General features: G+C 36.8%; 111 protein-coding genes, 1 riboswitch and 1 other annotated feature (2 of these 113 cut by a window edge). Of the genes, 88 read left to right on the forward strand and 23 right to left on the reverse strand.

Going from position 1 to position 115343, the window contains the following annotated elements:
* The 29 genes from ACIQ1H_RS11670 to ACIQ1H_RS11810 form a co-directional block, all read left to right on the forward strand.
* Window positions 1-2042 carry the 3' portion of an FtsK/SpoIIIE family DNA translocase gene (locus tag ACIQ1H_RS11670; RefSeq protein ID WP_402888907.1) on the forward strand. 253 nt of this gene lie to the left of the window's left edge, so only the last 2042 of its 2295 coding nucleotides appear in the window; its start codon lies off the left edge, out of view; its stop codon occupies window positions 2040-2042.
* Window positions 2043-2240: 198 nt separating this feature from the next.
* Window positions 2241-2969 carry a GntR family transcriptional regulator gene (locus ACIQ1H_RS11675; protein ID WP_139860220.1) on the forward strand — a complete coding sequence of 243 codons (729 nt, stop codon included), beginning with the start codon at window positions 2241-2243 and terminating at the stop codon, window positions 2967-2969.
* Window positions 2970-3022: 53 nt separating this feature from the next.
* Window positions 3023-4102, forward strand: a complete 1080-nt coding sequence (locus ACIQ1H_RS11680; RefSeq protein ID WP_173477702.1) for a BMP family lipoprotein — start codon at window positions 3023-3025, stop codon at window positions 4100-4102.
* Window positions 4103-4506: 404 nt separating this feature from the next.
* Window positions 4507-6054 (forward strand): ABC transporter ATP-binding protein, encoded by a 1548-nt coding sequence (locus ACIQ1H_RS11685; protein WP_402888909.1) that lies wholly within the window; start codon window positions 4507-4509, stop codon window positions 6052-6054.
* The gene (locus tag ACIQ1H_RS11690) at window positions 6054-7100 is read left to right on the forward strand and encodes an ABC transporter permease (protein ID WP_173477700.1); all 1047 of its coding nucleotides are present in this window, start codon (window positions 6054-6056) and stop codon (window positions 7098-7100) included. The genes ACIQ1H_RS11685 and ACIQ1H_RS11690 overlap by 1 nt, the downstream gene beginning before the upstream one ends.
* A gap of 1 nt (window position 7101) precedes the next feature.
* Window positions 7102-8061, forward strand: coding sequence for an ABC transporter permease (locus tag ACIQ1H_RS11695; protein ID WP_173477699.1), 960 nt, complete (start codon window positions 7102-7104; stop codon window positions 8059-8061).
* 233 nt (window positions 8062-8294) lie between these two features.
* Window positions 8295-9566 carry an EF-P 5-aminopentanol modification-associated protein YfmF gene (gene yfmF / locus ACIQ1H_RS11700; RefSeq protein ID WP_402888912.1) on the forward strand — a complete coding sequence of 424 codons (1272 nt, stop codon included), beginning with the start codon at window positions 8295-8297 and terminating at the stop codon, window positions 9564-9566.
* A complete protein-coding gene (gene yfmH, locus ACIQ1H_RS11705) occupies window positions 9563-10861 on the forward strand; it encodes an EF-P 5-aminopentanol modification-associated protein YfmH (RefSeq protein WP_402888913.1) in 1299 nt (432 codons plus the stop codon). Before yfmF ends, yfmH begins: the two co-directional genes overlap by 4 nt.
* Window positions 10861-11589 carry an elongation factor P 5-aminopentanone reductase gene (gene ymfI / locus ACIQ1H_RS11710; protein ID WP_402888915.1) on the forward strand — a complete coding sequence of 243 codons (729 nt, stop codon included), beginning with the start codon at window positions 10861-10863 and terminating at the stop codon, window positions 11587-11589. The genes yfmH and ymfI overlap by 1 nt, the downstream gene beginning before the upstream one ends.
* Before the next feature lie 45 nt (window positions 11590-11634).
* Entirely contained in the window at window positions 11635-11892 is a 258-nt protein-coding gene (locus ACIQ1H_RS11715) for a DUF3243 domain-containing protein (RefSeq protein WP_173477695.1), read from the forward strand.
* Between the two features lie 226 nt (window positions 11893-12118).
* Complete coding sequence (locus tag ACIQ1H_RS11720; protein WP_173477694.1) at window positions 12119-12907, forward strand: DUF3388 domain-containing protein; 789 nt, start codon at window positions 12119-12121, stop codon at window positions 12905-12907.
* Window positions 12908-12932: 25 nt separating this feature from the next.
* Entirely contained in the window at window positions 12933-13844 is a 912-nt protein-coding gene (locus tag ACIQ1H_RS11725; protein ID WP_402888917.1) for a helix-turn-helix domain-containing protein, read from the forward strand.
* Window positions 13845-13892: 48 nt separating this feature from the next.
* The gene (gene pgsA / locus ACIQ1H_RS11730) at window positions 13893-14471 is read left to right on the forward strand and encodes a CDP-diacylglycerol--glycerol-3-phosphate 3-phosphatidyltransferase (protein WP_173477692.1); all 579 of its coding nucleotides are present in this window, start codon (window positions 13893-13895) and stop codon (window positions 14469-14471) included.
* A 17-nt stretch (window positions 14472-14488) separates the two neighbouring features.
* The gene (locus ACIQ1H_RS11735) at window positions 14489-15748 is read left to right on the forward strand and encodes a competence/damage-inducible protein A (protein ID WP_402888919.1); all 1260 of its coding nucleotides are present in this window, start codon (window positions 14489-14491) and stop codon (window positions 15746-15748) included.
* A gap of 276 nt (window positions 15749-16024) precedes the next feature.
* On the forward strand, window positions 16025-17089 hold the full coding sequence (gene recA, locus ACIQ1H_RS11740; protein WP_173477690.1) for a recombinase RecA: 1065 nt from the start codon (window positions 16025-16027) through the stop codon (window positions 17087-17089).
* A 681-nt stretch (window positions 17090-17770) separates the two neighbouring features.
* Complete coding sequence (gene rny / locus ACIQ1H_RS11745) at window positions 17771-19330, forward strand: ribonuclease Y (RefSeq protein WP_173477689.1); 1560 nt, start codon at window positions 17771-17773, stop codon at window positions 19328-19330.
* Window positions 19331-19708: 378 nt separating this feature from the next.
* The gene (locus tag ACIQ1H_RS11750; RefSeq protein ID WP_402888922.1) at window positions 19709-20404 is read left to right on the forward strand and encodes a YveK family protein; all 696 of its coding nucleotides are present in this window, start codon (window positions 19709-19711) and stop codon (window positions 20402-20404) included.
* 73 nt (window positions 20405-20477) lie between these two features.
* Window positions 20478-21140: a CpsD/CapB family tyrosine-protein kinase gene (locus ACIQ1H_RS11755; RefSeq protein WP_402889489.1), complete on the forward strand. Its 663-nt coding sequence runs from the start codon at window positions 20478-20480 to the stop codon at window positions 21138-21140.
* Window positions 21141-21179: 39 nt separating this feature from the next.
* Window positions 21180-21935 (forward strand): tyrosine-protein phosphatase, encoded by a 756-nt coding sequence (locus ACIQ1H_RS11760; protein WP_402889491.1) that lies wholly within the window; start codon window positions 21180-21182, stop codon window positions 21933-21935.
* A gap of 79 nt (window positions 21936-22014) precedes the next feature.
* On the forward strand, window positions 22015-23133 hold the full coding sequence (locus ACIQ1H_RS11765) for a glycosyltransferase family 4 protein (RefSeq protein WP_402888924.1): 1119 nt from the start codon (window positions 22015-22017) through the stop codon (window positions 23131-23133).
* 61 nt (window positions 23134-23194) lie between these two features.
* Entirely contained in the window at window positions 23195-24376 is a 1182-nt protein-coding gene (locus tag ACIQ1H_RS11770) for a glycosyltransferase (protein WP_402888926.1), read from the forward strand.
* Window positions 24373-25719, forward strand: a complete 1347-nt coding sequence (locus ACIQ1H_RS11775) for a hypothetical protein (RefSeq protein ID WP_402888928.1) — start codon at window positions 24373-24375, stop codon at window positions 25717-25719. The genes ACIQ1H_RS11770 and ACIQ1H_RS11775 overlap by 4 nt, the downstream gene beginning before the upstream one ends.
* A 4-nt stretch (window positions 25720-25723) precedes the next feature.
* Window positions 25724-26761 carry a glycosyltransferase family 2 protein gene (locus ACIQ1H_RS11780; RefSeq protein WP_402888930.1) on the forward strand — a complete coding sequence of 346 codons (1038 nt, stop codon included), beginning with the start codon at window positions 25724-25726 and terminating at the stop codon, window positions 26759-26761.
* Entirely contained in the window at window positions 26758-28266 is a 1509-nt protein-coding gene (locus tag ACIQ1H_RS11785; RefSeq protein WP_402888932.1) for a lipopolysaccharide biosynthesis protein, read from the forward strand. The genes ACIQ1H_RS11780 and ACIQ1H_RS11785 overlap by 4 nt, the downstream gene beginning before the upstream one ends.
* Before the next feature lie 88 nt (window positions 28267-28354).
* Window positions 28355-29473 (forward strand): acyltransferase family protein, encoded by a 1119-nt coding sequence (locus tag ACIQ1H_RS11790; protein ID WP_402888934.1) that lies wholly within the window; start codon window positions 28355-28357, stop codon window positions 29471-29473.
* A 141-nt stretch (window positions 29474-29614) separates the two neighbouring features.
* The gene (locus ACIQ1H_RS11795; protein WP_173477681.1) at window positions 29615-30412 is read left to right on the forward strand and encodes a TIGR00282 family metallophosphoesterase; all 798 of its coding nucleotides are present in this window, start codon (window positions 29615-29617) and stop codon (window positions 30410-30412) included.
* 274 nt (window positions 30413-30686) lie between these two features.
* Window positions 30687-30953, forward strand: coding sequence for a stage V sporulation protein S (locus tag ACIQ1H_RS11800; RefSeq protein ID WP_010858535.1), 267 nt, complete (start codon window positions 30687-30689; stop codon window positions 30951-30953).
* 725 nt (window positions 30954-31678) lie between these two features.
* Entirely contained in the window at window positions 31679-33418 is a 1740-nt protein-coding gene (locus ACIQ1H_RS11805; protein WP_402888936.1) for a 2-oxoacid:acceptor oxidoreductase subunit alpha, read from the forward strand.
* Window positions 33418-34284: a 2-oxoacid:ferredoxin oxidoreductase subunit beta gene (locus tag ACIQ1H_RS11810; RefSeq protein WP_402759461.1), complete on the forward strand. Its 867-nt coding sequence runs from the start codon at window positions 33418-33420 to the stop codon at window positions 34282-34284. The genes ACIQ1H_RS11805 and ACIQ1H_RS11810 overlap by 1 nt, the downstream gene beginning before the upstream one ends.
* 482 nt (window positions 34285-34766) lie before the next feature.
* Here ACIQ1H_RS11810 and ACIQ1H_RS11815 read toward each other — a convergent pair whose 3' ends face one another.
* Window positions 34767-35213, reverse strand: a complete 447-nt coding sequence (locus tag ACIQ1H_RS11815) for a response regulator transcription factor (protein ID WP_402888938.1) — start codon at window positions 35211-35213, stop codon at window positions 34767-34769.
* A 225-nt stretch (window positions 35214-35438) separates the two neighbouring features.
* On the opposite strand from ACIQ1H_RS11815, the gene ACIQ1H_RS11820 reads away from it, so the two are divergent.
* The 20 genes from ACIQ1H_RS11820 (at window position 35439) to cobT (ending at window position 57736) form a co-directional block, all read left to right on the forward strand.
* Window positions 35439-35813, forward strand: coding sequence for a 2-oxoglutarate ferredoxin oxidoreductase subunit beta (locus ACIQ1H_RS11820; RefSeq protein WP_228134390.1), 375 nt, complete (start codon window positions 35439-35441; stop codon window positions 35811-35813).
* 255 nt (window positions 35814-36068) lie between these two features.
* Window positions 36069-37157 carry an ABC transporter substrate-binding protein gene (locus ACIQ1H_RS11825; protein ID WP_402888940.1) on the forward strand — a complete coding sequence of 363 codons (1089 nt, stop codon included), beginning with the start codon at window positions 36069-36071 and terminating at the stop codon, window positions 37155-37157.
* Complete coding sequence (locus ACIQ1H_RS11830) at window positions 37147-37986, forward strand: alkaline phosphatase family protein (RefSeq protein ID WP_402888942.1); 840 nt, start codon at window positions 37147-37149, stop codon at window positions 37984-37986. The genes ACIQ1H_RS11825 and ACIQ1H_RS11830 overlap by 11 nt, the downstream gene beginning before the upstream one ends.
* A 38-nt stretch (window positions 37987-38024) precedes the next feature.
* On the forward strand, window positions 38025-38867 hold the full coding sequence (locus ACIQ1H_RS11835) for an ABC transporter permease (protein ID WP_402888944.1): 843 nt from the start codon (window positions 38025-38027) through the stop codon (window positions 38865-38867).
* Window positions 38867-39652: an ABC transporter permease gene (locus tag ACIQ1H_RS11840; RefSeq protein ID WP_402888946.1), complete on the forward strand. Its 786-nt coding sequence runs from the start codon at window positions 38867-38869 to the stop codon at window positions 39650-39652. The genes ACIQ1H_RS11835 and ACIQ1H_RS11840 overlap by 1 nt, the downstream gene beginning before the upstream one ends.
* On the forward strand, window positions 39649-40650 hold the full coding sequence (locus tag ACIQ1H_RS11845; protein ID WP_402888948.1) for an ABC transporter ATP-binding protein: 1002 nt from the start codon (window positions 39649-39651) through the stop codon (window positions 40648-40650). The genes ACIQ1H_RS11840 and ACIQ1H_RS11845 overlap by 4 nt, the downstream gene beginning before the upstream one ends.
* Window positions 40647-41432: a DeoR/GlpR family DNA-binding transcription regulator gene (locus ACIQ1H_RS11850; RefSeq protein WP_402888950.1), complete on the forward strand. Its 786-nt coding sequence runs from the start codon at window positions 40647-40649 to the stop codon at window positions 41430-41432. Before ACIQ1H_RS11845 ends, ACIQ1H_RS11850 begins: the two co-directional genes overlap by 4 nt.
* Window positions 41429-42442 (forward strand): histidinol phosphate phosphatase domain-containing protein, encoded by a 1014-nt coding sequence (locus ACIQ1H_RS11855; protein ID WP_402888952.1) that lies wholly within the window; start codon window positions 41429-41431, stop codon window positions 42440-42442. The genes ACIQ1H_RS11850 and ACIQ1H_RS11855 overlap by 4 nt, the downstream gene beginning before the upstream one ends.
* Window positions 42443-42888: 446 nt before the next feature.
* Window positions 42889-44433 carry a tRNA (N6-isopentenyl adenosine(37)-C2)-methylthiotransferase MiaB gene (gene miaB, locus ACIQ1H_RS11860; protein ID WP_402888953.1) on the forward strand — a complete coding sequence of 515 codons (1545 nt, stop codon included), beginning with the start codon at window positions 42889-42891 and terminating at the stop codon, window positions 44431-44433.
* The gene (locus ACIQ1H_RS11865; RefSeq protein ID WP_228134399.1) at window positions 44434-44871 is read left to right on the forward strand and encodes a YlbF/YmcA family competence regulator; all 438 of its coding nucleotides are present in this window, start codon (window positions 44434-44436) and stop codon (window positions 44869-44871) included.
* Between the two features lie 183 nt (window positions 44872-45054).
* A complete protein-coding gene (gene cotE, locus ACIQ1H_RS11870) occupies window positions 45055-45681 on the forward strand; it encodes an outer spore coat protein CotE (RefSeq protein WP_337981884.1) in 627 nt (208 codons plus the stop codon).
* 326 nt (window positions 45682-46007) lie between these two features.
* A complete protein-coding gene (gene mutS / locus ACIQ1H_RS11875; RefSeq protein ID WP_402888956.1) occupies window positions 46008-48575 on the forward strand; it encodes a DNA mismatch repair protein MutS in 2568 nt (855 codons plus the stop codon).
* A 14-nt stretch (window positions 48576-48589) separates the two neighbouring features.
* Window positions 48590-50482 carry a DNA mismatch repair endonuclease MutL gene (mutL, locus tag ACIQ1H_RS11880; RefSeq protein ID WP_402888958.1) on the forward strand — a complete coding sequence of 631 codons (1893 nt, stop codon included), beginning with the start codon at window positions 48590-48592 and terminating at the stop codon, window positions 50480-50482.
* Between the two features lie 85 nt (window positions 50483-50567).
* A complete protein-coding gene (gene glpK, locus ACIQ1H_RS11885) occupies window positions 50568-52061 on the forward strand; it encodes a glycerol kinase GlpK (protein WP_402888959.1) in 1494 nt (497 codons plus the stop codon).
* Between the two features lie 17 nt (window positions 52062-52078).
* The gene (locus ACIQ1H_RS11890) at window positions 52079-53725 is read left to right on the forward strand and encodes a glycerol-3-phosphate dehydrogenase/oxidase (protein ID WP_402888961.1); all 1647 of its coding nucleotides are present in this window, start codon (window positions 52079-52081) and stop codon (window positions 53723-53725) included.
* Between the two features lies 1 nt (window position 53726).
* Complete coding sequence (locus ACIQ1H_RS11895; protein ID WP_402888963.1) at window positions 53727-54647, forward strand: alpha/beta fold hydrolase; 921 nt, start codon at window positions 53727-53729, stop codon at window positions 54645-54647.
* Complete coding sequence (gene miaA / locus ACIQ1H_RS11900) at window positions 54634-55527, forward strand: tRNA (adenosine(37)-N6)-dimethylallyltransferase MiaA (RefSeq protein ID WP_402888965.1); 894 nt, start codon at window positions 54634-54636, stop codon at window positions 55525-55527. Before ACIQ1H_RS11895 ends, miaA begins: the two co-directional genes overlap by 14 nt.
* 98 nt (window positions 55528-55625) lie before the next feature.
* Window positions 55626-55856: an RNA chaperone Hfq gene (gene hfq / locus ACIQ1H_RS11905; protein ID WP_228134406.1), complete on the forward strand. Its 231-nt coding sequence runs from the start codon at window positions 55626-55628 to the stop codon at window positions 55854-55856.
* A 95-nt stretch (window positions 55857-55951) separates the two neighbouring features.
* Window positions 55952-56254: a rhodanese-like domain-containing protein gene (locus ACIQ1H_RS11910; protein ID WP_402888967.1), complete on the forward strand. Its 303-nt coding sequence runs from the start codon at window positions 55952-55954 to the stop codon at window positions 56252-56254.
* Between the two features lie 143 nt (window positions 56255-56397).
* A riboswitch (cobalamin riboswitch) is annotated at window positions 56398-56574 on the forward strand.
* Between the two features lie 103 nt (window positions 56575-56677).
* Window positions 56678-57736: a nicotinate-nucleotide--dimethylbenzimidazole phosphoribosyltransferase gene (cobT, locus tag ACIQ1H_RS11915; protein ID WP_402888969.1), complete on the forward strand. Its 1059-nt coding sequence runs from the start codon at window positions 56678-56680 to the stop codon at window positions 57734-57736.
* A gap of 468 nt (window positions 57737-58204) precedes the next feature.
* Here the strand turns inward: cobT and ACIQ1H_RS11920 are convergent, their stop codons facing one another.
* Window positions 58205-58810, reverse strand: a complete 606-nt coding sequence (locus ACIQ1H_RS11920) for a trimeric intracellular cation channel family protein (RefSeq protein ID WP_228134408.1) — start codon at window positions 58808-58810, stop codon at window positions 58205-58207.
* A gap of 147 nt (window positions 58811-58957) precedes the next feature.
* On the opposite strand from ACIQ1H_RS11920, the gene ACIQ1H_RS11925 reads away from it, so the two are divergent.
* From ACIQ1H_RS11925 to glnA, 3 genes are all read left to right on the forward strand, one after another.
* Window positions 58958-60208, forward strand: a complete 1251-nt coding sequence (locus ACIQ1H_RS11925; RefSeq protein ID WP_402888971.1) for a methionine gamma-lyase family protein — start codon at window positions 58958-58960, stop codon at window positions 60206-60208.
* A gap of 738 nt (window positions 60209-60946) precedes the next feature.
* A complete protein-coding gene (locus ACIQ1H_RS11930) occupies window positions 60947-61321 on the forward strand; it encodes a MerR family transcriptional regulator (protein WP_228134410.1) in 375 nt (124 codons plus the stop codon).
* An 81-nt stretch (window positions 61322-61402) separates the two neighbouring features.
* Complete coding sequence (gene glnA / locus ACIQ1H_RS11935; protein WP_402888974.1) at window positions 61403-62737, forward strand: type I glutamate--ammonia ligase; 1335 nt, start codon at window positions 61403-61405, stop codon at window positions 62735-62737.
* On the opposite strand, the gene ACIQ1H_RS11940 is transcribed toward glnA, so the two are convergent.
* On the reverse strand, window positions 62734-63033 hold the full coding sequence (locus ACIQ1H_RS11940; RefSeq protein ID WP_402888976.1) for a hypothetical protein: 300 nt from the start codon (window positions 63031-63033) through the stop codon (window positions 62734-62736). The genes glnA and ACIQ1H_RS11940 overlap by 4 nt on opposite strands.
* 16 nt (window positions 63034-63049) lie before the next feature.
* Window positions 63050-63901 carry a helix-turn-helix transcriptional regulator gene (locus ACIQ1H_RS11945; protein ID WP_402888977.1) on the reverse strand — a complete coding sequence of 284 codons (852 nt, stop codon included), beginning with the start codon at window positions 63899-63901 and terminating at the stop codon, window positions 63050-63052.
* A 118-nt stretch (window positions 63902-64019) separates the two neighbouring features.
* Between ACIQ1H_RS11945 and fabF the strand changes: the two genes are divergently transcribed.
* From fabF to ACIQ1H_RS11965, 4 genes are all read left to right on the forward strand, one after another.
* Entirely contained in the window at window positions 64020-65255 is a 1236-nt protein-coding gene (fabF, locus tag ACIQ1H_RS11950; protein ID WP_402888979.1) for a beta-ketoacyl-ACP synthase II, read from the forward strand.
* Between the two features lie 408 nt (window positions 65256-65663).
* Complete coding sequence (locus tag ACIQ1H_RS11955) at window positions 65664-66812, forward strand: YhgE/Pip domain-containing protein (protein ID WP_402888981.1); 1149 nt, start codon at window positions 65664-65666, stop codon at window positions 66810-66812.
* Window positions 66813-66904: 92 nt separating this feature from the next.
* Window positions 66905-67444, forward strand: coding sequence for a PadR family transcriptional regulator (locus tag ACIQ1H_RS11960; RefSeq protein WP_402888983.1), 540 nt, complete (start codon window positions 66905-66907; stop codon window positions 67442-67444).
* 613 nt (window positions 67445-68057) lie between these two features.
* Window positions 68058-69620 carry a sensor domain-containing diguanylate cyclase gene (locus ACIQ1H_RS11965; protein WP_402888985.1) on the forward strand — a complete coding sequence of 521 codons (1563 nt, stop codon included), beginning with the start codon at window positions 68058-68060 and terminating at the stop codon, window positions 69618-69620.
* 51 nt (window positions 69621-69671) lie between these two features.
* On the opposite strand, the gene ACIQ1H_RS11970 is transcribed toward ACIQ1H_RS11965, so the two are convergent.
* Together ACIQ1H_RS11970 and ACIQ1H_RS11975 are read right to left on the reverse strand one after the other, a co-directional pair.
* The gene (locus tag ACIQ1H_RS11970) at window positions 69672-70004 is read right to left on the reverse strand and encodes a CotD family spore coat protein (protein ID WP_173478152.1); all 333 of its coding nucleotides are present in this window, start codon (window positions 70002-70004) and stop codon (window positions 69672-69674) included.
* A 284-nt stretch (window positions 70005-70288) separates the two neighbouring features.
* Window positions 70289-70828 (reverse strand): DJ-1/PfpI family protein, encoded by a 540-nt coding sequence (locus tag ACIQ1H_RS11975; protein WP_402888987.1) that lies wholly within the window; start codon window positions 70826-70828, stop codon window positions 70289-70291.
* Between the two features lie 95 nt (window positions 70829-70923).
* Here ACIQ1H_RS11975 and ACIQ1H_RS11980 point away from each other — a divergent pair, with 95 nt between their 5' ends.
* Together ACIQ1H_RS11980 and ACIQ1H_RS11985 are read left to right on the forward strand one after the other, a co-directional pair.
* The gene (locus ACIQ1H_RS11980; protein ID WP_402888989.1) at window positions 70924-71364 is read left to right on the forward strand and encodes a DUF4362 domain-containing protein; all 441 of its coding nucleotides are present in this window, start codon (window positions 70924-70926) and stop codon (window positions 71362-71364) included.
* Between the two features lie 159 nt (window positions 71365-71523).
* Window positions 71524-71700, forward strand: coding sequence for a hypothetical protein (locus tag ACIQ1H_RS11985; protein WP_402888991.1), 177 nt, complete (start codon window positions 71524-71526; stop codon window positions 71698-71700).
* 74 nt (window positions 71701-71774) lie between these two features.
* Here ACIQ1H_RS11985 and ACIQ1H_RS11990 read toward each other — a convergent pair whose 3' ends face one another.
* On the reverse strand, window positions 71775-73880 hold the full coding sequence (locus ACIQ1H_RS11990) for a sialidase domain-containing protein (RefSeq protein ID WP_402888993.1): 2106 nt from the start codon (window positions 73878-73880) through the stop codon (window positions 71775-71777).
* Window positions 73881-74847: 967 nt separating this feature from the next.
* Here ACIQ1H_RS11990 and ACIQ1H_RS11995 point away from each other — a divergent pair.
* From ACIQ1H_RS11995 to ACIQ1H_RS12010, 4 genes are all read left to right on the forward strand, one after another.
* Window positions 74848-76185 carry an ABC transporter substrate-binding protein gene (locus tag ACIQ1H_RS11995; RefSeq protein ID WP_173478157.1) on the forward strand — a complete coding sequence of 446 codons (1338 nt, stop codon included), beginning with the start codon at window positions 74848-74850 and terminating at the stop codon, window positions 76183-76185.
* A gap of 182 nt (window positions 76186-76367) precedes the next feature.
* On the forward strand, window positions 76368-77258 hold the full coding sequence (locus ACIQ1H_RS12000; protein WP_402888996.1) for a carbohydrate ABC transporter permease: 891 nt from the start codon (window positions 76368-76370) through the stop codon (window positions 77256-77258).
* Window positions 77258-78088: a carbohydrate ABC transporter permease gene (locus tag ACIQ1H_RS12005; protein ID WP_217270247.1), complete on the forward strand. Its 831-nt coding sequence runs from the start codon at window positions 77258-77260 to the stop codon at window positions 78086-78088. Before ACIQ1H_RS12000 ends, ACIQ1H_RS12005 begins: the two co-directional genes overlap by 1 nt.
* 29 nt (window positions 78089-78117) lie before the next feature.
* Entirely contained in the window at window positions 78118-79242 is a 1125-nt protein-coding gene (locus tag ACIQ1H_RS12010; protein WP_402888998.1) for a Gfo/Idh/MocA family protein, read from the forward strand.
* A gap of 161 nt (window positions 79243-79403) precedes the next feature.
* Here the strand turns inward: ACIQ1H_RS12010 and ACIQ1H_RS12015 are convergent, their stop codons facing one another.
* The 4 genes from ACIQ1H_RS12015 to ACIQ1H_RS12030 form a co-directional block, all read right to left on the reverse strand.
* Complete coding sequence (locus ACIQ1H_RS12015) at window positions 79404-80123, reverse strand: CPBP family glutamic-type intramembrane protease (RefSeq protein ID WP_402889000.1); 720 nt, start codon at window positions 80121-80123, stop codon at window positions 79404-79406.
* Between the two features lie 64 nt (window positions 80124-80187).
* Window positions 80188-80883 carry a hypothetical protein gene (locus ACIQ1H_RS12020; protein WP_402889002.1) on the reverse strand — a complete coding sequence of 232 codons (696 nt, stop codon included), beginning with the start codon at window positions 80881-80883 and terminating at the stop codon, window positions 80188-80190.
* On the reverse strand, window positions 80880-81746 hold the full coding sequence (locus ACIQ1H_RS12025; protein WP_402889004.1) for an ABC transporter ATP-binding protein: 867 nt from the start codon (window positions 81744-81746) through the stop codon (window positions 80880-80882). The genes ACIQ1H_RS12020 and ACIQ1H_RS12025 overlap by 4 nt, the downstream gene beginning before the upstream one ends.
* A gap of 3 nt (window positions 81747-81749) precedes the next feature.
* Window positions 81750-82109 carry a GntR family transcriptional regulator gene (locus tag ACIQ1H_RS12030; protein ID WP_402889006.1) on the reverse strand — a complete coding sequence of 120 codons (360 nt, stop codon included), beginning with the start codon at window positions 82107-82109 and terminating at the stop codon, window positions 81750-81752.
* A gap of 401 nt (window positions 82110-82510) precedes the next feature.
* On the opposite strand from ACIQ1H_RS12030, the gene ACIQ1H_RS12035 reads away from it, so the two are divergent.
* Complete coding sequence (locus ACIQ1H_RS12035; RefSeq protein WP_402889008.1) at window positions 82511-82735, forward strand: hypothetical protein; 225 nt, start codon at window positions 82511-82513, stop codon at window positions 82733-82735.
* Window positions 82736-82864: 129 nt separating this feature from the next.
* Here ACIQ1H_RS12035 and ACIQ1H_RS12040 read toward each other — a convergent pair whose 3' ends face one another.
* A complete protein-coding gene (locus ACIQ1H_RS12040; protein WP_402889010.1) occupies window positions 82865-83185 on the reverse strand; it encodes a YflT domain-containing protein in 321 nt (106 codons plus the stop codon).
* Window positions 83186-83706: 521 nt separating this feature from the next.
* Between ACIQ1H_RS12040 and ACIQ1H_RS12045 the strand changes: the two genes are divergently transcribed.
* Window positions 83707-84036 (forward strand): four-helix bundle copper-binding protein, encoded by a 330-nt coding sequence (locus tag ACIQ1H_RS12045; protein WP_173478164.1) that lies wholly within the window; start codon window positions 83707-83709, stop codon window positions 84034-84036.
* 526 nt (window positions 84037-84562) lie between these two features.
* Here the strand turns inward: ACIQ1H_RS12045 and ACIQ1H_RS12050 are convergent.
* Window positions 84563-85657 (reverse strand): NADH-dependent flavin oxidoreductase, encoded by a 1095-nt coding sequence (locus ACIQ1H_RS12050; RefSeq protein WP_402889012.1) that lies wholly within the window; start codon window positions 85655-85657, stop codon window positions 84563-84565.
* A 353-nt stretch (window positions 85658-86010) separates the two neighbouring features.
* On the opposite strand from ACIQ1H_RS12050, the gene ACIQ1H_RS12055 reads away from it, so the two are divergent.
* A complete protein-coding gene (locus ACIQ1H_RS12055; protein WP_402889013.1) occupies window positions 86011-86586 on the forward strand; it encodes a dihydrofolate reductase family protein in 576 nt (191 codons plus the stop codon).
* Window positions 86587-86953: 367 nt separating this feature from the next.
* On the opposite strand, the gene ACIQ1H_RS12060 is transcribed toward ACIQ1H_RS12055, so the two are convergent.
* The 4 genes from ACIQ1H_RS12060 to ACIQ1H_RS12075 form a co-directional block, all read right to left on the reverse strand.
* Window positions 86954-87274 carry a YflT domain-containing protein gene (locus ACIQ1H_RS12060; protein ID WP_402889015.1) on the reverse strand — a complete coding sequence of 107 codons (321 nt, stop codon included), beginning with the start codon at window positions 87272-87274 and terminating at the stop codon, window positions 86954-86956.
* Window positions 87275-87668: 394 nt separating this feature from the next.
* Window positions 87669-88901, reverse strand: a complete 1233-nt coding sequence (locus ACIQ1H_RS12065) for an MFS transporter (RefSeq protein WP_402889017.1) — start codon at window positions 88899-88901, stop codon at window positions 87669-87671.
* Window positions 88902-88974: 73 nt separating this feature from the next.
* The gene (locus ACIQ1H_RS12070) at window positions 88975-89604 is read right to left on the reverse strand and encodes a LysE family translocator (RefSeq protein ID WP_173478169.1); all 630 of its coding nucleotides are present in this window, start codon (window positions 89602-89604) and stop codon (window positions 88975-88977) included.
* A 359-nt stretch (window positions 89605-89963) separates the two neighbouring features.
* Complete coding sequence (locus ACIQ1H_RS12075; RefSeq protein WP_173478170.1) at window positions 89964-90392, reverse strand: HEAT repeat domain-containing protein; 429 nt, start codon at window positions 90390-90392, stop codon at window positions 89964-89966.
* A 151-nt stretch (window positions 90393-90543) separates the two neighbouring features.
* On the opposite strand from ACIQ1H_RS12075, the gene ACIQ1H_RS12080 reads away from it, so the two are divergent.
* Entirely contained in the window at window positions 90544-90738 is a 195-nt protein-coding gene (locus ACIQ1H_RS12080; protein WP_402889493.1) for a DUF6241 domain-containing protein, read from the forward strand.
* Window positions 90739-90883: 145 nt separating this feature from the next.
* On the forward strand, window positions 90884-91501 hold the full coding sequence (locus ACIQ1H_RS12085; protein ID WP_402889020.1) for a hypothetical protein: 618 nt from the start codon (window positions 90884-90886) through the stop codon (window positions 91499-91501).
* Window positions 91502-91688: 187 nt separating this feature from the next.
* Here ACIQ1H_RS12085 and ACIQ1H_RS12090 read toward each other — a convergent pair whose 3' ends face one another.
* Window positions 91689-91943, reverse strand: a complete 255-nt coding sequence (locus ACIQ1H_RS12090) for a GlsB/YeaQ/YmgE family stress response membrane protein (protein WP_173478173.1) — start codon at window positions 91941-91943, stop codon at window positions 91689-91691.
* A gap of 418 nt (window positions 91944-92361) precedes the next feature.
* On the opposite strand from ACIQ1H_RS12090, the gene ACIQ1H_RS12095 reads away from it, so the two are divergent.
* The 8 genes from ACIQ1H_RS12095 to ACIQ1H_RS12130 all read left to right on the forward strand — a co-directional run bounded on the left by ACIQ1H_RS12095 (window position 92362) and on the right by ACIQ1H_RS12130 (window position 100333).
* Entirely contained in the window at window positions 92362-93267 is a 906-nt protein-coding gene (locus ACIQ1H_RS12095; RefSeq protein ID WP_402889022.1) for an NAD(P)/FAD-dependent oxidoreductase, read from the forward strand.
* 224 nt (window positions 93268-93491) lie between these two features.
* On the forward strand, window positions 93492-93989 hold the full coding sequence (locus ACIQ1H_RS12100) for a P-loop nucleotide/nucleoside kinase family protein (protein WP_402889024.1): 498 nt from the start codon (window positions 93492-93494) through the stop codon (window positions 93987-93989).
* 183 nt (window positions 93990-94172) lie between these two features.
* The gene (gene trhO / locus ACIQ1H_RS12105; protein WP_402889025.1) at window positions 94173-95114 is read left to right on the forward strand and encodes an oxygen-dependent tRNA uridine(34) hydroxylase TrhO; all 942 of its coding nucleotides are present in this window, start codon (window positions 94173-94175) and stop codon (window positions 95112-95114) included.
* 317 nt (window positions 95115-95431) lie between these two features.
* On the forward strand, window positions 95432-96325 hold the full coding sequence (locus ACIQ1H_RS12110) for an SDR family oxidoreductase (protein WP_337981853.1): 894 nt from the start codon (window positions 95432-95434) through the stop codon (window positions 96323-96325).
* 229 nt (window positions 96326-96554) lie between these two features.
* Complete coding sequence (locus ACIQ1H_RS12115) at window positions 96555-96974, forward strand: stage III sporulation protein AH (protein ID WP_402889495.1); 420 nt, start codon at window positions 96555-96557, stop codon at window positions 96972-96974.
* Between the two features lie 73 nt (window positions 96975-97047).
* Window positions 97048-97312: a binding site (T-box leader), on the forward strand.
* A gap of 64 nt (window positions 97313-97376) precedes the next feature.
* Window positions 97377-98594, forward strand: coding sequence for an MFS transporter (locus ACIQ1H_RS12120; RefSeq protein WP_402889028.1), 1218 nt, complete (start codon window positions 97377-97379; stop codon window positions 98592-98594).
* Window positions 98595-98627: 33 nt separating this feature from the next.
* Window positions 98628-99041 carry a GNAT family N-acetyltransferase gene (locus tag ACIQ1H_RS12125; protein ID WP_402889030.1) on the forward strand — a complete coding sequence of 138 codons (414 nt, stop codon included), beginning with the start codon at window positions 98628-98630 and terminating at the stop codon, window positions 99039-99041.
* A gap of 218 nt (window positions 99042-99259) precedes the next feature.
* The gene (locus ACIQ1H_RS12130) at window positions 99260-100333 is read left to right on the forward strand and encodes a phosphotransferase enzyme family protein (protein ID WP_402889032.1); all 1074 of its coding nucleotides are present in this window, start codon (window positions 99260-99262) and stop codon (window positions 100331-100333) included.
* A 93-nt stretch (window positions 100334-100426) separates the two neighbouring features.
* Here the strand turns inward: ACIQ1H_RS12130 and ACIQ1H_RS12135 are convergent, their stop codons facing one another.
* On the reverse strand, window positions 100427-100846 hold the full coding sequence (locus ACIQ1H_RS12135; protein WP_173478181.1) for a hypothetical protein: 420 nt from the start codon (window positions 100844-100846) through the stop codon (window positions 100427-100429).
* Window positions 100847-101185: 339 nt separating this feature from the next.
* Between ACIQ1H_RS12135 and ACIQ1H_RS12140 the strand changes: the two genes are divergently transcribed.
* Entirely contained in the window at window positions 101186-101623 is a 438-nt protein-coding gene (locus ACIQ1H_RS12140; protein WP_483869770.1) for a DUF5412 family protein, read from the forward strand.
* 121 nt (window positions 101624-101744) lie between these two features.
* On the opposite strand, the gene ACIQ1H_RS12145 is transcribed toward ACIQ1H_RS12140, so the two are convergent.
* Complete coding sequence (locus tag ACIQ1H_RS12145) at window positions 101745-102386, reverse strand: FMN-dependent NADH-azoreductase (RefSeq protein ID WP_402889036.1); 642 nt, start codon at window positions 102384-102386, stop codon at window positions 101745-101747.
* A gap of 177 nt (window positions 102387-102563) precedes the next feature.
* Between ACIQ1H_RS12145 and ACIQ1H_RS12150 the strand changes: the two genes are divergently transcribed.
* The 3 genes from ACIQ1H_RS12150 (at window position 102564) to ACIQ1H_RS12160 (ending at window position 105497) form a co-directional block, all read left to right on the forward strand.
* The gene (locus ACIQ1H_RS12150; RefSeq protein WP_402889038.1) at window positions 102564-103064 is read left to right on the forward strand and encodes an RrF2 family transcriptional regulator; all 501 of its coding nucleotides are present in this window, start codon (window positions 102564-102566) and stop codon (window positions 103062-103064) included.
* Between the two features lie 297 nt (window positions 103065-103361).
* Window positions 103362-104276 (forward strand): EamA family transporter, encoded by a 915-nt coding sequence (locus ACIQ1H_RS12155; RefSeq protein WP_173478184.1) that lies wholly within the window; start codon window positions 103362-103364, stop codon window positions 104274-104276.
* A gap of 228 nt (window positions 104277-104504) precedes the next feature.
* Entirely contained in the window at window positions 104505-105497 is a 993-nt protein-coding gene (locus tag ACIQ1H_RS12160; protein WP_402889040.1) for a zinc-dependent alcohol dehydrogenase family protein, read from the forward strand.
* A gap of 102 nt (window positions 105498-105599) precedes the next feature.
* Here ACIQ1H_RS12160 and ACIQ1H_RS12165 read toward each other — a convergent pair whose 3' ends face one another.
* On the reverse strand, window positions 105600-106520 hold the full coding sequence (locus ACIQ1H_RS12165) for a LysR family transcriptional regulator (protein WP_402889042.1): 921 nt from the start codon (window positions 106518-106520) through the stop codon (window positions 105600-105602).
* A 139-nt stretch (window positions 106521-106659) separates the two neighbouring features.
* Here ACIQ1H_RS12165 and ACIQ1H_RS12170 point away from each other — a divergent pair, with 139 nt between their 5' ends.
* Both ACIQ1H_RS12170 and ACIQ1H_RS12175 read left to right on the forward strand, forming a co-directional pair.
* Window positions 106660-107172 (forward strand): GNAT family N-acetyltransferase, encoded by a 513-nt coding sequence (locus ACIQ1H_RS12170; protein ID WP_402889043.1) that lies wholly within the window; start codon window positions 106660-106662, stop codon window positions 107170-107172.
* Between the two features lie 27 nt (window positions 107173-107199).
* The gene (locus ACIQ1H_RS12175; protein WP_402889044.1) at window positions 107200-108114 is read left to right on the forward strand and encodes a DMT family transporter; all 915 of its coding nucleotides are present in this window, start codon (window positions 107200-107202) and stop codon (window positions 108112-108114) included.
* Window positions 108115-108285: 171 nt separating this feature from the next.
* On the opposite strand, the gene ACIQ1H_RS12180 is transcribed toward ACIQ1H_RS12175, so the two are convergent.
* The gene (locus ACIQ1H_RS12180) at window positions 108286-108954 is read right to left on the reverse strand and encodes a YczE/YyaS/YitT family protein (RefSeq protein WP_402889045.1); all 669 of its coding nucleotides are present in this window, start codon (window positions 108952-108954) and stop codon (window positions 108286-108288) included.
* A gap of 123 nt (window positions 108955-109077) precedes the next feature.
* Between ACIQ1H_RS12180 and ACIQ1H_RS12185 the strand changes: the two genes are divergently transcribed.
* The 7 genes from ACIQ1H_RS12185 to ACIQ1H_RS12215 all read left to right on the forward strand — a co-directional run bounded on the left by ACIQ1H_RS12185 (window position 109078) and on the right by ACIQ1H_RS12215 (window position 114744).
* Complete coding sequence (locus ACIQ1H_RS12185) at window positions 109078-109953, forward strand: LysR family transcriptional regulator (RefSeq protein ID WP_402889046.1); 876 nt, start codon at window positions 109078-109080, stop codon at window positions 109951-109953.
* Between the two features lie 77 nt (window positions 109954-110030).
* A complete protein-coding gene (locus ACIQ1H_RS12190) occupies window positions 110031-110423 on the forward strand; it encodes a DUF5071 domain-containing protein (protein WP_402889048.1) in 393 nt (130 codons plus the stop codon).
* A gap of 100 nt (window positions 110424-110523) precedes the next feature.
* Window positions 110524-111072 (forward strand): GNAT family N-acetyltransferase, encoded by a 549-nt coding sequence (locus ACIQ1H_RS12195; protein WP_402889050.1) that lies wholly within the window; start codon window positions 110524-110526, stop codon window positions 111070-111072.
* A gap of 115 nt (window positions 111073-111187) precedes the next feature.
* Complete coding sequence (locus ACIQ1H_RS12200; RefSeq protein WP_402889052.1) at window positions 111188-112228, forward strand: threonine aldolase family protein; 1041 nt, start codon at window positions 111188-111190, stop codon at window positions 112226-112228.
* A 151-nt stretch (window positions 112229-112379) separates the two neighbouring features.
* On the forward strand, window positions 112380-112880 hold the full coding sequence (locus ACIQ1H_RS12205) for a sigma-70 family RNA polymerase sigma factor (RefSeq protein ID WP_402889054.1): 501 nt from the start codon (window positions 112380-112382) through the stop codon (window positions 112878-112880).
* Window positions 112877-114127, forward strand: a complete 1251-nt coding sequence (locus tag ACIQ1H_RS12210) for a DUF4179 domain-containing protein (protein WP_402889056.1) — start codon at window positions 112877-112879, stop codon at window positions 114125-114127. The genes ACIQ1H_RS12205 and ACIQ1H_RS12210 overlap by 4 nt, the downstream gene beginning before the upstream one ends.
* 143 nt (window positions 114128-114270) lie before the next feature.
* Window positions 114271-114744, forward strand: coding sequence for a DinB family protein (locus tag ACIQ1H_RS12215; RefSeq protein WP_402889057.1), 474 nt, complete (start codon window positions 114271-114273; stop codon window positions 114742-114744).
* A 206-nt stretch (window positions 114745-114950) separates the two neighbouring features.
* Here the strand turns inward: ACIQ1H_RS12215 and ACIQ1H_RS12220 are convergent, their stop codons facing one another.
* Window positions 114951-115343, reverse strand: the end of a protein-coding gene (locus tag ACIQ1H_RS12220) for a nucleoid-associated protein (RefSeq protein WP_402889059.1). 612 nt of this gene lie beyond the right edge of the window; 393 of the gene's 1005 nt are visible here — the last part of the coding sequence; its start codon lies beyond the right edge, outside the window; the stop codon is at window positions 114951-114953.

Raw genomic sequence — 115343 nt, forward strand, 5'->3', positions numbered from 1 at the left:
GCATGAAGGATCGACTAATTTTAGGGATGCTGTTAATTGTCATGAGCTTAACTATTTTTAGTCATGGGATTTTATTTGAGCAATTATCTAAATCAGGTGGGTTATTATCTGAGTCGGTTTTGAGAGAGTCGTGGCGAATATTAATTAATTCAGAGGGTGTGATTCATCGCAGTGATGCCCTTGGTGGCGGAATGGTAGGCGCCTTGTTATTTAGTGGCCTCCATGTATTATTTGAAGCGACAGGTGCGAAAGTAGTTGCTTGGGTTATTTTCTTTATCGGCTTAATTTTAGTGACGGGCAAGGCACTCGTTCCATATTTAGCTGAAAAAATGCCTGTACTTTTTGGGAAATGGCAAAAAAAACATAAAGAAAAGAAAAAAAATACGCCAAAGAAACCAAAACGTCGCCGTTCAAGAGCAGAAAGTACGGCCGACGAAGTTGCGGCTGTTGACCATGCCCATGATGTACATGAAGAAGAAGAGATTTCTCATGAGCCTATCATCTCAGCCTTTACACAAAATGTATCACATGAACGAGAAGAAACGCTGCCAATAGCTGAGAACGTGGAAGTGGAAGAGGGAGAAAGCATGGATGACGTCCATATTGGCAGTGCAGATGCTGTAGAAAATGCAGATTATCAGCTACCCTCATTCAATCTTTTGCAAATGCCTCCTCAGCATGACCAGAGTGGTGAATATTCCGTAATTCAAGCAAATGCGAAAAAGTTAGAGCAAACATTGCAAAGTTTCGGAGTGAAGGCAAAAGTGACGCAAGTCCATTTAGGACCTGCGGTTACGAAATATGAAATATTGCCAGATATCGGCGTAAAAGTAAGTAAAATAGTTAACCTTCAGGACGACCTAGCTTTAGCACTTGCAGCGAAGGATATTCGTATGGAGGCACCGATTCCTGGTAAATCGGCAATTGGTATTGAAGTACCAAATAGTGAGGTAGCAATTGTGACATTGCGAGAAGTGCTGGAATCAAAGGATGGAGCGAAACCAGATGCATTGTTACAAGTAGCGCTTGGCCGTGATATTACTGGACAAGCCGTGTTAGCAGAGCTTAATAAAATGCCGCACTTACTTGTAGCGGGTTCAACGGGCAGTGGGAAAAGTGTGTGTATAAATGGCATTGTGGTATCCATACTAATGCGAACAAAGCCACATGAAGTGAAACTGATGATGATTGACCCTAAAATGGTGGAATTGAATGTTTATAACGGGATTCCACATTTGTTAGCGCCAGTTGTAACCGATGCTCGAAAAGCGTCACAAGCACTTAAAAAAGTAGTATCGGAAATGGAACGACGCTATGATTTATTTTCACATACGGGTACTCGAAATATAGAAGGCTATAATGGCCATGTCCAAAAAGTAAATGAGCAAACAGAGGAAAAGCATCCGAAGTTGCCGTATATCGTTGTGATTGTCGATGAGTTAGCAGATTTAATGATGGTAGCCTCAAATGACGTCGAGGATTCCATTACACGTTTAGCGCAGATGGCTCGTGCAGCAGGTATTCATTTAATTTTAGCGACTCAAAGACCAAGCGTTGATGTTTTAACGGGTGTTATTAAGGCAAACATTCCTTCACGAATAGCATTTGCTGTGTCATCAGCGATTGATTCGAGAACAATTTTAGATATGGGTGGGGCAGAACGTTTGCTTGGCCGTGGCGATATGTTATTTTTACCTGCGGGTGCTTCTAAACCTAAACGAGTACAAGGGGCATTTTTATCTGATCAGGAAGTTGAAGCAGTTGTTGATTTTGTTATAGAACAACAAAAAGCGCAGTATCAAGAAGAGATGATTCCGAGTGAAGAAGAAACAATTTTAGAAGAAACAGATGAATTATTTGACGAGGCAGTCCAATTAGTTGTCAATATGCAGACAGCTTCGGTGTCCATGCTACAGCGTCGCTTCCGTATTGGCTATTCTCGCGCTGCTCGCATCGTCGATCAGATGGAACAACGCGGTATTGTCGGGCCTCCAGAGGGCAGTAAGCCTCGCCAAGTACTTATCCATCAGTACGATAACTAATTCCTGAAAAAGGAAAAGTAATCATTTTTTTCAGTATTTATGTCCAAATGTTTGCAACAAAAAGAAGGAAAAAATGATTTCTATAATTGATTTTGCTTAAAATAGTTTATTTCATTCTGCAAAAATGTTATATTTATGAACGATTAGTAGGAATGTTGTACATCAGATGTCTGATCTCTGATTTTGGTGGTGATTTATGTGACTATAAAAGCAGATCATCGTCATCTCTATCTTCAAGTAATTGATCGTTTAAAGTCTGACATTGAGACGGGCGTTTTTAAAGAAAATGAAAAACTTCCTTCAGAGTTTGAATTATCGAAATCACTAGGGGTAAGTCGAGCAACACTTAGGGAAGCGCTTCGACTGTTGGAAGAGGAAAATGTGATTGTGCGTCGACATGGGGTTGGTACTTTTGTAAATCCTAAGCCGTTGTTTACTTCAGGCATCGAGCATTTATCTAGTATTTCTTCTATGATCGAAACAGCAGGTATGGAACCAGGGTCTCGTTTTTTAAAGGCAACGGAGAATATCCCTTCTGATGAAGATTTAAAACGCTTCCAATGTGATGGCGAGGATAAAATACTCACGATTGAACGTGTCAGAACTGCGGATGGTGAGCCAGTAGTTTATTGTATAGACAAATTACCAGCCAGCTTCCTGCCTACTGACTTTGTTGACAAAAAAGAAGTTTCACTTTTCTCTGCACTTGAACAATCGGGTAAAATTCATGTTGCCTATGCTGTAACTTATATTGATCCAGTCGGGTATCATGAACAAGCATCACCGATATTAAATTGTGGTCGTGAAACTGCTCTTTTAGTATTGAAACAGCTCCATTATGATGATAATGATCAAGTAGTGCTGTATTCAAAAAATTATTTCCGAGCTGATAAATTCAGCTTCCATGTAGTACGTAAACGGGTGTAGAACATTTCTAAATTATTTTCCTGCTAATTACAATACCTCGGGGGGTTAACAAAATGAAAAAACGTAAATTTGGTTTAGTATTATCTTCAGTTTTAGCTGCAAGTGCAATTTTAGGTGCATGTGGTGCGAAAGACGAAGAAAAACCTGCAAAAGACAATGCGGCATCAGGAGACAAAAACACTGAGGAAACTTTCTCAGTAGGTATGGTTACTGACGTAGGTGGCGTTGATGACAAATCATTTAACCAATCTGCTTGGGAAGGTGTTCAAGCTTACGGTAAAGAACACAACCTAAAAAAAGGTGATGGATTCGACTACTTACAATCAGCTTCTGACGCTGACTATGAAACAAACTTAAACAACTTAATTCGTCGTGACTTTAACTTAGTATTCGGTATTGGTTTCATGATGGCTGATGCAATTGAAGCAGTAGCAACTGAAAACCCAGACAATCATTTTGCATTAATCGATGCTGAAGTAAAAGACGAAAACGTTGTATCTGTTCTTTTCAAAGAGCAAGAAGGCGCATTCTTAGCGGGTGTAGCTGCTGCTAAAATGTCTAAATCAGGTAAAATCGGTTTCGTAGGTGGCGTAGATATTCCAGTAATCAATCGTTTTGAAGCTGGTTTCGTTGAAGGTGCTAAAGCTGTTAACCCTGATATCGAAATTCAACGCAACTATACAGGTGCATTTGACAAAGCGGATCTTGGTAAAATCGCTGCAAACAGCATGTACTCTTCAGGCGTAGATATTATCTTCCACGCTGCTGGTGCAACTGGTAACGGTGTATTCTCTGAAGCTAAAGAACGTAAAGCAAAAGATCCTAATGCCAATGTTTGGGTAATCGGTGTAGACGCTGACCAATACGATGAAGGTAAAGTAGATGATAAAACAAACATTACTTTAACTTCTATGTTAAAAGGTGTTAACGAAGCAGTAGTAGATATTTCAAACAAAGCGAAAAATGGTGAATTCCCAGGTGGTACAACAGTTGTTTACGGTCTAGCTGAAGACGGCGTTAAACTTGCTGACTCTCGTGGTGCAATTCCAGCAGACGTACAAGCTGTTATTGACGAATATAAAGAAAAAATTGCTAGCGGTGAAATCGTAGTTCCAGAAAAAGTGGAAAAATAATTCATCTCTGAATCATCATAAGGGCTTTACAACTGCCCTTATGATGATTTTTCAATCTATCGTTATATTTAGACTATTTGTAATACTCTGTTGGATATATTTTATTTTTATATTATTTTTCCATATTAAAATAAGATTATTATATTATCGTAAGCTTAAGATAATGATGGTACCAAGTTAATAGAAGAAAGGTTTCTAACGATGACCTTTCCTGTATTAATTTATATTTCTGTTAGAAAATGCCTTACCTTTAGGTGGGGTTCAATACAGGTGTTTTTTTATTTTAAGAAATTGCAACGCTTTTGAACTATGCTAAACCTTAGGCTGTATTGCAATAGAGGCAGGTAGAAATACACTAGAGTACAATTGTTTTAGAGAAAATTGCCTATAAGGGAGTGACAATATTGGAATACGTGATTGAAATGCTTGGAATCCGCAAAGAATTTGGTGATTTCGTAGCAAATAATAACATCACCCTCCAACTAAAAAAAGGCGAAATCCATGCACTATTAGGAGAAAATGGTGCAGGTAAATCGACTTTAATGAACGTCCTTTTTGGTCTGTATCAGCCAGAAGGTGGAGAAATTCGTGTTCGTGGGAAAGCTGTTAAAATTACAAACCCGAATGTTGCCAATGATTTAGGGATTGGCATGGTGCATCAACACTTTATGTTGGTGGAAAACTTTACAGTAACAGAAAACATTATTTTAGGTTCAGAGCCTACTAAGATGGGCGTAGTCAATATTAAAGACGCGGCTAAAAAGGTGCAAGCGCTTTCTGAGAAATATGGTTTAGATGTAGATCCAAATGCTAAAATCGAAGATATTACAGTTGGTATGCAGCAACGTGTGGAGATTTTAAAAACACTATATCGTGGTGCAGAAATATTAATTTTCGATGAACCGACTGCTTCTTTAACGCCACAAGAAATTACAGAGCTAATTCAAATAAAGCGTCGACTAATCGCTGAAGGTAAATCGATTATATTAATTACGCATAAGCTGAAAGAAATTATGGATGTTTCTGACCGCGTAACAATTATTCGTAAAGGTGAAGGCATTGGGACGGTTGTTACAGAAGAGACAAACCCTAATCACTTAGCTGAGTTAATGGTTGGACGTCAAGTTGAGTTTAAAACAGAAAAAATCGATGCGAATCCAACTGATGAAGTACTGACAATTGAGAATTTAGTCGTAACTGACTATCGTAATATCGATAAAGTAAAAGGTCTTAACCTCAATGTACGTAAAGGTGAAATTGTTGGTATCGCTGGTATCGATGGCAATGGTCAATCGGAGTTAATCGAGGCTATTACAGGCTTGCGTAAAGTGAAAAGCGGTCTCGTGAAGTTTAACGGCAAAGATGTAACAAACATGAAACCACGTAAAATTACTGAACAGGGTGTTGGACATATCCCACAAGACCGTCATAAGCATGGTTTAGTATTAGATTTCCCAATTGGTCATAATATTGTACTTCAAACATATTACCAATCGCCAATTGCAAAAGGCATTGTTATGGATTATAAGAAAGTTTCAGAAAAAGCGAATCAAATTATTAAAGAATACGATGTACGTACAGGTAATGGCGAAATGACGCCTGCACGAGCGCTATCAGGTGGTAACCAGCAAAAAGCGATTATTGGTCGTGAAATTGACCGAGATCCTGACTTATTAATTGCTGCACTACCGACACGTGGACTTGACGTAGGGGCAATTGAATTTATTCACTCTCGACTAATTGAGCAACGTGATAAAGGAAAAGCCGTATTATTAATTTCATTTGAATTAGATGAAGTAATGAATGTTTCCGACCGTATCGCTGTTATTTATGATGGTCAAATTGTGGATGAATTAAATCCAAAAGAAACAACAGAGCAAGAGCTTGGTCTATTAATGGCGGGACAAAGTAAAAAAAATAGCACAAATATAGCGAAGGAGGGGAACGACTAATGTCAAATCGCGTCATTAATATACTCGTTCCTATCATCTCTATTATTATCGGTTTAATTGTAGGTGCTATCGTAATGGTAGTCAGCGGCTATGATCCTATATTAGGATATAGTGCACTTTGGACAGGTATTTTTGGAGATTCATATTCTATAGGGAACACGATCCGTCAAATCACACCATATATTTTGGCAGGTCTTGCGGTAGCATTTGCCTTCCGTACAGGGTTATTCAATATCGGTGTTGAAGGTCAATTAATTTTAGGTTGGCTTGCAGCAGCATGGGTAGGCTATGCTTTTGATTTACCAAAAATTATTCACTTACCATTAGCGTTGCTAGCAGCAGCGGCGGCGGGTGCATTTTGGGCCTTTATTGCAGGTTTCTTAAAAGCGAAATTTAAAGTTCATGAAGTAATTGCGACAATTATGTTAAACTATACAGCGCTTTATATTGCAAACGCTGTAATTAAAAAATTGTCAGATGGAAGCTTTAAAACAGAACGTGTCCTTGAATCCGCTTCATTACGTTCTCCGTTTTTAAGAGAGCTTACAGACAACTCAAGTCTTCACTATGGGATCCTAGTTGCACTTCTTATGGTAGTTGTAATGTGGTTCATTTTAGAAAAAACAACACGTGGTTATGAGCTAAAAGCAGTAGGCTTTAACCAAAATGCAGCAGATTATGCTGGTATGAGTGTCAATAAAAATGTCATTTTAGCTATGACAATTTCAGGTATGTTTGCAGGTCTTGGCGGTGCGATGGAGGCGCTTGGTACATTCCAAAATGCATCTATTAAAGCTGGCTTTACAGGTATTGGTTTTGACGGTATTGCCGTTGCCTTACTTGGTGCCAATACACCACTTGGCGTAGTATTTGGGGCTTCTTTATTTGGCTCACTAAAATACGGTGCTCTTAACATGCCGAATGCTGCAGGAATTCCTGAGGAAATTGTGTCTATCATTATTGCCTTAATTATCTTCTTTGTAGCATCAGGTTACGTCATTCGGGTTGGATTACAAAAGTTAAGTAAGAAAAAGGAGGGACAATAACATGAGCTTTTTAGAAATGTTATATTTCATCATCCCTTCTGCAATCCTTTATGCGACACCATTAATTTTCACTGCTATTGGTGGTGTATTCTCTGAGCGTTCAGGTGTTGTTAACATCGGGCTAGAAGGTTTAATGATTGTCGGCGCATTTGTTGGTATTTTTGTCAATTTAGAGTTTGCAGCACAATTAGGTTCTGCAACAGTATGGGTAGCTATGCTGGCGGCTGTTATTGTAGGTGGAATCTTCTCCTTGCTACATGCGGTGGCATCTATCTCTTTCCGTGCCGATCAAACGGTATCAGGGGTAGCAATCAACTTACTTGGTTTAGCTGTTACTGTATTCTTAGTAAAATTGATTTATGATAAAGGTCAAACAGATATGATTGACCAACCAATCCGTCGATTTGGCATTCCATATTTAGAGGATATTCCGTTCTTTGGACGTTTATTATTCCATGATGTCTATAGCACATCGATTTTAGCCTTTGCTGTGGCAATAGGTGCTTGGTTTGTTATTTATAAAACACCATTTGGACTACGCTTACGTGCAGTAGGGGAACATCCAATGGCTGCAGATACAATGGGTGTTAAAGTTAATAAAATGCGTTATATTGCCGTAGTGATTTCAGGAGCACTTGGTGGTCTTGGTGGTGCGGTTTATGCGCAAACAATTACACATGATTTTTCTCACGCAACAATTGCTGGTCAAGGGTTCATGTCACTTGCGGCCATGATCTTTGGTAAATGGCATCCAATTGGTGCACTTGGGGCAGCATTGTTCTTTGGTTTAGCGCAAACATTAAGTATTGCAGGGAACCAAATTCCATATGTGCAAGAAATCCCAGCAGTATATTTACAAATATTACCTTACGTGTTAACGATTTTTGCGTTAGCAGGATTTATTGGTAAAGCAAATGCACCAAAAGCAAGTGGTCAACCATATATTAAAGGCAAACGATAAGTCTAAGACAGCATGTTTATTCGTCGAATTACTAGACAAAGTCGAAAGAAATGAAGCGAGTAAACAAAAGACTGGGCAATCAAGCCCAGTCTTTTGCCTTATACAAATAACAATTGACAAGCTTATTTTCACTTTCCTCATACATACTTTGGATTCTTTTTGCAATTATAGACAATAGACATGTATAGTATTTGTAGTACATTGTTATATTAAGAAAGATAGGAGGGTTTCATATGTTTAAAACAATACCTTTTGCAAAAGGTGTCAATTTGCATATCCGACAAACGACCCAATTTAAAACAGTAAATTTCTCAATTAAATGGAGAAGAGCATTAACGGCCAAATGTGCGTCTGAGCGTACGGTGTTAACAAATGTATTGCAACACAGCAATGCAAAATATACAACAACTGCCGCATTTCGTAGTTTTTTAGATGACCTATACGGGACAGTATTGTATTTTGATACATCGAAGCGCGGTAACGAGCATACGGTATTGATGAATATGGAAACCGTAAATGATCAATATTTGGCTAATACAAGTGTCTTAAATGACGTGCTTGGTGTCATGCATGCGGCAATATTTGAGCCGAATTTAGAAAATGGTGTATTTAAAGAATCAATCGTAGAACGTGAAAAGAAAATGGTTATCCAACGTATTGAATCCATTTTTGACGACAAATCTCGTTATGCACAAATGCGTCTGCAAGAAATATTACGCCCAAATGAGCCAGCTTCTATTTCAGCAAACGGTACAGTAGAAGACATTCATCATATCACACCGTCCTCGCTGTTGGCAGCCTACGAATCAATGCTAACGACGGACAAAATTGATATTTATGTTGCAGGTGACATCAATGAGGATGAACTTGTGGCAAAATTAAAAGAGGCACTGCCTTTTAAGGACCGTATTCCTGAGGAAATCCCAGCTGTATCGCCACAACAACACCCACAAAATGATTATGTTCGTGAACAGCAAGAAATGAAACAAGGTAAGCTGCATATAGGGTTTAGTACTCCAGTACGATTTGGTGATGCAGATTTTGCGAAAATGCAGATTTTTAACGGTATTTTCGGTGGTTATCCGCATGCCAAGTTATTTATGAATGTTCGAGAAAAAGAAAGTCTTGCGTACTATGCTTCTAGCTCCTATGCATCACATTACGGCTTATTATTCGTTGTGTCAGGTATTGAGGCCAAAAATGAAGAAAAGGCATTCAATCTGATTAAAGAGCAACTGGCTGTGATGCAAGCAGGGCAAATTACAGATTTAGAGTTAGAACAAACAAAGGCGATGTTAACGAACCAGTTAAAAGAATCCCTTGATTCAGCGCGTGGTCAAATTGAAATTTTTGACCAATATAAAGATTTGCCTGAAGAGTTCTCTGTTGAAGCATGGGCAACTAAATGGCGTGCTGTCACGAAAGAAGATGTAATCGAAATGGCGAAGCAAGTGCAGTTAGAAGCGGTCTATTTCTTATCAGGAAAGGAGCAAGCTGCACAATGAAAACAATTGAATTCAAACAATTAGATGAAACACTTTACTATGAAAAATTAGAAAACGGACTAGATGTTTATATTCTGCCGAAAAAAGGATTTTCAAAAACATTTGTCACGTTCACAACGAAGTACGGCTCGGTCGACCGTACATTTGTCCCACTTGGTGAAACGGATAGCATTACTGTGCCAGATGGAATTGCACACTTTTTAGAGCATAAAATGTTTGAAAAGGAAGACGGAGATGTATTCCAAAAATTTAGTGAATACGGTGCATCAGCCAATGCATTTACTTCCTTCACTCGAACTGCCTATTTATTTTCATCCACAGATAATATCTATAAAAGCACCGAAACTTTATTAAATTTTGTCCAAGAACCTTACTTTACTGAAGCTACTGTAAATAAGGAAAAGGGCATTATTGGTCAGGAAATTACAATGTATGATGACCAACCTGATTGGCGACTATACTTTGGTACGATTGAAAATATGTATCATCATCACCCTGTAAAAATTGATATTGCGGGCACAATCGAATCTATTGACGGCATTACGGCTGATCATTTATACACGTGCTACAATACGTTTTATCATCCGTCTAATATGTTGTTATTTGCAATTGGTGCTGTTGATCCAGAAGAGATGATGGCGTTCATTCGCGAGAACCAAGGTAAAAAAGAGTTTCCAGAGCCAACACCTATACAACGCTTCTTTGATGAAGAGCCAACAGATGTTGCCATTAAAGACCGTACATTACACATGGATGTTCAAAAACCAAAGGTGTATATCGGTTTGAAGGCGAGAGAAACGAATTTATCTGGTCGTGAAATGTTAAAACATGAGCTATCAGTTCAAATTGCTTTAGAGCTTATTTTTGGGCGAACTTCTAATTTTTATGAGCGTGTATATGATGAAGGCTTGATTGATGAATCGTATGCATTTGATTTTACTTTAGAAAAAGGTTTTGGCTTTGCGTTAATTGGTTCAGATTCTACAGAACCAGATGTATTGGAAAAAGCGATTAAAGCCGAATTAGAAAAATACGAAAAAAGCGCACAATTTGCAAGTGAAGACTTAGAACGCATTAAGCGTAAAAAAATAGGCTTCTTCTTACGTGCATTAAATTCAATTGAATTTATTGCGAACCAATTTACGCGTTATTCGTTTAATGAAATGAATTTATTTGATGTAGTACCTGTTTTAGAAGAGTTAACAATTGAAGACTTAACGAAAGCGTTTGCGTCTATTCAAGGTGAGTCTCAACAAACTGTATTTAAAGTTTTACCAACAGAGAAGGGCGCCTAGTGAAAAAGTTTGCCCTTATATTAGGTGCATCAGGTGAGATCGGTCGTGCTATTTGCCACAGCTTGGCAGAGGACGGCTGGTCTCTCTATGTGCATTATTCAAACAATGAGCAAATGGCTCAAACATTATGTGATTCCCTTGTAAGCCATTTTCCTGCTCAGGAATTTATGCTTGTACAAAGTGATTTTACAAGTATAACAGCGGCGCAAGTGTTAGCTGCCCAAATATTTAGCGTACAGGCAATTGTTTTTGCTAATGGTCAAGCGCATTATTCCTTGCTGGAAGACACAACTGTAGAAGATATGGATGCATTATGGCGTGTTCATGTGCAAAATCCAATGCATTTAACGGCTTTATTATCTCCGAAACTACGTACTCATGATGTGAGCTATGTACTTTTTATCGGCTCTATTTGGGGCGAGGCAGGTTCTGCGGGTGAAGCACTATATGCAACGGTAAAAGGCGCACAGCATGCTTTTGTGAAGTCCTATGCTAAAGAGGCTGCATTGTCTCGCATTCGTGTGAATGCTATTGCGCCAGGTTTTATTAATACTTCAATGAATAGCCATTTAAGTGAAGAGGAAATGCAATATATTTTAGATGAGATTCCTTTAGGATTTGTCGGTCAAACAAAGGATGTAGCGGAGATGGTTCGGTTTTATCTATCAGGTAAAGCAGACTATGTGACAGGACAAATCATCCGATTAAATGGTGGCTGGTACATATAATTTTTCTTTTTGCACATACTACATGTGTAAAGGAGGAGGAAACATATGACCATTTTAGAAAACTGGCAAAAATGGACATCTTTTTTAGGACAAAACGTAATGCAAGCTGAATCAAGCGGTATGCCGAAGAAAATGATTCAACAGGCTGCTGTCCAAATCGGTGAGTATTTGGCGACTAATGTCGATCCTAAAAATGAACAAGAGCGAGTGCTGTCGGATTTATGGGGCGTTGCCTCTGATGATGAAAAACATGCATTGGCGAATTGTGTCGTAAAACTTGTGCAAAATAAACATGTGCAATAAAAAAAGAGGAGAGCTAATCTCCTCTTTTTTCTATTAAAAATCGATATTAGTACGGAAAAGGGAACGTATGTAAGTCTATTTCCAATACTACCAAAAAAAATTAGTAAGAATTTAAAAATAACGCTATAATTCCATGTATTCTAACTTTCCATTACATAAAAAATCAGCTATGATGGAACTTATAAAAGATTTTTTACGTTAACTAATAGGAAGGGAACGAGTGTGTTTGAGCGATTGGTACTTTGAATATGAAATTCAGGTGAATCGCCCTGGATTATTAGGAGATATTGCTTCACTTTTAGGGATGCTTCGAGTCAATATTATATCAATAAATGGTGTCGATGAAGATCGACGTGGTATGTTAGTGCATACAGACAATGATGAAGCAATTGAGCGTTTTCGTACAATTGTTTCGACAATGGAACATATCCACGTTACTAAATTTCGACAACCTAAACTCCGTGATCGTTTAGCTATCAGGCATGGTCATTATATTCCACGAGATGCAGACGAAAAAAATACTTTCCGCTTTGTACGAGATGAACTAGGGATTTTAGTGGACTTTATGGCAGAACTCTTTAAAAAGGAAGGTCATAAGCTCATTGGAATACGTGGGATGCCTCGGGTTGGTAAAACAGAATCTATTGTTGCGGCAAGTGTTTGTGCCAATAAAAAATGGATTTTCTTATCGTCTACAATGATTAAGCAAACTATTCGTAATAAACTCGCAGGCGATGAATTCAGTGACAATAATATTTTTATATTGGACGGTATTGTTACAAGGCGTTCGGAGGATGAGCGACATTTGCAACTAGTACGTGAAATGATGAATATGCCATCTATTAAAGTAGTAGAGCATCCTGATATGTTTGTTCAGCATTCTGAATATAAGATTGAGGATTTTGATTATATCATTGAACTACGTCATCACCCAGATGAAGAAATTACTTATGAAATAATGGAAAAAAATCATATGATGTCCGAATCCGATTCATTTGGAGGATTTAATTTTTAATTTGATATTAAAGTAGGTGTTATGAGTGGCAGAATTAGGTACTCGACTGAAAGAGGCGAGACTGTCTAAAGGCTACAGCTTAGACGATTTACAGGAAATAACAAAAATTCAAAAACGTTATTTAGTAGGTATTGAAGAAGGCAATTATTCCATTATGCCAGGTTCGTTTTATGTACGAGCATTTATTAAACAATATGCTGAAGCTGTTGGGTTAAATCCAGAGGAAATTTTAGAGACGTATAAAAGCGAATTACCAGGCACAAAGAACGACCAAGTAAGCCAATCGATGACTCAAACTTCAACTAGAAGAAAAGTTTCAAAAAGCCCTTCAAATAAAATGATGGAGGCTATGCCCAAAGTCATTGTCGGTTTATTTATTATCGTAATCATTGTTGCAATTTGGGTTCTTTTACAATCAAAAAGTAAAACAGGAACAAATGAATATGATGATACAACACCAGTAGTGGAGTACGATAAAAAACCAAAACCAATTGATAGTGAAAAAGATAAAGCCGAAGAAGATAAAAAGGCACAAGCAGATGCGACGAAAGAGCAAACAGATAAAACACCAGATGAAGATAAAACCGATAAAACTGAAGAAGATGTTAAGCAAACGATTTCAGCAGGAACAATCGAATCAGATGGTGCTACAACATCTTATACGTTAACAGGTGCTGATACATTTAAAATTCGCATTGAAGTATCAGGTCCTACTTTTATTGGTATTCGCGACCAACAACAACAAGAATTACTAGCAGATACGCGTGTTTATAACGCAGGTGAAGTTGTTGAGTTTGATGCAACAGCACAAAACTATGCGCGTATTCGTTTAGGCAATTCAACTCAAGCTAAGGTTTATATTAATGACGAACTTTTAACGTACGCACAGCAAATCGTAACGCAAAATATTGTCGTCAATTTCAATAAAGAACAGTAGTCATCCTATCGATGACTACTTTCTTTCATCATGAAAGGTGTTAGAAAAATGAACATTCCAAATAAAATTACCATTTCACGTATCTTACTTATTCCGTTCTTTGTCATTGTTATGATGTTTGATTTCGGCTGGGGAACAATGAACTTATTTAGTGCAGAAATGCCAGTCCATCATTTTGTAGGAGCTCTTATTTTTATCATTGCATCAACGACGGATTGGGTAGATGGTTACTATGCGAGAAAGTATAATCTTGTAACGACATTTGGTAAATTTTTAGATCCTTTAGCGGATAAATTACTTGTCTCTGCAGCGTTTATTTTAATGGTAGAGCTTGGTATGGCACCAGCTTGGGTGATTATTGTTATTATTAGCCGTGAATTTGCGGTAACAGGTTTACGTTTAATTCTTGCAGGTGGCGGAGAAGTCGTAGCGGCGAATCAGCTTGGTAAGATTAAAACATGGGCACAAATTGTAGCTATTGCAGCTGCTCTTTTACACAATACAATTTTTGTGATTTTCGGTATCCCATTTGATACAATAATGCTATATATTGCATTGTTCTTTACACTTTGGTCTGGATGGGATTATTTCTATCTAAATCGACGTGTATTACTTGAGTCTAAATAAGAAAGGTCTTGTGAATCATGAATGCTGAAATCCTGGCAGTTGGCTCAGAGTTATTACTTGGACAAATTTCAAATACAAATGCGAAATTTATTTCTAATCAGCTTTCTGAATTAGGCATCAATGTCTATTATCATACGGTTGTTGGGGATAATTCAAAACGTTTAGAGGAAGCAATCACTATAGCGGAATCGCGCGCTGATCTTATCATTTTTTCAGGTGGTTTAGGTCCTACAAAGGATGATTTAACGAAGGAGACCATTGCTCGTCATCTTGGGCTAGATCTTGTTATCGATCAAGTTGCATTGTCATACATTGAGCAATTTTTTGCAAAACGAGGCATCGCAATGACAGAAAATAATCGTAAGCAGGCGCTAGTATTAGCAGGTAGTGAGGTGCTAGCTAATCATCATGGTATGGCTCCAGGGATGATATTGACAAAGGATAAACGTACCTACATTTTACTTCCTGGGCCTCCAAAAGAGCTGGAGCCAATGTTCCAATTCGAAGCGAAGCCAAAGCTTGGCACAATGTTAAATGATGGCGGTGTCATCGTGTCTCATGTAATGCGCTTTTATGGCATTGGAGAAGCCGAGCTAGAAGTGCGTGTGCAGGATATATTAGATTCACAAACAAATCCGACAGTTGCTCCACTAGCTGCTGACGGAGAAGTAACTTTACGTGTCACAGCTAAGGCGCCATCACAACAGGAAGCTCAACAGCTGATTGCTGGTAAAGTGTCGGAGATTCGTGCTATTGTAGGAGACTTCCAATATGGCATTAATGATGATTCACTTGCCTCAAAAACGGTAGAAATGTTGCAAGATAATAATTTAACGATTTCTGCAGCCGAAAGCTTAACAGCAGGCTTATTTCAATCAGAGCTAGCTGAGATTCCAGGTGTTGGCAATTCACTTATCGGAGGCGTAGTTACCTATACAGAAGATGCTAAAGTAAAGCAGCTCGGTATCGACCAACAACTATTAGATACTTATGGTATTGTTAGCAGTGAATGTGCTGCGGCAATGGCTAGCGCCGTGCGGGAAAGATTCGGCACGAATATTGGTATTGGGTTAACAGGAGCGGCTGGTCCTACAGCACATGACCATCAGCCAGTTGGCACTGTCTGGATTGGGATTGCTATCGGTGATGAAGAGCCAATAACATATTTACTGCATTTATCAGGTATGCGCAATACCAATCGTTTACGTGCAGTTAAATTTACATTCCATTATTTAATGCAGCAATTAGAAGAACGAGGTTATAGAAAACGCTTTTAATTTGCCGCAGCAAGAATGATATAAAAAATGCATGTAGTTCAGGACTAAGGTGCAACTATTGCTGAGCAGTATGTATGATTGAAAACATGTAGCGCAATTATGATTAGCATAATTGTTTATAGTTGAAAATGGGAATTTGGGTAGGAAAAACTTATCCAAATTTTTATTTTTGATTAAAATCGAATAAATGTTCGCTTTTTTCTTGCGTGTTCTCAAAAAAACAAGTATAGTAGAGATAGACAATAACAGTGAACAGTTTTCGAAGGAGGAAAATAAATGAGTGATCGTAAAGCAGCCTTAGAACAGGCGTTAAAACAAATTGAGAAGAATTTCGGTAAAGGCTCTATCATGAAGCTAGGCGAAAAAACAGATTTAGAAATTGCTACTTCTTCTAGTGGTTCGCTAGCGCTTGATGCAGCATTAGGTGTTGGTGGATATCCACGTGGACGTATTATTGAAGTATATGGTCCAGAATCATCAGGTAAAACAACAGTTGCGCTACATGCTATTGCGGAAGTACAAGCTAAAGGTGGACAAGCAGCATTTATCGATGCTGAGCATGCATTAGATCCGATTTATGCTCAAAAATTAGGCGTTAATATTGATGAGCTTTTATTATCACAACCAGATACGGGTGAGCAAGCGCTTGAAATTGCAGAAGCTTTAGTACGTAGTGGTGCTATTGATATTATCGTTATTGACTCTGTTGCAGCACTAGTACCAAAAGCTGAAATTGAAGGTGACATGGGTGACTCTCACGTTGGTTTACAAGCTCGTTTAATGTCTCAAGCATTACGTAAGCTTTCAGGTGCTATCAATAAATCAAAAACAATCGCTATTTTCATTAACCAAATTCGTGAAAAAATTGGTGTTATGTTCGGTAATCCAGAAACAACACCTGGTGGTCGTGCGCTGAAATTCTACAGCTCTGTCCGTTTAGAAGTTCGTCGTGCAGAAGCGATAAAACAAGGTAATGACATTATGGGTAACCGTACAAAAATTAAAATTGTAAAAAACAAAGTAGCCCCACCATTCCGTACAGCAGAAGTAGATATTATGTACGGTGAAGGTATCTCAAAAGAAGGCGAAACTGTCGACTTAGGTGTTGAATTAGACATCGTTCAAAAAAGTGGCTCTTGGTACGCTTACGGTGATGAACGCCTTGGCCAAGGTCGAGAAAATGCAAAACAATATTTAAAAGAAAACCCTGCAGTTTTAGAAGAAATTGCAAATAAAATTCGCTCTTCTTATGGCATTGCGGCACAATCGTATACAATTGCTGCACATGATGATGAAGAAATGGATGAAGAATTAATGCTTCTTCTTGAAGATGAAAAATAATAGACATCGTTCTTTCTTCTAACAAGCGTTAGAATGATTGTGAGAGCGGCAACTTCTAAGGGAACGAACGCACGTAAGACGCAATATACTACCGATAAGAGAAGGTTGTGGCTTACGATGTGCCCGCGGAAAGCGTCCGTACGCAGTAAAAATGAATGATGGACGTTCCCTATAAGCTAAATCGTTCTTACTCTTTTAGAGTGAGAACGATTTTTTTGTCCTTATTACTAGATAAATAGAATGAAGTGAGCGTTGAATTATTAGTTAGCGAACGTCATTATAAAATTTTATATGTAGAATTTTGTAAAAAAGTGACTGATTACTAGCTTAGAAATAAACTATATGTTCATTTGTCAAAGAAAGTTAAAATAATTGTATTAAGATGACAGTGATTGTGGTAATAATTGTATTGTAACCTTCGTCTTGATAAAAAGAATTTTCATCTAAGAAGGTATTTTTTCTAGCTCAAAAGTAACAGTTAATATATACATCTAATGGATATGACTTACTTTTTTTCTTGCCGATAGGCGAACAGATGCCCGTCTATCCTTGACAGAGCTTGAGGCTAGCTATACAATTAAATATGTATAATTTCTGAATTATGACTTTAAAATAGGCAGTACAATTTTTGTATGCGCCGACTGAACCTGTATTACCCAAATAGCAAGAGGAGGTGTTCATATGGATGGAATTACTATCATCTCCGCTTTGCTTGGACTCATCGTTGGTGCCGCTGTTAGCTATATCTACATGAAAAAAGTGAATGACTCAAAAATCACTGGTGCTAAGCATGTCGCTGAAACAATCGTTGAAGAAGGAAAACGAGAAGCGGAGGCATTAAAGAAAGAAGCACTACTTGAAGCCAAAGATGAAACTCACAAATTTCGCACTGAAGCAGAAAATGACATTCGTGATCGTCGTTTAGAACTTCAAAAACAAGAGAACCGTTTATTGCAAAGAGAAGAGAATCTTGATCGCAAGGATGATGCTCTGAATAAGAGAGAAGCCGGCTTAGAGCGTAAGGAACAAGCTCTAGCTGAAAGACAACAGCATATTGAACAGATGGAAAGCAAAGTGGACGAGCTCGTTGCAGCGCAAAAAACAGAACTAGAGCGCATTTCTGCATTAACAAGAGATGAAGCTAAAACTATTATCTTAAGTGAAGTAGAGAAAGAGCTAGCAACTGATATTGCTGTAATGACGAAGGAATCTGAAATGCGTGTGAAAGAGGAATCTGATAAAAAGGCACGTGAAATTCTATCATTGGCACTGCAACGCTTTGCTGCAGACCACGTTGCAGAAACAACAGTCTCTGTTGTGAACTTGCCAAATGATGAAATGAAAGGTCGTATTATTGGTAGAGAGGGTCGTAATATCCGTACACTCGAAACGTTAACAGGTATTGATTTAATTATCGATGATACGCCAGAAGCAGTAATTTTATCTGGTTTTGATCCAATTCGTCGTGAAACGGCTCGACTTGCACTTGAAAAGCTAGTACAGGATGGTCGTATTCACCCTGCTCGCATCGAAGAAATGGTTGAAAAATCTCGTCGTGAGGTGGATGAACAAATTCGTGAAACAGGGGAACAAACGACATTTGAAATCGGCATTCACAATCTACATCCAGACTTAATGAAGATTTTGGGCCGCATGAAATACCGTACTAGCTACGGGCAAAACGTCCTAAAACATTCTGTGGAGGTTGCACATTTGGCAGGCTTACTAGCTGCTGAGCTTGGTGAAGATGTAGCATTAGCTCGTCGTGCAGGCTTATTGCATGATATAGGAAAAGCAATCGACCATGAAGTTGAAGGAAGCCATGTTGAAATCGGCGTGGAATTAGCTACGAAATATAAAGAACATCCTGTTGTTATTAATAGTATTGCTTCTCACCATGGTGATACAGAAGCGACATCTGTTATTGCAGTATTAGTAGCTGCAGCAGACGCATTATCAGCAGCGCGTCCAGGTGCTCGTAGTGAAACACTGGAAAACTATATTCGCAGACTAGAAAAATTAGAAGAGATTTCTGAAAGCTATGATGGTGTTGAAAAATCTTATGCCATCCAAGCAGGACGTGAAATTCGTATTATTGTACAACCAGAAAAAATTGACGATTTAGCATCTCATCGTCTTGCACGTGATATTCGTAAGCGTATTGAAGAAGAACTAGATTATCCAGGTCATATTAAAGTAACTGTTATCCGCGAAACACGTGCAGTGGAGTATGCAAAATAATAAAATAAGAGGCTCCTCTTGATTTTTATCAAGGGGAGTCTTTTTATATTTGTCGACATACAAGATTATACTAGGGACGTATGCACATAAAAAATATGTCATTCCAATTGTGGTCTTATACTATTAGTCATTTAAGTAAAATTTATAGTTCATTTATGAAGCGTATCCCCTGAAAAATGGATACGCTTTTTTTTTTTTGAAACCCTCCTATTACGCACAGAAGTAATAAGCTTAAATAACAACTATGTCACTTTATTGACCATGAATAAAAGAGCGATATCGATAATATAATAGGCCATAAAACTTTTTGAATAAATTTTTACTGTAACTAGGGAATATAAATTAGCTAGCCTATGTTATGTCGAGGGGTGAAAGTCGTTGCAAGAAACTATCACATTACAGGATGTATTGAAAATAGTGCGAAAGCAACTGCTCTATATTATCAGTTTTGCACTTTTCTTAGCATTAGTCACGGCGTTTCTCAGTTACTTTATTATAAAGCCAACCTATGAGGCGCAGACACAGCTTTTAGTCAATCAAAAAAATACCGATCAAGCTCTATTAGGGGTACAGCAAGTAGAAACAAACTTACGCTTAATTAATACGTATAATGTTATTATTCAAAGCCCTGCTATATTATCTAAAGTGATTAGCCAACTTCATTTAGATAGTACGCCTGAAAAACTTAAGGAACAAATTACTGTATCGAACGCCAGTAATTCTCAAGTTGTCAATATTGCTGTCCGCGATAAAAAGCCAGAAACGGCAGTTGAAATTGCCAATACAGTAGCAGGCGTATTTCAAGAGGAAATACAAGTGTTAATGACAATTGACAATATTAATATTTTGTCCGTCGCGAAATTAGATGACAAGCCTGAGCCAGTAGCTCCAAATAAAAATTTATATATCGTAGCGGCTGCAATAATTGGGTTCATACTAAGCGTTGGTGTTGCTTTATTGTTAGAGTGCTTAGATACAACGGTTAAGACAGAGCAGGATATTGAAGAAATCATCGGATTACCTATTATAGGCATAATCAGCAAAATTAATAGTACGAACTATAAAAACATATAATGAAATCCCGTAACAGAAGGAGGGAGTCACCGTGTTTCAACATAAAAGAACTAAAAAAAAAAAACTAGTAAAAATGGGTAGAAAGCTTGTGACCATTGGCAATAGTAATTCAATTGTTTCTGAGCAATTTCGTACAATACGAACAAACATTACTTTCGCGATGCCAGACCAAGATATAAAAACCATCTTAGTTACTTCAGCGACGCCAGGTGAAGGGAAGTCTACAAATGTCGCCAATTTAGGCGTGGTATTTGCACAAGAAGGGAAAAAAATTTTAATTGTCGATGCCGATTTACGTAAGCCAACGATGCACTATACCTTTCGATTACAAAATATAAAGGGTCTATCAAATTTACTGACAAGACAATATGAGATGTCAGAGGTTTTAAATAGTACAGATATTCCTAATCTTTTTGTTCTGACGAGTGGGCCCATTCCACCTAACCCAGCGGAATTACTTTCTTCTAAAACGATGGATAGTGTCATGGTGCAACTGATAGCAGACTTTGACATCATAATTTTTGACGCACCACCATTGTTATCTGTAACTGATGCGCAAGTTTTATCAAATAAATGCCAAGGAACACTACTCATTGTGAATAGTGGTGTAGTAGAAAATGCAAGTGTGCTTAAAGCGAAAGTAAGCCTTGAAGCATCAAAGGCGAATATTTTAGGAGTCGTTTTGAATAATTATAAATTACCACTTGGCGAATATTATGATCAATATTACCGATAATGATTGGCGTAGATAGGGAAGTGAAACATTGTGATAGATATGCATAGTCATATTTTAGTAAATGCAGACGATGGTCCCGAAACAGTAGAAGAGACATTCCATTTATTTGAACAAGCTGTTAGGGAAGGGATTACAGCAATTATTTCTACTTCACATGCGCTACATCCTCAATATAATGTTCATACACATGTAATACATGAACAAATTGCACAATTGCAGCAAGAAATTGACAACCGTAACATGCCGCTAACACTATATCCAGGACAAGAGGTACGTTTAGCGGGGAATATTTTAGAGCTTTATCAAAAAGATCAGCTTCTTACATTAGCACATTCTAATTACTTGTTACTAGAGCTTCCCTCTAGTTTTATTCCTCCCTATACACAAACAATTATTTACAACTTATTAACAGCTGGTATAACGCCAATTATTGCGCATCCCGAACGAAATAAAGTGATAGCAGCAAATCCAAGCCACTTAGAGAAGCTCATACGTGACGGTGCACTTGCACAAATAACAGCGGGAAGTTTAGCTGGTTTGTTTGGCAAGGACATTCAACAGCTTTCTTTAAAGTTAGTTCGATCGAACCTTGTTCATACATATGGTTCGGATGTGCATAATTTACAAGCTCGACCATTCCTATTTGAAAGAGGGCTTAGTTTTTTAGAAAAGCAAAAAGAATTACATGCGATAGATACCTTTTTAGAAAATAATAAACGAATCATTAATAATCAGCCTTTCATCATATATGAGCCAGAAAATAACTTCACAAAAAAACGGTGGAAGTTATTTTAATTGTGACGTCAAGCGTGCAAGTAGTAGGAAAGATGCTAGAACGACAGTAGGTATTAAACATATAAGGGGACAGTTTGGGATGAGAGTCGTTTTTATGAGAAGTAATCCAATTTCTCCAGATCCGAGAGTTGAAAAAGAAGTGGACAGCCTTAGAAAAAACAACTGGGATGTTCAAATTTTAGCATGGGATAGAGACAGTAAATATAAAGCAAAAGTGGAATTTCTAAAGCGAGCTCACACTATTAAAATTACAAGGTTTGGCATCCCTGCTACATTTGGTGGAGGATTTAAAAAAAATTTCTTTCCATTACTACGGTTTCAGCTAAAGCTATTCAAATGGCTACTTCAACATAAAAATTCGTATGATATTATTCATGCTTGTGATTTTGATACAGCGTTTGTAGGTACAGTCTGTGCGAAAATACTTCGTAAAAAAGTCATTTACGATATGTTTGATTCCGTTACGGCGCCCTTCCATGGCCCCGCCATTATAGGGAAGATAGTCGAAAAAATAGATATAGCACTATTGAATAATGTGGATGCGGTCATTATTTGTACAGAAAAGCGAAGAGGACAAATAGCTAAAGCCTCACCTAAAAAAATTGAAGTCATTTATAATACGCCACTACATGTTGATTTAAATAGTGATTTACAGTTGAATCGAGATAAAGTGAAAATCGTCTATGTCGGTATACTTGCACCTGAAAGGCTTATTAAGGAACTGGTAGATATCGTCAAACATAATCCTCTCTACGAATTGCATATTGGCGGGTTTGGGGAGTATGCAGACGAATTGGCACAAATAGCACTGCAATATGACAACATACTTTTTTACGGAAAAATCCCTTATGAAAAAACTTTAGCATTAGAAAAGAGTTGTGATATTATGACTGCCATTTATGATCCTGTAGTGTCCAACCATTATTACGCTGCGCCCAATAAATTTTATGAGGCACTTATGCTAGGGAAGCCTTTAATTATGGTGAAAGACACAGGTATGTCGGAAGTAGTGGCAGAGCATGACCTGGGGGAGCTAATTGATTTTAATCAAGAGAGCCTACAAAAAGGTATTGAAAAGCTAATCGAGCGTAAAAAAGAATGGCCAGAAATTTCTAGAAAAATGAAGTTATTATATGACACACATTATAGTTGGAATGAGATGGAAAATCGGATTGTGACATTGTACAGCCATTTATAGCTGTAGAAGCTTTTTGAAAATTTCACAGTAATATTGGATTTCTATGGGGGGCTTGAAAGAGATGAAGATATTATTTGTTGCACAAAATTTTCAAATGGGTGGTATTCAAAAAGCATTAATTAATACGTTGAAAGAAATTAGTGTGGATAAGCAATATGAAATAGATGTTTTTACGTTCGGTCAAGGCGAACTCTTTACGGACATCCCCCCTAATGTACATGTCAATGTTGGAGGCTTATTATTACAGCTCATTGCTACTCCATTTTTTGTTGTAAGACAAAGTAAAAATTGGTGGCATATCATCTTACGAATATTTTGTATGTTGATTGTACGATTAATAGGATCAACGAACTTTTATACATTACTTTTTAAAATGCATTCCCATCCAAAACAATATGATATAGCCATTTCTTATTTTAATGATGCACCAACTAGTTACTTTAACCAAGGCACAAATTTGTTTGTAGATAAATTTGTAAGAGCGGATAAAAAATTTGCATGGATACATACAGATCCATTAAGAGCAAACTTTAATTATGAAGTATGTGTCAAAACCTATCAAAATTTCGATAGATTAATATGTGTTTCTGAAGCATGTAAGCAAAATTTGCTTACATTTCTTCCGCAATATCAACAAAAAATGCAAGTAGTCTATAATTTCTTTCCACTAGCCGAAATAACTGAACTAGCAATGCAATACATACCATTTGAAAAAGGACCAATGGATTTAATATCTGTTGGGCGAATGGATAATGCAACTAAAAGGTTCGATCTGATTTTGCACATATGTAAACTGTTAAAAGAGTCATCATTTAATTCTTTTCATTGGCGAATTATAGGCGATGGGCCAGATTTACTTCATAATAAACGATTAGCGCTTGAATTAGGTGTAGAAGATGTAGTTGAATTTGTCGGTGAATGTAATAATCCGTATCCGTTTATGAAACAGAGCGATGTACTCATCGTAACTTCAGCATATGAAGGATATCCGATGGTCGTAGGGGAGGCATTAATACTAGAGACGCCTGTTGTTACTACAAATTTCGCGGCAGCGAATGAACAAATACACGATGGTTGCAACGGTTTGATAACGAGTGGAGAAGTAGAAGATATGTATGTAGCCATTGCCAATGTAATCAATAATGCGGATTGCCTCCAGCAGATGAAAAAATATATTGAAGAAAATCGCTATACAAATCGTAAAGCACAAGAGCAATTAGTATTGGAGTTTGATCGTATATGAAATTAACAAACAAAAATTTCAGTATGTTGATCTGTATTATTTCCAGTATTTTTGTCGTATTAAAAATGTATACAGGTAGTAATCTATTTCTTTTGATCTTTAGTAGTCTAGTAATTGTGGCGATGTTGTTAGATAAACAACAACATCGAATTGATTATTTATTGTTTTTTATTTCATGGGTGTACGTCATTAAGTTTGATTTAACAAGTTATTCCCTTTTTGTTGTACTAAGTTTTGTTTATATTGTGTTAAGTGTCCTGACGCTTTTTATGCACAATAAAGGTATTTCAACACAGCTTGTCATCACCTATGTGCTTTTTGTATGCTTTGCTGTCATGGGAACGCTTCTTAATAGCGGTAATGTAATCGAAGTGTTGGGCTTTGTATTAAATTATAGCGTTATCCTTTTTGCAGTTTTGTTCATCGATGACAATACTTATTTTAGAAGGTATACGTATGTTTATGCGTTAGGCTTATTAACTGCTGCAATCGTTCGCTGGATTAGTTTTTCTGTTCCAGCGATTGATAGCTTTATTGAGTCCATGACAATTGTCAATACCGTGAAGACGACAAGTGCCATTAATACAAGATTTACTGGTTTAGATTTAGATCCGAATTATTTCAGTTTGCAAATTCTGATAGCAATTGCTTGTTTATTAGTACTTTGTTATTACGATAAAAAAATGGAAGTTAAGCCGATTATGTTCATCATTGTATTAGCGGTATTTGGGGTATTTACTTATTCCAAAATGTTTATCATCACTTTTATAGCATTCATTTTATTAACGTTTATCATGTTTGTTAAAACCAACATAAAAACAGCATTCAAGTTCGCTTCGTTTATGCTAGCGATTTGTAGTGTACTCCTATTTTTTTTTTACGAGAAGTTATTCGAAATTTATTGGATTCGATTTTTTGGAGCAGGAACATCAACAGATGCTATTACGACGGGGCGATTAAGTAGCTGGAATATGTTTGCGGCGGAAATTTTGCAAAGTACGAAAATATTTGTTATAGGGGCAGGGTTTGGCACAAGTTTTTCCAATGCAAAAATGGCCCATACGATGTATTTATCAACGCCTTATTATCTTGGCTTAGTAGGAATCGTTCTTGCACTACTTTATATTCTAAGCTTACATAAAGTTCTCCGCCAAAACATTCGTAACAGTGGAAAAACACATTTGCAAATATTAACGGTCAACGCTATTCCGCTCTATATCATGCTAATTGCCAATACAGTCCTTGACTCTTTCATAATGGATTATTTCCCTTTTCATATTATGTTAATAATGTTTGCGTTAACGCTTCAGAAAAATCAGGAGTTAAGTAAGGTTGGGGGGTGAGGCAATGCCATTTTTAAGCATTATTGTGCCAATTTATAATGTCGAGCACTATTTAAAAGAATGTCTAGATAGCATTTTGAATCAAAAATATGAAGATTTTGAGCTCATATTGGTGAATGATGGTTCAACGGATAATAGTGCCAAAATATGTGACGACTATGCCAAATACGATGCAAGAATTGTTGTTATTCATAAAGAAAACGGAGGGCTTGTCAGTGCGCGAAAAGCAGGTCTAAAAGTCGCACATGGCAAGTATATTGGCTATGTGGATAGTGATGATTGGATTGAAGCGGATATGTACCAATCATTGTGTGGCGCAGCACATAAATATGATGTAGACATCGTTATTTGTGATATTGTAGAAAATTATCCAAATCAAGAAGTAAGACGCACACAAATGGTTGCACCTGGGTTGTATGAGAAAAACGGGATGGAACAAGAAGTCTATCCGATTATGCTATATGCAGGTGAATATTATCAGTTTGGATTATTTCCTTCTGTCTCGAATAAAATTTTCAAAAAAACGCTTATCCAAAAATTTCAATTGAATGTGGATGATACAATTCGCATGGGCGAAGATGTAGCTTGTACATATCCTAGCCTACTTGATGCGAACAGTATTTATATATTAGACAAACAATATTTGTATCATTATCGCCAAAATCCCTCTTCTATGACAGCAAGCTATGATCAGAATTTTTTTGAAAAAATCCTCATTTTATATGGACATTTAAAACATTTTACACGTAGTCATGAAAAAACAGCCCCCAATTTTGCATATCAACTACAGTATTATTTTACCTATTTAGTTATTGCTGGAGTCAATAATGAATTTAATGCGAAAAATGAGAAGAGCATGCGTGAGAAAAGAGCCTTTATTAAAAAAATGATGAAACAAAAAGATATTAACGAGGTATTACAGACAATTCGTATAAATGATTTACCATACAAAGTGAAATGTTATATTTGGTTACTGAAGAAGCAACACATTTTATTACTCTATACATTGATTGAGATGAAACGAAGTAGAAGTGGCGAATGAGAACAAAGAAAATCATGTTAAATTTATTCTCTAATGTTATGTTGCAAATCGTTTCAGCGGTCATTAATTTTATTTTACCTCGATTATTTATGTCAACGTATGGATCCGCGACGAATGGACTTGTGACGTCTATTAAGCAATTTTTAAGTTATTTAAAAATTGTAGAAGCGGGAGTAGGTAGTGCCTCCATTGCAGCGCTGTACAAACCTTTGGCGATGAAGGATAAAGAACAAATAAATGGCATTCTATCAGCAACCCATTATTTTTACAGACGGTCAGGTATTGTGTTTGTTGTATTAGTAGCCTTCTTAGCTATTTTCTATCCGCTAATTGTTGGCAAAGAGGTGAGTCCACTTACAGCGTTTTATTTGGTACTCATTTTAGGAATTAGTGGTGTATGGGAGTATTTTTTAATCGGAAAATATTTAGTGCTATTAACTGCAGATCAAAAAAGTTACATTATTTTTCGTATACAAACATGCTTATTAATCGCTAGTACCATTTTATCTTTAGTTTTATTAACGCTCGGTTTTTCAATTGTTGTTGTGGTGGGTAGTTCCAGTATGCTGTTACTACTAGATATTCTTTTTTTAAAAGTATATGTCCAAAAAAAATATCCGTATTTCAATAGTAACGTAAAGCCAAATACACCAGCAATTAAAAAAAAGTGGGATGCGTTAATTCATCAAATTGCTTCATTAGTTGTATTTAATACGCCGTTTATTTTAATTACTATTTTTCTTGGTCTTGCAGAAGTTAGTGTATTTACGGTGTACAATATGGTATTTAATGCTGTTACATTGTTTATTTCAGCTTTTTCAGGTGCGATGTTAGCAGCCTTTGGAGACATACTTGTAAAAGAAGATCGAGATACATTGCAAAAACATTTTCATCATTTCGAATACGTTTTTTTCGCAGTCGTTGCATTTGGCTATACGTGTACAGCTATTCTAATTTTGCCATTTATAACAATTTATACAGCGGGGATTGAGGATGCAAACTATATAAGACCGTGGTTAGCAGCCCTCTTTGTCGTTGTAGGCATTGCCAATGCTATTCGAATTCCTGCAAATACATTAGTCAATTCGGCGGGGCATTTTAAAGAGACGAAAATTCGTGCGATTATTGAAGCGGCCATAAACTTTAGTGTCTCTTTCGTTCTAGTACAATTTATCGGTGTTGAAGGCATTTTAATTGGTGCACTTTGTTCTTATGCCTATCGTACATGCGACTTACTGATGTATACATCTAAAGAAATATTAAAAACTTCAGTATACGTTTCCATTAAAAAGATTTTACTTAATAGTGTTTTGGCATTCATCGCAGCATCCCCATTTCTATTTTTTATAAAACTACCTATCGTCAGTATCAGTACATGGTTTTTAGCAGCTATCTGTATTGCTATATGGACAATGACTGTTGTTTTTGTTGGAAATTTTATTTTCCAACCTACAACGATGCGAGAAATTTTGCTGCACGTAAAGCGTGTCATTTCCAACGACTAAAAGCTTTTCCTTCGTTTTAAATAAGTGAGATAAGCTAAATTACCAAATAGAAAATAAGTTGAATTGCTTAGAAATGGCAGGTGGGAAAATGAAGCCAGTAGTTAAGGAAATATTTTTACTAAGGTTTGTAGCCTGTTTGGGAATTGTTTTAATGCATAGTGTCACTTTAGTATTGGACATATACGATATAGAAGAAAATACTTTATTTTTTGTACTGACATCCCTTCAATTAGCTTTAATGTTTGGGACACCTGTCTTTATATTTATTTCAGAATTTGTAATGGCGTATTCCTATTCTGATGAATTGCCAAAAAGATTTTATAAAAAACGTTTTTCTTATATTTTTCTTCCTTTTATTTTTATTGGCGTTGTAGATGCGGCCCTTCATTCCATTCATATAAATAGTGTTGATTTTGAAAAAAAGCTTTTATTAAATTTTTTTGAAGGGGATTTTCACGGCTATTTTATTATCATCATTTTTCAGTTTTATTTTTTGCATCCGTTATTTGTAAAATTTATTGCTACGAAATATTCAGCCTTCCAAGTTATCGTCACAGCATGTCTCATTAATCTTATTTACCTTGCTGTTTTCAATTTTTTTGACCCATTTAAGTATTTATATTTTCTACCTTATATAGAAGTGGAATGGACTGTATTGAATAAGATGCCATTTCCTGCTTGGATCGCCTATTTTGTCGTTGCCTATTACTGTGGGAAAAATTATGAACAGTTTCTTTCGTTACTCCATCGACTTCGTTATGTATTACCAACTGTTTGTTTACTCATGCTAGCGATGTTACTTACTAGCCAATGGTCTGGCTTAATTACAGAAGTTCACTCAAAGAGGCTTGATGTTATTTTTTACACATTGAGTGTAGCTTTTCTATTGTTTTTCATTGCCAGTAAAATAAAAACAATGCCTAAATTAATTATTTTCATTAGTCGTTACTCTTTCGGCATTTATTTACTACACCCCATTTTTAACATCATGTTAAAAAGTTTTTTTGCGAAATATATCGATATATTAAATCCTTTTACTGTAATCGTCAGCACATTTTTACTCAGCACGATATGCTCCATTTGTGTCGTATTTTTGCTCAATAAATGGAAATTCGGGCCATATTTAGTTGGTCAAGTGTATGCAAAAGAAAAATCAGATAATAAAATGAAACTGAGCCAAACAAAGCATTTGGTCAATCATCGTTAAGGACGTATTAGCTTTGTTGTTAAAAACAAATCAATAGAACATAAACCTTGAAACGAATTTTTCTTGTTATTTTTGCGATTGTCGAAGAAAAAATGGTAAACTCTAATGAGTGTTATTGATAGAAAGAGTGGTTTTGTAAAAATGAAAGTACTATTTATTGGAGACATCGTCGGATCAATTGGCCGAGATGCGGTAGAAAAATATTTACCACGATTGAAAAGGAAATATAATCCAAATGTAGTTATTGCAAATGGTGAAAACGCTGCAGCAGGTCGTGGGATTACACGCAATATTTATAATGATTTGTTACAAATGGGTGTAGACGTTATTACAATGGGTAACCACACTTGGGACAATAAAGATATTTTTGATTTTATTGATGATGCAGATTACTTAATTCGACCAGCAAACTTTTCAACAGAGGCACCAGGTAAGGGTATGGTACAAATTTCGAAAAATGGTGTAACGTTATCGGTTATTAACTTACACGGTCGTGTATTTTTACCACCGCATGAAGATCCGTTTGCAATGGCAGAGAAATTAATCGAAGAAGCGCATAAAACGTCACCACTAGTATTCGTGGATTTCCACGCAGAAGCGACAAGTGAAAAAATCGCACTTGGATGGCACTTAGATGGCAAGGCATCGGCAGTTGTTGGCACACATACGCATGTGCAAACAGCTGATGCACGTATTTATCCGAATGGTACTGCTTATATTACGGACGTCGGCATGACAGGACCGTATGATGAGATCTTAGGGATGACAAAGGAAAGTGTTATTTACAAATTCCAAACTAATATGCCATCACGTTTTGAAGTACCAAAAAAGGGTCGCGATGTGTTAAGTGGCTTTTATGTTGATATTGATGACAAGACAGGGAAAGCTGTTCATTGTGAAAGAATATATATTAATGAGGACTATCCGTTCCAAGCTTAATGAAAAATACTGTGCATAATTCATGCACAGTATTTTTTTTATTTGCTGTTTTGGTAAATAGTCCGCTTTAAATATGAGTTTATTAGTATTCAAAATGTATTTAAACGAATAAAAACATCAAGTATTTTATCAGTTTACAATATATCAGAAATGAAAATAGTCTATTTTCATTTTACTGAGCATAAAATGACCTACGGACAATAACTTGAAGTCCAAAAAGGGGGACATAAGTTGTTGAGCGTAAACACTATTCGCGAAACGGGGAGGAATAATTGTGGATTCATTAAAAGTATCATCACGCTCTAATCCAAATTCAGTTGCAGGTGCATTAGTCGCGGTAATCAGAGAAAAAGGGCAAGCAGAAATGCAGGCAGTTGGGGCAGGTGCACTTAACCAAGCCGTGAAAGCAGTGGCCATCGCACGCGGATTTGTAGCGCCAAGTGGCACAGATTTAATTTGCGCACCGGCGTTTGCCGATATTTTAATTGCTGGTGAAGAACGTACAGCCTTAAAGCTGCTAGTAGAAAAACGTGTTCGATAATAAAGTAGAACTTTAATCGGTGGGGGGTGACCCCACCGATTATTAGTTAGACAGTGGTGATTTTTATTCCACTATAAAGAAAGTTAAAAAGTACAAGCCCTATCACTACACTTCTGTCCTCTAGGAGTTAATGTGATAGGGCTTCTTTGTGTCAGGCACCCAAACAATTCTGAAATTTCATATCAAAGCCAGTAGTGTTAACTAAGTAAAAATCCACGCAGACTCCTGCGGGAATGCACGCAACGTAAGACGCAACAGACGGCGGGACAGCGACGGTTACGGCTTACGTCGTGCCCGCGGAAAGCGGAGTGGATTTTTACGAAATAGGAGCAGACCATATGCCAGTTGCCCACGGTATAGTGACAGGCACGCAAACAATTCTCACTTTGCCAATTAAAACTATCTAAGTAAAAATCCACGAAGACTCCTGCGGCTTACATCGTGCCTGCGGAAAGCGAAGTGGAATTTTACGCTATAAGAAGCCGTTATTATGCAATTAGCATTGCCTAAATCCAAAAATAAATGTCCATTCATGCACTTGAAATCAGCAAGTTAATTTTTTATACTTAATTGATTTGAAAATTACAACTTTTTGAACAACATTTTCAGTCAAAGGTCTGAATTTCGCCCAATTCATTGAATAACAATAGTGCAGACCGTTTCTTCGTGTTAAACTTATGAAGGAAAAAAATAATAGTATACATTGGATTTAAGGAGTTGTTGAGATGTTACATCAGCTTTCGTGGAAAGTCGGTGGGCAGCAAGGTGAAGGGATTGAGAGTACAGGTGAGATTTTCTCGATGGCAATGAATCGTTTAGGTTATTTCCTTTACGGTTATCGTCACTTCTCTTCTCGTATAAAAGGTGGCCACACTAATAATAAAATTACAGTTCGTCCAACAGAAGTACGTTCCATTGCGGATGATTTAGATATTTTAGTGGCGTTCGATCAAGAAACAATCGACGTCAATTATAAAGAACTAACAGAAAAGGGCATTATTTTAGCCGATGCAAAATTTGATCCTGTAAAACCAGAGGATTCAAAAGCACCACTATTTGCTGTACCTTTTACAGAAGTAGCGGCAGAGCTTGGAACAACGTTAATGAAAAACATGGTAGCTATCGGGGCTACTGCCTCTCTTCTAAACTTAGAAGATGCTGTGTTCCAAAATGTTGTTGATGACATCTTCGGCAAAAAAGGTGAAGAAGTTGTTCAGAAAAACATGGAGGCAATTGCGCGCGGCCATGAAATGATGAATGAACTATTAGGCGATCGTATTGGTGAATGGGCATTAGCTCCAGCTGATGGCAAACGCCGTATGTTCATGATTGGCAATGATGCAATAGCACTTGGTGCACTAGCTGCTGGGACACGCTTTATGGCGGCATACCCGATTACACCTGCGTCTGAAATTATGGAATACCTTATTAAAAAATTACCTAAATTTGGTGGCGCGGTTATTCAAACAGAAGACGAGATTGCTGCAGCAACTATGGCAATTGGTGCAAACTTTGGTGGTGTACGTTCATTTACAGCGTCCGCAGGGCCTGGTCTTTCTCTTATGATGGAAGCAATCGGTCTTTCGGGTATGACAGAGCAGCCACTAGTTGTTGTGGATACACAACGTGGCGGTCCATCTACTGGTTTACCAACAAAACAAGAACAATCAGATTTAATGGCGATGCTTTATGGTACGCATGGTGAAATTCCAAAAGTGGTCATTGCGCCTTCAACAATGGATGAAGCGTTCTTTGACACAATCCAAGCGTTTAATATTGCAGAGGAATTACAGTTGCCTGTTATACTAATGACTGACTTACAGTTATCTCTTGGTAAACAAACTGCTGAACCATTCGATTACAAAAAAATTGAAATTCGTCGTGGGAAAATTGTTACAGACGATATTGAAGCATCAGCAGATAAGGCTTACTTCAAGCGCTATGAAGATACAGAAGACGGTATATCGCCACGCGTACTACCAGGTCATTTAAACGGTATCCATCATGTGACAGGGGTTGAGCATGATGAAACAGGGAAGCCATCTGAAGCAACTGGCAACCGTCGTACACAAATGGATAAACGTTTCCGTAAGCTAGAAGCATTGAAGTTTGATACACCTGTTTATAAAAATGCACCGCATGAAGAAGCGGACGTTTTATTAGTAGGCTTTAACTCAACACGTGGAGCGATTGAAGAAGTACAAGAGCGCTTAAACGCCCAAGGCATGAAGGTGAACCATGCGCATATTCGCTTAATTCACCCATTCCCATCTGCAGAAATGGCACCTCTTGTGGCGAACGCGAAAAAAGTAATCGTTGTAGAAAACAACTACACAGGTCAATTAGCGAATATCATGAAAATGAATATTGGTGGTCACGGTAAGATTGAGATGATTACAAAATATAACGGAACACCGTTCTTACCAGGTGAATTAGAAAATAGAGTGAAGGAGTTGACTCGCTAATGGCAACATTTAAGGATTTTCGTAATACAGTGAAACCAAACTGGTGCCCAGGTTGTGGCGACTTCTCTGTACAGGCTGCAATTCAACGTGCAGCAGCCAATGTAGGTATAGAGCCGAACGAACTAGCGGTTATTTCTGGGATTGGCTGTTCAGGTCGTATTTCAGGCTATATTAACTCATACGGTTTCCATGGTATTCATGGTCGTGCATTACCGATTGCACAAGGCTTAAAAATGGCGAACCGTGATTTAAATGTTATCGCTTCTGGTGGTGACGGAGATGGCTTTGCGATTGGTATGGGGCATACGATTCATGCCATCCGTCGTAACATCGATATCACATATGTTGTAATGGATAACCAAATTTACGGTTTAACAAAAGGCCAAACATCTCCACGCTCGGCTGCTGGATTTATTACAAAATCTACGCCAGGTGGTGCTATTGAGCCATCGTTAAAACCATTGGAAGTAGCATTAACAAGCGGTGCTACATTTGTGGCACAAGGCTTCTCAACTGATATTAAAGAATTAACAGCTTTAATTGAAGCAGGCATTAACCATAAAGGCTTCTCATTTATCAATGTATTTTCACCTTGTGTTACGTACAACAAAGTAAATACGTACGATTGGTTTAAAGAAAACTTAACAAAGCTTGCTGATATTGAAGGCTATGATAATGCTGACCGTGGTATGGCAATGCGCACTGTAATGGAGAATGAAGGCTTAGTTACAGGGATTATTTATCAGGATAAAGAAACTACTTCTTATCAAGAAAAAGTTCCTGGTTACGCTGAGCTACCTTTAACAGATATCGATATTCAAATGAGTGAAAATCAATTCAATGCACTTGTGCAAGAATTTATGTAAGTAAAACTTCTTAAAAGAAGCTGGGACAAAGAGAAAAAGTGTTAGATTGATGGCAGTCAATCTAACACTTTTTTGTTATGTCGTTTATGTCCGCTACAGGGATTGCTCTCCCCAATCCCCAACCGTTAAGCTGTTGATTTCACTAGTACATCGTCATTCATTAATATTGTTTCATGGATGGGTGAAGTTCTTGCCCTCTTACATAATTATTTAGCATAGTCGTTTTTTAAACCTTACAAAACAACACTAGCTATAAAAATTAAAAATAAAATCAGCATCACTATGAATCGCACCAAAGCATGCCTAATTTCTGCATTACTTTCTGCTATTTTCACTTCATTTCTATATTTGAACCAACTAAATAATAATGCAATTGTCATAAGAATAAATATGTAAATCTTCATAAATTATAATCATTCCTCTCATTAAATTATTTAGTTATAAAAAATATTAAGTATACAACAAGTTAATCAATTACAGCTTTAAATTTCATATTTTAATAAGATATCTCTAATTTCTTTAATAATATAACTATAGTGTTTATCAATCAATTCCAATCTAGATTTAACCTTTAGTTTTTCGAAAATATTACCTATATGTGCTCTTACAGTAGATTTACTAATAAATAACTTCTCTTCTATTTGATAATCTTTTAATCCTTTGATTAGTAAATCTACGATTTCAAGTTCTCTATTACTTAATAATTCCTCCCATTTTGATATTCCCTTATCATTTAAAATATCATTCAAATTTTTCATAGTGACTATTCTCGAAAGTTCTATATTTATGCACTTAACAAACATTTCTAGGCAGATTTTAATGTTTTCATTTATATTTTCAGCTTTAAAAATTCCTACAAAACCTAATATTGTATCTTGTAAAAATAATGGTATTGAGGCTGAGTATTGGCCCTGCATATGAGTATTCATATGCAAGGTCTTTTTGAATATTATAGGAGTAGTTTCATAACCATTACCAAAATGGAGCTTTGTAAAAAAGAAAAGCTTGCAACGGAAATCAACGGATACTTGCATGTTCCATCAAGTATCTGTAACAAAATTTTTAATAGTAGAAATCCATCAAATGATTAATAGGGGGCGTGCGCGGGTAAAATTATATGAAAGAATGATACAATAAAAGAAAAAAAAGAGGCGATGTTCGTGAATAATATCATTGATTTTATTGCGAAAAAAAAGGAACGTGAAGAACGGCAGCGTGCACAAGATTTAGAACGTTATGTTGCGACTCAATGTAAATTTCATCAGCCAGAAAACATAGACGCTCTTGTTGATGGTAAAGTAATTGAAGTGAAAGATCATACACTTTTTTTAGGTTTCTTATCAATTTTAAAAGATGAACAAATAGAACCGCTTCATATCTTTCAGGACGTTTTTTCATTAGAACCAAGCCGTTTTGAAATAGCCTACAACATGAAATGGTGGTCGGTTGTTCAGCTTGCTTTTACATTTTTAACAATTTTAAAGGAAAATGAACCGCATACATATGCAGATTTTCTAGGACTATCTTGATTTATCTGGGGTGTGTGCACGTCTGAAGAACTAAACAAACGTGCGCATACACAACTAGATTCCTCTTTTTACATCAAAAGAATACCATCATCTTTACAATTCCTCTAATACTTCAAAAACTTCACATATATTTATAATCTCTCAATAATGTTTACGAAATATTTTTAAGCAATCCATACTTGCTTAATGTTTGTTTTATAAGATTACTGTTGTAAGCAAATAAAAATAAACACAAACAAATGGAGGGTCCAACTCATGGCAATTCAAAAGTTATGGAAGAAAGGCTTAATCGGTGCATTAGCAATTTCAATGTTGGCGGCTTGTTCAGACAGTTCTTCTACTTCAAATGAGGTAAATAGTGATGCAACACTTGAAGAAATTACGGAACAAGCGAAACAAGAAGGAACTGTTCATTCAGTCGGAATGCCAGATACATGGGCAAACTGGGTAGAGACTTGGCAAGAGCTTGATAGTGAATATGCCATCAAGCATCAGGATACAGATATGTCGAGTGCGGAAGAACTAGCAAAATTTGAAGCTGAAAAAGATGATGCTACTGCTGATATTGGGGACGTAGGGATTGCCTTTGGACCAATTGCCAAAGATAAAGGCTTAACATTGCCATACAAAACATCGTATTGGGATGATATACCTGAATGGGCGAAAGATGATGAAGGCCATTGGATTGTTGGCTATACAGGGACCATTTCATTTTTAACAGATACAAACAATGTGAAAAATGCACCAACCTCTTGGGAAGATCTTAAAAACGGAGATTATCATGTCAGCATAGGGGATGCCTTAACAGCAAACCAAGCGCAATTCGCAATATTAGCTGCAGCAATGGCTTTCGGAGGCGATGAATCGAATATTCAACCAGGTATTGATTTCTTTGCGGAATTAGCCCAACAAGGACGTTTACAAGGTGATCCATCCGTCGCTAATTTAGAAAAAGGCGAAATTGATGTAGCAATCTTATGGGACTTTAATGCATTAGGCTATCGTCATCAAATTGATGAACAGCGTTTTGATGTAGTAATTCCATCAGAAGGCTCTGTAACATCAGGCTATGCGACGGTAATTAATAAGTATGCGAAAAACCCTTATGCGGCCATGTTAACACGAGAATATATTTTATCGGATGCTGGACAAGAAAATTTAGCAAAAGGTTACGCACGACCAATTCGTGAGAATGTGAAGTTATCAAAGGAAGTACAGGATTTATTACTACCAGCGGAAATGTATAAAAATGCACAACCAGTTAATGATCAAAAACAATGGGAAGAAACGACAAAACAAATTCCACAAATGTATCAAGAGCAGGTATTAATTCATGCCAAATAAAAAAGTCGCTCTCATTGTCATTGATGCCCTTCGGTTTGATACAGCATGTACACATATGGGATTTATGCAACATTTAGTAGAACGTAAGTTGGCTTCACGTTTCGAGGTTCGTTCTGAAGTACCGTCTTTATCGAGACCATTATATGAAACTATTTTAACGGGAACACCACCAATCGTTCATGGTGTAACAAGTAATATATCGGTGCGCTTATCGACACAAACTAGTTTATTTCATTTGGCGAAGTCCAATGGTTTATCTACAGCAGCAGCTGCTTACTATTGGGTAAGTGAGCTATACAATCGAGCGCCATTCCAGCATATGGAGGACCGTTTACAGTTCGATACGAAGCTCCCGATTGAAAATGGCTTGTTCTATTTTGAAGACCATTACCCAGATAGTCATTTGTTTGCAGAGGCAGCGTGGTTAATGGATCAAAAGCAACCTGATTTCTTATATATTCACCCGATGAATGTAGATGATGATGGGCATAAGTTTACAGCGGACTCAGCGCCATATCGAAATCGCGTATTGGCTGTCGATGCACTATTATCGCTGTTTATACCAAAATGTATGGCACAGGGGTACGAAGTGATTGTGACGGCAGATCATGGGATGACAAGTGATGGCAATCATGGCGGGACAACGACTGAGGATCGGCATGTACCTATGTTTGTCATTTCCAACGCTGTTAAAGCTGGTGTGAAAGATGGCGTAGTGTCTCAGCTACAAGTAGCACCACTCTGTTGTCATTTATTGAATATAGAACCGTCTGAGGAGATGGTACCTCTATTATTAGAGGGTGTACAAACATTACAACAAACGAATTAATAAATAAGCAATTGTACATTTAACGTTTATAGAAAGAAGTGGTTGTTTTGATATCTAAGAGGCAATCTTTTGCCTGGCTTACACCTTTCCTGTTACTTGTATTGTTATTTTTCCTAGTGCCATTACTGTACATGCTTGTAACGAGCTTTAGTAATAACGAAGGTTTTACGTTGGCGCAATATAAATCTGTATTAACAAATAATTATATTTTACAAGGGTTTAAAAATAGTGTGACGTTATCGGTCATTTCTGCTGTAGTAGCGCTAGTAGTTACGTTGTTTGCAGTTTTTGCGATGACTAATTTTTCACAGCCAGTACGCGAGAAAATATTAATAGTAACAAATTTAACTTCAAATTTTTCAGGTATTCCTTTAGCTTTTGCGTTTATTGTCTTGCTTGGCAATAGTGGGCTATTTACATTGCTATTTGAAAAATGGGAAATAGGCGCTTTATCGTCCTTTTCCCTTTATAGCTGGAGTGGTTTATTGCTCATTTATATTTATTTTCAACTGCCGTTAGCACTAATGCTACTGTATCCGATTTATGATGGCATACAGCAGCAATGGAAGGAAGCGGCTGCGCTTCTAGGTGCTTCGACTTTTCAGTTTTGGATGAAAATAGGTATACCCGTTATGTTACCAGGTATTGTGGGAACCTTTAGCGTGTTATTTGCCAATGCAATGGGAGCCTATGCATCTGCATACGCCCTAACTAGTAGTAATTATAATTTAGTTGCTATCCGTATTGGTGCACTGATTAAGGGAGATATTTTTGCACAACCCGAGTTAGCGAGTGCTATTGCCGTCTTGTTGGCGGTAACGATGGTGACCGCAATGCTAATAAGTGAATGGAGCATAAAGAAAACAAGGGGGAAATTGTGATGAAAAAAAGAGGCTTTGCTAATATCGTTTTCCTCCTTTTAATGTTGTATTTGCTATTACCAATTGTAGCGACAATGCTTTATGCCTTTTCATCAAAATGGCATAAAACGATTTTCCCAGAGGGACTGACATTCAAGTGGCTTGCTACACTATTCCAGGATGCAGCCTTTATGCAGGCATTTGGACGTTCTGTCTTCCTTGCAGGTAGTGCAGTCGCCATTGCATTATTCGTTATTGTCCCTGCGATATTTGTCATAGTTTTATATTTTCCAAAGTATGAGAAATGGATTCAAGTGGCAGTCGTTATGGTGTATTCATTTCCAGGCATTATATTAGCCGTTGGATTAATCCGCGTGTATTCAACAGTAGGCGTACCGATGATAGTGGTCGTATTGGGTGCCTATGTAATTGGTATTTTGCCTTATATTTATCAAGGGACTCGCAATAGCTTGCGTAATGTAGATGCAAGGCAACTGTTGGACGCCGCCCAATTATTAGGTGCAACGAAAACGCAGGCATTTACGAAAATACTGTTACCTACCGTTTATCCAGGCTTGTTCGTTGGCGCATTATTATCATTTTCAGTGCTATTTGGCGAATTTGTACTTATTAATTTAGTAGTAGGCTCGCGCTTTGAAACTGTACAAATTTATTTAATGAAAAAGCTAAGTACGAGTGGTCATATTGCTAGTGCGGTCGTCTTTATTTATATCGTACTTATGGGCTTATTAACGTTCGCGATTGCGATATTAACGAAACGTTCGAAAGGTGCGACAAATGTATGAGCTATATTGTTATTGAAGGACTTCATAAAAAATATGAAAAAACAACTGTCTTATCAAATATCGATATGACGATTGAAAAAGGTCAATTTATTACGCTTTTAGGGCCAAGTGGTTGTGGGAAAAGTACTATTTTGCGAATTATTGCGGGCTTAACGGATGCTACAGCAGGAAAAATACAAATTGAAGGAAAAAATATGGGCGGCATCCAACCGAAAGAGCGCCAGGTTGGAATGGTATTTCAATCCTATGCATTATTTCCGAACATGACCGTCAAAGAAAATATTGCCTTTGGCTTACGAATGCACAAAATAAATAATGCTGAAGTGGAGCACCGTGTGCAGGAAATTCTAGCGATCGTACATTTGACAGAAAAGGCGAATGCATTTCCAAAGGAATTGTCTGGGGGTCAACAGCAACGTGTAGCGCTTGCACGTGCGCTCGTTGTACGACCTAAAGTGTTACTTTTAGATGAACCATTAAGTGCGCTTGATGCGCAAATACGAAAAAAATTACAGAGTGATTTACGAGCAATCCAACGACAGCTTGGGATGACAATGATTTTAGTAACCCATGATCAGGATGAAGCGATGGCTGTATCAGATAAAATATTTGTTATGAGTAATGGCGAAATTGCACAATGCGGCACACCGACAGAAATTTATATGAATCCAAAAAGTGAGTTTATTGCAAACTTCATTGGTCATTATAATGTTTTTCCACGCCAAGTGTTAGAGACGATGGTTGGAATAAAATTGCCTGGAGATAGTGGGAAGTTTGCCATTCGACCAGAAGCTGTTCATGTCGAGAAGAAAGATGGAGACCTTTGTCTTTTAGGTGTTGCGACACAGTCGTTAATGAGTGGCAATATCATTCGTACAACTTTGGAAGGTAACTGTGTATTTACAATGGAGCAATTACATCAACGTGGACAAACGCTTGAACTCGGTAGAAACTATGCGTGTTACGTGGCGCAGGAAGATGTGATTGCACTATCATGACGTATGCAAAAATTGAACGCTTCGAATTTATTTTAAAACAATTAGAGCTTGATGGAAAAATCATTGTCACCAATATCGCAGAAGCACTATTCGTCGCACCTGAAACGGTTCGTCGGGATTTGGATGAGCTGGAGCAGCAGCATCTATTGACGAGAGTGCATGGCGGAGCAATTAAGTATACAAATGTGCGAACGGAACCTGCATTTTTGCGGAAATTGCAAATGCAAAAAGAGGCAAAGTGTACAATTGCTCGGCAGGCTGCGATGCGAATATGTGATGGCGATACGATAGCAGTTGATACAGGGACAACAACAGTACACATGGCAGATTACTTAATGGCAATTGATGATATTACTGTTGTTACGCATTCCATAGCAGCTGCTGCACAATTTAATCTTGCCATTGAAGAAAGACGGATGACAGGGAAAGTTATATTACTGGGTGGAACAACAAACCCTAGACAAGCTTCGGTTGCTGGTGCAATGACATTAGAATGGTTAGGCAATATGAATTTTGACAAAGCATTTTTATCTTGCGGCGGCATGAAGAATGGCATTGTATATGATTATGATTTAGATGAATCACTGATTTCCAAAAAGATGCTACAGCAAAGTAAGAAATCAATACTTTTAGCTGATGCCTCAAAAATTAATGGTCAATCATTTTATCAAATCTGTCATTTAACTCAATGTACGGAAATCATGTGTGATATTGCTTGCCCAGAAGACTGGCACGAATACGAAGAACAATGGACTGTATGTAGTGGAGGGAAAAGTGGATGACAATTGATTACCATGTACATTTAGAGGAGGGGCCATATTCTTTCCGTTGGCTGGAGCGAACTACTCGTGCGATATCGTACTTTCATGAGGTTAGCAGTGCTGCTAAAGGTTCTAAAGCGCTGGTCGAATGGCAAGTATCAGCGTTGGCTAGTCGATTACACAATGGCTGTTATAGTGAAGAATGGCTTGACCTATATTTACAAAAGGCAAAACAACTTGGTTTACAAGAGGTTGGGATTGTCGATCATTTGTATCGTTTTCAGGAAGCACGTGCCTATTTTGAACGATATATGCAATTAGATGATTCACATGAAATCGGTCAACTGCAACGATACTGGCTAGATAGTGTGATGACTGAAAATATGGACGATTTCGTATTAGCGATAGCAAAAGCAAAAAAAAGATGGCGTCAGCATGGTGTCGAGTTAAAGCTAGGTATTGAAGCGGATTACTTTGTAGGTGGCGAGAAAGAATTGACGTCACTACTACAAGGACAACATTGGGATTATGTAATTGGTTCTGTTCATTTTGTAGATGGCTGGGGCTTTGATAATCCACAAACGGAGCATCTGTTTGCTAATATGGCACCCACAACACTGCAGATGAAATATGCGCAGTTTTTTACAACGGTCTTGCAAATGATTCAGTCTAATATGTTCGATTTTGTAGCTCACCTGGATAACTTTAAAGTCTTTAATTATCATGTGGAGGATGAGGCATTTAATCTTCAATGGTATGAACAAATTGCACAAGCGCTCGTCCATACACAAACAGCTACAGAAATTAATGCAGGGTTATATTATCGCTATCCCGTCCAAGAAATGTGCCCTGGGCCATTGTTTTTGCAAGTTTTAGTGCAACATGGTGTAGAGTTTACCGTTTCTTCGGACGCCCACTTCCCTGATGATTTAGGGAAATATACATTTGACAATGCCGATTTACTAAAAAGCTTAGGTGTTCAACACCTTGTAGGGTTCAATCAACGTACAAAAAAATATATAGCGTTATAACAACAATCACCGTTGATAATGTCATCGGTGATTTTTTCTAGGTATCTATGCTAAGTGTCATGCATTTAAACAGTTATACTTGTTGTTGGCGCTGACTCCTGCGGGAATGCACGCAGCGTAAGACGCAACAGACCACGCGATAGCGGGGGTTGCAGCTTACGTGTGTGCCCGCGGAAAGCACCGCCGTAGTGGACAACAACGACATTGCAAAAAAGTGTTAGTTTGATTACTGTCAATCTAACACTTTTTCTCTTTTGTCCCAGCCTCCTTGTTTATTATGAAGCAATAGACAAGAACGACGCAATATTTTTAATAAGAAGTGTATTTAAGTCGAAACCACGACATTTAGTACACAAACCTTGTAGGAAGTAGTAATCATTCAGTATAATAGTAAAATGGGAATTCGAATGCACGGATTTCGTTTGAAAGGAGTTACCTGACCTGCAATGAATGAGGAACAACGATTAACTAGTCAACAAGTCAATCAACCAAAAAAAGAAGACAAGCCTGAAAAGGATTATAGTAAATATTTTGAGAAGATCTTTACAGCACCTTCATTAAAAGATGCAAAAAAACGTGGCAAAGAAGAAGTAAAATACCATAAAGACTTCCAAATTGCAGAACAATTTGCTGGCATGGGTGAGGGACGGACATTCTATATCCGTACATATGGCTGCCAAATGAATGAGCATGATACAGAAGTGATGGCTGGGATCTTTATGCAGCTTGGCTATACTTCAACAGAGATTATCGAGGAAGCAGATGTGGTGTTACTGAATACATGTGCAATCCGTGAAAATGCAGAAAACAAAGTATTTGGAGAGCTTGGTTTCCTGCTAAAATATAAACGTAAAAATCCAGAAATGTTAATTGGTGTTTGTGGCTGTATGTCACAAGAAGAATCCGTAGTAAATAAAATATTAAAAACATACCCACATGTCGATATGGTATTTGGAACGCACAATATTCATCGATTGCCAAATATTTTAAAAGAAGCTTACATGTCGAAGGAAATGGTTGTAGAAGTTTGGTCTAAAGAGGGCGACGTTATTGAAAACTTGCCGAAGAAACGTTTAGGTTCCATTAAAGCTTGGGTCAATATTATGTACGGCTGTGACAAGTTTTGTACATATTGTATCGTGCCATATACGCGAGGAAAAGAACGTAGTCGACGTCCAGAGGAAATTATTGCTGAAGTTCGGGAGCTAGCTGCGGCGGGCTATAAAGAGATAATGCTCCTCGGTCAAAATGTCAACGCTTACGGCAAAGACTTTGAGGACCTTGATTACCGATTAGGTGATTTAATGGATGAATTGCGAAAAATCGATATTCCGCGTATTCGCTTTACAACAAGTCACCCACGTGATTTTGATGATTATTTAATTGAAGTACTAGCAAAAGGTGGCAACTTGGTCGAACACATTCATTTACCAGTACAATCAGGCTCAAATGAAGTGTTGAAAATTATGGCACGCAAATATAGTCGTGAGCATTTCCTAAGCTTAGTAGATAAGATTAAAGCAGCAATCCCAGGTGTAACGTTAACAACTGATATTATTGTTGGTTATCCAAACGAAACAGAGGAGCAATTCGAAGAGACTATTTCGTTATACCGTGAAGTAGGCTTTGAAATGGCCTTTACGTATATTTACTCTCCTCGAGAAGGTACGCCAGCTGCGAAGATGGTTGATAATGTACCAGAAGAGGTGAAAAAAGAGCGTTTGCATCGTTTAAATGCGGTCGTACAAGAATATTCTAGAAAAGCGTTAGAAGGCTTGAAAGGCGAAATTGTGGAAGTATTAGTGGAAGGCACAAGTAAACGTCGTGATGATGTGCTTGCAGGCTATACACGAAAAAATCGCCTAGTGAATTTCAAAGCACCAACAGAGTTGATTGGACAGTTAGTGAAAGTGAAAATAACGGAAGCTACTTCTTATTCATTAACTGGAGAATTTGTGGAAGTAGTAAAAAATGAAAAGGTGGAAGCGTAAATGACACAAGTATTGTATACAAAAGAAGATTTAATTAAAAAATCCCATGAAATTGCGCATATGATTGCGAATACACCAGAAGTCGATTTTTTTAAAAAAGCTGAAGCACAAATTAATGAAAACCAACTTGTTCGTGAACGTATTGCTAGCTTAAAAAGCTTACAAAAACAAGCAGTTAACTTTCAACACTTAGGTAAAGAAAAAGCATTAAAAATGATCGAAGACAAAATTGAAAAAATCGAAGAAGAAATTAATGCCATTCCTGTTGTGCAGCAATTTAAAGAATCACAAGGTGATGTAAATGACTTATTACAATTAGTGTCGAATACAATTGCCAATAACGTTACAAATGAAATTGTGCGTTCAACAGGTGGCGATGTATTGCGTGGTGAAACTGGATCTTCTGTACAAAATTCTCAACCAGGTAGCTGTTCATAATTAAATAATAGAAGAAATAGCCCGAATAACTGCATTCGGGCTATTTTTATGCCGAACTTTAGGTAAGGATTTATACATAAAAAAAGCCTATATAAAAGCTGTTGAATGAAAAGATGTAGAAAGGAAGTTGATTCGATTCTATGAAATACGTTCACCCAATGGGCGCCCCCTGCATATGATGGAGTGAAAAGAGTCGAAGGAGGAATTGCGCTGAAACGTTTACGACAAATCGTGACGAAAGCAGTAGTTGCCAAAGGGAAGAAGAGAACGGAAGAACGTGTAACGTTATGTCCAACAAATAAACCGACAAGTATTCTCGGTTGCTGGGTAATCAACCATACTTGTTCAGCAAAAAAAGTCGGTAAATTTGTAGAAGTGTCAGGAAAGTTTGATGTGAATGTATGGTATGCTTATAGTAATCATTCGAAAACAGCAGTGTTTTCAGAAACGGTTCACTATAAAGACAAGGTAAAACTTAATTTTAGAGATGGCGAAGTTACAGTTGGCGATGATGTGCGTGTGCGTGTAATACAAGAACCAAATTGCATGGAAGCGGTAATTTCTCCATGTGGAACAAAATTTGAAATTGTAGTAGAACGTGAAACTGTTGTTGAAGTAATGGGTGAAATGACAATTTGTATTAGTGTACATCCGCTAGATTTCGAAGAGGAATGGAATTTTAATGATGAAAGCTCATCTTCATCTTCCTCATCAAGTTCTAGTTCAAGCTCCAGTTCTTCTAGCAGCTCAAGCAGTGAAGGAAGATTTGTTTTAGAGTCCTCGTCGTTTCCTGATGAACGTCCTAGATAAAAACCAAGATAATATTTTTTGATACATGCGAAATGCTAGCATCTTTACAAAGGTGAAATAAGCGTTTCGCATGTATCTTTTGTTATAATAAATATAACGATCAATGGATGAAGACTTATGTAGCAAAAAATAATAGTAGGTTAGCATTTTGGTTGAAAGAAAACAAAGCACACATAATGGATATTGCAGCTTTTACAAGCTGTATGTATTTAGTGCAATTGTTAACGTAACTACAAATTGCATATTTAAGCACAAAATATAAAATATCTAAACGCAAATATACTATGCGTATTTGATTTAAATGGCAAGAGCGAGGGAATTTTTAAATGACAACTTATACACCAATGATGCAACAATATTTGCAAGTAAAAGAAGATTATAAGGATGCCTTTTTATTTTTTAGATTAGGTGATTTTTACGAAATGTTTTTTGAAGATGCGGTTAATGCATCACAAATTTTAGAAATTACATTAACAAGCCGAGATGCAGGTGCTAAGGAGCGTATTCCGATGTGTGGCGTACCGCATCACTCAGCAAAAAATTATATTGAAACACTTGTGCAAAAAGGCTATAAGGTTGCAATTTGTGAGCAAACGGAAGATCCCAAGCAAGCAAAAGGTGTAGTCAAACGTGAAGTAGTCCAACTTATTACGCCAGGTACTATTATGGAGGGTAAGGCGCTTGATGGTAAAACCAATCATTTTATAGGGGCAGCAGAACAGTTGGATGCCATGACATTTGGCTATGCCTACTTGGATTTATCTACAGGTGAGGCTATTGCGTCAACAATTGAAGGGGACGGCAAGGCACTACTGATGCAGATGCAGGCTTATGGTATTCGAGAATTAATCGTGACAGAAAGTTTACAGCTTTTATTAGCAGAACATGCAATGAATGTTGGTATTGTTCTATCTGTTGAAGAAGATGAAATGGCAATGGACAAAGCGGCCAATTATTTAGAAGCGGTGCCAGTGACTATACAGGTAGCTTGCCTTCGTTTACTTCATTATATTGATAAAACGCAAATGCGTTCACTCTCTCATATTCAAGCGTTTAGCTTTAATGAAATGAAAAACTATTTACGTATCGATTCGAGCTCCAAGCGTAATTTAGAACTTATCCAATCAATTCGTGGCGGTGATCAAAAGGGTACATTGCTATGGCTATTAGATGACACCGTGACAGCGATGGGTGGACGTAAGCTGAAGCAGTGGCTCCATCAACCGTTAGCATCACGCGCAGCGATTGAAGATAGACTTGCAATGGTTAGTGATTTGTTAGAAGAATATTTTGTAAGATCAGAATTACAAATTTCGCTAAAACAAGTATATGATTTAGAACGTTTAGCTGGCCGTGTGGCATTTGGTAATGTAGGCGGGCGCGATTTAGCGCAGCTTCGTGATTCATTGCGACAAGTTCCCGTTATCCAACAGCAGTTACTTGGAGCAAATAAAGAAACATTGCATAAGTTAGGTGCTGCACTCGATACATGTGCTGACGTTGAGAAATTATTAGCAAGTGCTATTACAGATAACCCACCAATCACTATTAAAGAAGGTGATGTTATCCGAGATGGCTATCATGAACGATTAGATGAACTACGCTATGCATCTCGCAATGGCAAGGATTGGATTGCCCAATTAGAACAAGCAGAACGTACGAAAACGGGTATTAAAAACTTAAAAATAGGCTATAACCGTATTTTTGGCTATTATATAGAAATTACAAAATCTAATATTCATTTAGCAGATTTAACACGCTATGAACGGAAGCAAACGCTCGCAAATGCAGAACGTTATATTACGCAAGAACTGAAAGAGAAAGAGTCGCTTATTTTGAATGCTGAAGAAGAAAGCTTGGCATTGGAGTACAAGTTATTCGTTGAAATACGTGAACAATTAAAAACATTTATTCCACGTGTACAAGCATTAGCAGCAAGTATTAGTGAGTTAGATGTATTGCTTAGCTTTGCAAGTGTTTCTGAAAAATATCGTTTTACGAAGCCAGAGTTTCATGAGGGGCGTGCGCTTGAAATTATTGAAGGACGTCACCCAGTTGTGGAGAAAATGCTCAATAAGCAAATGTATGTACCAAATGATTGTGTGCTTGAGGAAAAACACAATATGATGCTCATTACAGGGCCTAATATGTCTGGTAAAAGTACGTATATGCGCCAAGTTGCCTTAATTGTAGTAATGGCACAAATGGGATGCTATGTACCTGCGGAAAAGGCAAGATTACCAATTACAGATCAAATTTTCACACGCATTGGTGCAGCAGATGATTTAGCAGCAGGTCAATCCACATTTATGGTGGAAATGCTAGAATCACAGCATGCGATTGTGCATGCTACTAAAAATAGCTTAATGCTGTTTGATGAAATTGGTCGTGGAACATCTACCTATGATGGGATGAGTCTGGCGCAATCTATGATGGAATATATTCATGACAAAATAGGCGCAAATACACTTTTTTCAACCCATTATCATGAATTGACAGCATTAGAAAAAGAGCTACCACGCTTACAAAATGTGCATGTATCTGCCACTGAAAAAAATGGCACAGTCGTCTTTTTACACAAGGTGAAAAAGGGAGCGGCAGATAAATCGTATGGTATTCATGTGGCGCAGCTAGCCCAATTACCTGAGGAAATTTTAGAGAGAGCTCGTATATTGCTCGAAAACTTTGAGGCGGGTAATGAACTGCCTGTTTCTCAACAGGTCGTGGAGCAACCAGTACAAATGTCGCTCTTTACAGAAGAAGCGGCGTTGCCTTCAGCTGAGGCTGATGTGTTAAAAAGCTTGGAGAAGGTGAATATTTTAGGCACTTCACCAATGCAGGCTATGAATATTTTATATGAATTACAACAGCAATTAGTTAACGCTAAAAAATAAAGGAGTGAAGCGCCATGGGGAAAATTCAAATTATGGACGCGTGGCTATCCAATAGAATTGCCGCGGGGGAAGTAGTAGAACGACCAGCGTCTGTAGTGAAAGAATTAGTCGAAAATGCGATTGATGCTGGTAGTACGTCCATTGATGTCTTTTTACTAGAAGCGGGCCTCACTTCAATTCAAGTAATTGATAATGGTAGTGGGATGGATGAGGAAGACGCACTGATCTCTTTCTCACGCCATGCAACAAGTAAGATTCATCAGGAGCATGATTTATTTCGTATTCGTACATTAGGATTTCGTGGGGAGGCATTAGCATCCATTGCATCTGTATCTAAAATGACGATGATAACTTCAACTGGTGAATCAGGGACGTATGTGGAACTAGAGGGAGGCCATGTAAAAACGCAAAAGCCTGGACCTTTACGTAAAGGAACAGATATTACAGTGGCACAGCTATTTTTCAATACACCTGCACGTTTAAAATATATGAAAACGATACAAACCGAGCTTGGACATACAATTGATCTTATGAACCGTCTAGCGCTTGGTAATCCTCAAATTGCGTTTCGATTGCTACATAATGGTCAGCAGTTATTACAAACAAATGGACGAGGCGATGTACAGCAAGTACTGGCCGCAATTTATGGCGTGCATAATGCGAAAAAAATGGTGCCGTTTCAAGGGGAATCCCATGACTATAAGGTGTCGGGCTTTGTATCTTTACCAGAGGTGACACGTGCTTCTAAAAATTATATGTCGCTGTTTGTCAATGGTCGTTGGGTGAAGCATTATTTGGTGCAAAAGGCAATTATCGATGCGTATCATACGTATTTACCGATTGAACGTTTTCCAATTGTAGCACTTTATATTGAAGGCGATCCTTATTTAACAGACGTAAATGTCCATCCAGCGAAACATCAAATCCGTTTAAGTAAAGAACCAGAGCTACTAAAATTAATCGAAGAAACGATTCGTGGCAAAATTCGAGAAGTGATGCGTGTACCTCTAATGGAAAAGAAAGAAAAAATTCCGAAACCTGCAACAGAACAGCTAAATATATGGAAGCCTACCCCGAAGCTGGACGTCGAAAAAATGAATGCTATCGTTGAAAAGCTTTATGATGTGCAAACTGTTCAGGAGTCTAGCATATTGCCCGACGAAGAGCCTTTAGCCCCATCTTCTGTTACAAAAGAGAGCTGGCAACCAATGCAACAACTAGAAACTAATCAGGTTGAAGTAGAGGCGCCAATAGCGCATAGCGAAATTTTTAATGAGGAGCCTCACATTGAAGAATCTCAAATAGAAGAGCCTAAAAAAGAACCATTCCCTGCTCTTGAGGTTGTCGGACAAATTCATGGGACATATATTGTGGCGCAAATGGAGGACGGCTTTTATTTAATCGACCAACATGCCGCACAGGAGCGTATAAAATACGAATTTTTCCGTGAAAAGGTTGGGCAAGTTAATCCGAACGAACGACAGACATTATTACTTCCCTTGACCTTCCATTACGCAGCAGATGAGGCGCTTATACTGCGTGAAAATAAACAGCAGCTAGAGGCAGTTGGCGTGTTTTTAGAGGATTTTGGACAGTCATCATTTGTGATTCGTGAGCACCCTAGTTGGTTCCCAAATGGCGAGGAGCAAGACATTATTGAGGATTTAATTGAGCAAGTGTTGACGACAAAAAAAGCGGATGTTAAAAAAATGCGTGAGGCGGCAGCTATTATGATGAGCTGTAAAAAGTCTATTAAGGCTAATCATTATTTAACGAAAGAGCAAATGGTTGCATTGTTAGATGATTTACGTGAAGCAGACAATCCATTTACTTGTCCGCATGGTCGGCCAGTACTAATTCATTTTACAACCTATGAAGTGGAAAAAATGTTCAAACGGGTAATGTAGTAATAGCTAAGCAATGTGGTCGCAGTAAATAAAGAAAAGCTACAGCGATCAAGAGCCTGGTGTGAAAACCTAAGGGGGAGAATGAATGGGTGAATTTATTTTAGCAATTGATCAAGGGACGACAAGCTCAAGAGCGATTTTATTCAATCATAAAGGTGAAATTGTCCATGTTGCCCAAAAGGAATTTCAGCAGTATTTTCCGAAGGCAGGCTGGGTGGAGCATAACGCCAATGAAATTTGGGGATCAGTGCTCGCTGTTATCGCAGCTGTGTTAACTGAAAGTGGTCATGAAGCAAGTGAGGTCCATGCAATTGGCATTACAAATCAGCGGGAAACTACGGTAGTTTGGGATAAACATACTGGTCAGCCTGTTTACAATGCTATCGTTTGGCAATCAAGACAAACGCAGGATATTGTTTCAGAGCTAAAGGAACAAGGCCATGAAAAAATGTTTCAGCAAAGGACAGGGTTACGTCTCGATTCTTATTTCTCTGCAACAAAAATTAAATGGATTTTAGACAATGTTGAAGGGGCGCGTCATAAGGCAGAAAATGGCGATTTACTATTTGGCACGATTGATTCTTGGATTGTTTGGCGATTATCAAAAGGGAAGGCACATATTACGGATTATTCAAATGCGGCGCGGACATTACTTTATAATATCCATGAACTAAAATGGGACGAAGAGCTTTGTGAACTATTAAATATTCCAATGACGATGTTACCAGAAGTAAGAAATTCGTCAGAAATTTATACGAAAACAGCACCAAGTATATTTTTTGGTGAGGAAACGCCAATTGCAGGCATTGCTGGTGACCAGCAGGCAGCACTCTTTGGTCAAACATGCTTTGCGAAAGGCATGGCTAAAAATACGTATGGCACTGGCTGTTTTATGTTGTTAAACACGGGCGAACAGGCAATCCATTCTGAAAATGGCTTGCTTACAACGATTGCTTGGGGCATTGATGGCACAGTGACTTATGCGTTAGAGGGCAGTGTCTTTGTGGCAGGTTCAGCAATTCAATGGTTGCGCGATGGTCTTCGAATGATTCGCACGGCTAAGGAATCTGAAAAATATGCAACAAAGGTAGCTGATACAGATGGTGTATACGTAGTACCTGCATTTGTAGGGTTAGGAACACCATACTGGGATACGGATGCCCGTGGCGCTATTTTTGGTTTGACGCGGGGGACTTCCAAAGAGCATTTTATCCGCGCAACGCTTGAATCATTGGCTTACCAGACGAAAGATGTATTGGATGCAATGAAGGAAGCTGCGAGCATGCCAATTGAAGTATTGCGGGTAGATGGTGGAGCTGTAAGTAACGGCTTCTTAATGCAATTTCAAAGTGATATTTTACAGTTAGAGGTGGAGTTAGCAAAGCTTAATGAATCGACTGCACTCGGGGCAGCCTATTTAGCAGGACTTGCAACAGGATTTTGGGAAAATAAAGAGGCGTTAGCTGCATTATGGGCAAATGGGCAAACCTATCAACCTAAAATGACCACAGAGCAAAGAGCAAATTTATATGCGGGCTGGCAAAGAGCTGTGGAGGCTACACGTATATTCAAATCATAGCTAATGGGGGAGAAAGTATGTTTTCATTTGAGCATCGACCTAAAATTATGGATTATTTAGAGCAATATAGCTTTGACGTTTTAGTAATTGGGGGTGGTATTACAGGTGCTGGAATTGCACTTGATGCCGCGTCAAGAGGATTATCAGTCGCACTAATTGAGATGCAGGACTTTGCTGCTGGTACATCAAGCCGTTCGACAAAGCTTATCCACGGAGGACTTCGCTATTTAAAACAATTTGATATGGGGGTAGTGGCTGAAGTTGGACGTGAACGCGAAATCGTTTATGATAATGCTGTTCATGTAACGACACCTGAAAAAATGCTGTTGCCTTTATATAAGCATGGTTCACTTGGTCCTTTAACGACTTCAATTGCATTAAAAGTATATGACCGATTAGCAGGTGTCAAAAAGAAAGAACGCCGCACAATGCTAAGTGCACAAGAAACAGCAGCGCTTGAGCCTCTATTAAAGCGAGATGAGCTCGTTGGAGGTGGCTATTATGTCGAATATCGTACAGATGATGCACGGTTAACGATTGAAGTGCTAAAAAAAGCGGTTGAATATGGCGCACTTTGTGTAAACTATGCGGAAATGACAGGATTTTTATATAACAAGAAAAAGCTAATTGGCGCAAAAGTAAAAGATCATGTAACAGGAAAAGTAGTGGAAGTTCATGCTGCGCAAATTGTCAATGCTACTGGCCCTTGGGTAGATGAAGTACGACAAAAGGATAAAGCGATGGACAAAAAGCAATTACGCCTGACAAAAGGTGTCCATATCGTCCTCAATCAAAAGCATTTCCCATTACAACAGGCCGTCTATTTTGATATTCCAGATGGTCGGATGGCTTTTGCTATTCCACGTGATGGTAAAACTTATATAGGGACAACGGATACAGTTTATGAAGGAAATCCTATACACCCTACTGCAACACAACAAGATGTAGATTATTTAATCGAGGCTGCTAAAAATGTTTTTCCAACAGCCGAAATTACAAGAGAAACAGTTGAATCTTCTTGGGCAGGTGTACGTCCACTTATTTTCGAAAAAGGTAAAGACCCTTCTGAAATTTCGCGTAAAGATGAGATTTGGACAGCATCAAGTGGTTTGATGACGATTGCAGGTGGCAAGTTAACAGGCTACCGCCAAATGGCTGAAACAATCGTTGATAAAATCGTCAAAACTCATAAATTTAAGCATGCTAGTCCATGTATGACACGTGAACTATCTCTATCTGGTGCAAAGGGCATTAATGCCATTAATTTCCCAGATTACACTGCGTATAAAGCAAGAGAAGGTGTGCAGTATGGCCTGAACTATGATGAAGCGAAGCATCTTGTACAAAAGTATGGAACGAATGTGGACGCTTTATTTGATCAGGTGAAGTATTTACATGAGCATGGCAGTACAATGCCTCTCGTGTTACATGCGATGCTGCTCTATGGTATAGAAGCGGAAATGGTGTACACACCTTGTGATTTCTTTATTCGTCGCACGGGATTATTATACTTTGATATTGATGCAGTGAAACGATATAAGGAGCAAGTAATTCAAGTAATGCAACAGCGTTTTCACTATTCCGAATCTCAAAGAAATACCTATGTTGCGCAATTAGAACAAGCTATAATCGATGCGACAAGTTTTGCGGATGTGGAGGTGTAATATGGAAGAGCGTTATATGAAAATGTCAGATGGACATTTTGTGTTTACGCGAACATTGACGCCATCTATTCCATGCATAGGTCATATTCATATTTTACATGGCATGGCAGAGCATAGTGGTCGCTATCTAAAATTTGCTCAAAAATTATGTGGAGCAGGCTATGCAGTGACGATGCATGATCATCGTGGACATGGAGAAACGGCATCTTACAACGGCACATTAGGCTTTTTCGCTGAAAAAAATGGTTTCGATCGTGTTGTAGAAGATGCTCATGAAGTGATTGTAGCAATGCATGCTCAATTTGCAGATGTGCCATTCATCTTGTTCGGACATAGTATGGGTTCTTTCATTGCTAGAAGGTATATTCAACTTTACAGCAATGACGTGGCTAACGTTATACTTTGTGGAACAGGTAATGTCTCAACACTGCATAAGATTGGGCATTATGTAGCACAAGTATTGGCAATGCAACGAGGCAAAGAGATGGAGAGCCCTTTACTAAACAAATTGAGCTTTGGGAGCTTCAATAAGCAAGTTCCGAATGCCAAAACAGCGTATGATTGGTTATGTTCTGTAGAGCACGAGGTGCAAAAATATATTGATGATCCATATTGTGGCTTTATACCAACCAATCAATTTTTTGTTGATTTAACGGCGGGTCTTATGGTACTGAATCGAAAAAATGAGATTGAAAAAATAAACAAAAACTTACCGATCCTTTTGATAAGTGGTAGCAAGGACCCTGTTGGAGATGGTGGTCACGGTGTGTATAATGTGGCAGAGCGGTTTGCAGCAGCAGGTGTACAGGATGTTACAGTCTATTTATTTGAAGATAAGCGACATGAAATTTTAAATGAAGACAATCATCAGGCGGTTCATCAAGTTTTATTACGGTGGTTAGAAAAGTATGATACAAAATAAAATACAGCAAGCAGAGGTTGTAGCAATCGTTGGACCAACAGCCTCTGGTAAAACAGCACTGAGCATTGAGTTAGCAAAAAAGTATAATGGTGAAATTATTAACGGCGATTCCATGCAAATTTATAAAGGCCTAGATATTGGTACTGCGAAAATTACTGCGGAAGAGATGCAAGGTGTCCCACATCATTTATTAAGCTTCAAGGAGCCTACAGAATCCTTTTCGGTAGCAGATTATCAAAAATTGGTACGTGCCAAAATTAGTGAAATACAAGCACGAGGAAAGCTACCAATTATTGTTGGAGGCTCTGGGTTATATGTACAAGCCGTGCTCTATGATTTCCAATTTACCGAGGAGCAAGTAGATGAGGTAGCACGTAAGGCTTATTATGAGGAGCTAGAAAAGTTAGGTCCTGAAGCAATGCATGCAAAACTATTAGCATTGGATCCGAAAACAGCGGAAACAATTCACCCTAACAATACGCGTCGCGTCATTCGAGCGTTAGAAATGATTGAATTAAGTGGTGTTTCAAAAGCCTCTGAAGAACACAATCGAGGAGAAATCCCCCTTTATCGCCATTTGATTATAGGGCTAGGTGAAAATATGTCACGCGATGCGTTATATGATCGCATAAATCGCAGAGTAGATTTGATGATGGACAAAGGGCTGTTACAAGAAGTAAAAGGGTTGTGGCAGCAAAATATTCGAGGCGTACAGTCAATTCAGGCAATTGGCTATAAGGAAATATATGATTACTTAGATGGTCGATGCACTTTAGAAGAAGCAATTGAAAATTTAAAACAAAATTCTCGTCGCTATGCGAAAAGACAACTTACTTATTTCCGCAATAAGATGGATATTCATTTTATTGAAAAAGACTAAAAACTTTAATAATTTCTAAAAATTACTAATTGATAAATTGGGATAACATGCTACTATAGGAATGAAGAGGTAGAAAGAGAGTAGGGGAGGCGCATTCTATGAAATCAATCAATTTGCAAGATACGTTTTTGAACCATCTACGTAAAAACAGTGTTTTTGTAACTGTGTTTCTGTTAAACGGGTTCCAGCTAAAAGGAACAGTGAAATCCTATGATAACTTTACAGTATTACTAGTCGATGCTGAAAGTAAACAGCATCTCATTTACAAACACGCAATTTCTACTTTCGTTCCAGCAAAGCAAGTCGAATTTTTAGAGACAGAAGAATAGAGTCATTTTTAGGCAGCTAGTGTTACATCACTAGCTGTTTTTTTTCGTTCACGCTATAATGTAATAGGAAATTGATATATTGGAGGACTGTAAAGATGAAATCGATGGATACAACGCAATTATTAGAACAACTAGATTCGAATGAGGACTTATACATTATCGATGTGCGAGAAGATGACGAGGTAGCACAAGGTGTCATTCCAGGCGCTAAGCATATTGCACTTGGAACAATTCCTGAGCGCTTAGAAGAAATAGATAGATCTAAACCTTACATTATCGTCTGTAAAGCTGGCGGACGCTCAGCAAATGCATGTGCATATTTAGAAGCACAAGGCTTTGATGTAACAAACCTAGAAGGCGGCATGCTTGCTTATGATGGGGAATTAGAATTTAAATAATGTAGGACACAGGTATTTAACAATTCAGTTGTTAAATACCTTATTTTATTTAGTTTATACTTAATGTTGGCGGTGCAAAAAGTGCTGTCACGCAAACTTTATCCAATATTGACACGAAAAAAACTTTATCGTAAATTTAAAGTAATTACATAAAAGCATTAGGTGCCCACTATGGGAGAATAGGGAATAAAGTGAAATGCTTTAGCGGTCCCGCCACTGTAAAATGGAGTTTTATAGAAAATACCACTAGCGTTATGCTGGGAAGGTTCTATAAAATGTTGAAATTGAGCCAGGAGACCTGCCTAATTGCTTTGAATGATATAGACGATGGAAAAGTCTGTAGTTTATTTGTTATGAAATAAACTACAGGCTTTTCCATTTTTTCATTCTAAATGTAAATGATTAAAAAAAGGAGAGATGATGATGCAATTATTACAACAAACGATTCAACGCATTCAACCTACTAATAATACAATGAAGGAAACAGCTAAGGAACGTATTGATTCACTTAGCAAGCCTCCTAGCAGTTTAGGGAAACTGGAGTCGCTAGCTATACAATTAGCTGGCATTACGGGAGAACTATATCCAAAACTTGATAACAAAGTAATCATTGTTTGTGCAGCAGATCATGGTGTTTGTGAAGAAGGGGTAACATCAAATCCGCAAAATGTCACGTTTTTGCAAACATTAAATTTCCCTAAAGGGGTAACAGGCGTTTGTGCAATTGCCAAAATAACAAATGCAAAAATAGTAACGGTAGATGTTGGTGTCAAAGAGGATATACCGCTTGATGCAAAGGTGTTAATGAAAAAAATTAAGTATGGTACAGACAATATGGCAATAGGTCCGGCAATGACAAGGGAAGAAGCAATCCAGTCAATTGAAGTAGGTATTGAAATTGCAACAGCAGAAATAGCAAAAGGGGCAAATGTTCTTGGTACAGGTGAAATGGGCATCGGCAATACAACACCAAGTGCGGCTATATTATCAGTACTTCGTGGTTGTCATCCACAGGAAGTGACGGGATTCGGTGCAGGGCTTGGGGCAGGAGGAATTGAACATAAAGTAGCGGTTATTCAAATGGCAATTGAAATAAACAAACCTAATCGTCATGATGCGCTGGATATACTTGCAAAAGTGGGGGGGTTAGAAATAGGTGCGATGGCGGGTATTATCCTAGCTGCAGCTGCAAATCGTAAACCAGTTGTGATTGATGGCTTTATTTCTACAATAGCAGCACTAATAGCATATGAACTTGAACCAAAAGTACAAGACTATATTATACCTTCTCATGCCTCTGAAGAACCAGGTGCCAAAATAGCAGCCGAATTGCTAGGAGTTGAGCCGATGCTTCATATGAATATGCGATTGGGAGAGGGCTCTGGTGCAGCACTAGCCTTTCCAATTCTAGATGCAGCTTGTTCGATGATGAGCAATATGGCTACATTAGCAGAAACTATGGCGCTAGTTGAAGAGAAGTGATGGGGTATTTGAGAGGTCAAAGGTTCGAACGAGGACAAAAGAGAAAAAGTGTTAGATTGACTGGAATCAATCTAACACTTTTTTACTGCGCCGTAGATGTCCGCTGCGGCGGTGCTTTCCGCGGGCACACCGTAAGCCGCAACCGTCGCTGTCGCGTCGTTTGTTGCGTCTTACTATGCGTGCAGTTCCCGCAGGAGTCACCGCCTTCGCTCCCATCAACTCATGTTCACTTCTAATTTTTTATTTACTGCAAAAGAATGAAACTAGCCCTTTTTTTACTGCGCCGTAGATGTCCGCTGCGGCGGTTCTTTCCGCGGGCACACTGTAAGCCGCAACCGTCGCTGTCGCGTCGTTTGTTGCGTCTTACTAAGCGTGCAGTTCCCGCAGGAGTCACCGCCTTCGCTCCCATCAACTCATGTTCACTTCTAATTTTTTATTTACTGCAAAAGAATGAATAGAAGGTATTGCTTATGCTCGATTCAATTTCCGTAATGGCAAACGCCATTTCTTCATATAAGAAAGAACTCGTAATATCGTTATGACTCCGAATAATGCATATAAGAAGATGTCTCCTGGCAGTAATTCCAGTCCAATAAGTAGACCAGCTAGTGCTGCCCATACACCGTAAATTTCATCGCGGAGAACAAGTGGTTTACGTCCTGCCAATAAATCACGAACAATACCACCGCCTGAACCAGTTAAAACAGCAGCAACAATTACTGCACTAATAGGCATATTGAGTTTGACAGCGTACAATGCACCTTGTATCGCAAAAGCCGATAAACCAATAGCATCTGTGAAATTGCCCCAACGGTGCCAATGCTGTATAAGATGATGTGGAAAAATAAAAAATATTGTAATAGCAGCAATCGCAATTTGGAACATCATATCTTGCCCCCATAATGTTGTCACAGGTAGACCAATCAATAAATTACGAATGGCCCCTCCACCAAAAGCAGTTACAATGCCGAGTATATATACACCGAATAAATCGTATTCTTCTTCCATTGCTATTATTGCTCCGGAAATAGCGAAGGCAATTGTCCCAATGATGCTAAAAACTTCCCAAGCCATCACTTTCCCTCCTTAAACGAGAATAAATTGTAGTAAGTCCGCCCCTTAGCTTAGCGCATTTAACAGCTAGACACAATAGCAATTTTTGCAGGGTTGCAAACAAATTGATAAGATAGGAAAGAACAATTTGAAACGGAGACGAAAACAATGACATTTACAACCCATTTAACAGCAGAGACGTTAACATTAGCGGAAAAAATAGAAGAAAAGGTGCGACCTTATCACAAGAAAGTAGAGGATATGGCGTTCTTCAATCAGCAAAAAGTACTTTCCGCCTTCAGAGCACATCAAGTAAGTGATTATCATTTACACCCTTCTAATGGCTATGGCTATGATGACGAAGGACGTGACAATCTTGAGCGTGTATATGCACAAGTTTTCGGAGCAGAGGCAGCGATAGTCCGTCCGCAAATTATATCCGGCACACATGCGATTACGCTTAGTCTATTCGGTGTGCTACGACCAGGTGATGAATTACTTTATATTTCAGGTCAACCATATGACACGCTACAATCAATTGTCGATGGTGGTGACAAAGATACAGGTTCACTGAAAGATTATAAAATTGGCTATCGCCATGTAGATTTAATCGATAACGAAACGATTGATTGGACGGCAGTCGCTGCAGCCATAACGCCTAATACAAAAATGATAGCGATTCAACGTTCAAAGGGCTATGCAACGCGTCCATCCTTTACGATCTCACAAATTGCAGAAATGTGTGAGAAAGTACGAGAATTGGCCCCACATGCCGTTATTTTTGTTGATAACTGCTACGGTGAATTTGTAGAGGCACAGGAGCCTACAGAAGTAGGTGCAGACTTAATGGCAGGTTCTCTTATTAAAAATCCAGGTGGTGGCTTAGCAAAAATAGGAGGCTATATTGCAGGTCGAGCTGATTTAGTTGAAAAATGTGCTTATCGAATGACATCACCAGGTATTGGAGCAGAAGCAGGTGCAACATTAAATACACTTGGTGATTTCTATCAAGGGTTTTTCCTAGCACCGCATGTGGTTAGTCAAGCGTTAAAGGGCGCCATTTTCACAGCAGCTATGCTAGAGCAAGCGGGCATGAATACATTCCCGAGCTATCATGCTGAGCGTACAGATTTAATTCAATCAGTATCGTTTAAAACAGCCGAGCAAATGGTTGCATTCTGTCGTGAAATTCAAGCAAACTCACCGATAAATGCGCATTATGCCCCTGAGCCTGCATACATGCCTGGCTATGAAGACGATGTCATCATGGCAGCGGGGACATTTATTCAAGGCTCAAGCATTGAACTAACAGCAGATGGTCCAATTCGTCCGCCATATACAGCATTTATTCAAGGTGGATTGACATACGAGCACGTGAAATTTGCCATTTGTAGCGCTGTCCAAAGCTTACGAAAATAAGCTATAAATAGATGTTAGACAACCCCCATCACAGATTTGTGGTGGGGGTTTTTTCGCAATATGAATGGAGCTAGCTGTTTTGCTTTCACACTAAAGCTAGTGGATTAAAGCAATATCTCAATAGGTCAGCAGGAGCAGAACGAGTGGAAACGCAATTTTATTGTAGTGACATACATTAAGAGCTGTTGAAGTTACGCATGCTCAAAAGGAGCATATGCAGCATTCTACGTTTTCTTATGATTGAATCTAAAAGATTGTATTCAAAGTGTCCATAAAATGCTGTTTGCGGCTTACGATGTGCCCGCGGAAAGTGCCCGCCCGTAGCGGAAATCAACAACAGCAGTAGTCATCACTTCTATATTAATTTTTTTAAAAAGGAGTTCTCACTATCGTCTTGACCATACTGTTCTGACTCGATTTATATTGGCGTTACCCTTCCAGCGTTTATAGTAGACTGGTAGCAATACAATTAAAGTTGATTGGAGCGGAGGGCTTACGATGTGCCCGCGGAAAGCGTCCGCCCGTAGCGGAAATCAACCGCAGAAATCTTATATTGAAGACCAAAGATAAACTGTAAAATATTTCGAGTTTGGCTAAAGCTTGGACTATATTTTTATAGTTTTTAACAATTTTTCATCAATTCAAAAAAAAATTAAAAATCCATGTTAGGAAACCTTACATCCTTGTTGACAGTGAAAATTTTTCGTTATATGATAAGCGGGTATTGGGGGGACTTAAATGAGTCGTGAAATTAGACGAACGATGCCGTTATTATCTATGAGTATCGTGATGCAACTGACCGAGCTTTCGGCACGCCAAATTCGTTATTATGAAGAACACCATTTAATTGAGCCACACCGAACAGAAGGTAATCGTCGAATGTTTTCATTAAATGACGTCGATACGCTTCTTGAAATAAAAGATTACTTGGAGCAGGGTATGAATATGGCGAAAATTAAAAAATTATTTGCTAAAAAGTTAGATCCTGCTGCAGCTGAAGAACCTGATTTAACTGACACAGAATTACGTCAAATTATGCGCGAAGAAATGCGTCAAGCACAGCGCATGCAAAAATCATCTATCCGACGTGGGGATTTATCCCGATTCTATTAAAATAACTACTATTAGATGGTTATTATTTAATAGGGTAGGGTAAAGATATAAGCTAGACAATTTATAGGAGTGTGGAAAACTGTGGGTAAATACACAAAAGAGGACATCAAGAGTTTAATCGAGGAAAAAAATGTAAGTTTCATACGTTTACAATTTACAGATATTCTAGGTACAATTAAAAACGTTGAAATTCCTGTTAGTCAACTAGATAAAGCACTAGAAAACAAAATGATGTTCGATGGCTCATCAATTGAAGGCTTCGTGCGTATCGAGGAATCAGATATGTATTTATATCCTGATTTAGATTCTTTCGTAGTGTTCCCTTGGACTTCAGAAAAAGGGAAAGTAGCACGTTTCATCTGTGACGTATACACTGCTAAAGGCGAACCATTCGCTGGTGACCCACGTAACAATTTAAAACGCATCCTTAAAAAAATGGAAGAAATGGGCTTTTCAAGCTTCAACTTAGGGCCTGAGCCAGAATTCTTCTTATTTAAATTAGATGCAAAAGGTGAACCTACGTTAGAAGTAAACGACCACGGTGGTTATTTCGACTTAGCACCAACTGATTTAGGTGAAAACTGCCGTCGTGATATCGTGTTAGAGCTAGAAGAAATGGGCTTTGAAATCGAAGCTTCTCACCACGAAGTAGCACCTGGGCAACATGAAATTGACTTTAAATATGCAGATGCCATTACAGCATGTGACAACATCCAAACGTTCAAGCTAGTTGTTAAAACAATTGCACGTAAACACGGCCTACATGCAACATTCATGCCAAAACCGTTATTTGGTGAAGCAGGCTCTGGTATGCACTTTAACGTGTCATTATTTAAAGGGAAAGAAAATGCATTCTATGATGAATCTACTGAGTTAGGTCTTTCTGAAACAGCAATGCAATTCATGGCAGGTGTTCTTGCACACGTACAAGGATTCACAGCAGTAACAAACCCAACTGTTAACTCTTATAAACGATTAGTTCCTGGTTATGAAGCGCCATGTTACGTTGCATGGTCTGCACAAAACCGTTCACCACTTATTCGTATCCCATCTGCACGCGGACTTTCAACTCGTGTAGAAGTACGTTCAGTGGACCCATCAGCTAACCCATATTTAGCGATGGCTGTTATTTTAGAAGCGGGTCTAGAAGGTATTCGCCAACAATTAACACCACCAGCTGCAATTAACCGCAATATTTATGTAATGACAGAAGAAGAGCGCAAAGCAAACGGTATTGCTAACTTACCACCAGCGCTTGATGATGCGTTAACATTACTTGCGCAAGATAAAGTAGCTCAAGCTGCTTTAGGTGAGCACATTTACGCAAACTTCAAAGAAGCAAAAGAAATCGAGTTCGACATGTACCGTACAACAGTACACCAATGGGAACGCGATCAATATTTAAAAATGTATTAATCAAAAAAGCGTTGGGGCTTAAGGGCTCCAACGCTTTTTTTATGCCATGAAAGTATAATGGCATCCTGACCTATTGTTACATTAATCGGAAATCTAGTTGTTTGCATCAAAAACTTCAATGCTATAGTCATAACATGAATTTTCTTTAATTCTTTTTCAAAATGCTTTTCTATTTCTGATTTAAGCTCTAAATTAAGATTAGAAACTCCTAAGTATAAAGTCTTTTTCGAACTATCTGAGGATATATTTTGAAGTCTATATTTAAGAGATGCTTCTAGAAAAACATCTTCAGACACGCAAAGTCTTCACGTTTTATTTTTCAGCAGATACCTTCTTCATTAACCGCTTTAACTTATCCTCTGTTTTTGTTTCCTCTGCAGGTGTATAAATGCTGCATCGTAAATCCATATCTCCTTGAACTTGGAGAGAAGTTAGATTAAACAACATTTTGCCTGCTTTGGCATGTCTGAACTCGATTATCATTTCTGGCGCCTTACTCACCTGACTTTCTTGCCATAAATCTCGGAATTCTTGATGGGATTGACTCATTTCCTCAATAAATTGGTTGTACCATTCATCCCCTAAATAGTGACCATAGTAGGTACGGAAAATAGCAAGAAAACCTTTCGCGAAATGCTCCCAATTGACGGCTAACGCTTTAAATTCTTTTCTAGTGAACACTAAACGAATCAAATTTCTTTCATTATACGGCACCTGTTCAAAATCTAAAAAAACATGCGCAGCAGCAGCATTCCAACCGACAATATGACAATGGCGATCCGTAATAATGGTTGGGCAATATGTTAATTCAGCTAATATTCGTTTTAATGCAGGACTAAGCTCTGATGATTCTTTTTTTATCGTTGTCATTTCAGATTTTACATCTAATGCAAGGTTGTATAAGTAGTCTATTTCATCATTACTTAATTGCAAAGCAGTAGCAATACAATCAAGCACACTTGCAGATACTTTAATATCTCTTCCTTGCTCTAGCCATGTATACCAAGTGGTACTTACACCTGCTAATTGGGCAACTTCTTCTCTACGTAATCCTGGTGTCCTTCTACGCGTTCCAGCTGGCAAGCCAATAGACTCGGGCTTTATTTGGGCACGTTTCGATTTTAAAAATGACGATAACGCTTCAAGCCTATTTTTATCATTCAAATTAAAAACCCCTTCATTTCATTTTACCTAGTAGTTATTATACCAGGATAAACAGTGTCTTGTAATAGGATATAAACGATGTAAAATACAACTATCATATTGATTTGGGGGATGAAAAATGGAGAGAGTAGTGATTACTGGAATGGGAGTAGTTTCGCCTCTAGGAAACGACGTTCAAACATTTTGGAACAATTTAATGAATGGACAATCTGGCATTTCAACGATTGATACATTTGATACTACAAACCAAAAGACAAAAATTGCGGGACTCATCAAAAACTTCAATGCAGAGGAAGCGTTAGGTAAGAAAGAAGCAAGAAGTTTAGATCGTTTTGCTCAATTTGCCTTAGTTGCGGCAGAACAGGCATGGCAAGATGCCGATTTAGACCTCAACCAAATAGATGCTGAAAGATTAGGCGTATACGTCGGCTCAGGTATTGGTGGAATTGAAACTTTTATTGAAAATATAGATGCGCTTAGACAGAAAGGGCCCCGAAGAGTTAGCCCAACGTTAGTACCTGCCATGATGGCTAATGCTGCTGCAGCTCAAATTAGTATTAAGTGGAAAGCAATGGGCCCATCCATGTCACCTGTTTCAGCTTGTGCAATCGGAAATACAGCTATCGGAGAAGCCTTTAGATTAATTCGTTACGGTGAAGTTGATGTTATGTTTGCAGGGGGAACAGAGGCTGCAATAACAGACTTATCGATAGCTAGCTTTGGGAATGCTACAGCGTTATCTACGAGAAATGATGAACCCGCTAAGGCTAGTCGGCCATTTGATGATAGCCGAGATGGGTTTGTTATGTCAGAAGGGGCAGGCATTTTAATATTAGAGTCTTTATCCCATGCGTTACAACGAGGGGCAAATATTTATGCAGAGGTCATTGGCTATGGTGCTAGTTCAGATGCACATCATATCGTGGCAACACATCCAGAAGGTAAAGGTGCCTATCTTGCAATGAAGTCTGCATTAAAAAATGCCAATTTATCACCTGAAGATATTGATGTCATTAGTGCACATGCGACAAGTACAAAAGTAGGGGATATTTCTGAAACGATGGCTATTAAGCAGTTGTTTGGCCAACAAGCTTATCAAATCCCAGTAACAGCAAATAAATCAATGCTTGGTCATATGCTAGGGGCGGCTGGTGGAGCGGAGGCAATTGCATTAGCAATGAGCTTAAAGGAAGGAATCATTCCGCCTACTGTCAACTTAGAGCATCCCGATCCATTATGCGATCTGGATTATGTACCAGCTGTTGCTCGTCATGTGAATATTACTACAGGATTATCGAACTCATTTGGCTTTGGCGGTCATAACGCAGCGATCGTTTTAAAAAAATATGAGTGAATGGATATAACGCATTAGTAAAATTATTTTTAAAAAATGAGATAGGAATCGAATAAATCTAATAAACAAAAAGCGTTGGAGCTATATGGCCAACGCTTTTTATTGTGTAAATTTACAGGACATTCTTTCAGATTGAAAAACAAAATGTAATTGGCCCAATTCATGCTGATTTGTTACAAATAATACCTAATTTTCTAGGTCTGAACTTGTAAACGTTATCAAAGAGATTCTATTTCACACTTTGGACAAATTATAAAAATTAATATTAGTAGGCTATATGTATTGATTGCAAAGTAAATCGTATTTTTGTAGAATTACACTCACGGTTTAATTAAACTACTTAAATTAAACTATTTTGTTTAGATTATAAATTTGGAAAAAGGTTTGTAGAAGGGGAGTACTAATTTAATGAAGTTTAAAGAGTTTATGAAAACGAAGGGTGCAAAAGGCTCTATTTTTATGGGGATCTTATATGCCGTCTGTATGTTGGGTATCTTTTTACCAGGGTATACAGCAATACCAGGCAATATTGATCAATTACCGATTGCCATTATTAATGATGATAAAGGGGAATATGGCGCTCAAATAGCGGATAGTTTAACAGAACAGCTACCATTCGAGGATATTCAAACAGACATCTCAAATAAAGAAGCAATAAAAGATTTAGAAAAAAACGACTTAGCATTAGTTGTTCACATTCCAGAAACGTTTTCAGCGGATTTACAAAAAGGAGATGTATCATCAAGCATTGATTTCTCAATCAATGAAGCTAGTGCAACGGCAGTGTCATCTTCTATGCAACAAATCGTCATGCAAATTAATGCACAACTAAGTGCTCAATTTTCACAACAAACAGCTCAAGGAATTTTAATGAACTTACACGTTCCGCAAGAGCAAGCAGCTGAATTAGCGGCACAAATTGAAAATAGTTATGCAGGAAATATTGTTATAAAGAACGATGTGCCCGATGGTATGCATAACAATATGCTGCCAATGTTCTTAACAATGGCGATTTATGTTGGGGCTATGATTGGTGCGATGCAATTAGTAGGTGCATTTAAAGCGAGTCGTGGGAAAGCAACGAAAACACGTTTATTTATCTACATGCAATTCACAGCGATTATTATCGGTATGTTAGCTGGTTTAGTATCAACAGTCATGTCATTTGCCATCAATGATTTATCTGGAGTAGATTCATTCTTCCAAATTTGGGGTCAACAAATTCTAAACTATTGGGCATGCTTTAACTTCACTGCAGTTTTCGTTTTATTAGTTGGTGAAGCAGGTATGATTTTAAATATTCCAATTCTATTAATCCAAACAATCGCGAATGGTGCAACAATCAATCGTGATATGATGTATTTACCGTATAAATGGATGAGTCATATTTCACCAATGTATTATTCTGTTCAAGCATACTTTAACAGTATTTTTGGTAGTGTGAGTGCGGCTCCGTTCGTTTTAGGATTAACAACAGTGGGCTTTGTAGCAATGGTCATTAATGTTCTTATTGTTTGGGTACTTCATAAACCACTACCAGTTGCAGTAGAGAAGTAGTTTGAAGAATTTATTAAAGGCTTAAAATTCTGATGAAGTAAATCGTTAGTTTTGATAAAATAGAACTAATATTTGCCTAAGGAGCTGAAACAATGGCAATTCAAATTTTCATTCTTAGCAAGCTTATGGACGGAGATAATTATCCTTATAATTTAAAAAAACAAATCTCAGAATTACAATCCCTCGATTCGATAAATGGTTTGACGGAAAGTAAGCTATATTATCATATTGAATCATTAGCGAAGCAAGGTTTAATTGAGACGAAAGAAGTTATTAAAGAAGATAATCGACCAGATAAGCATGTATTTTCCATCACGGAAAAAGGGCGCGAAGCCTTGCCAAAAAAGATTTATAAATCCCTTGAAAGTGCTAATACAATAGGTGATATGGTAATCGGTTTAGCAAATATGAAATATGTTGATCGTGATAAAATCATTCATATTTTAGAAAAAAAGTTAAACGGAATGCATTCAAAATGGGATTTGCTTTTTAAATCAGAAAGAAAACATTTGGTTAAACCAGGTGTAGAAGTACTGGCGGATTTTGTTAGTGACTATGCGAATTTTAGAATACAAGGTTCTATCCAGTATTTAGAAAGATTAATTGAGCATGTTCGAAAAGAAGAAATATAAGAAAATAACTATTTGCAATTTATAAATAGTCTCAGGCTGTAGACAAACTGGAAGATTTTCGAGTTTGTCTATAGTCCTTTTTTATTTAGAATTAATATAAGTGAAGACTACTGCCGTTGATTTCCGTTACGGGCGGTCGCTTTCCACGGCACATCGTAAGCCGCACCCCTCGCTAACGCGAGGAATGCCCGCGTCTTACGTATTGTGCGTTCTGAGCAGGAGTTGCCCGCTCTTCACTCCAATGTAATGGAATAATCATCTCGTACATAAATTCCCGTTGCTATATAATAGAATAGTTGAGTTCCAAATAACGTATTAAATTGTAAAAGCGATATCAATAATCGTAAATATATACATTAAGTTAGAGAAATATATTAAAAATCATAAAATATTGAGTTTATAGTTGTATATTTAAACCAGAAAAATGATTGAAAGTTTAGTTTTACAAATAAAGTATAGGTCTTTAACAACACATCTTTTACAAATACTTTTAATATATACAAGAAATTTGTAAAATCAAATGAAATTTGTGTTTTAATAGATAGTGGAAAGTGAGTCTTTAAACTTAAGTTATAAGATGGGCAAAATACATAAATAGGAGTAATAAAAAACAATGAAATCAACACAATTAAGGCTAAAGCATTTAATAATGGGTTTAGCTATGGCAGCATTTTTCCTGACAAGTATCGGTAGCTTATGGAGTGGCTATGGCATGAATGTTGATTCGATAAAGGAAAATTCGCTTGAAACCAATCGTGTATATGCACAAAAATTGGCTACTACCGCAACTGCATACTTAGAAGAAGCCTTTCAAATTTTAGGTTATAGTGCGAGCAATATAGAATCAATAATGGATGATGAGGCTGCCTTAGATCGGGAAACAGACCGATTAAAAATGCAAAATAATATGTTTAACTCAGTTATTGTGTCCAACGCGGAAGGTTTAGTATTGTCAGTATCACCGCCTTCTGTTGATGTTAAAGGAAAGTATTTAACCTCTGAAGGTGGGAAAGAGGCATTATCTAAAAAAATGCCCCTTGTATCCAAACCGTATGAAGGTATTACTGGAAGACTAATTATCTTTATTTCATATCCTATATTTTCAGCGGAAAATGAATACTTAGGAATGGTAGCTGGCACAATTTATTTGAAGGAAAAAAATGTATTTAATTTGCTGTTAGGAGAGCATTATTATCACGACGGTTCGTATGTTTTTGTGGTGGATTCGGACGGACGTATTATCTACCATCAAGACCCATCTCGCGTTAATGATGTTGTAATAAAAAATAAAGCTGTACAAGAAGTGGTTTCTGGAAAAAATGGCGCGAAGCTAATTACGAATACAAAAGGGGTAGAGATGCTGGCAGGCTATAGTGCAGTGCCGCTAGCAGGTTGGGGAGTCGTTTCTCAAAGACCGTTAGATGTAGCGTTAGAGCCTTCATTCGATCGTGTACAAAGTGTTGCAATTAAGGCTATTCCACTTATGCTTTTATCTATCATCATTTTACTATGGACAGCGGCGAGGATTGCTCGTCCATTGCAACAATTAGCAACATTAACAGAAGAAAGTTTAGATTCAAGAAATGTAGAAGGGTTAAAATCCGTACGCAGTTGGTACTTTGAAGCGTATTATTTAAAAAGTGCACTAATCCGTAGTTTATCCTTTTTACAAGGGCAAGTTTCCTATTTTAAAGACCAATCAACAACAGATCCTTTAACTGGAGTAACAAACCGACGAACAATGGATGCCATGCTATCTGAATGGCACAAAAAACATATGATGCATTCGATTATTTTACTTGATTTGGATCACTTCAAGAGCGTTAATGATACGTATGGTCATGCAGTAGGAGACAAAGTACTGCAATTTTTAGCAAAAAATATGAAAGCTGTTGCCCGTGAACACGATATTTGCTGTCGATATGGTGGTGAGGAATTTATTATCTTATTGCCTAATACGTCTGCTGAAGAAGCGACAATTGTAGCAGAACATTTAAGACAACAATTAGCAAACTCGCATAGTCCATGTGGACGTCCAGTCACGTTATCAGCTGGGGTTGCGGAGTATCCCAAAATGGCTAGTACGACAGAAGCACTAATGGAAGCGGCAGATGGTGCACTGTATCTTGCTAAGCAGGCGGGGCGAAACCAAGTGAAGATTGCGGGAAAAGAATAGGGTAATGTATGAGAAAAGCGATGAGACAAAAGTGTCTCATCGCACAAAAAATTAATACCCCATACCCATGCCCATATGTTTATGGTGACCCATATGGTGCTGTGGCATATGGCAGTGATTGTGTGGCATACCGCATAGTGTGTGGTTTTCACAGCATTCATTTACTACGTTTTCAGTGCATGGGAAGTAGTATTGATGATCAATGATATGTTTGTTAACTGTTGTAATATGTGCTGGCTGAACGTGTGGTACAACTGTATGGATATAATTTGTGCGAACATATTGCTCTGGTGGTAAAAATTGTGGCGGGTCAAATTGTGTTGGCATTGTTTGTGGTGGGCAGCATTGTGGTCCTCTTCCATGGTGACGCTTACGATTAAACATGTTATTACCTCCTGTTTTGATAAGTTGTGGTTCATAATTAACATATGAGATGTAAGACTAAGTGGTCTATTTGTATGCCTATTAAGGGCTAGTTAAATCTCTTAACTGCCACAAAGTAATGAAATTTCGTGCCATACAATGTTTAATTGTCATAATGAAAGGCTAAATCATTTTTGATGCATCCAGCCAAAAAGTGAAAAATCCTTTTTCATTGTAGATATGGAAATGCCTAGAGAAAAAGGATAGTTCTCGTCAATAGCTTGGCGAAAGAACTATCCTTTATTTTATGGTCGATACCAATTTTCATCAAAATTAAGCTGTAACGCTTTCCCAAAAGCGATTCCAAACTGAATAAAACCTCTTCCTCTTGCAGTAATAATCGGACCATCTTGGACAATTAAATCATCAGAGTAATAGGTAAGATCAAAAACCCCTAATTGCTTCATACCATCAAGTGATAAGCCAACCGTATAGTTTCTGTCCTTCAAGACACCAGCTTTAGCTAAAAGGTAAGGAGAACTTGAAATACTAGCTATGATTGCCCCGTTAGCACTCATTTTTCGAATAAAATCAATTAGCTCTTGCACATCTACTAATGTCATAATGTCCAAACAGCCAGGTAATAACAGACTATCAAACTCTTCTAATTTGACTTCGCTCAATTGTATATCCGTTAAACAAGATAAACCTGATTCTCCTTTAATACTATTATTATTTAAACCAACCGTTACAATTGGTTTATTACCTTGCATTAATATTGATAATGCTACACTTAATTCATATTCACTAAACAAGGGGTATAACAATACGGCAGTTTTTTTCACGATTATCACATCTCCAATATACTTAAGGATACTGTATTTATTTTACAATATATTGAAAATTAGTTGTATAATATAAAAAAAGAAGAAGGGAATCGATGATGAAAAAGGGTGTATTTTTAACGTTTGTTTTTATAAGTATACTTGTTTTAACTGGCTGTTCAAAAAGTAGTGCTTATCGTACAGCAGATGCCATCGAAAAAGGGGATATTACCGTTACGCCGAGTGATGTTCACAACTTGGAGCGTTTTGAGCAATTTTTGCAGAGTATATCAAAGCAGCAAGAAGATACTATTCGGGTGACATCTTATACACTCGAAGGTGATCCTATTTTTATGGATCTACATTATGATGGAGAGAACATTCAATATGCATATGATAATACAAATGATGCTTTTGGTGGACAAGATAAAGGAATTAAAACTGAAATTTGTACAGGGATAACGAGCAAAGGTAAAGTAAATGGGGAAATAGAATACTATATTGCAGGTTGTTCAGACAATATGGACTATTCCTTATTCCAGGTAGATGATCGCTGAGAGGGGCGAAGAAATCACCATAAAAATCGGGGAAACGGCAATTATATATGAGAACAAGGGAGATAGATTTTAGATACTAAAGATGCCGTTTTAAAGGCAGAAATGTATTTAAATAATCCTCCTCAACAGACATATACTGCGCAATTGAATGTGAATGTAATGGAACTGACTGCTGAACAAATAAATACTCAATTACATCATCAAACGGGCATGTTAAATCGAATGTTTAATCGTAAAGAATGGGTGATTATGCTGCAATTTGATAATAGAAATCCAACAGTCGTGATAAATGCACATAATGGCAAACTGATTCAAATAATAGGAGCTACCAATTAGTTAAAACATGTCAAGGGCTTTAAAAGCGCCTTGACATGCTTATACTCCGTCTCGATGAATCAAGAATAGTTGAGTTAATTCATAATATCATCAATAGTTAAAGTAGTGTATTTTAATACATTTTTTAAATGTAACTCATTTCGAGACCACGCATCGTATTTTTCATACAATAAGCCAATTTTATGATTTGGTAACTCGGTAAGTGCGGAATACGAATAGCCATATTGTGGATAATCGACATCATACTTGTGATTCCAGTCGATTGTGTTTGTAGCTTTATCAATAAAACCTACCCATAACTGTCCATTTCTTCGGCCATTTGTGGAATTCGGCGTACTTAATATTACTGCTTCTTTGCCATTTATGAGCTGAGAATATTTAATAATTGACAGTTGTGTACCATAAGAGGTATTTTGCACGATGTCGAGATATTTCACTTCACTCCAACTATCTCCACTATCTAAACTCGTCATATAGCCGATTTTACCTGTTGTTGTTCTTAAATACGTTTGAATAACACCTGGTTGAATTTCCACCATTTGTGCTTCAGCCGTGGCATTAGTAAACGGCAGTGGAGCGGTTTTATGTGTCCAAGTTTGTCCATTGTCGTCGCTAATAATATATACCATTTGCTTACTTGCATATGAGGAAAAAATTATACGATTCGTATCTGTTAAGACCAAACCTTGTCCAGGGCTTAAGTACGAAGCGTTAGAATTTACTCCAAGGAATGGCGGTAATAATACAGGTGCATTCCAAGTTTCCCCTGTATTATCACTTGTCGTATATCCAATATAATTTGTAGGTGTAATTTTCAAGATGGAATCTTTATAAAAGATATTCATTTTCACTTGATTGCCATTTTTGTACTCAATGAGATTACCATTTTCAAATTTAACAGAGTACTGCTCCACATTTAAATATTCATTGTTCTTTTTTAAATTGTAGTAATTATCCACACTATATTCAGTTGGTGTATTTGAAGTATCATTATAAATTACACCGTTTTCACGAATCGAATAATTATAGGCAGTTTCAGAGCCATACTTTAATTTTAGGTAGAATTGTCCATTGATAGATTTGTAGCCTGAATCCGTTTTTAATGCATTCTGATTTCCTATTCCTGCTGGCATAAAATCAGACATTAAAATGACCTTATTATTCTGTTTATCTTGTACTAATGCGGAATCTATAAAAGAAGCACTACCACTTATCTGAATATTTTTTCCTACATCATCCCTAGGCCAATCAATTGTTTGTTCTGCATAGTCATCAAATTTTAAGGCTAGTTTGGGATTGGACCAAGTTACCCCATTATCATCACTATAAGAGGTAGCAATATTTATTTTACTTTTAGAATCATGTGTCCCTCCATATCTAGCATCCACACTTGCCAGAACTCTGCCATTACTTAGCGTATATATAGCAGGAATTCTGAAATAATTTGCTTTTGTTGCATCCCCAGCCTTGAAAATCAAATTGTCCGTAGTCGCATTGGTTGTGTCATTTAGTAGTTGGGCATCAGGTAGTGCTTCATTATAGATTTTGAGTGACTCTATTTCGCCATTAAATTTAAAGTCTAGTGCCCCTGCTCGATTAACGCCACCTAAAACAATGGAATTTGCGCCAGTAATGTTGTTAATCGCTTTAAACAATGAAACCTTACTCTCTACAACTTTTTCACCATTTGCATACAACGCGTAACTACCTTGTTGTGCGTTAGAAACAAATGCTATCGTGTTAGACACTTCTCCATTCTCGTCCTTGCCCCATAGCGATGCAGGCCTTGCAATCAAATAATTTATATTTGCATTAGCGTCTCTAACTTCAACACCCAATTCACCGTTATTTCGTAAAAAAATATCAAAATAATTATTTTTATAACCAGTATTTTTATTTGATATGCCAAACAAAGCTTGTAATGCATTTTGATTATTAGACTTAAACTTAATAATTATTGTAGAACTATCAGATGTCAGAGCTTGTTGTAGGTCATTCGTCACATCTAAACCTTGGTTATTTAACACTATATTATTTCTTTCAAAAATGGGTGTACTAACAGATTGCACTTGATTACTAATAACATTAGATTCTGCACTTACATAAGTTGGACTTATTTGGCTAAAGCCTAGCCCTAAAAGCAGTGTAGAGATACCGATTACTTTAAAAGGATATTTCATATTAAGCCTCCTCATAATTTTTAGATTGTCCAAGATTTACGCTATACTCGTACAGGCTAAATTTGTAAAGCGAAAGTTAGAACATTTTAGCTGTAAGTTACTAGATTTGTTTTGTGTTTTTACAGTAAAAACACAAAAATGAATAGTACCACCTCCATATAAAATTAACGCATGAAACATATTGAGTAATAAGTGTTTAGACCTACATAATGCGAAATAGGAGTATATTTTTCTCAAATGAAATGCGTACACAAGTGAATTATACATATATTCCGAAAATTCTCAACATTAACATTTTTAATAAATACTTAATAAAAGCACCTAATTATTCATACAAAAAACGCTATGAAACCATACATTGCTTACAATTTTCCTTAAAAGCAATGGATGAAAAGATGCTGAACTTTGGTGGATTTTTTTTTCAAAAATTTAAAATATAAAGAAAATTATTTACAATTAAATTTTAATTTGGTATATTTCAGTTGAAAGCGGTAACAGATAAATTTGAATATTGGGAGGGTGAAAAATGACATTAGAGAGATTAAAATGAATTTTTCCAGCTTTTTATGCTTGTTATGACGATGGGGTATGCATGTCTTCTACTGTCAGAGAAATGGGAACGATAGTTTAGTGGAGTTTGGATCTTAAATAAAAACTTACATGATTTGCATACCTAGGAACATCGTTAACAAAGGAATGTATGGCGTTACACGTTTTCCTTTAACTGGATATTTCTGAAAGTTCAGTCTTATGGCATACCTAATCTATCTAGTAAGAAGTTGATAGAAATTAAAACGGGTATTGGTGCATTCTATTTTCTCGTGGGAAGTGTAAGTGCTCCATTGAAGAAATTCCAGCAAGGAATTACATACTAATTGAATCGATGGAGCAATTGCTAATCGTAATACAAGCATTGTTATAAATTTGTTCTTTTCATACTTAAAAATATTTAATGGGAGGTATTTGAATGAAAAAGAAATTGTTAGTGCTTTTTGCCGTATTAGCTATGATGATTATTACTGCTTGTAGCAGTGGAGAAAAAGAAGCTACAACCAGCCAAAGTTCTTCAGGGGAATTTGAAGGAGAAATTACAGTTTGGCATTCCTTTACACAAGGGCCGAGACTTGAATTTATGCAAGCAGCTGCAGATTCATTTGTGAAAGAACACCCGAAAGTAAAAATAAAAATTGAAACGTTTGCATGGCCTGAATTTTATACGAAATGGACGACAGGTTTGCAATCTGGACAAGTTCCAGATGTGAGTACAGCATTACCAAACCATGTCGTTGAATTAATCGATGTTGATGCGCTTGTACCATTGAATGATGTCATTGATAACATCGGTAGAGATCGTTTTTATGAAGCTCCATTACAAGAAGGAACAGTGGATGAAAATAATTACTCGATACCATTGTATTCTCATGCCCAAGTTATGTGGTATAGAAAAGATTTATTAGAAGCAGCAGGATTGGAAGTTCCAAAAACATGGGACGAGCTATATGAAACTGCTAAAAAGTTAAATAATGCGCCTGATGTGTATGGATTATCAGTGCCGATGGGATCTGGCGACATGATGGCAACACGATTCCTCAATTTTTATGTGCGTTCTGCTGGTGAAACGTTAATAACGAAAGATGGAAAAGCAAACTTAACAAGTAAAGCTGCAATTGATGGTATCAATTATTGGATCAATATGTATAAAACGACATCGCCTGAAGGCTCAGTCAATTACAAAGTATTAGATCAGGCTAATTTATACTATCAAGGAAAAACTGCATTTGACTTTAATAGCGGTTTCCAAATCGGCGGAGTAGAAACGAATTCTCCACAGTTGCTGGATAAAATTGATGCTGCACCTATGCCAAAAATAAATGCGAATGATCCAGAAAACGGAATTGAAACATCAAACATTCCAGTTGTAGTGTGGAAAAATAGTAAGCATCCTGAAATTGCTAAGGCATTTGTAGAAAGCTTATATGAAAAAGAAGAATACATTAAGTTTTTACATTCAGTACCAGCGGGTATGTTACCTGCTTTAAAAGACATTGCGGAGGACCCAGCATTCTTAAATAATCCGACAATCCAGAAATTTGATCATGCCGTTAAAGTAATTAGCGCAGCCGTGGATAAAGGGACTGCAATCGGTATGGAGAATGGTCCAACCTTACAATCAGGTATTATCGTGAGCCAAGGCGTTATTGAGAAAATGTTCCAAGATATTGTGCTAAAAGATGTACCTGTAAACGAAGCTGCGGAAAAGGCCGAAAAGGAATTAAATGACTTATTTAAGATGTTAGGTAAATAAGCAGAGCTCGGACTACACAACTTACGACGCTCTCATAAATGATGAGAGCGTTTGTTTTTTTACTTGTTTCGCAGTAGTTCTCCACTTATTAAATGTGTGATGTCTTGAAATAAAGTGGAAGCAATTTAGCTAAAGTGTAACTGCAGTAACAGGTCTTTACATAACAGGAAAGGAGACGTGACATGGAAAAAAAGCTAAAGTCTTTTAATTGGACAGGTATGCTGTTCGTTTTACCTTCTGTCCTAATCGTTATTTTACTATTAATCTATCCGATTTTTTCGAGTATCTATTTTAGTTTTACTTCGAAAAATTTAATCCGTCCATTTTATGATTTTGTATGGTTAGATAACTTCAAATTTGTTTTAACTAATCCAGATTTTTATAGGGCTTTTCTCAATTCAATCAAATGGACTGTTTTGTCGTTAGCAGGGCAATTATTTGTTGGTTTCACTGCTGCGTTAGCCTTAAATAGAATTCCAAAATTCACGGGACTTTACCGAACTTTATTGATTATTCCTTGGGCATTTCCAGCAATCGTCATTGCCTTTTCATGGAAGTATATTCTAAACGATGTATACGGTTTTATACCTAATTTACTTACGAAGCTCGGAATAACAGAGGCAAATATTAACTTTCTGGCTAATCCAGATTTAGCTTTTATCGTTGTAGTATTAATCAATATTTGGTTTGGTGCACCACTGTTTATGGTAAATATTTTATCAGCTTTAAAAACGGTTCCATCAGAACAGTATGAAGCAGCCCAAATGGATGGGGCATCCTCCTTCCAAGTATTTTGGCATATTACGCTTCGACATATTCGTGTCGTTATAGGGTTACTGTTAGTTTTAAGAACGATTTGGGTCTTTAATAACTTTGATATCCTATACTTAATTACTGGTGGGGGACCTTCAGATATTACGACAACACTGCCAATCTTTGCATTTAAAGCTGGGTGGGGAATGAAGCAGCTTGGTGTCGCTTCTGCCATTACTGTCATTCTATTATTGTTTTTACTTGGTATTTGTTTCTTGTACTTTAAATTACTCGATAAATGGGAAAGGGAGGATCGATAATGGTAGGGAAAAGCAAACTATCTACAACATTGAATTATATTTATTTGACTTTATTAGCCATCGTGTCGGTCTTCCCGTTACTGTGGATTATTTTATCGTCAGTAAAGTCCTCAGGGGAAATGGCTAATAATCCACTTTCATTCTTTCCTGAAAATATAACATTTGATTACTATTTCAGAGTATTAAATGACTTATCGTTTACTACCAATATAAAAAATAGTTTATTAGTATCATTTTCAGCGACTTTCATTACCATCGTAGTGTCCGCATTAGGGGCATACGGCATTGTTCGTTTCTTTCCAAAGGCTGGAAAGAAAATGACAAAAATTTTAATTACTACTTATATGTTCCCGCCTATCCTTTTGGCTGTTCCATATTCGATTATTATCGTATCTGTAGGTTTAGTAAATACATGGACAGGACTAGTTATCACATATCTTTCCTTTTCCATTCCTTATGCGATATGGATGCTTATTGGATTCTTTCAAACTGTGCCGCTAGAAATAGAGGAAGCGGCAAAGGTAGATGGAGCTGGAATAGTGCGCACCTTTTTGCAAGTCGTGCTGCCAATTGTAGCACCAGGTGTGGTGGCAACTGCTATTTATACTTTTATCAATACGTGGAATGAGTTTTTATTTGCCTTGCTTCTTATAAATAGTTCTGAAAAGATGCCTATATCAGTGGCATTGTATTCCTTAACAGGCTCAGAAGTTTTGGACTGGGGAGAAATGATGGCCGCATCGGTAATTGTCATTTTACCTTCTATTATATTCTTCATGATTATCCAAAATAAGATTGCAGGCGGTTTATCGGATGGAGCAGGAAAATAATAATTGTTTAAATTGAGAGGAGATTAATTATGAGTCAAATCAACTATGGAGTAGTAGGGACTGGCTATTTTGGCGCTGGTCTTGCAAGAATACTAAACCGTTTAGAAGATGCAAAAATTGTAGCGGTATATGATCCAAGTAATGCAGAAGTGGTAGCTGCAGAGCTACAGTGTGAAGTTGAACCTGATGTTGAGGCATTGTGTCAACGTTCAGATATAGATGCGATTATTATCGCTTCCCCTAATGGATTTCATAAGCATCCCGTGTTAAGTGCTGCTCAAAATAACAAACATGTATTTTGTGAAAAGCCAATTGCTTTATCCTATGAAGATTGTAATGAGATGATTGAAGCTACGAAGCGAAACGACGTGACGTTTATGGCAGGGCATGTTATGAATTTTATGAACGGGGTACGTACAGCGAAAAGATTGATTAATGAAGGTGAAATTGGCGAAATTCTTTTCTGCCATGCAGAACGAAATGGCTGGGAAGAAGCACAAAAAGAAGTAAGCTGGAAAAAGCAAAGAGAACTTTCAGGCGGTCATTTATATCATCATATTCATGAACTTGATTTTATTCAGTTTTTAATGGGTCCAGCTAAACGTGTATCTATGGTTGGCGGAAATGTTGCGCATCAAGGGGAACAATTTGGTGATGAAGATGATATGCTGCTAATCACGCTTGAATTTGAAAATAAACGATTTGCAACATTACAATATGGATCTGCCTTTAGATGGAGCGATCATTTTGTAAAAATCCAAGGAACGAAAGGTGCCATTTTAATTGATTTGCAAGATGTGAAAGTCATTTTAAAAACGCCAGAAAAAGAAGAAAGATATTTACTGCATGAATCGAAAGAAGAAGATGAGGATCGTACAAGAATCTATAGTGGGTTAAAGTCTGATCAAGCGATTGCCTATGGTAAACCAAATCAAACACCACCAATGTGGCTGAATTCGATTATGGAAAAAGAAATGAAGTATTTCCATAGCATTATGCAAGGTGCAGAGGTAGAAGAAGAATTTATTCCTCTATTGGACGGTACTGCAGCGAGAGCCTCTATTGCGACAGCAGATGCCCTTACATTGTCATTGAATGAAGATCGAAAAGTTAGTGTTGACGAGATTACATCTAAAGGTGTTTATCAAAAGTAATTTTTAATGTTGAATAAAATGATTTGATTCGGGCATTAGTAGCGGGCATCCTTTACAGGACATGCCCTTAGTAATGCCCTTTTCCTTTTTCCTTTCACAACAACAATCTGTATCTTTTTAATCAAAAAACACCTCCTCATCGAAGGTGCTATTTTATAAGATTATAAAGTTGGCAACGGTTGGATGGCTGCCTTTTTCTTAACACGTCGCCATAAAACCAACATATAAACAAATAGGACAAAAATGATAATATACGCAGTTAGCATAGAACTTTCTGCATTTCCCATAAAGTTAAAGAAATTATTCAAACCATGGAAGAGAATCGTCAAAATAATGGATTGGCCATCAATAATTAGTAACGAAAGAACGAGACCTACTAGGAGTGCATAAATAATTTGAATGATTGTATCCTCAATAGATTGCCCCCCAATTAGCTGCAATGCATGGGTGATGCCAAACAGTATGCTCGAAATCCATACCGCAACAAAGGTTCCCTTAGGTAGCAACATACGAAGTAGGATGCCTCTAAAAATAGTTTCTTCAATAAACGCAACAATCAACATTTGCATCAAAAACATAAGTAGTAAATCGCTAAATGATGCAAAACTCAAACCTTTTGTCCCAATTAAAATAACACATAACACGATAAGGAGCGGTGAGTATACGATAATATTTTCTTTATTGATGCCAATAAAGAAGTAATGGCGCCATTTCTTTTTGATAGCAATATAAAGAAAGAGGCCAATTGCCAACGGAATCAACAAAGCAAATTGTAAAAAAGGGCTTGATGGCTGTTGAATGGATACGAATGCCCCATTTACAACATAAAAAATTATGAGAAGCATTTCTAAAGCAATAATTTTCAAAATGATTTTTTTCATTTCGTCGATTCCCTTCAAAGTTAATGATTTTACTTTTCTTTATTTAATGTTTGAATGTACCGTTTTATGATGAGATTGCAGAAGCTTTTCGTAACGCACTAGAGATTAAGATATAGATGAAAATGATAATAACTAGTAAGCTAGCGATGATAGAAAAAGCAGAAGTGTTCGAAACTAATTCAAATAGCGGTGTATACCATTCGAAAATAACCATCATGATCGGAATCAACGCAAGTAATCCAATAAAGCTATAGCCACCTAATATTCCGAATCGGTAAAATATGACATTTAAAAGCAAGCTTGAAGTTAAACAGAATAGAAGTAACACGGTATCCATCGACATAGTTAATAAAAATGAATAAGAATTACTGAAAAATAAAATAGGGTGGACAATAATCATATTGTCATAATTTAATAGGTTAGAAATGAGGGTTATGATTTTATGTGTACAAGAAATTATAAATGCACCAGCAAGGCTCCAGACGATGAAAAACAAGCCAACGTTGCACATATACTGCATACGACTTAAGCCAAGCTTCAAAAAATATGGCAATGTGTTATTTAAAATTTTCGCTCCCTTAACACTATAAAAAATATAGACAGGTATTGAAATCGTCATAGCAAAGGATACATACTGTCCAAAAAAGGCGTCGATGAAAAATGATAGACTGACGATAGAAAACACAATCATCCAAAAAATAATATTACTTTTTTTATAGCTTTGAAATAGAACGTATAAGCTCCCTTGTACTGTTTTCATTTCGCTAGCCTCGCTTTCTGCTGCTTACTTAAATACACTAATAGGTCTTGTAAAGATACATTTTCTAGCGTGATGTTATCTCCTTCAATAACATGACCTTCAGCATATACAATGGCGGTCATCTCCTGCATAAAAGTGTGCATGTAAATTACTTCTAATTCTTGGATTGCGAGCTCGACATCTTGTGTGCTTCCTTTAACTGCAACGATATATTTTTCCCATTCTTCTACGGTTTTTTGAAGCAATATTTCACCTTCGTGCAGGATAAGAATTTCCTCAAACAATTCACTAGCTTCATCTATTAAATGTGTCGATAAAAGAAATAGTCTTGGATTTTCTATTTGTTGTTCTATTAATAAATCATAAAATGTATTTCTTGCGGCAACATCTAATCCAATATAGGGCTCATCAAATATCGTGATTGTTGCATTACTAGCAAACCCTGTTATAATACCGAGTGCAGAGACCATCCCTTTCGAAAGATTGCGCACCTTATATTTTGGATGAAGAGCAAACACTTGCAGCAGCTCATTTGCAAGCTGACTATCCCACTTTGGATAGAAAAAACTATTGGCCTTTAAACTTTGCGCAACTGTCATATCTTCTTGAAAATTCCTACTCTCAGCGACATAACAAATGTCTCGCAATATCACGGGAGCATTAAAAACATTCTCGCCATTGATACAAATTTGTCCTTCAGTTGTTGCAATAAGCCCTGCTAATAGATTGAGAAATGTTGTTTTACCAGCGCCGTTATGACCTAACAAACCGATAATTTTAGGCCCTTCTAGAGTAAATGATACATTTTTTAAAGCATACTTTTGCTTATACAACTTACTTACATTACTCACATCGATCTTCATACGTTATCCCCTCTGTAACATATTTTGTAATTCTTCATCTGAGATACCTAAACGGATTGCTTCTTTTTTTAATGGTTCAATATGTTGAGTAAAGAAAATTTCCTTCCGTTCGGCTATTAAAATTTTCCGTGCGTCAGGACTAACAAACATACCTACACCTCGTTTTTTATAAATGACACCCTTTTCCACTAATTCGTTCACGCCCTTTCCTGCAGTTGCAGGATTAATTTGATATTCTTTTGCAAATTCATTTGTCGATGGAATGCGATCTTCAGATTGTAGTTGCCCATCAAGTATTGCATCTTCAATCCGTTCACGAATTTGTTGGAAAATTGGTTTTTCATTGCTTAAAGAATAAATCACAATCCACCTCCTAGTTAATCGGTTCATTACTTATGTAACTAACCATACAACGTAATAATAAAATTGTCAATTTATAGTTGGTAAATTATTCTTTAAATGTGCGGAGCAAATAAAGTTGGAATCAGTAAATAAGGTTTACTGTTATGGAAAAGAAAATGGACAGGACTACCAAGATTATGGCATTGCAAATATTCTTTTTTAGAATAAATTATCCTTTTTCAAAAAAATAAATATAATCCCGTTCTACTATTTAGTAAGGGATTATATTACGCTTTAAATCTGCAACAATCGTGCCAGATTGTGGTGTAACAATATACTTCATAATTACGGATTAATGTTAAAATATATAAAGTTATAAATTGAACTAAAACTAAAGTCTGTCCTCAATGGGGGGAACTAAGTTGAAAATTATCAAAGTAATGCTAGCTTTAATTGTAGTAGCGATTTCAATGTACGGATTAATGACAAAGGATTTTTCATATGCTCCAATATCATCTTTATTGCTTGGAATTCTCTTTGCAATTATGGGAATTGAAGAATATAAAATGAAAGGAAAAAATGGTTGGGGACTGGTTCTTATAATAGGATCTTTGTTAATTATTGCGATGGCTCTTTTTAGTTTTTAAGTATGTTAGTGTGTCATTAACACTTAATAGAATACGAATGAACAACTCGAAAACATTATAAGTCCAAGCAATACGAGGAGGACTTGTAAAATGAAAAACAAACCCGGGATGGGATTCCCGGGTTTGTTTTTACTTATTGGCAACTAAGACTAATTTACCTGTATCCAGTACCTCTTCGTATTGAGCAGCTTCCGATTTACTTAATCCGACAGAAGCTAACTTATTGCGGAGCTCATCTCCACGGGAATTTACCAGGTTCTTCATAGAAGTCAGGAACCCTTGCTCGCTAATACCAGCTTCTTCAGTTCCCAGTGCTTCGTTAATATCATCTTCACGTTCTTCATAGTGTGCAAAGATGTAAATGTTATCTCGAAGATAACCTTGCGCTTCTAATTTCTCCACTTCTTGTTTCGCCTGTACGACGTTTTCTACTGTTAATTTGACTGTCATTATATATCCCTCCTATTTATGTTCACATTTAATCTATTCCACTAAATTGCATAAATAAAACATGGAAAAAGTCACCTTCTATAGGTGGTGAGGCTTTATGCTTTTAAAAAACTAATAGGTAGTAAACGCAATGATCCCTTGTTCATCATCAAGCTTTACTTCAACCACTGCTGCGAACGGATCCATGTTCAAAAATTTCTCAAGCGATAGTCGTAGTGTGTATGCAGCTTATTTAAAGGATACGGATGTATTTGTTGTTGTGCCTTTTTTAGTGATAGGGTCCAATATTTACAATAGTACTTTTCAAGATTATGCAGAGTGAATTAGCTAGCGCTCGTTTTCATTAAAGGACCAGATTATAGAATAAGGGGTATAGCCAAATTTATACGGATTTACAACGTAAGCAAAGAACTATCCCCAAAAGGTCCTCTTCTTCATCCGTTATTTAATTTTATGTTTAGAGATACACTGTAGGGGTATACGTATAGAGAGTACCATTTAAAATTTAGGAGGAATAGAATATGTCACATGAACAACACCAAGAATTAATCCAGGCTTTACACCAATGTATGGCTGCCTGCAATCACTGCTTTGATGCTTGTCTAAAGGAAGACGATGTAAAGATGATGGCTGAATGCATCAGATTAGACCGAGAATGTGCAGATATCTGTAACTTTTTAGAGCAGGCGTTAGCACGAAATACACTATTTGCTTCAGAGCTTGCATCAGTATGTGCGACAGTATGCGAGGCGTGTGGCAATGAGTGTAAGAAACATGATCATGAACATTGCCAGCAGTGTGCAGAAGCTTGTTTCAAATGTGCAGAGGCTTGCAGAAAGCTAGCTGCTTAATTTCTTTTCTTACTTGAAAGATACTTTATCCAAGCATTAAGTATTTTTTCACGAGCGGGAGCGGGGACGTCCAATTATTGGGCGTCTTTTTGTTTTTTTGCATATTAAGCATATGTGGACAGTTTCGGCTTCGTTCTCAAGATTTAAAGCAAACGGCATTTACAGCACCTTTGAATGTAAAATGATAATCCACAATCTGGCGCTTTCCTGAAATAATAGGGGAAGGCCCCCCTTAGGATTTAATACAGAAAAATTAAAAGAGTACTTCATACAGATACAGTCAGGAGAACATTTAAAGCCATCGACCAGGTTATTGAATAACAATATTTTATTGAATTTTACCTGATTTTGATTTGGTAGCCTATATAAAATCTCGTTGATAAAATAATAAAAAACAGATAGGACAGTATCAATAAATAATACTAGTTCTACCTGTTTCAATGATCAAACCCCTAACTATACCAATATTAAGCTACTGTTTTTTGCATGTTAGGTCAGTTCGTCTTAGATGTTCCTTTTTTTACAATTATTTTACGCCTGGCACCCAACCAACATTACGTTTCATCATGTTCATTAGCGGCTCTGGAATGTTATTATCACGACTCATATCCATTTCAGTAATTACTGGTTCACCAGCTGCTACCTTTTCTACCCAGTGTGGTTCAATTAATAGCTCGCGACCTAGTGCAAGTAAATCAGCACCTGTTTCCATCGCTTCTTTCGCATCTTCTGGTGAATAAATAGAACCAACGCCTATCAACGGTACACGACCGTCAATCACGCGTTTTAAAATTTTAATACGGTTTTCTTTTTCACCGCTATAACGACGCGCTTCTGCACGGAAATCACCTAATGAAATGTGTAAGTAATCGAGCTTTTCATCTGCTAAACGATCTACAAGTTGAATCGTTTCATCTAGAGTGATACCGTCATCTTCAGGCTCTTCTGGGCTAAAACGATAACCAATGATAAATTGGTCATCAGCATATTGCACTTTTGCACGGTTTATACTATCGATGATTTTTAATAAAAATGTCATACGTTTTTCAACAGAGCCACCGTAACTGTCTGTACGTTTATTTGTAAAGCCTGAGAAGAATTGTTGCAATAAATACGTATTGGCACCGTGAATTTCCACACCGTCAAATCCTGCTTCAATAGCACGACGTGTCGTTTCACCAAATGCAAAGACTATTTCCTCAATTTCTTCTACCGTTAATGCACGAGCCACACCGCCATCTGCTGCAACGGTTTCACTTGCGCTTACGACATCGCCATTTGGCACAAGGTCACGTACTGCTTGGCGTCCACCATGATAAATTTGTAAAATTGCTTTTGCTCCACCATCGTGAATCGCATCAGCAATACGTTTTAAGCTCGGAATATATTCATCGCTATGCGCAGATATTTGACCTGGGAAGCCTTTCCCATTAGGAATCACGTACGCACATGCTGTAATCACCATACCGACGCCATATGAGCGCTCACGGTAATATGTAATCTCCGCATCTGATACTGTATCATCAGCATTTGCTGAGTAAGTTGTCATTGGCGCCATCATGTAACGATTACGAATTGTGACGCCGTTTTTAAAAGTAAATGGTGTTAAATAAGTTGTCATGTTATTCACTCCTTCTAAAACAAGAGTAAATTTATCGGATTTAAAAGTCAAAGATTGCGCTTGACTACTATATTTTATTTCCTGAATCATAGTAAAAAGCAGTAGAACATAAGGGTCGTTGTGTTAAATCACTATTTAGATGGTCACATGAAGTAAAGAACTTTCATTCAATTAAGACACTCATGTAGAAATGGGTGTTTTTTTATTTTAGGACCAAATTGTTTAATAAAGAGATTTTGCAATCTAGAAGAAATTATTGATTGTTATGTGTGCTATACTTGACTTTGCACATGACATTAATGAAAACTGCAAAGTATAATGTGACATCCCTCATGAACAAAGGAGAACTGAAAATGAGAAAACTTGTTCTATTTCTGCACACATCGCTTGACGGTTTTGTAGAAGGGCCAAACGGTGAAATGGACATTGGTTGGGTTTCCTACGATTCTGATTTGGAGAAACATGCGAAAGAAATTCTGAGTACTGCCGACACTGTCATTTGGGGACGCGGGACTTATCAGATGATGCACAGTTACTGGCCATCTGTGCCTTCGAACCCATCAGCTTCGCAGTACGAACGGAATCATGCCGAGTGGATCGAAAAGACAGACAAAATCGTTTTTTCCACGACGCTGGAGAAAGTCGAATGGAACAATTCCAGTCTGGTGAAAGAAAATGTCGAGGAAGAGATCAAGAACCTCAAACAGCAGCCAGGCAAGGATATGGTCATCCTCGGAAGTCCTAGATTCGCACACTACCTTATGCAGTTTGATTTAATTGATGAGTATAAAATTACGGTTTCTCCCGTCCTGGTCGGCAGCGGGTTGCCGTTATTCCAAGGTCTCAAGGAGAAGGTCAATCTTAAACTTATCGAAAACAAGACATTTGATTCTGGAGCCATAGGTCTCGTTTACCAGACGGTTAGATGACCTTGTCACCTAAAATAGATTACGCTAACAGGATTACGTTAGCACAATAAAGGCAGTGGCAGTCTAGGTCTTTCGAGTTCCTAGTCTGTCACTGCTTTTTTTACGAGTTAGTCTAATTCAGTTTGTCGGGTGATAGACAAACTTTGAAATTGTAATTGTATTATCTTGAAATCAAGTCTTGCATATAAGGACGCGATTTTGTAGCAAGAATCAGCGCTCGTTTTCATTAAAGGGCCATATTCCAATAAAGAAGGATGGGTTTTTATTCTGATTGGTTGCAAGGCCATCTGGAATACAGAGTCCAAGCAATATGAGGAGGGCTTGTAAAATGAAAAACAAACCCAGGATTGGATTCCTGGGTTTGTTTTTACTTATTGGCAATTAGGACTAATTTTCCTGTATCCAGTTCCTCTTCGTATTGAGCAGCTTCCGATTTACTTAATCCGACAGAAGCTAACTTATTGCGGAGTTCATCTCCACGGGAATTCACCAAGTTCTTCATAGAAGTCAGGAACCCTTGCTCGCTAATACCAGCTTCTTCTGTCCCTAGTGCTTCGTTAATGTCATCTTCACGATCTTCATAGTGTGCAAAGATGTAAATGTTATCTCGAAGATATCCTTGCGCTTCTAATTTCTCCACTTCTTGTTTCGCCTGTACGACGTTTTCTACTGTTAATTTGACTGTCATAATATATCCCTCCTATTTATGTTCACATTTAATCTATTCCACAAAATTGAATAAATAAAACATGGAAAAAGTCACCTTCTATATGTGGTGAGGCTTATGCTTTTAAAAACTAATAGGTAGTAAATGCAATAATCAGTAGTAAACAGTTTCATGATTGTCAAAAGGAAGAACAGCTTGAGGCAAATGAATGCCAACAAGCTGTACTTATTAGGAACTATACGCAATAATTCCTTGTTCATCATCAAGCTTTCTCAATCGCTGCTGCGAACAGATTCATTGAATTTACTGACAAATAATATCTCTATTACCCATAATCGAAGTTGATAAACAATCATCCACTTTTCTGGAATTCAAAAAAAGACCTTCGGCTGCAATAGCTGTTAGGTCCTTATTTTTATGCCATTTTATTGGTTTTTTCAATATCTTCTACTTTGATATACTTCAAGACAACAAACAGGAGAATAAATCCCAATACACTTGCCGTAATATAGCTTGCATTGAGATAGTTTTTCATGACTAATGACATAATTGGAGGGCCAGCTGCAACGCCAATAAATCGTGCCGAACTGTAAAAAGAGGATACTGTTCCCCTTAACTCTTTTCTAATATTGTCAGTAATAATTGTGTCAAGTGCAGGTAATAGGGCACCGATAGCAATCCCCACTATACTCGTGACGACTAATAAAAGAATCAGCTTTTTGCTTGTAAACCCAACAAAGATAATACCGACAGACATTGCGATTAAGGAGGTAATGATTATTTTTTTAATTCTTCCAACGTTTCCTTTAATTTTCCGCCCAGATATAAATGAAGCTATACAAAGTAATAATAGCGGGATGGCCAAGACAAACCCTTTTTTAATACCTTTTATATCATGAACTTTTTCGAGGTTTTCGGACAAGAAAAATAGCATACTAAATAATATGAGCATCACAAGGATCCCGTTAAGGAATACGGTATACAACCATTTTCCTTCCTCCTTGAAAACTTTTTTAGTATTTTGTAAAAACTCTTTGAACTTCAATGGTTCATCATCATCTTTCGGAGCTTTAACGAAGAAAAAAATAAGTACAATCGAAATCAGACTAAGCGCTGAAATGGAGAAGAAGGGAAGGAACCATAAAAAAGCTGCAAATATTGAACCAAGAATGGGGCTTAACACTTTCCCAAACGTGTTAGACGTTTCAATTATCCCTAATGTAGAGCTTATTTTTTCGTCATCATCCTGATAAAGATCACCTACAAGAGGCAATACAATCGGCATGGCACCAGCAGCGCCTATTCCTTGAATAATTCTGCCCACAATAATCATTGTATAAGGGTCATCCATTTTCCATGAAGCAAATCCAGCAATTAGACCACCGATTAAAGCTAAAATTAAGCTTGGTAATATTACTATTTTTCTGCCGAAGCGGTCCGATAAATAGCCAGCTACGGGGATAAGAAAAATCGCTGCGACTGAATAGCTTGTAATGATCATACTCGACTGAAATGAAGTAATTCCGACCTTATCTTCCAGTTTTGGGAGCACGGGAATAAGCATCGAATTTCCCAATGTCATGATAAGTGGAATGGAAGTCAAACTTACAATACACCAGACACTAACATTAACCTTCTCTTTGTCCATTACCACACCTCGTCTAATATTCTTTTTAAGGTATGGTTTCCTTTCGTGTTCATTTTATGCGCTGTGGTTGACTTTATTGGAATAATGCTTGGTAAGCTTGCTTGCCAAAGTAGATTCCAAAACCAATCATTAATAAGGCTGAGATAAAAGAAACTGTTTTCAAAAGCTTTATGGATAGTAATTTTCGAGCGACACTGGATAAAAAGGAATAAATAAAATCTATAAAAATAATGCCAATTAAAATAGACGTACTGACTAAAATGATTTCATACCCTGTTGAAATATCAGACGTTTTTGCAAGTATGGAGCCGTAAATTCCCAGCCAAAAAAGGATGGTTAACGGATTCAAAAAAGACATGAAAAAACCAGACATAATCGAGTGTCTCAGTCTTGTTCTTTTACCCGTTTTCGAATCTATTTCAATTTTATGTAACGACAGTAAACTTTCGATTCCTGTATACAAAAGAACAAAACAGCCGAAAGACCAAAGAATTGTTTTTAGCCAGATGGAATTAATAAATTGTCCAATTCCATAATATACGATAAACATATAGATAATATCGGTCGTTATGGCACCTAGACTAAAAAACCATGCATGAAAAAAGCCATTTTTTAAACCTGTATTTATTAGAATAGATTTAACAGGTCCAATCGTTGCAGCCATTGATATACCTAAAAAGATATAGGTAACTATAGAATCCATAAAATAGCCTCCAATTATCAGATGTATTTGCATTTTATTCGAAGGCAATGACTTTTAGGACAATTTCAAAGTGCAATTCTAATAGCCTTATTGGCTATAGTGTCTCTGTTTTAGAGGTATATTTTTAAGATAATTATTTCAGATGTATTTGAAGAGAGTAACGAAGTGATTTGATGAAACATCTTATACAGGTGATAAAAAAATTAGCTGAAAAAGCTTGAAAGACTCAAATCTATCTATTTTTTGAACGAACGGAAAAGGTAAGTTTATTAAGATTAACCGCAGCGAAAAATAAGAAAAAGTCATTCCCTCCACAAACGGAGAGAATGACTTTCCTTCATAAATCGTAATACTATTGATTACAGTTTTGCCCAACGTTCCTCTAACCAACTCATAAATTGAACACCTTTGTCGCCTTCATACGCATCAAAGACATCTAAACGCATACGTTTTAGTTTATCCGCAAAGTCTGCCACTGTATGGTCCTTCGGCAAGCTCTTTTTAACTCGAAGGAAAATTTTGTCTGTTCCTTTGATAATATCAAAACGTGCAGGTGATGGCTTCTCTACATCCTCACCAAGCGCAACAAGTGCTTCATAGGCTGCTAATTGCACTTTGTGGACAGTATCATGCTGCATACGATTTTTTAATAAATCTATGATTTTGTCATGATGATAAGCCGATAATATTTCGACTGCTTCTAAACGCTCTCGCCAGCTAGATGTATAATTGGCCTGTTTTTTTAACGTTTCATAATGCTCAGGTAATGTTGCTTCAAACTGTTTCAAGTAATTGCACCTCTTTTTTTAACTAGAGGAAAAATGAATTCTTCTTCTGCTTCTCTTATTATACGTTGTCTTACTGAAAAAAGCGAAGAATCGAGGGTAAGCATATAGAAATAGCAAAGCTCAATATGAAAAATTACGACAATCGGGATGCATATGTAAAAATACTGGAGAGAGATGGTCGGTAGGCAATTTTTCAAATGCTGTTGATGACCATAATTCTATTTGGGAAATGCAAAATGGAGAGGGTGGAAAGGCGATTCGTTTATTAACGCCCGAAGAAGAAAAATCGCACATCAAATTTTATTTTACAAAACCATTAAAACCAGAGAATAGTGGTCAATTATAAGCACTTTTCAAACTGTAGACAAACCCAATGAATTTTGAGTTTTCACAATTAAAACGCGAGAACGTGATGGTTTATACATAAATTAAAGAGGCAGGATAATTGAAAAAGGTTTGGAAAGAATACTTCTAAAAAGGAGGTTAAGAAAATGAAAAAAATAGTTATTTCTGTCTTAATATTATTAACTTTAATAGGTACTATTGAGAAAGCATCAGCTCGTACATCTCAATCAACTGGAAAAACTTTAGAAGTCAGTGAACACCAAGAATTATCAATCAAACAAGCTATTGAATTAGCATATCCTTCAGCAATAAAATGGAATGAAAATGCGCAATTATTAGATGCAATCAATATAGATTTAGATAAGCCTGGTAAGGGAATTGGTGCAAACGGTCAAAGGAAAAATTGGAATATATCGTTTGGAGTGCCAGACACTAATAAATATTTTTTAGTAACTATCCATAATGGAGAAATAGATGGACTAAATGATTTAACAACAGAAGGTACTTCCCCCTATCCTAAAAAGGAGTTTATAGGTTTTAATGATATTAAATATGATTCACCTGAATTACTAAAAAAAGCATTAAAAATGGGCAATATTTATCCAGGTAAGGATTGGGCAAAAGGTTACAATTTCATGCTGAGAAAAGATACAGAGACAAATATTCCCTTAATGTTAGTAATCGGTTGGAATCGCGATCAAACAGAAATGACAGCAGTAGGATTTAATGTAACAACAGGAGAATATATTCCGCCAAAAAATTGATTCAATTTTCATTAATTGTGCTTGATTATTGAAGAGACAGTGCTATTCACCTTAAATCAGAGAGCCGAGGATTGTTAAGTTAAAGTATAAAAAAGCGGTCCTCCACAGATTTGTTTGTGGAAGATCGCCTTTTTTATTATAAACACAATCACTCTTCACCGTATAGCAACTAAAAAATCTTTTTAGATTACGATGCTTTACGCATTGATTTCAAAATTACGCTCACAATGAAAACTAGTATAATTGCTCCAATAAGTGCTGGGAAGATATAGAAATCAGAAATTTTAGGACCCCAACTACCAAGAAGCATACCACCAATCCATGCACCGATAATACCTGCGATAATATTACCAATAATTCCACCAGGGATATCTCGTCCTAAAATTATACCTGCAAGCCAACCGATAATCCCGCCAATTATTAAAAACCAAATGAAACTCATACTGTCCATCTCCTATTTTGTATTTTAAATATTTCGCTATAGTGTTTAATAACCTTTATTAAACCTCTTCAAACTTAAAAGAGAAAAAAAGATAAAAATTAGTGGAAGTATGGTGGACATTCTTAGATCTCAAGGTAGCATTTATGGCTAATTTTAAAATTCAAGATTGGTCTTATTCATAAAGTAGCACTTGTGCCCCACAATCGGTGCATCTCTTTCTGTAAAACGAAGAGGATGTGCACAAATAGACGTCAGCTGACGGGTCAGAATAGTTGAATAAACAAAACTTCTTCATTATAAAAACAAGAAAACCTATAGTAGTGGTGTAAAGAATGGAAATCTATAATGTGGGAAATAATGTAGTTCTATTATGCAAATAACAATTCACAATAAAACCAATTCAGTATGGAGGTAAAAAATGAATATCCTCGATTGTATCATTATAGGTGGGGGTCCTTCTGGGTTAAGTGCTAGCTTAACTTTAGGAAGGGCTAGAAGAAACATTGCATTATTTGACAATAGCACGAATAGGAATAGTGTGACACAAGCGTCACATGGATTTATTACTCGTGATGGGATAAAACCAAAAGCGTTTAAAGAAACAGCGTTAAAAGAGTTGGCGAATTATCCGTCCGTATCATATTTTCCTGCAACAGTGAATGAAATTATTAAGGATTTAGGTAATGAGCGATTTACAGTCAAAACATCTAATAGTGAGGAATTTGTTTCTGAAAAAATAATACTCGCCACAGGCATTCAAGAAATATTTACTATTCCAAGTATAAGAAGGTTTTATGGGAAAAGTCTATTCAGTTGTCCGTATTGTGATGGCTGGGAGCAGAAAGATAAGCCATTAGTAGTTATTGCAGAAAAAGAAGAGCATGTACTGCATTTGACTAAGTTAGTTTATAATTGGTCGCAAGATTTGGTTGTCTTAACGAATGGAGCTCAATTATCTAAAGAAGGTACAATGGAGTTGCAAAAACACAATATCAAAATTATATCGGAAAAGATAAAAGACTTAATAGGAAATGACGGTTACTTACAAAAAATAGAGTTTGAAACAGGATCAACAATTAGGAGAACGGGTGGATTTGTAGCCCCATCTTATTATCGTCCAAATCATTTTGCTGAGAGGCTTGGCTGTGATATTCATGAAGATGGAAAAGTTATAACTGATGGTGTTGGTAGGACAACTCAAAAAAACGTATATATTGCAGGGGAAACCGAAAGATCTAAACCATCTTCTTTAATGATTTCAGCTGCTAAAGGAAATAAAGCTGGAGTTTCAGTAAATACTGATTTAACGATGGAGCGCTTTTGATAACGTCTTAACAGCTTAAACACTTCTGTACCAATGTGTTGTCACATATAAACATTATGTTAGAGTTAATATAAGAATGTATGAAGAACGAATTTTGATTTTAGAATTCGTTTTTTCTTGTTGCTTAAAAAGGAATGAAGTTTTTGAACTATCGGCTCATTTGTAAATTATAGTTTTACATGGTGGGGCAACAACAAATAAAATAAGCTCGGAGGAATAAAAATATGAAAAAATTAGGGACTCTATACTTTTTCTGTGGAAAAATGGGGGCAGGAAAAACAACTAAATCAAAACAATTGGCGATAGAAAAACATGCGGTACTGTTATCTGAGGACGAATGGCTGTCATCTCTTTATCCCAATCAGATCACATCATTTGAGGACTATCTAAAATTTTCAGCACAGCTCAAGCCGATATTGAAAAAGCATGTCCAAAATATATTAAGTGTTGGTACGGATGTAGTGATGGATTTTCCAGGTAACACGCAAAAACAGCGAAAGTGGTTTTGGGATATCGCGTCAGAGGTCAATGCAAACCATCAACTAATTTTCCTTAACTTAAATAACGAGCAATGCTTACGTCAAATTGCGCAAAGGCGTAACGAACAGCCTGAAAGAGCAGCTTTTGATACGGAAGCGACGTTTATACAAGTGACGAAATTTTTTGAAGCGCCAGACGCATCCGAGGGTTTAAATATTTTAGAATTTAGTGAAAAAGAATAACATCGACTTTAAAATCGAGTATCTTATCCATATATAAAGAAATTCTGAATTCTTAAAATATAATTACATGCATTTCAGCCTAATTACCGATAGCATATTAAGTGATTATCATTTATGGTTAATAGGTCGTAAAAGAGACTATCAGGTATATCCTGCAAATATATGAAATGATAGGTGAAAAGTATGAATTATCAAGTTTTATTGTATTACCATTACACGAAGATTGAAGATCCAGCTGAATTTTCTGCAACACATTTAGCAATGTGTAATGAAATCGGTTTAAAAGGTCGTATTTTAGTAGCAAATGAAGGCATTAACGGTACTGTTTCAGGTACGATTGAGCAAACAGAACAATACATGGCAAATATGCAAGCTGATGCTTTATTTGAGGGTATAGTCTTCAAAATTGATGCGGCAGATGGCCATGCATTCAAAAAAATGCACGTACGCCCACGTCCTGAGTTAGTAAACTTAGGCTTAGAGGAAGACGTTAACCCACATGAATTAACAGGTCGCTACCTGTCACCAGAACAATTCCTTGCTGAAATGCAAGATGACAATACAGTAGTATTAGATGTACGTAATACGTATGAATACGATGTCGGCCATTTTCGTGGCGCGATTCGACCAGATGTAGAAAACTTCCGTGACACACCAGAATGGGTACGTGAAAATCGTGAGCTTTTCGAAGGGAAAAATGTTTTAACATATTGCACAGGTGGAATTCGTTGTGAGAAGTTTTCAGGATGGATGAAACGTGAAGGCTTTGGTAATGTCGGTCAGTTACATGGCGGTGTTGCAACATACGGAAAAGACCCTGTTGCGAAAGGCCAATTATGGGACGGTCAAATGTACGTCTTTGATGAGCGATTAACAGTGCCAATCAATCAAGTAGAGCATGTAATTATCGGTCGTGATCATTATGACGGTGAACCTTGTGAACGTTACATTAACTGTGCAAACCCTGAATGTAACAAGCAAATCATCGCATCTGAAGAAAATGAAGCAAAGCATTTAGGTGGCTGTACAATCGAATGTACAATGCATGAGCGCAATCGCTACATCGTGCGTCACAATTTAACAGAAGAGCAAGTAGCTCAAACAATTAAGGCGTTACAAGCATAAGCACAAACCTTTGTCTAACCATTATAAACATCATTAAATTTCTTTCTTTATAGAGGTACTTAAAACACCTTCTGTAAGTGTTCAAACTATCCATTACAAAATGGAACTAGTCTGCTCGCTTACATGAGGTGTTTTTTCTTTTGCAAGAATAAGTAAATAGCTAAAGCATAGCGAGGAATAGAACTGAAGCTGTTTAAAGTAAATGTCACAGGGTATTCAAACAATGTAACAGGATTTGATGAGTGTAAGCTCACAAAGTGTTTTCGTATTTTTTTCATGACAATTTAAAAATTATACAAAATAGGAGATGATAATTGATGGGAAACCCACATCTAACAGACCCACGTAAGAAATTTCAAACGAGAAAATTCCCAGATCAAGAACAGAACACTCCAGCGCTACAAAATGAAATGAGACCCAAACCTGACTGTGGAGAAGAATCATATAAAGGATACAATCGGTTAGAAGGGCGCAATGCCTTAATTACTGGAGGCGATTCTGGTATTGGCCGTGCCGCCGCCATTGCCTATGCACGTGAAGGAGCCAATGTAGCTATCCAATTCTTCCCTGGCGAAGAGGAAGATGCCAACGAAGTCAAAGAATACATTGAAAAAGCAGGTAGAAAAGCCTTATTGCTACCATATGACTTGCGAGAAGATGGCTCAGCGACAGAGATTGTTACAAAAACAGTGGAAGCTTTTGGCGGATTGGACACGCTTGTATTGAATGCTGCGCAACAAATCGCACAGCCTTCCCTAAGTGATTTAACAATCAAACAAGTGCAAGACACTTTCAAAGTAAACATAATCAGCATGTTTGAGACCGTAAAAGCTGCGGAAGAACATTTGGAACCTGGAAGTGCGATTATTACCACAACCTCAGTTCAATCTTTCGATCCGTCCCCATCTTTAATGGATTATGCCGCTACAAAAGGTGCGATAAGCAACTTTATGGTATCGCTATCCACATACTTTGCTTCTAAAGGTGTGCGTGTCAATGGCGTCGCGCCAGGACCAATATGGACGCCATTGCAATTAGATAATGGACAATTGCAAGGACAAATTCCTGAATTTGGGCAAAATACGCCCCTCGGTCGTGCAGGACAACCAGTGGAGCTTGCCCCAGTATATGTTCTTCTAGCTTCCGATGAAGGAAGTTATATTACTGGTCAGATTTATGGGGTGACAGGTGGCAAGCCGATAGACTTGTAATGTTAATTACTATGCTCACTTCAGTTGGTGATTTGTGTCTCACGTAACCCCTACTGTTATGCTCCGTAAAAGTTAAAAAAGAAAACAGCTTGGTATGTTTCATAACCAAGCTGTTTTCTTTTTATAATTCAAATTTCACTTCAACTTTTTTTCATTTACATCCTATTCGTACGATATAGTATCAATGCTATAATTTGGATATTGAAGTGAGGAGGTTTTACTATTGATTATGATTAGAGAAAAAATTGAAGGGAAACGATACCAACAACTTATTGAGTTTCTAGCAACGAGATGTAATCGTTTTGCGTTTGTAGAGAACAGACAATTAATGGATGATGAAAAACTGAGGCTAGCATTTGTTGATGAAATAATGGCAGAAATAAAAGACCAAATTATCGACAGGAAAATTCAACGACAGTGGGAGACAACAATACTTGGTGAAAGTACAGCATTTGTTTTTTATTTTCATTTAAATAACGTTACGACACAATTTTTAAAGGAGCGAAGCAACTCACTTTTTGGTTGGATTACTCCAAAATTACCAGAGGATTTGATGTTCTATCAAGATGATCAATGTTTACTAGCAGCATGTTCGCATGAAGGTTTTTTTATCGTTGATGAAAATCTATGGAATAGTTTTAATGATTAATGATGCATGAAGAAAAAGCCGTGTAAGTATTGAATTTTAATCTGAAATAGTATAAGATTTACAAAATTACATATAAAAAGCTATGAAAAGAAGAGTAAGCATACGTACTATCTACAGAGACCTCTGGAAGCTGAAAAGGAGGGATAGGAAATATGTTGAAACAAGCCTCGGAGCTGTGCATTGGATTTGTTTGTTAAAGCAATGATGATGCAACGTATTCTCACGTTAACGAGATAGAGTATCGCAGGTGTTTTATTTCACAATGCCGTACTTGATAAGACTTCTACAGCGATGTAGAAATGAACTGGGGTGGCACCGCGATATGACTCGCCCCCAAGATGAAAATCTTGGGGGTGAGTTTTTTTATTTTGTTTGACTAAAAATAAAAATGGAGTGGTGTAGATGTCCAGATGGAAATATCCTTTAATCCTTTTAGGGGGAATAGGCATTTCAAATGTCGGTGCATGGGTGTACCTAATCGCACTAAACTTAATTATCTTGAATGAAACAGGTTCTCCACTTGCAATTGCTATTTTATATATATTAGGTCCCATTGCAACAATATGTTCGAATGCTTGGGCAGGTAGTTTAATTGATCGGATAAATACAAGAAGACTTATGATGTGTTTAGATATTTTTCGAGCAATTTGTATTGCGTTAATTCCGTTTTCACCTTCATTTATTTATGTTTATGTACTAGCTTTTATCATTAATATGGGCAGTGCTATTTTTCAGCCTACTTCTATGGTGTATATGACAAAACTTATACCAGAAAACGATCGGCAACGGTTTAATGCACTACGTAGTTTTATTAACTCATGTGGTTCACTAATTGGCCCTGTCATCGCTGGAATCTTGTTTTGGATGGGGACTCCTTATACGGCCATTCATGTTAATGCAGTAGCTTTATTTTTTTCAGCATTCATAATTATGATGCTACCAAATGTTGATACAAGACTCAACGAGACAGAGACGCAAAGATTTACATGGGACTTGATAAAAAAAGATTTTCGCATGGTATATCATTTTAGTAAGAACGATACCTATATCACAAAAATATATTTAATATTTAGTGGGACTACGATATTTATGACTGCGATTGATTCCCTTGAGGCAGCGTTTGCTAAAGGCATCCTTTCCATATCAGACACCAATTATGGCTTTTTATTAAGTATCTTTGGAGCGGGCATTATAATAGGATCAATTATTAACACAGTATTTTCAAAACAACTTGCAGTAAATTTATTAATCGGTATGGGGACTATTTTTACCTCAATAGGTTATGTCGTCCTTTATAGTTCGAGTGGCTTTATGAGTGCAGCAACAGGGGTATTTTTAATAGGGTTTGCCGTTACATTTGCAAATACAGGATTTTTGACGTTCTATCAAAATCACGTTCCTGTGAAGATGATGGGGAGATTTGGCAGTATCTTTAGTGTCATTGAAGCGGGTTGCATTGTCGCTTTAACGATTGTAGTAGGGTTAGCTGCTGAATGGACTGCCATCCGTCCTGTTGGATTAATAGGGGCATTCGCCTTTTTATTATTGGGTTTATTGGCATTGAAAGCTGTAACAGAAGCAAAAAGGCAGAAGTATTTTAAAAAAGAGTTTCTACTTTAAACAATTAGTGACACACAAATAGGAGGCGGAAAAATGAAATACATTGAATCAGATAATGTGACTAAACAGGAAAAAGAATATATTTTTCAAGAACTATTAAAATACAATCTTGAAAGTATTGAAGAAAAGCTAATAAGAGATATTGGTCTATTTGTAGAAGATGAAGAGGGGAAAAGGGTTGCGGGTTTGATTGGAGATACACATGGAAATTGGTTAAAAGTTGAGTATTTATGGGTAAGCGAAGAACTTCGTGGACAGCATATTGGTACCGAATTGATGATGAAAGCTGAGAAGATTGCTATGAACAGAGGATGCAAATATGCCTTCCTAAATACGTTTAGTTTTCAAGCACCCGATTTTTATATCAAGCTAGGCTATCAAGAAGAATTTGTCCTCAATCATTATCCGCTAACAGGGAAGCGATATTATTACACAAAAACGCTTTAAGATTGTACTAAGCTACATTATTCATGGGAGTATGGATACTTGTCAACCAACTATTTTAATAAAAAGGTATATATGGTAATATATAGAATATATTAATTAGCTTATGAAGCTTTGTCATTATAAGTTAATTAATTGGATTAAATGAAAAGGATGGGATTGTTCCAATCAATACTAACAAAGTTTCTAATTATTTCAGTCACTCAGAGAGGAGAGGGTTTATGATTTATAATGAGGTTGTTAAAATCGGTGAGACATATTTACTTCCATTAATATCAAAGTTGTACCAGTTGGAAGGTTATGAAATCAAGCCGATAGAAGCACATACTGGAGGGCGTAATGTTGTCTATACATGTGAAAAAGAGGGTGCGGACGCCAAAATACTCAGAATCGCCTACTTAAATGACAGAGGCAGGGAAGATTTCCTTGGTGAAGTTGAGTATATCAGATATTTATTCGAACATGGCGGAAGTGTTTCAGATGTAGTCAACTCTATGAAGGGGAACCTCTTGGAAGAGCTTACTCATAATAATCATACCTTTTTTATCTGTCTATTTAAAAAGGCTAAGGGAAAAATGCTTGTGGAAAATAATTATCGGTACAGGGAAGGCGTTTCGATTACCGAATATTATTATAACTGCGGTAAAGTCCTCGGGAAATTGCACCAATTATCGAAAGAATATAATCCCGTCCATCGTCGGTACAGTTTTCTTGATAAATATAATGTCGAATATATCAATAGCTTAATACCAGGCTCCTTTACTTTGCTTAAGGAAAAGATGGTAGAGCTACTTAAAACCTTAAAAGGATTGGACAGGGACAGTGAGTCATTCGGTATGATCCATTTTGATTTTAACGATGGGAATTACTTGATAGATTTTGATAGTGGACAAATCACTGTATATGATTTTGATAATGCATGTTTCGGTTGGTATATGTATGACTTGGCTGATCTTTGGACACAAGGAGTGGGCTGGATACAATTTGAACAAAATCCTCATGAACGTAAACAGTTTATGGATGATTATTTTAAAATCGTCCTTGAAGGATATAGCTCCGAAACTCATATTAGTAATACGATGGTAGATCAATTACCCTTATTTATAAAAGCAACTCTTATGGAAAATATTCTAGATAGATTTGAAATAATGCAGAATAATGGCGAAGAGCCAGAGTGTGATGAGGAGCTGTCATATCTCATAAAATGCTTGGAAGATGATATCCCATATAAGGGGTTTTTCAATGAAATCTATTCGTGTGAAGAACCCTTTGAGTATGAAAAACAACGCATTTAAACATTGTGTAGTAGCCTTTGATTTCAATATGTAAGGAAAAAAGGACTCGATTCCACTAAAGGGGAATCGAGTCTATATTATTAATGGCTAGGTTTATTTATTCAATTCCTTATACAATACATATTTTAAAGCAGAAATTTCTTCTTCAGATAGTTTACCTTCAATTTCAGATAATACTTCATCCTTACTAATAGAACCGTTTTGCACTTGTTCCTGAATTTCAAGTATACGATTAATGCCTACTTTTTTTATTAACACACGTGTCGCCTCTTCCTTAGTTTGGAAGGGGAGAGTTTCTGGATTTGTAGTTGCCGCTTCACTTACAATTTCTTGAACCATCGAATCATTCTCGATATACGATTTTACTTCTTCTAAATTTGCATCATCTAAATTAGATTCCACTTTTTCGATTATTTTTTCGGAAGCGATATTTGTCCCAAAATGCCACACAGCATAGCCAGCTGCTCCGAGTAAAACAAGCATTATCGCGGTAATTGTTAAAAACTTTTTCATTCACTCACTCCTGACACTTTGAATATAGCACAACTTCTCAAAAACCACGAAGAAAAGCTGCTATTTTTAATTACAATTATTTGGGAACCAAAACAGATCCGTTTGCATCTTAATAAATAGATATATAGTTTTTTCTAAAAAAAATTACATAATCATTCAATGTACATTTCCTTTAAAATATTTTAGTTTCATGTACTTCACTTTCAGAAAGGGAGAATTATTATATTCATTTTATTTGGTATCTTAATTGCATTTATTACTATTCTTTTATTTTTCATTTTCTGTACGAATGTCATAATTTCCGTCATTAAAAAGAAACCCTTTCCTAAAAAAATGCTAATGGCAACGCTATGTGGGATGGCTTTAGTATCTACAATCTATCTTTATGAAACATATTTTTTTACATTTAATGATATAGATCGAGAATTCGTCCAAAAGGGACCAGGCCCAGTCGTATCCCCAACAGAAAAGTATACTGCAAATGCTTATTACGAGCCATATGGTGGTGCAACAGGTGGAGTGAATGTCTGGGTAGAAATTAAAAACAATCGTGAGAACAATAATGTACATACAATTTATTATAGTGATGCAAAAAGTAATTTTTCTATGAAATGGCTTGATGAGGATATCTTGTCTATTATAAATGATGACCCAGATTTTCCAAATTCAAATCGAAGTATTAAATTAAAAGTAGGTAAAGAGATTTATCACGAAAATGGATTGGCTTGTAAAAGTTTGTTAATGAAAGGCGATTATGACACTTGTTATCAAGATTAATATCTCCTTAACAACCTGCAAGAGCCATAATCGAAAAAGTGTCCAACGATAATGTCTTTCGGAAATAAATAGTAGAAAGGGAAGAAGCAGAAAATATCGCTTTCTTCCCTTTTTAATTTCATTATTTATTAGCTAATTGTGACGCTAATTGCTGTGCTTCAGTTGCAGCATTTTTTAAAAGTTCTTCACGATTTAGTATAGAAGATCCTTGAACACGCATAATTTTATAATCTTCTATGCCTATAAAATTAAACATAGATTTCAAATATTTATGTGAGTACTCTACTTCTGTATACCAATCGTTATTTGTATAAATAGAACCACTTCCTTGGATAATAACCATACTTCGACCGTCATTTAATAATCCAACTGAACCGTTTTCAGTATATTTGAATGTTTCTCTTGCAATCAAAATGTTATCCATATAATCTTTCAATTTTGATGGTACATTGAAGTTGTGCAATGGATATGCAATGACATATTTATTGGCACTTTTAAATTGCTGGACTAACTCATGCATTCGTGAGATAGCATGTAATTCTTCATCAGTTAGTTTTTCGTTGTTTGCTTGTTTATTCCAAGCGGCGAAAATAGTTTTATCCAACTGGGGAATATAATCGTCATATAAATTTATTTGCTCAATGATTTCTTCATCAGAATTTTCTTCTTGATAAAAGTCCATAAAGTTACGTAAGCCAACTAAACTAACGGAAGTTGTAGAATCGAATTCAGGATGCGCATTGATGACTAAAAGTTTACTCAAAGTTGTGTTCCTCCTAAAAATTCCTATATAATATCGATTGTAGACAATTTTAATCGTGGATAGAATTTGTCTGTAATTAATATATAGCTTTTTTCTTTTTCCGTCAATGATGTGGACTTATTGTATTTTTCTATGCGAAATATTAAAATATCTTCTTATAGGAGTAGGTGAATAAATATGAAGTATAGTGTAATGGTTGAATATGCTTTACATAGTTTGGTGTATTTGATCGATATACCTTCTGATGAAACAATTGGAATTAAAGATTTAGCAGAGTTTCAAGGATTATCAGAAACCTATTTATCGAAAGTTTTCAGTAAATTATCAAAGGCTGGCATTGTAATTTCGGTTCCTGGTGTGAATGGCGGTTATAAACTGGCTAAGGAACCAACTAATATTTCTTTTTGGGATGTCATTCGAGCAGTCGAAGGTATTAAGCCAATTTTTCAATGCAAAAATATCTTAAAAAATAATGTGATGTATCAAGACGATGAGAAATGCCAATCGTGTACAACTAACTCTACTTGTACGATTAACATGGTTATGTTAGAAGCAGAAAATCAAATGAGATTGTTTCTTCAAAAAAAGACACTTGATTGGTTGAATCAGGAACTCGATTCAGCGTTATCGGAAAAAATGAGAGAAGATTCAAGAAAATATTTTATTAAAAGAGGTTAGTATTTAAGGTGTTTCTTATCGGTCTATCGGATATAAAGCACTTTGTATTTGCCAATAAATGAGGTTTTATAAAACTTATTAATGATTTTAAAGCTATTGAGAAATACTATTTAAATTGCAAAAAAATCGCAAATAGTGTTGACACTTATATAATATTTGCATATAATTGTCCTAATTTTATAAGCAAACATTCACGAGTTCGTGAGTGGCGGAATTTTGTAGAGTTTTAGCTCTGTTTCATTCGCTCGTCGTCTATTTATAGTCGACGAGATTTTTTATTTTTTGGAGGGATTTTTTTTGCAAAAATTGAAGTTTTCTTTAGTCGTTTTATTAGGTGCCTGTAGCTATGGGGTCCTATCTTCCATTCTAAAAGTTGGTTTTTCAAATGGCTTTACCTTTCCTGAACTTTTAGGTGGACAATATGTATTTGGCTGGTTTGGACTATTATTGCTCGTTATTATTTTTTCTCGTCATAAAGTATCTTTGAAAAATATACTATCGCTATTAGCAGTTGGGATCACAATGAGTTTAACAAGCATTTTTTACGGGTTTTCTGTAAAAGAACTACCCGCCTCAATTGCAATTGTGTTGTTATTTCAATTCACATGGATGGGCGTTCTCATTGAAGCAATTGCAAATAAAACTGTCCCAAGTCGTGAAAAGGTCATTTCAATTATTATTTTATTTGTAGGAACACTGTTTGCTGGAGGTATATTTGAAGGTTTAGGACAGCAATTATCGATGAAAGGTATACTCTTTGGATTACTAGCAGCTATAACCTTTTCACTCTATATTTTTGCAAGTGGACGAGTTTCTACCGAAGTACCAATTTATTCAAAAAGCTTTCTTATGACAACGAGTGCAACACTTTTTGTTTGTTTAGTTTTCCCCCCGACATACTTGATTGATGGTACACTGCAGGCTGGGTTATGGAAATATGCATTAATACTTGGTTTCTTTGGTGTTGTTATACCTGTTATTTGTTTTTCTGTTGGTATACCAAAAGTAGGGACAGGCCTTGGAACCATTTTAGGAGCTGTCGAACTACCAACAGCGGTTATCGCTTCCATTACACTTGTTCATGAAGTCGTTTCTCCTTTGCGATGGTTTGGAATTGTGTGTATTTTATTAGGGATTTTTATACCGCAAATATTAGAAGTACGGAAAGAGAAGAGACTAACCCGTTTTGATTATGAAACGACAAAGGTTTAAAGTAATCTCTAAGAGACCCTAGTATAACCTGTTAAATTAGACTGATAATAAGTTGAACAAATCTTTAATACTGTTAAATTTAAAAATCCTCTCATCTTGAGAGGATTTTTTATAAGGTTATTTCTATTTAGGTCAAGATAAAGATTGCGAAAAAATATACTGTCAATGCGATTTAGTTGGAAATGCTATAATTTAATTAATTATTTTACTAGTAAGGAGCTTTATTCTATGAAAGCAAAATATATTAAATTTAGCGAATTTGGCTGTCCAAAAGATGTATTGAACATTGACTATAAAACAATTGAACCACCACATGATAATGAAGTTCTTGTACGAATGCTTGCCCGTCCTATCAATCCTTCTGATTTAATTCCAATTAGAGGATCGTATGCTCATCGCATATCATTACCTAACATTCCTGGTTATGAAGGAGTGGGGATTGTTGAAGATGTAGGTTCTATAGTTTCAAAGAATCTTATTGGTAAACGAGTTTTACCTTTACGAGGGGAAGGGACATGGCAAGAATTTGTAAAGACATCAGCAGATTTTGTCGTTTCTTTACCAGATTCAATTGATGATTTTACAGCTGCCCAACTGTATATCAATCCAGTTACTGCATGGGTGGTTTGTAAGGAAGTGTTAAAATTAAAACCAGATGATGTTTTATTAGTGAATGCAGGTGGTTCTGCTATTGGACATATTTTTGCTCAATTATCAAAGATTATAGGCTTTCAATTAATTGCTGTGACAAGAAGTAATAAATATACTGATGAATTACTTCAACTTGGCGCGTCTTATGTTATAGATACTTCTAAAAGTGCTTTAATTAATACTGTTATGGAATTAACAAAGGGAAGGGGGGCAGATGCCGCAATTGATTCTATTGGAGGTGCCGATGGTAATGATTTAGCTTTTAGTGTTCGTCCAAATGGCCAGTTTTTAACCATTGGGCTTTTATCAGGGATACAAGTAAACTGGGCAGCTATAGTAAATCAAGCGAAAGTGAAAGCAAATATGTTTCATTTACGGCATTGGAATAAAAGTGTCTCAACAAGTAAGTGGCAAGAAACGTTTAATCATTTAATAAAGTTAATCGATGAAAAAAAATTACGTTTAATGACCGTCGATTCGACGTATGACTTATCAGAGTTAAACAAGGCAATAGATGCAGTAGAATCTCCTGAAAAAGCTAATGGAAAAATATTTTTAACAAGCTACTGAGGTAATGCCTGTTCAACATCCCCGTTTAATTGGTTTATTAGTATAGGTGCTACATTTGCAAAGATTTATATACATAAGCGCTCTTTCAGCATAAAGAGCGCTTTAATTTACTTTAGGCATCGATTTTTCCAATGCTAATTTAACAAAATCGAGATAAATTAGAAGCTCTTCTGGCAAAAAGACATCATTTCGTTTCACATATCCAACTTGAATGAGCTGACTTTCTTCTAATGGAATCGAGAAGATGTTAGGGTTCATGTAATTGTTCACAATGCAACCTGTTCCAAGGTTGTAGCCATTCGTATTAGAGAGTAGGTTATTCATCGTGCCACGATCTGTCACATAGACGAGCTTTTCAATATTGTTAACATGGAGCGTTTCTTCTGCAAAATGTAAAAGCATATCATCCTGCTGATAGCTCAAATAAGGATAGTCGCGTAATTGTTCAAAAGTAATCGTTTCATAATGAGCTAAAGGATGTTCTTTGCGTAAAAAGACGTGCTGCTTCAATGAAGCCAATGGTGTAAACGTTAATGCTTTTGAGATGAAATGGCGCTCAAAAAAGTGTTTATTTAATTCGCTTACAGATAAAATACCAACAATGCTCCTGCTTGAAGATATGTCATCAATAACGTCAGTTGATTTCCCTTCCCGAACTGCTAGCTCATATTTCCGTTCATTCAAATGCGCCATTAAATTCGCAACAGCCTCTATGGCAAAACTATAATGTTGTGATGAAATGGAAAACTTCGTTAGACCAATTTTTTTGTCTTTATCAAAATGATGCTTAACAGCCTCTGTTTGTTCAAGTAGCATTTTTGCATAAAACAATAATTCCGTTCCTTCTTTTGTAAAAAAAACCCCTTTGTTCGTTCGGTCTAGAATTGTAATTCCTAGCTCAGTCTCCAAATCACGCACTGATTTACTAATACTAGGCTGTGTTATGTAAAGTGCCGAAGCGGCTTTACTAATTGAATTATGTTTGGCTATCTCTACAAGATAGCGAAATTGCTGAAATGTCATTTCCTCACCAACTCTCGATTTTCTTGCTATAACTTTAGTCTATAGCAAGGAGTTAAAAAGTTCAATTTTACCTTGTATATAAAGAGTTTTAATATAAAAGGAGCAATACAAATTGATTGCTTAAGAAAGGAAGAAAAACATGATAAGAGAAGCAACGCCAAATGACTTAATGGACATTTTAAGCATTTATAATGATGCAATTGTCCATACGACGGCTGTCTACACGTATAAACCGCAAACTCTTGAAAATAGACAAAGTTGGTATGATCAAAAGATGCAAGAGGGCAATCCAATACTCGTATACGAATTAGAGAAGAAAGTAGTAGGATTTGCGACATTTGGCCCTTTTAGAGCATGGCCAGCTTATAAATATTCGATTGAGCATTCTATTTATGTAGATAAAAATTATAGAAAAAAAGGTATTGGAACGACATTACTTACAGAATTAATTGCGATTGCAACAGAAAGAGAATACATGACATTAATTGCTGGAATTGATGCTCAAAATGAAAAAAGTATTGATATGCATAAAAACTTTGGCTTTGTCTATTCAGGAACTATAAAAAAAGCAGGTTTTAAATTTAATCGTTGGCTTGACTTGGATTTTTACCAATTAGAATTGCAAGGTCCTAAAAATCCCGTAGAAGAATAAATCTGTTTGAAAGTGGGGGAACAAAAGGTGAAGAAGTATTATGGCTTGTTGCTTTTAACTTGTTTATTATGGGCTGGAAGTTTTGTTGTTAGTAAAACGCTCGTTGAACATGCATCACCTATCACCCTGACGACTTTAAGGTGGATCATTGCAGTCTTTTGCCTTGTGCCTATTGTATGGTGGAAAGAAAAAAAGATTTTGCCTCCCAAAAATGCAATACTTCCATTAGCTTTCATGGGGTTAACAGGTGTTGTGCTATTTAATGTTCTACAGTTTTTAGCATTAGAGCGGACTACCGCCACAAATGTTGGCTTAATATCAACATTAAATATGGTTTCCATTGCTATTTGTTCAGTAATATTTTTGAAAGAGAAAATAACAATGCTACAATTCTTTGCCATGAGTATCTCCTTTTGTGGCGTCCTACTTGTACTATCTAAAGGGAAAATAGACTACTTGCTATCATTAAAGTTGAATGCAGGTGATTTATGGATGCTTGCTGCAGTATGTATATGGGGACTATATACGATTTGTAGTAAGTGGGCAATGACTAAAACGTCGGCTTTGATGTCTACTTTATACTCAGCTATTTTTGGCCTAATAATACTTTTACCGATAAGCGCACCAAGATTTACCGTTGCCGATATCAATACTGCTTTCATTTTGGGACTTCTTTATACAGGTGTATTAGCAACGGTCTTATGTATGTTATTTTGGAATATGTGTGTTCACCATATAGGTTCGACTACATCAGGCGTTTTCCTAAATTTTAATCCAATATTTACTGCCATTTTAGCTTTTCTACTATTGGGTGAAAAAATGAGCTGGATGCAAGGCATAGGGAGTGTCATTGCAATAGGCGGATGTTATTTATTCTCATACTTCGCAAAAAAGAATGAAACAACAAGCGATGTAGTTGCAAATCAAAGCTTTCAAAATTAAATTAAGCATCAACGAGTATCGATGCAAACTATTGTCGCCTGAGCTATAGGTTGTGAACGATAAATGACAAAGGCTCAATGTCTAATAGTTGATTGCACTCCTTTTCTTGCATCCTTTCAATTTCGGTATAGCCTCGTTAGTTTTTGCTACACGAAGGGCATAATATGTGCCCTAGGCGGTTTTCTCTGCTTTAAATACCCACTGTATAAGAGTGGGTTGATATTTTGGTAGCATCCAACCTAAAATTTTTCCGATAAAATAGGCGGCAATTAGCGTACCGAATCCAATTGAACCCAATGAATGAATGAAAATTACACAGATTGCACCAGCCACACAAATATTAATTAAATCGAGTAAAATTTTTGCTTTACCAAATTTGAATTTGAATTTTTCACTAATTGCGTATGTTAGCGCATCGTATGGCATTAATGGAAGTTTCGCTGTTGTATAACCAATTAATCCGATGGCTATAACAAATAAGCTAACAATTAAAAATACAATTCGAGTAAGAAGGGTTTCAGGAGTAGGAAAAACCTGTACAACAGAGAGCGCGGCATCCATGAGGAATCCAAATAAAAACGAAATAATGAATTGACCGATAAATTCAGTTAAATCCATTCGTTTACTTATTATTACTTGAATAATAATGTACAAAATATTTGCAAGTGCCATTGTTATACCAACCGATAAACCAGTCGTTAGTGTACTTGCATATGCTAATGAAGACACAGGGGATACGCCAAATCCTGCTTGAATCGACAGGCTAATACCAATCGACATAAAAAATAACCCGAGTACGTACAAGATGATACGCTTCAAGGTTTTAATCTGATGATTCATAATATCTCTCACTTCCTATTTGATCTAACAACTCTCTATATAATTATAAAACCAAATTGGAGATATGAAAAATATATATATGATAAACTAATCATATTAAAAAACATATGATGGAGAGATGAAATGGATTTTCGGCAACTATATTACTTCAAAGAAATTGTGCAACAAGGAAGTATTTCTAAAGCAGCAGAAGTGCTCCATATTGCGCAGCCTCCACTTAGTCAGTTGTTAAAAAAGCTTGAAAATGATCTTGGCACGACGTTAATTCATCGATATCGTCAAAAATGGGAACTAACAGAAACAGGCGAAATACTATATCAATATGCCAATCAATTGTTAATGCAAATGCAAGATGTCAAGCAGAGAATTCAAGAGATTGAACAAGGTATAGGTGGAACAGTAAGTATCGGTGTATCATCTTCATGTTCGAACATGCTTATTGACTATATCAGTATGTTTAGGACACAATATCCGAATGTTAAAATAAATATCGCAACAGGAAATTCAGAAGATTTATTAAAAAAACTAGAACAAAGAGAAATTGATATTGCGTTACTTTTACGCTTGGGCAATAGTGAACAATATGAGATGAAAAAATTAAAGGAACATCGAACCGCTGTGATTATCCCAAAAAGTTGGGCAACTTCGTTTTCATCACAGCATGTGACGATTGAACAGATTGCCCAGTTTCCATTTATCATGCTAGGCTCAATGGAAGGGCTCTCCTTCAATGAAGACCTTTTCAAAATGTTTGATGAACATCAAATTAAGCCAAACATCATTATCGAGTGTAAAGATTTAAGGATGGTTGAGGCACTTGTTAGTCGCGGATTAGGATTATCCATTATTCCAAAAATAGATGACACATCACCGTTTTTAGAACATACAACGCTTTTTGAATTGCAACAGTTCGATTTTCATCTAGAGCCTGTATTAGTTAAATTAAAGAGCCAACAAGTTTCCAAAGCGGCATCTCAATTTTGGGAAATGGTAAATTAATTAACCGATTAGGCTTCGAGCTAACGAAGTAGTCTAGTGTACAAATTGCTATGTATAAGAACCAAAGGAGTGCTGATTTGAAAGAGTTTGAACGCTTTCTCCCAAGTAACGTATACGATGTTGATAAGGTTGAAGAAATTAAAAAGCTCGATAGAGAGACACTAGTGTCTTTATTGCCTGAACTCCTCGTATATACTCAGGATATGAACTGGCCAGTTGCACCTGGTGTATTAGAAATTCTATTAACTTTCCCCGAGGAAATTGTCCCCCATGTGCAAGCTGTGTTATCGTCAGAGGATGACAATTGGAAGTGGTTTCTTCTCCACTTTTTAGTAATTAAATTGCCTGTCGCGTCAAAAGTTCAGTTTAAAGATTATTTATTGAAGGTAGCCGAAAACCCTACAAAAATGGAACTTGCAGAAGAACTGGATGAAATCGCAAAGGAAATTTTAGCCACGCTCAGTTTATAAGAATAAACCTCTTATAGGAGCAGTATATGGGAAGAAGGATTTATCATATTTCAGCAGAACTTATATATCTATTAGAAATAATATTAGATGAGGTGTTCGATTGAATAAGATAAGAACTGAAACAGATAGACTCATTATCCGTTTATTAGAAGAGGAAGATTATACATCTTGGCTTACGCAATATGAAAATCGTCTACCTTCTCAGCATAAATACGATGAAGGTAAAATAGATATGAGCATTTGTACAAAAGAGTGGTTTCGTGATTTAGTGGCTGAACATTTTCAAATGGCTGTTGATGACAAAGTATATATATTTGGCGTGTTTAGAAAAGACGATAATGCTCATATTGGTTTTGTAGACTTTTCGACAATTATGAGAAGAGAATTTCAATGGGCTCGATTCGGTTACACAATCCATAATCAATTTTGGAAACAAGGTTATGGGAAAGAGGCTGTAAAAGCTGGAATTGGTTTAGCGTTTGAAAAATTAAATTATCATCGAATAGAAGCACACATTAATATTGATAATGTGGCGTCTATAAAATTGGCAGAAAGTGTTGGTCTGGTCTATGAATGTACAAGGAAAGGTTTCATCTTCGAGAACGATCATTGGACAGATCATCTAGTTTACGTTATAAATGCAAAGTAATTTTATATAAAAAAGAGGTAGTAATTCGTTGAGTTGCCTAGGCAGCTCTTTTTTCATCAACTCAATGAAAATACAGATGAACATTGAGAAATTTAATATGTTGGAGGAACAATCAATGATACGTTTTGAAAGTGATTATGCGGAAGGTGCTCATAAGCAAATACTGAGCCGACTAATTGAAACGAATGAAGAGCAGACACCTGGTTATGGTATGGATAAGCATTGTGAAAAAGCTAGAACGTATATTAGAAAAGCATGTGGCGTAGATAATGCGGATGTCCACTTCTTAGTTGGAGGAACCCAAACGAATACGACAATTATCGCGTCGATTTTGCGTCCACATCAAGGTGCAGTCGCTGCAACTACGGGTCATATTGCAGTACATGAAACAGGCGCTATTGAAGCTACAGGTCATAAAGTACTTACTTTGCCGAGTGATGATGGCAAAATTACAGCACAACAAGTAAAAGAATTATATGATGCGCATTGGAATGATGTCACGCATGAGCATATGGTTCAGCCAGGCTTAGTTTACATATCTCATCCTAGCGAGAATGGGACGACTTACAGTAAATCTGAATTACAGGAATTAAGCGAGGTTTGCCGACAATGTAGTTTGCCGTTAGTGATGGATGGGGCACGACTAGGATATGGTCTTGTGTCCAAAGATAGCGATCTATCGTTAGCGGATATTGCCAAACTTTGTGATGTATTCTATATTGGTGGAACTAAGGTAGGTGCAATGTTTGGGGAAGCGGTCGTCATTATAAATGAAAACCTTAAAAAAGATTTTCGTTATTTCATCAAGCAAAATGGCGGCATGCTTGCTAAAGGGAGATTGTTAGGAATTCAGTTTGAGACGTTATTTGAAGATAGCTTATACTATGAGATTTCTAATCATGCTGTGGAACTGGCAATGCAGATACGAGAGACATTTGTTGGAGAAGGCTATTCATTAAGATACGATTCCACAACAAATCAACAGTTCCCTATTTTACCGAATGATGTGTTAACTAAATTGGGTACGAAATATTCATTTTCCTTTTGGGAACAGGTCGATGCTACACAAAGTGTTGTAAGATTTTGTACGAGCTGGGCAACGAAAAAGGCAGATGTTGAAATGCTCATTGAGGATATTAAGAAATTAAAACAATAAATGTGTTTTAACATAAAAAGAATCCATTTAAAATGGATTCTTTTTATTTAGTGAACAGTTTATTTCTCTTACATAATAGTTTATAAATATTTTAAAATTTTTGAACGAAATGAAGTATTTGACAGTCTAATGAAGGAAGGAGGCGAAAAGGATGGAATTTGAAATCACACAGCGTGCTATACGTGGCGATCATCAAGCGATACTTTCTCTTATTGAAATGGATGAAGATATTTTATATCGCATGGCTTTTACATATATGAAAAATGAGCAAGACGCCTTAGACGTAATGCAGGAGCTAGTTTATAAGTCACTAAAAAAAATGCATACCGTTCAACAGCACGAATATGCCAGAACATGGCTCGTGCGCGTCTTAATCAATTGTTGTAAAGATCATTTACGTAAACGCCAACAAACAATTCAAATTGAAGAATATCACTTATTTGAATGGGCCATTTACTCAGATATTGAGAAATTGTTAGAGCAATTAACCTTATCAGAGCAGCAACTCGTCTATATGAAATATTTCCAGCAACTTAAAAACAAAGAAATTGCCGAGCTCAATCAAATTCCTGAGGGTACTGTAAAGTCGAAGCTTCATCACATTCTAAAAAAACTTAGAACCTTCGCAAGAGAAAAGGAGGACTGGCTATGAGTAAACTACCGATTGACGTTCCAAAGGACAAACTTCAACAAATTCGAATGGATACGTTTCGTAAAGTGAAGCGAGAAAAAAGAAAGAAGAAGCGCATTGTTTCGGTTGCCATCGTATTTTTGTGTTGTTTAAGTCTTTTATTTTCTATTCGTGTATCCCCAACAATTGCAAGTCAAATTGCAAAAATACCTGGCTTTCAAGCGATTGTCTCAGCGGTTGCCAGAGATAAAGGGATAAAGGATATTGTGGATAATAATTACTATGAAGAAATCAATGCGACTCAGACAAAAAATGACCTATCGCTTACATTGCAAGGTGTAATTGCAGATCATTCGGGTTTTGTCCTGTACTATGATGCTAATGCTCCGTTTGAATTATTTTTGGAGAAAGTGCAATTGTTCCAGGGAGAGGATGAAATTGAATGCGGTTGTTCCTTCACTCACAATGCAAGTAATCAAACAAACATATCTTCTTCAGTTGAGTTTGGTTTTTCAGAGCCAATCGCCTATACTTCAAAGAATTTTAAAGCTATTTTTCATTTTAATGATAAAGAAAAAGGGAACATTAAAATAACTATACCGTTTTCACTACAAAACGAAATCGCTCAGGAAAAAGTTTTTAATGCGAATCGTACTATAGATGTCCAAGGTCAGAAACTTACGATTAAACAAATTCGCCGTACTCCACTAAAATTGGCACTGGATATTGAAGTAGACGAGGAAAATACAATGCAAATATTAGCATTGGAAGATATTGCAGTCATGACGGAAAGTGGTGAGCGTAGAGAAACAGATAGAAATCGCTCATCAATATACAGAAATAATTCTGATGGAAAATTCACGGTATACTTGCAAAGTAATTATTTCGATGATCCAGAGTCATTGACAGTTATGATTGGCGCTATACAAGCTGTGCCAAAGGGTGAGGACTTTATTGAAGTTGATTTTGGAACACAGAAAATAATCTCAAAACCAGATTATTTAAATTGGGATATATCTATAGAGCAACAAAGTCTAAAAACTGCTGCAAAGAAATGGGATAATCGCGAGCGCCATATGTTCTTTCAGAATGCTCTAAAAGAAGATGGCACGGTGTTGGAATTTGCAGGGGGCTCATACTCAGATGATGATGAGTATCTATACGCAACGGAGACCTTCAAAAATTACGATGGGAAAGCCAAAATATTAATAGACTATTACTTCAATCCTATTGGGGAAAATATTGAATTGAAGATTCCGTTAAAATAAATTATAGATGTTCAAAAGGGTGTTGGTCCTTTTTGAACATCTTTTTTTGGGGTTGCCCTTAAAGTTGAAAGGTTATAAGAGGGAAATATTCATTTAAAGAGAATGTTAACAATAATTAACGTTTTGAAAAGGAGTGGGTAGAAGTGTTTCACCCAAAAGATGTTTTATCTGATCAATTATTAGCGAATGCAAACGATCCAAGTTGGTACGTCCCATTTACAGAGTCGATTAAAAATCTGACAGAAGAAGAAGCACTCTGGAAGGTAAATGATGAGAGCAATAGTATTGCTGAAATAGTACAGCATTTGCTCTATTGGAATGAGACATGGCAAACGAGATATAAAGAAGCGAGTATACATGCAGTTCAGGCGGTAGAAAGTAATGACAGTACGTTTATTATTCCAAAAAATAAAACATTCGTTGAACTTCAGCAACAGCTATTAACAGTTCTTTTACAGTGGCAAGAAATTTTAACAGCAGAACAGCTTGAAAGCGAAGTAAAAGGGTACTTTCATGCAAACTGGTGGCAAGTAGTGGGGAATGTAACGACACATAACGCCTATCATATTGGGCAAATTGTTTATATTCGGAAGATACAAAAAAGCTGGCAGCGATAAGTAAATCGCCGATAAAGAAGGAGAGATCGCCGATAGAAGTCTGTATATCGCCGCTAGAAGTTCATGAATCGCCGATAAGGCAGGGGAAATCGCCGATAAAAGTCTGTACATCCCCGATAGACCCGCTATAACGGGCATCATCAGCCCAGCAAAAAAGTGTAGGATTGATCTCAGTCAATCTTACACTTTTCCTCTTATTTCTTATATTATACTTCTTCATTAAAATAGATTTTATAAAATTTTCGATTCGTTTCCTCATCAAAGCCAACTTCAATTAGCTCATCCATTTGCTCAATATCACGGACGTTCACCTGAATTTCTATTGCGGAATCCAGTTTGATTTTACGTTTATAGCTTTTTTCAGCCTTTGCAATAGCACTTTCAGAAATCACTGTTTCGTAGGGCTTGACTGAATTGACGATAATATCTTTTTGCGTTGAATCAACTGCTTCAAATACAGTTTCAATATAGTCGTTTACTTCAAATTCTTCTTCACTACGGAAATAATCGAGCGTTTTGTTTAAAAGACCCAACTTTTCGGGATTGGTATAACTCTCTTCTTTTAAAATATACTTTTTACATTCAGTTAATGCTAAGTT

This window comes from Lysinibacillus sp. NPDC097279 (assembly GCF_044761745.1).
Lineage (GTDB): Bacteria > Bacillota > Bacilli > Bacillales_A > Planococcaceae > Lysinibacillus.

Coding starts and splice junctions, on each gene's coding strand:
- ACIQ1H_RS11680 (WP_173477702.1), top strand. CDS start 3,023: ATGAAAAAACGTAAATTTGGTTTAGTATTATCTTCAGTTTTAGCTGCA.
- ACIQ1H_RS11690 (WP_173477700.1), top strand. CDS start 6,054: ATGTCAAATCGCGTCATTAATATACTCGTTCCTATCATCTCTATTATT.
- ACIQ1H_RS11695 (WP_173477699.1), top strand. CDS start 7,102: ATGAGCTTTTTAGAAATGTTATATTTCATCATCCCTTCTGCAATCCTT.
- yfmF (WP_402888912.1), top strand. CDS start 8,295: ATGTTTAAAACAATACCTTTTGCAAAAGGTGTCAATTTGCATATCCGA.
- yfmH (WP_402888913.1), top strand. CDS start 9,563: ATGAAAACAATTGAATTCAAACAATTAGATGAAACACTTTACTATGAA.
- ACIQ1H_RS11715 (WP_173477695.1), top strand. CDS start 11,635: ATGACCATTTTAGAAAACTGGCAAAAATGGACATCTTTTTTAGGACAA.
- pgsA (WP_173477692.1), top strand. CDS start 13,893: ATGAACATTCCAAATAAAATTACCATTTCACGTATCTTACTTATTCCG.
- ACIQ1H_RS11735 (WP_402888919.1), top strand. CDS start 14,489: ATGAATGCTGAAATCCTGGCAGTTGGCTCAGAGTTATTACTTGGACAA.
- recA (WP_173477690.1), top strand. CDS start 16,025: ATGAGTGATCGTAAAGCAGCCTTAGAACAGGCGTTAAAACAAATTGAG.
- rny (WP_173477689.1), top strand. CDS start 17,771: ATGGATGGAATTACTATCATCTCCGCTTTGCTTGGACTCATCGTTGGT.
- ACIQ1H_RS11755 (WP_402889489.1), top strand. CDS start 20,478: ATGGGTAGAAAGCTTGTGACCATTGGCAATAGTAATTCAATTGTTTCT.
- ACIQ1H_RS11760 (WP_402889491.1), top strand. CDS start 21,180: ATGCATAGTCATATTTTAGTAAATGCAGACGATGGTCCCGAAACAGTA.
- ACIQ1H_RS11765 (WP_402888924.1), top strand. CDS start 22,015: ATGAGAGTCGTTTTTATGAGAAGTAATCCAATTTCTCCAGATCCGAGA.
- ACIQ1H_RS11770 (WP_402888926.1), top strand. CDS start 23,195: ATGAAGATATTATTTGTTGCACAAAATTTTCAAATGGGTGGTATTCAA.
- ACIQ1H_RS11775 (WP_402888928.1), top strand. CDS start 24,373: ATGAAATTAACAAACAAAAATTTCAGTATGTTGATCTGTATTATTTCC.
- ACIQ1H_RS11780 (WP_402888930.1), top strand. CDS start 25,724: ATGCCATTTTTAAGCATTATTGTGCCAATTTATAATGTCGAGCACTAT.
- ACIQ1H_RS11785 (WP_402888932.1), top strand. CDS start 26,758: ATGAGAACAAAGAAAATCATGTTAAATTTATTCTCTAATGTTATGTTG.
- ACIQ1H_RS11790 (WP_402888934.1), top strand. CDS start 28,355: ATGAAGCCAGTAGTTAAGGAAATATTTTTACTAAGGTTTGTAGCCTGT.
- ACIQ1H_RS11795 (WP_173477681.1), top strand. CDS start 29,615: ATGAAAGTACTATTTATTGGAGACATCGTCGGATCAATTGGCCGAGAT.
- ACIQ1H_RS11805 (WP_402888936.1), top strand. CDS start 31,679: ATGTTACATCAGCTTTCGTGGAAAGTCGGTGGGCAGCAAGGTGAAGGG.
- ACIQ1H_RS11810 (WP_402759461.1), top strand. CDS start 33,418: ATGGCAACATTTAAGGATTTTCGTAATACAGTGAAACCAAACTGGTGC.
- ACIQ1H_RS11815 (WP_402888938.1), bottom strand. CDS start 35,213: ATGAATACTCATATGCAGGGCCAATACTCAGCCTCAATACCATTATTT.
- ACIQ1H_RS11820 (WP_228134390.1), top strand. CDS start 35,439: ATGTTCGTGAATAATATCATTGATTTTATTGCGAAAAAAAAGGAACGT.
- ACIQ1H_RS11825 (WP_402888940.1), top strand. CDS start 36,069: ATGGCAATTCAAAAGTTATGGAAGAAAGGCTTAATCGGTGCATTAGCA.
- ACIQ1H_RS11830 (WP_402888942.1), top strand. CDS start 37,147: ATGCCAAATAAAAAAGTCGCTCTCATTGTCATTGATGCCCTTCGGTTT.
- ACIQ1H_RS11840 (WP_402888946.1), top strand. CDS start 38,867: ATGAAAAAAAGAGGCTTTGCTAATATCGTTTTCCTCCTTTTAATGTTG.
- ACIQ1H_RS11845 (WP_402888948.1), top strand. CDS start 39,649: ATGAGCTATATTGTTATTGAAGGACTTCATAAAAAATATGAAAAAACA.
- ACIQ1H_RS11850 (WP_402888950.1), top strand. CDS start 40,647: ATGACGTATGCAAAAATTGAACGCTTCGAATTTATTTTAAAACAATTA.
- ACIQ1H_RS11855 (WP_402888952.1), top strand. CDS start 41,429: ATGACAATTGATTACCATGTACATTTAGAGGAGGGGCCATATTCTTTC.
- miaB (WP_402888953.1), top strand. CDS start 42,889: ATGAATGAGGAACAACGATTAACTAGTCAACAAGTCAATCAACCAAAA.
- ACIQ1H_RS11865 (WP_228134399.1), top strand. CDS start 44,434: ATGACACAAGTATTGTATACAAAAGAAGATTTAATTAAAAAATCCCAT.
- mutS (WP_402888956.1), top strand. CDS start 46,008: ATGACAACTTATACACCAATGATGCAACAATATTTGCAAGTAAAAGAA.
- mutL (WP_402888958.1), top strand. CDS start 48,590: ATGGGGAAAATTCAAATTATGGACGCGTGGCTATCCAATAGAATTGCC.
- glpK (WP_402888959.1), top strand. CDS start 50,568: ATGGGTGAATTTATTTTAGCAATTGATCAAGGGACGACAAGCTCAAGA.
- ACIQ1H_RS11890 (WP_402888961.1), top strand. CDS start 52,079: ATGTTTTCATTTGAGCATCGACCTAAAATTATGGATTATTTAGAGCAA.
- ACIQ1H_RS11895 (WP_402888963.1), top strand. CDS start 53,727: ATGGAAGAGCGTTATATGAAAATGTCAGATGGACATTTTGTGTTTACG.
- miaA (WP_402888965.1), top strand. CDS start 54,634: ATGATACAAAATAAAATACAGCAAGCAGAGGTTGTAGCAATCGTTGGA.
- hfq (WP_228134406.1), top strand. CDS start 55,626: ATGAAATCAATCAATTTGCAAGATACGTTTTTGAACCATCTACGTAAA.
- ACIQ1H_RS11910 (WP_402888967.1), top strand. CDS start 55,952: ATGAAATCGATGGATACAACGCAATTATTAGAACAACTAGATTCGAAT.
- cobT (WP_402888969.1), top strand. CDS start 56,678: ATGCAATTATTACAACAAACGATTCAACGCATTCAACCTACTAATAAT.
- ACIQ1H_RS11920 (WP_228134408.1), bottom strand. CDS start 58,810: ATGGCTTGGGAAGTTTTTAGCATCATTGGGACAATTGCCTTCGCTATT.
- ACIQ1H_RS11925 (WP_402888971.1), top strand. CDS start 58,958: ATGACATTTACAACCCATTTAACAGCAGAGACGTTAACATTAGCGGAA.
- ACIQ1H_RS11930 (WP_228134410.1), top strand. CDS start 60,947: ATGAGTCGTGAAATTAGACGAACGATGCCGTTATTATCTATGAGTATC.
- fabF (WP_402888979.1), top strand. CDS start 64,020: ATGGAGAGAGTAGTGATTACTGGAATGGGAGTAGTTTCGCCTCTAGGA.
- ACIQ1H_RS11955 (WP_402888981.1), top strand. CDS start 65,664: ATGAAGTTTAAAGAGTTTATGAAAACGAAGGGTGCAAAAGGCTCTATT.
- ACIQ1H_RS11960 (WP_402888983.1), top strand. CDS start 66,905: ATGGCAATTCAAATTTTCATTCTTAGCAAGCTTATGGACGGAGATAAT.
- ACIQ1H_RS11965 (WP_402888985.1), top strand. CDS start 68,058: ATGAAATCAACACAATTAAGGCTAAAGCATTTAATAATGGGTTTAGCT.
- ACIQ1H_RS11970 (WP_173478152.1), bottom strand. CDS start 70,004: ATGTTTAATCGTAAGCGTCACCATGGAAGAGGACCACAATGCTGCCCA.
- ACIQ1H_RS11980 (WP_402888989.1), top strand. CDS start 70,924: ATGATGAAAAAGGGTGTATTTTTAACGTTTGTTTTTATAAGTATACTT.
- ACIQ1H_RS11985 (WP_402888991.1), top strand. CDS start 71,524: ATGGAACTGACTGCTGAACAAATAAATACTCAATTACATCATCAAACG.
- ACIQ1H_RS11990 (WP_402888993.1), bottom strand. CDS start 73,880: ATGAAATATCCTTTTAAAGTAATCGGTATCTCTACACTGCTTTTAGGG.
- ACIQ1H_RS11995 (WP_173478157.1), top strand. CDS start 74,848: ATGAAAAAGAAATTGTTAGTGCTTTTTGCCGTATTAGCTATGATGATT.
- ACIQ1H_RS12000 (WP_402888996.1), top strand. CDS start 76,368: ATGGAAAAAAAGCTAAAGTCTTTTAATTGGACAGGTATGCTGTTCGTT.
- ACIQ1H_RS12005 (WP_217270247.1), top strand. CDS start 77,258: ATGGTAGGGAAAAGCAAACTATCTACAACATTGAATTATATTTATTTG.
- ACIQ1H_RS12010 (WP_402888998.1), top strand. CDS start 78,118: ATGAGTCAAATCAACTATGGAGTAGTAGGGACTGGCTATTTTGGCGCT.
- ACIQ1H_RS12015 (WP_402889000.1), bottom strand. CDS start 80,123: ATGAAAAAAATCATTTTGAAAATTATTGCTTTAGAAATGCTTCTCATA.
- ACIQ1H_RS12020 (WP_402889002.1), bottom strand. CDS start 80,883: ATGAAAACAGTACAAGGGAGCTTATACGTTCTATTTCAAAGCTATAAA.
- ACIQ1H_RS12025 (WP_402889004.1), bottom strand. CDS start 81,746: ATGAAGATCGATGTGAGTAATGTAAGTAAGTTGTATAAGCAAAAGTAT.
- ACIQ1H_RS12040 (WP_402889010.1), bottom strand. CDS start 83,185: ATGACAGTCAAATTAACAGTAGAAAACGTCGTACAGGCGAAACAAGAA.
- ACIQ1H_RS12045 (WP_173478164.1), top strand. CDS start 83,707: ATGTCACATGAACAACACCAAGAATTAATCCAGGCTTTACACCAATGT.
- ACIQ1H_RS12050 (WP_402889012.1), bottom strand. CDS start 85,657: ATGACAACTTATTTAACACCATTTACTTTTAAAAACGGCGTCACAATT.
- ACIQ1H_RS12055 (WP_402889013.1), top strand. CDS start 86,011: ATGAGAAAACTTGTTCTATTTCTGCACACATCGCTTGACGGTTTTGTA.
- ACIQ1H_RS12060 (WP_402889015.1), bottom strand. CDS start 87,274: ATGACAGTCAAATTAACAGTAGAAAACGTCGTACAGGCGAAACAAGAA.
- ACIQ1H_RS12065 (WP_402889017.1), bottom strand. CDS start 88,901: ATGGACAAAGAGAAGGTTAATGTTAGTGTCTGGTGTATTGTAAGTTTG.
- ACIQ1H_RS12070 (WP_173478169.1), bottom strand. CDS start 89,604: ATGGATTCTATAGTTACCTATATCTTTTTAGGTATATCAATGGCTGCA.
- ACIQ1H_RS12085 (WP_402889020.1), top strand. CDS start 90,884: ATGAAAAAAATAGTTATTTCTGTCTTAATATTATTAACTTTAATAGGT.
- ACIQ1H_RS12090 (WP_173478173.1), bottom strand. CDS start 91,943: ATGAGTTTCATTTGGTTTTTAATAATTGGCGGGATTATCGGTTGGCTT.
- ACIQ1H_RS12095 (WP_402889022.1), top strand. CDS start 92,362: ATGAATATCCTCGATTGTATCATTATAGGTGGGGGTCCTTCTGGGTTA.
- ACIQ1H_RS12100 (WP_402889024.1), top strand. CDS start 93,492: ATGAAAAAATTAGGGACTCTATACTTTTTCTGTGGAAAAATGGGGGCA.
- trhO (WP_402889025.1), top strand. CDS start 94,173: ATGAATTATCAAGTTTTATTGTATTACCATTACACGAAGATTGAAGAT.
- ACIQ1H_RS12110 (WP_337981853.1), top strand. CDS start 95,432: ATGGGAAACCCACATCTAACAGACCCACGTAAGAAATTTCAAACGAGA.
- ACIQ1H_RS12115 (WP_402889495.1), top strand. CDS start 96,555: ATGATTAGAGAAAAAATTGAAGGGAAACGATACCAACAACTTATTGAG.
- ACIQ1H_RS12120 (WP_402889028.1), top strand. CDS start 97,377: ATGTCCAGATGGAAATATCCTTTAATCCTTTTAGGGGGAATAGGCATT.
- ACIQ1H_RS12125 (WP_402889030.1), top strand. CDS start 98,628: ATGAAATACATTGAATCAGATAATGTGACTAAACAGGAAAAAGAATAT.
- ACIQ1H_RS12130 (WP_402889032.1), top strand. CDS start 99,260: ATGATTTATAATGAGGTTGTTAAAATCGGTGAGACATATTTACTTCCA.
- ACIQ1H_RS12135 (WP_173478181.1), bottom strand. CDS start 100,846: ATGAAAAAGTTTTTAACAATTACCGCGATAATGCTTGTTTTACTCGGA.
- ACIQ1H_RS12140 (WP_483869770.1), top strand. CDS start 101,186: ATGGCAACGCTATGTGGGATGGCTTTAGTATCTACAATCTATCTTTAT.
- ACIQ1H_RS12150 (WP_402889038.1), top strand. CDS start 102,564: ATGAAGTATAGTGTAATGGTTGAATATGCTTTACATAGTTTGGTGTAT.
- ACIQ1H_RS12160 (WP_402889040.1), top strand. CDS start 104,505: ATGAAAGCAAAATATATTAAATTTAGCGAATTTGGCTGTCCAAAAGAT.
- ACIQ1H_RS12165 (WP_402889042.1), bottom strand. CDS start 106,520: ATGACATTTCAGCAATTTCGCTATCTTGTAGAGATAGCCAAACATAAT.
- ACIQ1H_RS12170 (WP_402889043.1), top strand. CDS start 106,660: ATGATAAGAGAAGCAACGCCAAATGACTTAATGGACATTTTAAGCATT.
- ACIQ1H_RS12180 (WP_402889045.1), bottom strand. CDS start 108,954: ATGAATCATCAGATTAAAACCTTGAAGCGTATCATCTTGTACGTACTC.
- ACIQ1H_RS12185 (WP_402889046.1), top strand. CDS start 109,078: ATGGATTTTCGGCAACTATATTACTTCAAAGAAATTGTGCAACAAGGA.
- ACIQ1H_RS12200 (WP_402889052.1), top strand. CDS start 111,188: ATGATACGTTTTGAAAGTGATTATGCGGAAGGTGCTCATAAGCAAATA.
- ACIQ1H_RS12205 (WP_402889054.1), top strand. CDS start 112,380: ATGGAATTTGAAATCACACAGCGTGCTATACGTGGCGATCATCAAGCG.
- ACIQ1H_RS12210 (WP_402889056.1), top strand. CDS start 112,877: ATGAGTAAACTACCGATTGACGTTCCAAAGGACAAACTTCAACAAATT.